Below are 115,343 nucleotides of genomic sequence, written 5' to 3'. Positions count from 1 at the left end.
AGCTCGAAGCGTTCATGGATCAGCTGCGTCGCGACGGAGACTCCATTGGTGCACGCATCGAAGTTGTTGCCGAGGGTGTGCCGGCGGGGTGGGGCGAGCCGCTTTACGACCGCCTTGACGCCGACATTGCGCATGCCATGATGGGCCTGAACGCCGTTAAGGGGGTGTCTATCGGGGCCGGCTTTGGGTGCATTACGCAACGCGGCTCCGAGCACGGCGATGAAATTACCCCCGACGGGTTTGAAACCAACCACGCGGGTGGGGTGTTGGGCGGTATTTCGTCGGGCCAGCCCTTGCTGGTGTCGCTGGCCATCAAGCCCACGTCCAGCATTCGTGTCGAGCGCCGTTCGGTTAACCGTGCCAACGAACCCGTGCAGGTGCAAACGCTGGGTCGTCACGACCCGTGCGTGGGCATTCGTGCAACGCCCATTGCCGAGGCCTTGCTGGCGATTATTCTTATGGATCACGCGCTGCGTCACCGCGCTCAGTGCGGTTAGTGGGCCGCTAGCGCGCCTTGGCTACAGGCGGGCGCGCTTTGCGGCCAGTGCCGTTTCAGTGTCGACACGTTTACGGTTAGTTTCGCCAAGGCGCCGGGCAGGCTGTATTGGCGTGAAGGAGAGTGAAGATGAAGTTTGTTGCCATGCGTCGTTTTCTTTCTGTCGGGGCCGTCACACTCGCGCTGACGCTTGCCGGGTGTGCGGCTGTTCAAACGACCGGTTCGGGCGCCGTGGGTATTCAGCGTCAGCAATACATGTCCAGCCTGGTGTCCGAGCAGCAATTGCAACAAGAGGCCGCCTCGCAATACAGCGCGCTGATTTCCCAGGCACGCGCGCAAGGGGCCCTTGACGTCAATGCGGCACAAACCCGCCGTGTGCAAGCCATTGCGCGGCGCCTTATTGCCCAGGTCGGCGTGTTCCGACCCGACGCCACGCAATGGAACTGGCAAGTTCATGTGCTCAAGTCAAACGAAATCAACGCCTGGTGCATGCCGGGCGGGAAAATCGCCGTCTACACTGGCCTGATCGACAAACTAAAAGCTACCGACGCCGAACTGGCCGCCGTAATTGGCCATGAAATTGCGCATGCCTTGCGTGAACATGCCCGCGAGCAGGTGTCGCAGCAAATGGCGGCCAATATCGGGTTGTCGGTGCTGGCTGCTGTTACCGGCAGCCAGGCTTCGGCCGACCTGGGCGGCGCGCTGACCAACGTCATGTTTACCTTGCCCAACAGCCGTACTCACGAAATCGAGGCCGACCGTATGGGGGTTGAGCTGGCCGCGCGTGCAGGTTACGACCCTTACGCTGCGGTAACCTTGTGGCAAAAAATGTCTGCGGCAAGCGGCGGGGCGGGGCAGCCCGAATTCTTGTCGACGCACCCGTCGGCTGACACCCGTATTGCCGATTTACAGAATATTGCCGCGCAAATGATGCCGCTTTACCAGCAAAGCCGCCGCTAACGCGGTATGCGGCTTTAGTAGTGCCAGTGCCATGAGCCCTTGTTCAAAGCGGGTGCGCGTTGTACGTCTGTCGCTCAGGCTGGTACTGCTTATACCAGTATATCTACTGCACTTGTACTAGCTTTCTGCGCTGTCATAATAGCTGCGTAGCCTTCTTCAAATTACTCAAGAGTCTTGTCATGGCCCAAACACTGTACGATAAATTATGGTCTGCACATGTTGTGCACGAAGAAACCGACGGCACCTGTCTGCTGTACATTGACCGACAGTTGTTGCACGAAGTCACCAGCCCTCAAGCCTTCGAGGGCCTGGAACTGACCAGCCGCAAACCCTGGCGTATTAGCGCCAACCTGGCCGTGGCCGACCACAACGTGCCCACTGCCGGGCGCGACCAGGGTATTAAAGACGACATTTCCCGCTTGCAGGTCGAGACGCTCGACAAAAACTGCGAAACCTTCGGCATTACCGAGTTTCGCATGACCGACCTGCGTCAAGGCATCGTGCACGTGATTGGCCCCGAACAGGGCGCGACGTTGCCCGGCATGACGGTTGTCTGCGGCGACTCGCACACCAGCACTCACGGTGCCATTGGCGCCCTGGCGTTTGGTATTGGTACGTCCGAGGTCGAGCACGTGCTGGCCACGCAAACCTTGCTCATGAAAAAGAGCAAAAACATGTTGATCAAGGTCGAGGGCGACTTGCCGCGCGGCTGCACCGCCAAAGATCTCGTGCTTTACGTCATCGGGCAAATCGGTACGGCCGGTGCCACGGGTTATGCCATCGAGTTCGGCGGCAGCGCCGTGCGCAGCCTGTCTATCGAGGGCCGCATGACGGTCTGTAATATGGCCATCGAGGCCGGTGCGCGTTCGGGTATGGTCGCGGTCGATGACAAAACCATCGAATATTTCCGTGGCCGCCCCTATGCCCCCAAGGGCGAGCAATGGGATCAGGCCGTTGCCTACTGGAAGACATTGCACAGCGATGACGGTGCGCACTTCGACCGCGTGGTCGAACTGAACGCGGCAGACATCCAGCCACAGGTGACCTGGGGTACCTCGCCCGAAATGGTATTGCCTGTCGACGGGCGAGTGCCCGATCCTGCGCTCGAGTCCGATCCGGTCCGTCGCAGCGGTATCGAGGGTGCGCTCAAGTATATGGGGCTCGAACCCAATACCCCTATTACCGAAATTCGCCCCGACGTTATCTTCATCGGGTCATGCACCAACTCGCGCATCGAAGACATGCGCGAAGCAGCAGCGGTGGTGCGCGGCAAGCGTGTAGCGGCCAATATCAAGCAGGCCCTGGTGGTGCCGGGTTCGGGGTTGGTCAAGGCCCAGGCCGAACAAGAAGGCCTCGACAAAATCTTTATCGAAGCGGGCTTCGAATGGCGCGACCCGGGTTGTTCTATGTGTCTGGCCATGAATGCCGACCGTCTTGAGCCGGGCGAGCGTTGCGCGTCTACGTCAAACCGCAACTTTGAAGGGCGTCAGGGGCAGGGTGGTCGTACCCATCTCGTCAGCCCGGCCATGGCAGCCGCTGCCGCGGTAGCCGGCCATTTTGTCGACGTTCGCGCTATTTAAAAGAGGTTATCCATGCAAGCATTTACTACACACCAAGGTCTGGTGGCGCCTCTCGATCGCGAGAACGTCGATACCGACCTGATCATGCCCAAGCAGTTTCTCAAGTCAATCAAACGCACGGGCTTTGGCCCCAACTTGTTCGACACCCTGCGTTATCTTGACCATGGCGAACCCGGCATGGACAACAGCAAGCGGCCGTTAAACCCCGACTTCGTGCTTAACCAAGAACGCTACCAGGGCGCCTCGGTGTTGTTGGCGCGTAAAAACTTTGGTTGCGGCTCCAGTCGCGAGCACGCGCCCTGGGCCTTGCTGCAGTTTGGCTTCAGGGCCATTCTGGCGCCGTCGTTTGCAGATATTTTCTTCAATAACTGCTTTAAAAACGGTTTGTTGCCCATCGTCTTGCCCGAAGCGGAAATTTCCCGCTTGTTCGATGACGTCAACGCCAAAGCCGGTTACCGCTTAAGTATTGACCTGGACGCGCAAAAAATCGTCACCGACGACGGCCGTGAGCTGTCTTTCGATATCGAGCCTTTCCGCAAGCATTGTTTGCTGAACGGCCTGGACGATATCGGCATGACCCTGCAAAAGGCCGACAAGATCAAGGCTTTCGAAGCCGAGCGTCTGGCGCGCCACCCCTGGTTGGTGGGCCAGCCCGGGGTCTGATCCATCCCGAAGGCTTGCGTACCCCAATGGGTGCGCCGGCCTTGTCTGTGCTGTCGTCGCTTCGGTCGCAGCACACAGCGGCCCGCTATCGCGGGCCAAGCTGTTTCTGATAATTATTTTTATAGATACGTTATGACTAAAAAAATTGCGGTGTTGCCCGGCGACGGGATTGGTACAGAAATTATTGAGCAGGCCGTGCGCGTTCTGGGCGCCCTGAAGCTTGATCTGGATCTTGAAACCCAACCGGTGGGCGGCGCGGCCTACGACCAGCATGGTCACCCCCTGCCACCCGTTACCCTCGAGCTGGCCAAAAAGGCCGACGCCATTTTGTTTGGCGCCGTGGGCGACTGGAAATATGACAACCTGCCGCGCGAACACCGCCCGGAACAAGCTATTTTGGGCCTGCGCCGCGCTTTGGGTTTGTTTGCCAACCTGCGCCCGGCCATTTTGTACCCCGAACTGGCCAACGCCTCATCGCTCAAGCCCGAAGTGGTGGCCGGCCTTGACATCTTGATTGTGCGCGAGCTGACCGGCGATATCTATTTTGGTCAGCCCCGTGGTGTGCGCGAGCTGTCCGACGGCCCCTTCAAGGGTGATCGTCAGGGGTTCGACACCATGCACTACGCCGAAACTGAAGTGCGTCGTATCGGTCATGTGGCCTTCCAGGCGGCCCGCAAGCGCGGTAAAAAGCTGTGCAGCGTTGACAAAGCCAATGTGCTCGAAACCTCGCAGTTCTGGCGTGACATCATGATTGACGTCGCCAAAGAATACCCCGATGTCGAACTGACCCACATGTACGTTGACAATGCCGCCATGCAATTGGTGCGCGCGCCCAAGGCTTTCGACGTCATTGTTACGGGCAACCTGTTCGGCGATATTCTGTCCGACGAAGCGGCCATGCTGACGGGTTCGATTGGCATGTTGCCGTCGGCCTCGCTGAATGCGTCGAACCAGGGGTTGTACGAGCCCAGCCATGGTTCGGCCCCCGATATTGCCGGCAAAAACATCGCCAACCCGCTGGCCACCATTTTGTCGGCCGCCATGATGCTGCGTTATTCGCTCGATGCCGCGCCTCAGGCCGACCGTATCGAGGCAGCGGTACAGAAAGTTTTGCAGCAGGGGTTGCGCACTGCAGACATCTACGAGGCCGGTACGACACGCGTTTCGACGTCCGAAATGGGCGACGCTGTACTTAAAGCGTTAGAATAGAACGTTTATTTTTAACTATCAGGTGAATTTTTTATGACTCAATCAGTAGGTTTGGTCGGCTGGCGCGGCATGGTTGGTTCGGTGCTCATGCAGCGCATGCGCGACGAAAACGATTTTTCTTTGTTCCAGCCCGTTTTCTTTTCCACCAGCAATGCCGGTGGCAAGGCACCGGCCTGGGCCGATGGCGCAGGTCCGCTGCAAAATGCCTACGACATTGAGACCCTGAAAAAGCTGCCCATTATTGTTACGGCCCAGGGCGGCGATTACACCTCCGAGGTCTATCCCAAGCTGCGCGCCGCAGGTTGGGATGGCGTCTGGATTGACGCGGCCAGCACCCTGCGCATGAAAGACGACGCAATCATCGTGCTCGACCCGGTCAACCGGGCGGTTATCGATGCCGCGTTGCAGCGTGGCGTTAAAAACTTTGTGGGCGGCAACTGCACAGTCAGCTGCATGCTGATGGGTCTGGCAGGTCTGTTCAACAACGACCTGGTCGACTGGATGACCAGCATGACCTACCAGGCGGCTTCTGGCGGCGGTGCCCAGCACATGCGCGAGCTGCTCACCCAGTTCGGCATCATCAACCAGTCGGTCAAGTCGCTGCTCGACGATCCGGCATCGGCCATTCTCGAAATCGATCGCGGTGTCTTGCAAACCCAAAAAGACGCCGACTTGCCGCGCGACCATTTTGGCGTGCCGCTGGCCGGCAGCCTTATCCCCTGGATCGACAAAGACCTGGGTAACGGCGTGTCGCGCGAAGAATGGAAAGCCGAAGCCGAGACCAACAAAATTCTGGGTCGTGGCGAGGCCTTTGGCACCGAGCCTACCCGTATCGACGGTCTTTGCGTGCGTATCGGCGCGATGCGCTGCCACAGCCAGGCGCTTACCTTGCATCTCAAGCGCGATGTTCCGCTCGACGAAATCACCGACATCATTCGCGAGGGCTCCAAGTGGGCCAAGGTCATCCCGAACGAGCGCGAAGCCACAATGCAGGGGCTGACGCCCGTGGCTGTTACAGGTACACTCGACATTCCTGTAGGCCGTCTGCGCAAGATGTCCATGGGGCCGCAGTACCTCAGCGCCTTCACCGTGGGCGACCAACTCTTGTGGGGGGCTGCCGAGCCGCTGCGTCGCATGTTGCGCATTACTTTGGGCGAACTCTAATATGCATAAATCTCATCGCTGGGCTGTCAACAAGTTGTCTTTACGTGTCGTATCTGCGGTTATTTTGGCCGCCGCGTCATTCAGCAGTTCAGTTCATGCGATGAGTTTCGGGCATTCGCGCCTGTTGTCGCCAACAGGCCAGCCCTTGCGTATTCAAGTGCCGGTGCACAACCTCACGCCCGACGACGTTCAGTCGTTGTCGGTTGTGGTGGCGCCGGCGTCGGCCTGGCAGCAGGCCGGTCTTACCCCGCCTGTCGATCTTTCCTCTTTGCAAGTGGGTTTGGTCGACGGCATGCGCGCCGGGTCGCGCACCATTACCGTCAGCTCGCCGCAAGCGTTGTCGGCCAATGTGGCCGATTTACTGCTTCTGGTGCGTTCGGCATCGGGGCAGCAACAACATCAGGTCAGTTTGCTGGCGCCCACCGACATGCAGGTCGTGCGTGCGGCGCAATCCCAGGCGCCTGTTATGTCGGCGTCGTCGGGTGCGGGTAGCCCGCCGCAGGGGCAGGGCGAAAGCCGCCCGGCTATCCAGGTGCGTCAGGGCGACACCATGTTCTCGCTGGCGCGCCGCCATGCGGTGCCTGGTGTCTCGTTGTATCAATGGATGGTTGCGGTGCAGCTGGCCAACCCAAATGCATTCATCAACGATAACGTTAACCTCGTTAAGGCGGGTGCGTCGCTGGTCGTGCCCGACCAGGCCGCGCTAACCGCGCTTACCGACGCGCAGGCACGTCGTGTGTTTCAGCAACATGCCGCCGCATTTGCGCAATATCGGCAACGTCTGGCGCGTCAAACCGGCGCGCCCCTGCAGCCCGGCGCAACCGACCGTGGCGGCGTTTCACCGGCCGCTAATGCTTCGTCTGCGTCCGTCAGCGCTTCGCAAAATGCGGCCGACAAGCTGGTTTTGGCCTCGGCGCAATCGGCATCAGGTACGCAGGCCAACGACGACACCCGTGTGGCCACCCAGAAAAATACCGAAGAGGTCCGCGAGCGCATTGCCGACCTCGAAGAGAACGTCAAAACCCTGAATCAGGCCTTGCAGCAGCAAGGCCCTGCAGCTACCGAGGCCATAACCGACGGTGTCGAGGCTTTGGCCGAAGCCGTCGGGCAAGTGGCGCAAACGGCATCTAATCTGGCGTCTGGCGCCGATACCGGCTCGGGTGCAGGCGCATCGGCAGGCGCCTCGGGCGCAGAGGCATCAGCGGGTGCGGCCAATGGTGGGGCAAACGGCGGAGCAACGGCGCTGGCTGCCGGCGCATCGTCTGCAACCGAAGGCGCAACCGCCGCCGCTAATGGCGCGGCGGGTGCCGGCCAGGCTGGTGCGGCCGCAGGTAACAGTACGGGTGGTGGCGCTACCGAAAGCGCTGCTGGCACCGCAGCGGCTGGCAGCTCAGGCACCTCAACCGGCGGCTCCTCAGCGGCTGGCACAGCAGGCCAGGGCCTGGTCGTAACCGCTCCGTCGGCCGGCTCAACTTCAACGCCGGGTGCATCGTTGCCGGGCGGCAATACGACTTCATCCGATGCCTCGTCGGCATCTTCCTCATCTTCCAAGGCTGTCACTCCTGTGTCGTGGTTTCAAGATAACTTGCTGGTCATCATTACCGGCATCCTGGCAATTATTGTGCTTGTTGTGGCGTGGTTGCTGCGTCGTGTGGGTCGCACCGACGACACGACCGACACCGGCATTACCGAAGACATGGTGCGCGAGCGTCTTCAGGGCATTAACCTCGACCTCGACGACGACCAGAAACCCGGCACGCGCACGTAACCTTTATGCCTCGTATTGCTTTGGGCCTGGCCTACGACGGCGCGCCCTGGCGCGGCTGGCAAACGCAGCCCGACGGCCATACCATTCAAGACGAACTGCACAAGGCGTTGCTGTCGTTTACCACCCAGCCCATTGAAACCGTGTGTGCAGGGCGCACCGATGCGGGTGTTCATGCCGTGGGCCAGGTCGTACACCTCGATACCACCATTGATCGCAAGCTTGAGTCGTGGGTGAGGGGGTTGAATACCCTGTTGCCCGACAGCATCGCCGTGCAGTGGGCCACCCATGTACCCGACGACTTCCATGCGCGGTTTTCTGCAACTGCCCGAACTTATATTTATGTGCTGCGCAACAGCCGCGTGCGCTCGCCGCTTACCCGTTCCCGGGCGGGGTGGGCCTATCAGCCGCTAAACCTGCAGGCCATGCGCGACGCGGCGACCCGCTTGCTGGGCGAGCACGATTTCAGCAGTTTCCGTTCGTCGCAATGCCAGGCGGCCAGCCCTGTTCGCACCCTCGATATTGCCGACATCCAGCAGCACGGCGAATTTTTTGTCTTTACCTTCAAGGCCAATGCGTTCTTGCATCATATGGTGCGCAACCTGATGGGCACCTTGTTGTACGTTGGCCTGGGCCGGCAACCGGCGTCGTGGGTCGACACCTTGCTGGCCGAACGCGACCGCCGACTTGCCGCGCCCACATTTGCCGCCAATGGCCTGTATTTTGCGCGTGTCGATTACCCCGCGCATTTCGGGTTGCCCATTGCCGATGCCCAGAAAAATTTTATTGACCATCTGGGGCTGGCCGGCACGGGTTTACAGCCGCTTTTTGGGGGCTGCTGAGCTTTCAGGGTTTTCAGTCGGTCCAACAAACACATAGGCGGCATCCCGCGGCTCATTGCGGCGCGTTAGAATCTGTCTCAGCGTTTTCCCAATATTTCTTTTTCAAGTCAATTCCATGACCTTTTTACTCTCAATGGCGCGCGCAATCGATGCGCTCAATCGCCTGGTGGGGCGGGTCGTTATCTGGCTGACCCTGATCGTAGTCATTATCAGCGCCGGTAACGCCGTTGTCCGCAAGGCGTTTCAGGTCAGCTCCAACGCCTGGCTCGAGCTGCAGTGGTATTTGTTCGGCGCCATTTTTTTGCTGGCGGCCGGTTATACCTTTTTGTGCAACGAGCACGTCCGGGTTGATATCTTGTCGCAAAAACTGTCGACTCGCACGCAAGTCAAAATCGACATTGTCGGCGTCTTGTTTTTCATGCTGCCCGCCTGTCTGCTTATTTTCTGGTTGTCCATACCCATGTTTGTCGATTCGTTTGTTTTAAACGAGCAGTCGTCCAACACCGGGGGGCTTATCCGTTGGCCTGCAAAGTTATTAATACCCGTCGGGTTTGGTTTGCTAGCGCTGGCGGGTGTGTCGCATTTAATTAAATGCGTGGGCTACTTGCGTGGCTTGTGCGACGACCCCAGGGTCGTTCAAAAAGACGATGACATGACGCTGGTGGACGGGGTCCATGCCGAGAACCTGAACGGCACCGGAGCAAAACCATGATGTTTCTGGTTGAAAACCTCGCGCCCATCATGTTCTTTAACCTGGTGGTGTTTTTGCTGCTGGGGTTCCCGGTGGCGTTTGGGCTTGCCGCTATTGGCATTTTGTACGGCTTGGTGGCGGTCGAGCTGGGCATGATCCAACCCGCACTGTTTCAGGCCTTGCCGCAACGGGTCTTTGGCATTGTGGCCAACGACACCTTGCTGGCCGTTCCATTCTTTACCCTCATGGGGTTGATCCTCGAACGATCCGGCATGGCCGAAGACTTGCTCGAAACCATAGGTCAGTTGTTCGGGCCTATTCGTGGCGGCCTGGCCATCGCTGTCGTGCTGGTGGGCGCCATGCTGGCGGCAACGACCGGGGTGGTGTCGGCATCGGTCATTTCAATGGGCCTTATTTCCTTGCCCATCATGCTGCGCTACGGGTACGACCGGCGGCTGGCAACCGGTGTCATAGCCGCTTCGGGCACGTTGTCCCAAATCATTCCGCCATCGCTCGTGCTGATTATCCTGGCCGACCAACTGGGTCGGTCTATTGGCGATATGTACCGTGGCGCCATGCTGCCGGGCTTGCTGCTCACCGGCGCTTATATTGCTTACGTCATCATCATCAGTTTGCTCAAGCCGTCGGCCGCGCCGGCTTTGCCGCCCGAGGCCAGGGTGTACGTCGAGCCCAACGGGCGACGCGGCTTGCGGTCGTTGGGCGTGCTGGTGTTGTTGTCGGCCGCCGCCGCCTATTTTGCGATGCAGTACTATTTTGCGGGTCGCACCGATGTGCCCTTCGACGAAAAAGTGGTCATTGTGCTGTTGGCCGGCGGGCTGACGGCCTGGGTCATTGCGCTGCTTAACAAAGGGCTCAAACTGGGCTGGTTATCGCAAATTGCCGAGCGGGTCACGTTTGTCATGATCCCGCCGTTATTTCTTATCTTTTTAGTGTTGGGCACCATTTTTATCGGCCTGGCCACGCCAACCGAAGGCGGCGCCATGGGGGCTGTTGGGGCCTTGCTTATGGCGCTTGCGCGCCGCCGCCTTACCCTTAAGTTATTGAAGCAAGCCATGGAAACCACCACGCGCCTGTCGTGTTTTGTGGTGTTCATTCTGGTTGGCTCCACAATTTTTAGTCTGAGCTTCCGGGGCATTAATGGCGACTTGTGGGTCGAGCACTTGCTGGCAGGTTTGCCGGGCGGGCAGTGGGGCTTTCTTATTGTCGTCAGCATTCTTACTTTTGTGCTGGCGTTTTTCCTCGACTTCTTCGAACTGGCCTTTATTGTCGTGCCGTTGCTGGGCCCTGTCGCCGACAAAATGGGCATCGACCTGATCTGGTTCGGGGTGCTTTTGGCCGTCAATATGCAAACGTCGTTTGTGCACCCACCGTTTGGCTTTGCATTGTTTTATCTACGATCGGTGGCCCCCAAGTCCGACTATATCGATCGGGTCACCGGCCAGCGGGTGGCCAAGGTCACCACCGGCGAGATTTATTGGGGCTCCATCCCGTTCATTGTTATTCAACTACTTATGGTGGCGGCAGTGCTGGTGTTCCCGGGTATGGTCACGCATTACAAGTCGAATGCGCCAGTGCAAGACGCCGCGACTGTTGATTTGCAAGGCGCTAACTACGGCACTGACTATGGCGGATACAACACTGAAGGCACACCCGATGCGGCCGCCGCTTTTCAGTAGCATCGCTTTGTTTTAAAGGTTGTCTATGATGCAGTACCGAACCCGAATCAAGGTTTGCGGGTTGACCCGTCTCGAAGATGTTCATGCAACGGCGGCAGCAGGTGCCGATGCCATTGGCCTGGTGTTTTATCCCAAAAGTGCCCGATGTGTCTCGCTTGAACAAGCGCGTGTTTTGCGTCAGGCAATGCCGGCGTTGGCCGATGTGGTTGCGTTGTTTGTCAATGCCGAGCCAGACCACGTCCGGCAGGTGATTGAGCAGGTGCAGCCCGATATTTTGCAGTTTCATGGTGACGAGTCCCCCGACTACTGCCGGCAGTTCGGGCGGCGTTACATGCGCGCTTTTCGCGTCGGTGGCCCGGGGCTCGACACCCCTGAAAACGTTCGCGCGGCGTGCCTTGAGTTTCCCGATGCATCGGCCTGGCTTTTCGACAGCTACAGTGCAGGCTACGGCGGTAGCGGGCGTAGTTTCGACTTTGCATTGCTCGACGTATTGCGGGCCGACCAAAACGCCCGGCCCGTGGTGCTGGCCGGCGGTTTAAACGCACAGTCGGTGGCCGACGCCATGGCCCGTCTGCGTCCGTATGCTGTCGATGTCAGCAGCGGGGTAGAGGTCTCGCCGGGTGTTAAATCGCCCGAACGCGTGGCCGAGTTTATTGCTGCTGTTGGGCAGGCCGACGCGGCAGCCCGTAGCTCTTGCTGACGAAAGCGACTTCTTCAATACCCCGTCGTTGGTTAATGACCAGCGTCAGCGTAAAAAAGAAATTGCACATCAGGTTGCACAAGCGCGGCAAGATCATGGGCACGTTCACACCTTCCTGTTCTACGCGAACCATCGCCCGGATCGCCTTTTTGGCGGCTGACCGGGCCAGATGAAGTTGGGAGATGGGCGCAACGCCACGCGGCAACACAAAGCCATTGGCGCGGCCTTGAACCTGCATCCGGTAGTGGGCTAACCGTGATTGCAGCCAGGCAAGGTCGGTTTCTTCTATGGCCAGCCTGCCCCTAATCGATCCATTCACATGAAAGGCCAGGGGCTGAAGGTGGTTCAGGTCTGCTGCCAGGTCGGGCATGTCGGCCGGCGTATACGACAGCGCCGCGCCAATGTGCCCGCATAGTTCGTCTGTCACGACTTCAAAATCGCACAGTACCGATGTTTCATAAATGAACGGGTAACAGAGTTCATCAATATTTTGGCCGTGTTTCATGGGGTTATGGTCTTTTGATTAATAGCCGCTGAAAGCGGCGGCTGGGCAATGCGACGTCCAATAAACTTAGGGCTGTCTGATTGAGCGGGGCTAGCCGCCGTGCGCGCCTTTCAACGCAATAACTTAGGCATTTTCCGCTGGCGCTTTTGTTAACGAGGCGTTGTGTAGCAGGCGGCAATCACCGGAGGGTTTGCGTTCAGGTCGACGCGAATGGATGTACGAAACACCCGGCTCAGTCGTTCTTCTGTCAGCACTTCGGCAGGTGTGCCTGTGCATTCGCTTTGGCCTTCGTGCATCAGGCAAATCTGGTCGCAGTAATGCGCCGCCAGGGCAAAATCGTGCAAGGCAATAATCACCACATGCCCTTGGTCGGCGTAGGCGCGCAGGCTGTCCATTACGCTGCGTTGGTAGAACAAATCCAGGCTTGCCGTCGGTTCGTCGGCAATCAGCACGTTGGGGCGGCCAGCCAGTACGCGCGCCAGCCAAACGCGGGCGCGTTCACCGCCCGACAGCCTGTCGATGCGACGACGGCGCATGTGGGCGATGCCTGCCGCAGTCATGGCTTCGGTGATGGCGGCGGCGTCGTTGTCGCCCCAAGGCAGGCGGCCCATGGCCACAATGTCTTGCACCGATAATGGCCAGACACTATCGCCTTGCTGGGGTAACAGGCCAATATGGCGTGCGCGTTCGCGCGGCGCCAGGGTGGCGACGTCGGCGCCGTCAAAAAGACACTGCCCATGGTAGGGCAACAAGCCGGCCAGGCAGTGCAGTAGTGTCGATTTGCCCGCGCCATTGGGCCCGATCACACCGATCAGTTGGCCGGCATGGGCTGAAAAACTGATGTCGTCCAGCCGATCGGGTAGCGATAAATGACGAACATCGATCAAAGCCATTGTTTGCGTCCCTTCCAGATCAGCCACAGCAGCAGCGGGGCGCCCAGCAAGGCCGTCAGTACGCCCAGTTTTATTTCTCTGCCCGGCGGCATCAAGCGTACAAAAATATCGGCAACGCAGACGAGTGTGGCGCCGGCCAGCGCCGACGGTATCAGCAAACGGTCGGGCCGATGCCCGACGAACGGCCGCACAATGTGGGGCACCAGCAAGCCGACAAAACCGATGTTGCCTGCGACGGCGACCGAAGACCCGACCAGCAAGGCAGCGCCAAGCACAATGTAGCGGCTGCCCCGTGCGAAACTCAGCCCGAGGCTTTGCGCGACTTGTTCGCCCAGGCTTAATGCCGTCAGCAGCTGGCGTTGTCGCCAGATCAGAAGGCTGCCTGCAATCAGGGCAGGGAGCAATACGCCCAGATGACTCATGCCGCGTTCCGAGACGGAACCCAGTAGCCAGAAGACCAGTTCTTGCATGGCATAGGGGTTGGGTGCGAAATTAAGCACGGCGGCCAAGGCAGCCCCGGCCAGGGTCGAGACGGCCAGCCCGGCCAGAATGACGGTAGCCGCCTGTGCCGTACCGGCCAGCCATAGCATCAGCATCAGCGCCAGCGCGGCCCCGGCCAGCCCGGCCGCAGCCGGAGCCAGCCCCCCTAATTGAGGTAGCAGGCCAAAATAAAAGACGGCCGCCGCACCAAGCGCGGCGCCCTGACTGGCGCCGGTAATGCTGGGGTCAGCCAGCGGATTGCGCAACAGCCCTTGCAGGGCGGCGCCGCTTAGCCCAAGCGCGGCGCCCACGGCAAGCGCCAGCAAGGTGCGTGGTAAACGAATCTCGCCAATAATCACGGCGGCCGGTGTGGCCTCTGCGCGCATCCAGTCAATCAGCCCGGTCAGTACGCTGACAGGCGTCGATCCAACTGTTAGCGATGTGATTGCAGCGGTCAGCATGACGGCCAGACAGATCAATGTCGTCATTCAAGCCACCCGTGCAAGTCGTCAATCAAGTCCCATGTCCATGGGCCGGGACACTGCCATCGCCAGTAGTCGGTCGATAGCCATCGGTCTGGTGGTATGGCGTTGCGCAGGGCAGGGTGCGCCGAAAACGCGTTGGCCAAAGCATTGCCCTCGGTGGAGGCCCACAAAATGGCTTCCGGCGGGTCGATGACGACCTGTTCCAGGTCAAGCTGCTGGTAACCGGGGGCTTGGAGATAATTACGCCAGCCCGCTTGCGTCAGCACATCGTGTTCGAATGTGTTCGTGCCTGTGCCCACCCCGTTGGCCCCCAGTAACAGCAGTCGTGGCGCGGGAGCGGCCTTGGCATTTGAAGCATGACGTCTTGTCGTTGTTGCTGTTGTTGTTGTTGTTGTTGGAGCATCAGGCGTAGCGTTAGCAGACTCGACGCTTGCATTAGGTGCTGCGATTGTCTCGTCAGCACCCTTCGTTTCAGATGGGTGGCGCGGCGCGGCACCAGGGTGCGCGCGCCCGACAGGTTTATTCAACAAGGAAAGCGCCAGGTGCTCGTAGGTTCGAATGCCGTCCAGACTGGTTGGCAATGGCAATATTTCAACCCTGAAGCCTAGCGTTTTCAACCGGCTGCGCAACGTCATGGCGTTGTATTCGCCGGTAATGATCAGGTCGGGCTTGAGTTCAATAATGCGTTCAAGCGTACCGTCGTGTCGCGGCCAGTCGCGCTGCAGGCCTTTGGGCTGATACGGCGGGTTGACGGGTGACAATGCGGCAACCTGCGTTGCATCAGCGTGACGCGCCAAAATCCAGTCAGTGCACAGGTCAAGCGACACAATGCGCTGCGGCGACACCGTCGCCGGCAACGCGTGGTCCGAAGCCTGTTTTGGCATCGTCTCGCCTGTCGATTGCGTCGGCGACGCGACTGCCGGCAACGTTTGCGCCGTTGCCGGTGTTGGAGCCAGCCCGGGCAGAAAACTGCCCAGGCACGCCCCGAACGACAAGGCGGTTGACGGTATCAACCTAGAAACGATACTCGGCACTGGCATAGAAATTGCGCCGGTCTTCGGGATAGGCGTTGAACGAGGTGTATGCAGTGTTCACGATTCCATACGAGTAGTATTTTTCGTCGAAAAGGTTATTGACCCCGGCCGCCAGTCGCCAGTTGTTGATCTGGTGGCTGATTTTGAAGTCGGTAATTGTGTAAGAGGGCATGCTTTTGAAGCGGTTGGCCTGGTCATTGTCGTAGCGCTGGCTACCCACATACTGCACATACAGTGTGGCCCGGGTGGCGGCAGTGATTTGCCACCCCAGGTTAACGCCAAGGCGGTCTTTGGGTACCAGCGGCACCTTGTTGCCTGCGACATTAACACCGTCGTAAGTGCCTTCACGGAACGTGGCTTGGGTCCGGGTGTAGTTGACGGCAACATCAACGCTATCCCATAACGCAACGCGACCTTCCAGTTCAAGGCCGCGGTGGCGTGTGGGCGACAGGTTCATGTTGGCCCATGCAAGCCTGTTGTAATGGATTTCGTCGGTCACATCCATATTGAAGAGACCAACGCGCAAGCTGGCGACTGCATTTTGCCATTCAAGTCCCACTTCGGTGTCTCGCGACTGTTGCGGCTTTAGCAGATCGGCACACGGGGTGCTTTGGCATCGATTGTCGTCAATGTTAGCTAGACGAAAGCTTCGACCGGTGCGGCCATACACCGAAAAACCGGCACCTATCATTTGTTGAATAGCTATCTCGTGTGCAGTCAGGTTGGGCCGCGCGTTATTGGCGTTGGGCACTACACGCTCGTCAATGCTTTGGTCAACGAACTCTTTTCGCCCGCCCAGGCTGATACGCGTACCCGTTGGAAGCTGCAGTTCGTTGCGAACGTATAGCGCTTTGTTCGTCTGTTTTCCGCGCTCGTCGAAAGCTGACGCGAATCCGGTGGCTGCAGTGTTGCTTTTGTAGTCCCATTTGCTCGAGTCGGCGCCAATCGTTAGCTGGTTATTGACCGGCCCCCAATCAGAGTTCAACATTGCTCGTGGCGAAACCCCAAAAACCTTGGTGTTTGATTTTCGATAGGATGATCCCCAATCAGCTTTGTTTAGTAACGTTGCGTCTTTGTCCCGGTAACTGGCATCCAGGGCAAGCGTTAAATCGCCAAAGTTTTTTTCGCCCCGAAGTGCATAGAGCTCGCTTCGGCTGTTCAGAAAGTCGTCGGGAGATTTGGCGCCACGCCGGTCGGTCTTCAATTGCGCTTCTGTTCGTGCGCCGGGCAGTCGCGACTTCTGGTCATCGGCGTTGACCGTCAATGCGATAAAGTCGCGTGCGTTGCCAAGACGAAACTCTCCGTTCACAGAGCCCAGCTTAGATCGATTGTTGTCCCTGTAGTTGTCCGATTCGTAATGTTGCGCGTCGATTCGTGCGCCCCAAAGGTCACCGCCTATCCGAAAGCCGCCGCGCGCATCTCGCGACTGGTGACTGCCCGCCTGTGTAAATACACTGCCAGAAACGCCTGGGCCAACCGGAGATTTCGTAATGATATTGATTGTGCCGGCCGTGGCGCCGCTACCGTACTGAACCGCACCCGAGCCTCGCAATATCTCTATACGCTCGATGGCATCCATAGGAATGGATGACAGGCGGGCAGTTGCGCCTTCGTATTCCGAAAGGCGTTGGCCGTTAACCAGTACTAATGTGTTTTGGTCGCCCGTCATGCCGAACCCGCGCAGGTCAATGGGCGAGTCGGGCAAGCCGGTAAAGTTGATTCGTGTATGCACGCCGCCCAGTTTGCTCAGTACCTCAGACACATTGGTGGCCGAGCTGTCGCGGATTTCCTGGGCGGTAATGACCTGGGCCGCGATAGGGCGGTCTTGCTGGGCAGATTCAAAGCGCGAAGCCGTCACAACAACGGGTTCGAGCAGGCGTTCGGCGTGAACGGGTGTAAAGATGGCCGCTGACAGCAAGGCTGCCAGGGGGGTAAGACGAGTTTGCATGGTGTTCCCTTTGCGACAAGCGGCCCCGCATGTCGGTGTAATGAAATGACAATACCAAAGAGAAATGAACAGACCATGGCGGCCGCACACGGGCCGCTACAGCCGGTGCCAGGTCCCCGTGGCATATCGCTGGGCGTAGCAGGCCGGTATCCGGGCTTGCAAGTTTTGACGTACCGCCTTCCCGGGTAGAACCCAGTGGCATTGTGGTACGCCCGCACTTGCTTACCGTTGCGGGGGCAGCAGCGGCTTGGTCTGGTTTAAAGACGCACCGCTTTCCCGTTTAACCATCATCAAGACTGACAATGACACCTGAAACGGGGCGAATTATACATCTTTGCAAGGGTTGACCCGATATTGCGTCGGGAAGTGAGACTTGTTTAAAGCGTGTGTATCCCCAGGTGATGGGGTGGAGCCCATAATTTTTAATGGTATTTCCGCTTGCCGGACAAACTGGGTCCGTTCCTCCGTTCCAAGCCGTAGGGTCTCTTCAAAATATGTGTCTGGTCAGGCTTTGAGCATGCCGGCGGGAAGGCTTTGACCGTGGAGGCAAGGGCGCGGCTGTTTGAGTGGGCGTTTTCGACCCATAGGGTCGAGCCCGCGAGTTCCGCGCCCGCCACGGGCAAGGTCTGGACGCCGGGTAGCCCCGTAGGGGCCATGCGATGCCTGGTCAGACACATATTTTGAAAAGACCCGGTTTGTACATTCAGACAAGCGGTTGGAGCGGTGTGATCAACCTTGTCTAGTGAAGGCGTGTCCCCCGAGAATGGGGTAGAGCCCAGCCCCGATAATGGGGAAGAGCCCAACATTGTTGCAGACAACAGAAAACCCGCAGAGCCAAACTGGCTGCGGGTTTTTGTGTGGCCGCCGATTAAAAAATATCGACAACATAAAAATGGTAGGCAGTACTGGATTCGAACCAGCGACCTCTACGATGTCAACGTAGCGCTCTAACCAACTGAGCTAACCGCCTAAAGAACGCTACTATAGCGCAATAAAAAAACACTTGTCAAGCCAAATGCGCCATTGCGTGTGTGTTTTTTAAAAACATCCCGCTTCGAGCGCATGGCCTGCAATGTTACACTAGCAGTCAGTAGGCTCGGCATTATTGCGCGCGCAAGGTTTTTGGGTTGCGGCGCCGGGCAGGCATAATCAAAAACGCGGCGTTTGCCGGGTTTTTTCAGGATAACTTTATGGTTCAAATTACGTTGCCCGACGGTTCGCAGCGCGAATTCCCCGGCCCGGTTTCTGTTAACGACGTTGCGTATGCTATTGGCACGGGGCTGGGCAAAGCCGCGTTGGCCGGGCGCGTATCGTTCGACAACGACGACGGCAAACTGGTAGATACCAGTTACGTTATTGAACGCGATGCAAAACTGGCTATTGTTACCGCCAAAGACGCCGATGGTCTCGACCTTATCCGTCACTCGACGGCGCACTTGCTGGCGTATGCGGTAAAAACCTTGTTTCCCGACGCCCAGGTTACTATCGGGCCCGTCATCGACAACGGTTTTTACTACGACTTTTCGTACAAGCGTCCGTTCACCCCAGAAGACCTGGCGGCTATCGAAAAGAAAATGGCCGAACTGGCCCGCAAAGACGAAACGGTTACCCGCGAAGAGTGGATGCGCGACGACGCAGTAGCGTTTTTCAAGAGCATCGGCGAAACCTACAAAGCAGAGATCATCGCGTCCATCCCTTCAAACGAACCTATCAGCCTGTATCGTGAAGGCGACTTTATCGACTTGTGCCGTGGCCCCCACGTGCCGTCAACCGGAAAGCTTAAAGTATTCAAGCTCATGAAGGTGGCCGGTGCCTACTGGCGTGGCGACAGCAACAACGAGATGCTTCAACGCATTTACGGTACGGCCTGGGCCACCAAAGAAGACCAGCAGGCCTATCTGACCATGCTCGAAGAGGCCGAAAAGCGCGACCACCGCAAACTGGGGCGCGAGCTGGGCCTGTTTCACTTTCAAGACGAAGCGCCCGGCCTTATCTTCTGGCACCCCAAGGGCTGGACACTCTGGCAGCAAGTTGAGCAGTACATGCGCGGCGTGTATCGCGACAATGGCTACCAAGAAATCAAAGCCCCGCAAATTCTCGACCTGTCGCTCTGGAAAAAAACAGGTCACTGGGACAACTACGCCGAAAACATGTTCACGACCGAGTCCGAGAACCGTGTTTACGGCCTGAAGCCCATGAATTGTCCGGGGCATGTGCAAATTTTCAATGCCGGCCTGCATTCTTACCGCGAGCTGCCCATTCGTTACGGCGAGTTTGGCCAGTGCCACCGAAACGAACCCTCGGGTTCCTTGCATGGCATGATGCGTGTGCGTGGTTTTACACAAGACGATGGCCACATCTTTTGCACCGAAGACCAGTTGCAAGACGAATGCGCCGCGTTTACCGCGTTGTTGCAAAAGGTCTATGCCGACTTCGGCTTTACCGAAATTTTGTACAAAGTGGCAACGCGCCCCGAAAAGCGCATTGGCAGTGACGAGGTCTGGGACAAAGCCGAACAGGCCTTGATGCAAAGCCTGAACCGTACGGGTTGCCAATACGAGGTCAGCGAGGGCGAGGGCGCCTTCTACGGCCCTAAAATCGAATACACCCTAAAAGACGCGATTGGCCGCCACTGGCAGTGCGGCACTATTCAGGTCGATTTTTCCATGCCGGCGCGTTTGGGCGCCGAATACGTCGATGCGTCTGACCAGCGTCGTACGCCCGTTATGCTGCACCGGGCTATTCTGGGCTCGTTCGAGCGTTTTATTGGTATTCTCATCGAAAACCACGCGGGTGCCATGCCGCCCTGGTTGGCGCCTGAACAAGCCGTGGTCTGTTGTATTTCCGAGAATTTCGCCGATTATGCCGCCGAAATCGCTCAACAGCTTAAAAAACAAGGCTTCAGGGCCTCTGCAGATTTGCGCGGTGAAAAAATCACTCGTAAAATCAGAGAGCACAGTATGCAGAAAATACCGTACATTCTTGTCGTTGGCGAAAAAGAGCGCGACAACGGTACGGTAGCAGTACGCAGTCGCGGCAATGTCGATCTGGGCGCAATGTCCCTTTCCGATTTCGCACAGCGTCTGCAAGAAGATATCACCTCCCGGCGTCAGGCTGGGCAGGAATAATTTTTAATTACCAAGGAGTTCTAGATATCGCAACCGATAAAAACAATCGCATCAACGGCGAAATTCGTGTTCCCGAGGTGCGACTTATTGGCGTCGACGGTGACCAGCTGGGCATCGTAAAAGTAGCCGATGCATTGCAGTTGGCTGAAGATCACGAAGTTGACCTGGTCGAGATTGCGCCTAACGCCGATCCGCCGGTTTGCCGCCTGATGGACTACGGCAAGTTCAAGTACCAAGAACAAAAACGCCAGGCCGAAGCCAAGGCCAAGCAAAAAGTCATTCAGGTCAAAGAAGTCAAGTTCCGTCCGGGTACCGACGAGGGCGACTACCAGGTCAAGCTGCGCAACTTGCGCCGCTTCATCGAAGATGGTGACAAGGCCAAGGTAACGCTGCGGTTCCGTGGCCGTGAAATGGCTCACCAAGAGCTTGGTATGCGTGTTCTCGAGCGCGTTCGCGACGATCTGTCCGAGCTCTGTCAGGTCGAGGCCATGCCTAAACTTGAAGGTCGCCAGATGGTTATGGTGCTGGCGCCCCGCAAGAAGGCGCCTCAAAAAGGCGATTCGGCCTCCTGATCCTACCCATTTGCATCCCCATCAGGCCTGGTCTGGTGGGGATTGTTTTCGCAGGTACATCATGCACGTCCTTTTCATCATCGACCCGCTGCCTTCGCTCAAGGCGTATAAAGATTCCTCTGTTGCCATGATGCGCGCGCTTAAAGCGCGGGGGCATGACATCAGCGTTGCCTTGCAAGATGAGCTGTTCATCGACGAAGGCGTCGTCATGGCCGACAGCTCTTCAATAACGCTGGTCGACGATGCCGACCTGCATGGCAAAGACTGGTGGAAGGCAAACGGGGTCAAGGTGGCGCAGCCGCTGACGCATTTCGATGCGGTGGTCATGCGCAAAGACCCGCCTTTCGATATGGAATACGTGTATTCCACGCATTTGCTTGAATATGCCGAGAAGCAGGGCGCAAAAGTGTTCAATTCGGGTGCGGCCATTCGCAATCACCCCGAAAAGCTCACCATTACCGAGTTCGCGCAATTTACGTCGCCGACCATTGTGACGGGCAGCAATGCCCGCTTGCGCGCGTTTCATGCCAAGTACAAAGATGTCATCGTCAAGCCTCTCGACGGCATGGGCGGTACAGGTATTTTCAGGTTGCAACCCGAAGAGCCGAACCTGGGTGCGATTCTTGAAACATTAACGCTTAACGGCGAACGCACCATTATGGCGCAGCGCTATATCCCCGACATCGTCAAGGGCGACAAGCGCATTCTGATCATCGACGGCAAGCCCGTACCGTATGCCCTGGCCCGCATTCCACTGGCCGGTGAAACCCGTGGCAACCTGGCTGCGGGTGGTCGCGGCGTCGCGCAGCCCCTGTCCGAACGCGACCGCGCCATTGCCGAAACAATTGGCCCGGTCTTGCGCGCTCGCGGCCTGTTGTTGGTCGGGCTCGACGTTATTGGCGACTACCTGACCGAAGTCAACGTCACCAGTCCAACCTGTTTTGTTGAAATTACCGAGCAAACCGGGTTTGACGTGGCTGATTGTTTTGCGCAGGCGCTTGAAAAAGCGGTCGGAGCCTGAGCGGTGATCCGGGTTATTCTGATCATGCACGAGCCGCTGGGCGCGGCGTTGGTGTCTTGTGCCCGCCACGTGCTTGGCCAGGAACCCGACCTGACGCTGTTTGATATCCATCCATCCGATACGCCCGAAAAACGTCTGCCCGATATTTTGGCAGCCGTGTGCGCTGCCCCTCCGGCCCAAACGCTTATGCTGGCCGACATTTACGGGGCCACACCCTACAACACGGCCCGCAAGGCCCTCGATATGGCCCGGTCTCAGGGCTACGATGTCGAGCTGCTGACGGGCGCAAATTTGTGTATGGTGCTTAAGGCGCTGACGGGGCCGCGCGACGACTTTCACGCATTGGTACGATCGGTGCGCGCCAGCGCAGAGCGGGGTATTGTGCGGGCAGGTGACGCACCGTAATATTTAATAAAATAATGTGCGCCCTGTTGCGTACTGGCTTCGACAACATAAAAATACTATATGCCTTCTATCGATATCGTCATTAGCAACAAACTGGGCTTGCATGCACGTGCAGCTGCCAAACTTACCCAACTGGCCTCGCGTTTTGGGCAAACCGAAGTGTTTATCGCGCGCGGCAGCCAGCGGGTCAATGCAAAAAGCATTATGGGGGTCATGATGCTGGCGGCCGGTCTGGGGGTGACGGTAACGGTCGATGCCGAAGGCCCCGATGCCGACGCCGCCCTGACTGAAATCAAGGCACTTTTCGACAACAAGTTCGGCGAACCCGAATAACTTCATTTCCCGGGTACGTATGACCCAGTCCGCTTCATCGGTTCCACACCACTATAGTGCCATGCTGTCTCTGCGGGGGCAGGGGGTGGTCAAGGGTTACGCCATTGGCCGCGCCGTGGTCATGGGCGCGGCGGCCCTCGAAGTCGTCCACTATCGTATTCAACCCGAAGACGTCGCCTCAGAATGTACCCGCCTGAAAGAGGCCGTGGTGCAGGCGCGCGACGAGCTTCAGTACATGGTCGACCATCTGCCCGAAGACGCGCCTCGCGAAATGGGCCCCTTGCTGACCGTGCATTGCATGCTGCTCGACGACCCAATGTTGTCTGACCATGCCTGCGAGCTTATCGCCGAGCGGCATTACAACGCCGAGTGGGCGCTGACGACACAAGGGCAGTCTTTAGCCGAGCAATTTGCGGCCATGGAAGACGAGTACCTGCGCGAGCGCGGGGCCGATATCCGTCAGGTCATCGAGCGCGTGTTGCGCGTGCTGTCGGGCCGGCCGGTGGTCTTGCCCAGCTTCGACGAGGGCTTGTCTGAAGAATTAATTGTGGTGGCGCGCGATATCTCGCCCGCCGACATGCTGCGCTTGCGCGGTGCGCGCTTCGGTGCGTTTCTCACAGACCTGGGCGGCCCTACGTCGCACACGGCCATTGTGGCTCGAAGCATGAATGTGCCCGCCGTGGTGGGTATGGGCAATGTGCGTTCGCTGGTGCGCGACGGCGATTTGCTTATCGTCGACGGGATGAGCGGCAGCGTGCTCATCAACCCGCCCGATTTTGTCCTTGAAGAATATCGTCGCCGCCAGGCGGCCTATGCCGACGACCGTGCCGAGCTGGGCTTGTTGCGCGACGCCGAGGCCGTCACGCTTGACGGTGTTCGTATTTTGCTCGAAGCCAATATCGAATTACCGGAAGAGGCCCTCGCGGCTGTGGCTGCCGGCGCCGACGGCATTGGTTTGTTCCGCAGTGAGTTCTTGTTCATGGGCCGCAGCACCTTACCCGACGAAGAAGAGCAATACGCGGCCTACGCAGCGGTGGTCAAGGCCATGCAGGGCAAGCCCGTCACAATTCGTACCCTCGATATCGGGTCTGACAAAACCCTCGACGGCGAAACGACCGTGGCCACGAATCCGGCGCTGGGCTTGCGGGCTATACGGTATTGTCTGGCCAACCCCGACTTGTTCCACACGCAGTTGCGCGCCTTGCTAAGGGCATCGGCGCACGGCCGGGTACGTATTCTGGTACCCATGATTTCCCACATGCACGAGGTGCATGCGGTCAAGCGGGCGCTCGATACGGCGCGTCGCGAGCTCGACGCCCGGGGTGAGGCCTACAGCAACACTGTCGAAATTGGCGCCATGGTCGAAATTCCGGCGATTGCCATTGCTATCGAGCCCTTCATCGAACAGCTCGACTTTTTGTCGATTGGTACCAACGACCTGATTCAGTACACGTTGGCGATCGACCGTGCAGACAATGCGGTGGCCGACTTGTACGACCCGATGCATCCGGCCGTGTTAAGACTGATTTCGCACACCATCAACGCGGCCGACCGGGCCGGCAAGTCGGTGGCCGTATGCGGTGAAATGGCCGGTGACAGCCGCGTCACCCGCATGCTGCTGGGGTTGGGGCTTAAAGAATTCTCCATGCACCCTCAGCAATTGCTCGACATAAAAAAAGAAGTGCGTCAGTCTCATACCAACGCACTTCGGGTCAAGGTCGCATCGGCCTTAAACCGGGCCGAGCGCATCGATTTATCGGTGCTGGCGGGGTAATTACACCCCGCCGGCCGTTTCAGTTATCGTGAATAAGCCGATTCACCGTGGGTGCTGATGTCCAGGCCTTCGCGTTCGGCGTCGGCACTGACACGCAGCCCGCATACTTTGTCGGCAATGAAGTACGCTACAACCGCAACCACCCCTGTCCACACGAAGGTAATCAAAATACCTTCAATCTGTACCCACAGCTGGGGCAAGATGTCGGCAGCGGTTTCAAGGCCGGGGCCACCCAGCGCCTTGGCATTCAGGATGCCGGTCAGTACGGCACCGACAATCCCGCCCAGCGCATGAATACCAAACACATCCAGCGAGTCATCGGCCCGTAACATACGCTTCAGGCCATTGACACCCCACACGCATGCGGCACCGGTAACCACGCCAATGACCAGCGCACCCAGCGGGCCAACCAAGCCAGCGGCGGGCGTGATACCGACCAGGCCGGCGACAGCGCCCGATACGGCGCCTAGCAACGATGGCTTGCCTTTAACCGCCCATTCGACGAACAGCCAGGCCAGAACTGCGCCTGCAGTGGCTACCAGCGTGTTGAAGAAAGCCAGCGCAGCGGTTTCGTTGGCGCCCAGGGCGGAGCCCGCGTTAAAGCCAAACCAGCCTACCCACAGCAAGGCGCCGCCGATCATGGTCATGGGCAGGTTGTGCGGAGGCATGGCTTCGCGACCGTAGCCCAGACGTGGGCCCAGGTAGTAGGCACCCACCAGGCCGGCTACGCCGGCATTGATGTGCACCACTGTGCCACCGGCAAAATCAAGGGCGCCTTTTTCGAACAGCCAGCCACCCGGCGACCAGACCATGTGTGCAATGGGAACATAGGCAAATGTGACCCAGATAAGCGTGAACAGCAGAACTGCCGAAAAGCGTACGCGCTCGGCCAGACCGCCGACAATCAGCGCGCAGGTAATACCGGCGAAGGTCGCCTGGAAGGCGGCAAAGCTGATTTCGGGGAGTGTGCCCGACAGCGCGTATTGGCCGCTGGACAAGTCGGCGATGCCATTGAAAAACACCCGTGAAAAGCCCCCGAAGAAGGCATTGCCTTCGGTAAAGGCCAGCGAGTAACCGTAAACAAACCAGACGACGATCGCAAGCGAGAAGGTGGCCAGTACCTGGATGAGTACCGACAAGACGTTTTTAGACCGCACCAGGCCGCCGTAAAACAGGGCCAGGCCCGGGACGACCATCATTAAAACAAGCAGGGTAGAGACGCTTACCCAGACGAAATCAGCTGCATTCATGTCGTTTGCTCCTAGATAGCGGCTTCGCCGTCTTCGCCGGTGCGAATACGGATGACTTGTTCAAGCGGCATGACAAATATCTTGCCGTCACCGATTTTTCCGGTGTGTGCAGCGGCGCACAGGCTTTCAATTGCGGTTTCAACCTGCGCGTCGGAAACGGCCAGTTCAATGCGCAATTTGGGTAGAAAGTCCACGGTGTACTCGGCGCCCCGGTAGAGCTCGGTATGGCCTTTTTGTCGACCAAAGCCTTTGACTTCGGTCACGGTCATACCCTGAATGCCAACTTCGGCCAGCGCTTCGCGGACTTCATCCAGTTTGAAGGGCTTGATGATTGCGGTGATCAATTTCATGATGTGCTTCCTATGTAGAGGGCGATCGACCGATACAAAGCAATTAGCGTGCCAACTTTTGCCAGTCTGGTTGCGTTGGCTGGCATAAAAAGTCATAAAGCCACGAAGACACATGGGTAAAAGCGATGGGTATTGAGGCGATTCGCGTGATGCCTTGCCCAAAACTGGTGCGTCGACACCGGTGTGCACCAGAGGTGTGCGTTATTGAAGGGCTGTCGCGGCGTAGGCGTTATCGCGGTGCGCCGTGTCGCACCGTTTTAATACGGGCTGGGGCAGGGGGGCTTCCCAGGTGGGCGTGGGCTGATGGGCCATGGGCATCCGCAAAAGGAATATCGGGCAGCATGACCCTGCCAGAGCCCGTTGAATATGTAACAAACCACGTGCGGGCGGGGTGAGATGTGTCGTGATGTACATCACGTTAAGGGGCTTGTCGCCCGGAAGCCCTTGAGATTCCGGCATATTTTTTGTTTTGTGAAAGCTATTTTTATTATTTTTGTAATTAGGGCTTACACTAGGTGGGTCGACAGTTTTAGCTGTCTCGCTAGAATTGTAACTGTCTCCAATAACCCTTCCAAGGAAACGCATGAAAACTCAACGCAAACAACTCGCTATCGTCGCTCTCGTCGCCTCTATGGGCGTGCTTGCCGCTTGCTCGAAAGAAGAGGATGCGCCCGCACCGGCGGTCGCGCCTGCCGTTGAGCAGCCCGCGCCGACATCTGCTGCGCCCGTGACCGAACCCACACCGGTTGCGCCCACACCCGAATCCACCACCGGCAGCACACAATCAACACAAGACGCTATTGTCGAGAAGGCTGCAGAGGTGCGTGACGAGGCCGCTGAGGCCGCCGCCAAAGTGGGCGACGCCATCAAGCAGGGCGCTGCCGACGCCGACAAGGCCATCCAGAACGCGATTGGCAATGGCCAACAGGCGCCCGCCACCGAGCCGGCCACCACGCCGACAGAGCCTACGCCTGCTACTAACTAAGTTGACAGTTGGTTCTTCAGCAATTTCGGGCGCTTCGGCGCCCGTTTTTTATGTTTTTAATTACACTGGTATTGTTTATCGATAATCAGGAGTTTTTATGAAAAACCGTACCGATTGGTTTGAGGATATGCAGAAGAACGTGTCCGACCTGATCAAGAACAGCCCGGCCGCCGATATCGAACGTAACGTCAAGGCGATGATGACCCAGACGTTTTCGCGTCTCGACCTGGTCACGCGGGAAGAGTTTGATGTGCAGGCCGCTGTGCTTGAAAAAGCATTAGCCCGCCTGGCGGCGCTCGAGGCCCGCGTCAAAGTGCTGGAAGCGCGGCAGGACGCCTGATCTGTCGTTGACACGATCAGGGCTTTCCGGGGTGGCTTGAACTGTCCGGTTTGCTGCCTTTTTCATATAAGACGGCGGTAACCTTTGGGTCTGTTCATTCATCCTAAAGAGGCCTGCTATGTCGCTGGCAGTCGTGGCCACCCGGGCCTTGCGCGGCCTGCAGGCGGTGCCGGTAAGGGTCGAAGTGCATGTTGGCCCGGGGTTGCCCGCTTTTAATCTGGTTGGTCTGCCCGGCGCCGGCGTGCGCGAAAGCCGCGATCGCGTCCGCTCTGCCATTGTCAGCAGCGGCTACGAATTTCCGGCCGGGCGCGTGACAGTTAACCTGGCGCCAGCCGATTTACCCAAGTCGTCCGGTCGCTTCGATTTACCCATTGCGCTTGGCGTTTTGCTGGCCTCCGGTCAAATAGCTGTGGCCGGTGCGCGGGGCAAAGCGGCGGCTGTCGACGTGTCGTCGTTGGTCTTTGCCGGCGAACTCTCCCTGACTGGGGCCGTGGTGGCGATAGATGCCGCGTTGGCCATCGCTTTGGGTGTAGCGCAAGATGCACCGTCTTTTCAGTTGGTGTTGCCACGTCATTCTGCCGCAGCCGCTGCAGCGGTGCCAGGGCTTACCGTGTTGTCGGCAAACACGCTGCAAGACGTTGTGGCGCACTTGTCCGGCGAAGTGCCCATGCCCGTTGTGCAGGCACACGCAGCGGCAGCGTTGGCATCCGCACAAGTTTGTTTGTCCGAGGTCAGGGGCCAGGCGGTGGCACGGCGCGTGCTTGAAGTGGCTGCTGCTGGTGCCCATAGTCTTTTAATGTCTGGCCCGCCGGGCACCGGCAAAAGCATGCTGGCGCAAAGGTTGCCCACCTTGCTGCCCGATTTGTCTACGGCGAATGCGCTCGAGGTTGTCGCGTTGGCCGGGTTGGGAGGCCAGCCCGCGGGCGTTTGTCTGACACCGCCTTTTCGGGCGCCGCATCATTCCAGTTCGGTGGCGGCGCTGGTTGGCGGTGGTGTTATTCCGCGGCCCGGCGAAATCAGCCTGGCCCATCATGGCGTTTTGTTTCTCGACGAGCTCCCGGAGTTCGATCGGCGTGTGCTTGAGTCTTTGCGCGAGCCCCTGGAGACCGGCTCGGTCAGTATCGCGCGGGCGGCGCAGTCGGTTGTGTTTCCGGCGCGCTTTCAGCTGGTGGCGGCCATGAACCCGTGCCCTTGTGGCTGGCTGGGGCATGGTCGAAAGCCTTGCCAATGTACGCCCGAGCGCATCGATCGGTATCGTGCCCGGTTGTCCGGGCCTTTGCTCGATCGTATAGACTTGCAGGTCATGCTGGGCGCCATCGGCAAGGGGTGGTCCGATTTGCCGGCCGGCGAACCGTCGGCGGTGGTCAGGGCAAGGGTGGTGGCATGCCGCGAGCGGCAGTTGGCCCGGCAAGGTTGTACCAACGCGGCGCTGCTGCCGTCGCAATTGCCCAAGGCGGCCCGGGCCAGCCCCGATGCGCTGGGCCTGCTTGATCAGGTCGCGCACCAGCAATGCTGGTCGGGCAGGGTGGTGCACCGTGTGTTGCGGGTGGCGCGTACACTGGCCGACCTGGCTGCGTGCCCCGAGGTCGGGCGCGACCATATTGCCGAGGCTGCACAATACCGGCCAGGTTGGTAGACTTCTTTATCAAATCATCATATAATCAAGGGCTTTTCGCGGTTTGCCCGCTAAAAAGTTTGCGGGGTAAGCAGCCAATTTTGGGTTTGTGCAATATGCGCCCAAAGTTTGCGGTTTAACCGCAAAAGCAGCTTGGCCTGGCCCCTGTTAGCCAGGCAAGCTTATTTTTTGCGTTTTGCAGGTTGTAAAGTGTTGCCTTAGTTAAAGGTAGCCACCTGCTGGCGTTAATCACAGGTTTTATATCATGCCAAAAATGAAAACCAAACGGGGCGCAGCCAAGCGTTTCCAGGTCCGCGGTAGCGGGTCGATCAAGCGGGGTCAGGCGTTCAAGCGTCACATCCTTACCAAAAAAACCACCAAGAGCAAGCGCCAGTTGCGCGGTTCTGCAGCGGTTCACAAGTCTGATGTTGCGTCTGTACGCAGCATGATGCCTTACGCTTGATTTAACGGAGATCTAATATGCCACGCGTAAAACGCGGCGTTACCGCCCGCGCCCGTCATAAAAAAGTCCTTAAAGCTGCCAAAGGTTATCGCGGTCGCCGCGGTAATGTATTCCGGATAGCCAAACAGGCGGTCATGCGTGCAGGCCAATACGCCTACCGCGACCGTCGCAACAAAAAGCGTACTTTCCGTGCGCTCTGGATCACTCGTATCAATGCCGCTTGCCGCGAATTGGGCGTTACATACAGCGTCTTCATCGCCGGTACGAAAAAGGCATCGATCGAACTCGATCGCAAGGTATTGGCCGACATGGCTGTTAACGACAAGGCAGGTTTTGCCGCTGTCGTCGCTCAGGCTCAAGCTGCATTGGCTTCCTGATCGGTATACCGACTGTGTTGTGACAAAAACGGGGCTCGTTCTGGGCTCCGTTTGTATTTGGAAAAGCGATATCCATGACTTCCCCGGTTGATGACCTGATTGTTCAGGCCCAAGAAGCATTTGCGCAATCCGCTGATGTGACCGCGCTCGAAAACGCCAAAGCCCGCTTTTTAGGCAAGCAGGGCGCGCTGACGGCCATGATGAAAAGCCTGGCCCAGCTCGAGCCCGAGCAGAAACGTGCCGAAGGGGCGCGTATCAATCAACTCAAGCAACAGGTCGAGAGCCTGCTTGTCGCCCGGCGTGCCGAACTGGCCCAGGCCGAGCTCGACAAGCGTCTGGCCGCAGAAACCATCGATGTCTCTTTACCCGGCCGTGGCGCCGCTGTGGGTGGCATACACCCCGTCATTCAAACCTGGCAGCGGGTCGAGGCCATTTTCCGTTCAATTGGTTTCGAGGTGGCCGACGGCCCCGAAATCGAAAACGACTGGACCAACTTCACCGCATTGAACAACCCGGAAAATCACCCGGCCCGTTCAATGCAAGACACTTTTTATGTCGACATGAACGACGAGCAGGGCTTGCCGTTTTTGTTGCGCACGCATACCAGCCCCATGCAGGTGCGTTACGCCCGCATGAACAAGCCGCCTATTAAAGTGATCGCGCCCGGTCGCACGTACCGTGTCGACAGCGACGCTACCCATTCGCCCATGTTCCATCAGGTCGAAGGCTTGTGGGTTGCCGAAAACATCTCGTTTGCCGACCTGAAGGGGGTGTACACCAACTTCTTGCGCGCCTTTTTCGAAACCGACGATCTCTGCGTGCGTTTCCGCCCCTCGTTTTTCCCCTTTACCGAACCTTCAGCCGAAATCGACATGATGTTCACGTCGGGGCCCAATCAGGGGCGCTGGCTCGAAATCTCCGGCTCCGGGCAAGTCCACCCGCAGGTCATTCGCAACTTCGGCCTCGACCCCGAGCAATACATCGGTTTTGCTTTTGGTTCCGGTCTCGAGCGTCTGACCATGCTGCGCTATGGCGTCAACGACTTGCGTCAGTTCTACGAAGGTGACCTGCGCTTCCTGCGTCAGTTCAATCGCTAACCCGAATACGGATCAGGTTTTTTATCATGCTATTCCCAGAATCTTGGCTGCGTTCGTTCACCGACCCTGACCTGACGACCGACGCGCTGTCGCATCAATTGACCATGGCCGGCCTTGAGGTCGAAGAGACCCAGCCGGTGGCGCCGCCCTTCAGCGGTATTGTGGTTGCTCACATCACCGAAATCGCGCCTCACCCCAACGCCGACAAACTGCGCGTGTGCCAGGTCGACGACGGCTCGGGTACGCCGCTGCAAATTGTGTGTGGTGCGCCCAACGCAGCCGCCGGCCTTAAAGTGCCGCTGGCACGTATCGGCGCTGTCTTGCCTGGCGGCATGAAAATCGGCAAGGCCAAGATGCGCGGGGTCGAGTCGTTCGGCATGTTGTGCTCGGCACGCGAACTGGGCCTGTCGCAAGATCACGCGGGCCTGCTCGAACTGGCGGCTGATGCGCAGCCGGGTCAGTCGCTGCGCGACTTGCTCGACCTCGACGACACATTGTTCACGCTTAAGCTGACGCCTAACCGTGCCGACTGCCTGTCTATTCTGGGCGTGGCGCGCGAAGTGGCGGCACTTACCGGCGCTCCGTTGCGTCGCCCGCAAGTGGCGCCCGTGCCTGTCACGCTGGCCGACCGCCTGCCGGTCGATGTTCAGGCCACCGACTTGTGCGGCCGTTTTGCCGGTCGTGTCATTCGCGGCGTTAATGCGCGCGCCCAAACGCCGGCCTGGATCAAATCGCGCCTCGAGCGTGCCGGCCAGCGCGCCATTTCGGCACTGGTCGACATTTCCAACTACATCATGCTCGAACTGGGGCGACCAACCCACGTGTTCGACCTTAACACCATCAGCCAGGGGCTGACCGTGCGTTGGGCACGCGAGGGCGAAACCCTCAAGTTGCTGAACGAGCAAACCGTTACCCTGCAACCCGACGTGGGTGTTATTGCCAGTGGTGACCAGCTTGAAAGCCTGGCCGGCATTATGGGCGGTGATGCCAGTGCCGTAACGCTCGACACCACCGACATCTATCTGGAAGGCGCTTTCTGGTGGCCCGAGGCCATCATGGGCCGCGCCCGCCGGTTCAAGTTTAGTTCCGAAGCCAGCCATCGTTTTGAGCGCGGCGTCGACTTTGCCAATATTCCTGAAGATCTCGAGGTTATGACACGCATGATCGTCGATATCTGCGGTGGTGAGGTTGGCCCGCTCGACGATCAGGTTCTGAACCTGCCTTCGCGCAACCCCGTCGAGTTGCGTCTCGATCGCTGCCGGCGCGTGCTGGGCATCGACGTGTCCCAGTCGCAAGTCGAAGATATTTTCTCGCGTCTGAACCTGCCTTTCGAAGTCAGCGGTAATGTATTCCGTGTGTCGCCGCCGTCCTACCGTTTCGATCTGTCCATCGAAGAAGACCTGATCGAAGAGGTGGCCCGTGTTTACGGTTTCGAGCAAATTCCAGATGTCGCCCCGATGGCGCCCGCCGTCATGACGGCCGCCCCCGAGGCGCGCCACGGCCCGCATTTGCTGCGTGAACGTGTTGCCGCCCGCGACTACCAGGAAGTCATCAACTTTTCATTTGTTGAAGAGGCGTGGGAACACAACTACGCGGGTAATACCGATCCTATTCGATTGTTGAATCCGATTGCCAGTCAGTTGGCCGTGATGCGCTCCAGTCTTATCGGGGGCTTGTTGGCCAACATCCGTCATAACGCCAATCGCAAGCAGTCGCGCGTCCGCGTGTTCGAGCTGGGCCGGGTCTTCGCGCGCGACGCCGCTGTAGCCGACGGCGACCTGACGGTAAAAGGGGTCAACCAGCCGCAGCGCCTTGCCGCCGCAGCCTGGGGGCCCGCGTTTCCCGAGCAATGGGGCGTGCCGGTTCGGCAGGTCGATTTCTACGACGTAAAAAGCGATCTTGAAGCTTTGCTTGGCACTCGCGCCGCGACGCTGGTTTGCGAGGCAGCCGAACACCCCGCGCTTCACCCTGGTCGGGCAGCCCGGTTGGTACTCGACGGCAAGCCCATAGGCTGGTTGGGTGAGGTGCATCCTCGCTGGGTTCAACAGCTCGAACTGGCTCATGCGCCCGTAGTCTTTGAGGTCGATGTCGAGGCCATTTCAGTAAGTCCCATGCCCGCGCCGGCCGAGCTGTCGCGTCAGCCTTTCGTCATTCGCGATCTGGCCGTTTGGATTGGAGCCGGCGTGGCTTACGGTGACTTGCTGCATACCTTGCGCCAAGCCATTTCGGCCGATCCAAAGCTGGCTATTGTCAAAGACATTCGCCTGTTTGACGTCTGGCGTGATAAAAACGCAGTACAGGCCGGGCAGTCGCCCGAAACCAGCCTGGCTTTGCGTTTCTGGTTGCAAGATGCCGATGTCACACTCGACGACGCACAGGTCGAGGCATGTATGGCCACGTTGCTCGACGCATTGGTCAAGGTTCACGGCGTTCGTCAACGCGCTTAATTAGGGGTACCCATATGGTCCAGGAAACACGTACGCTGACCAAAGCAGAACTTGCCGAACTTCTGTTCGACCGCGTAGGGTTGAACAAGCGCGAAGCCAAAGATCTAGTCGATACTTTTTTTGAGGAAATCCGCGATGCGCTGGCGCGCGGCGTCGAGGTCAAATTGTCGGGCTTTGGTAATTTCCAGGTGCGCGACAAGCCGCCGCGCCCGGGGCGCAACCCGAAAACCGGCGAGGTTATTCCCATCGAGGCCCGGCGCGTGGTGACGTTTCACGCCAGCCAGAAGCTTAAAAGCGCCGTCGAGCAGGCCGTACCGGTGCCGGCCGACGTCTCGTCCAATTGAATTTGAGTTCTGTCCTGCGTTTGTTATTATCGAACGCCTGAATTGAGTTTACCTTTCCCAATAGGTCAGACCCTCGCCCATGACTACGAACGAACCGTCCGTCATTTTGCCGCCGATCCCCGCCAAGCGTTACTTCACCATTGGTGAGGTCAGCGACCTGTGTTGCGTCAAACCCCATGTTTTGCGTTACTGGGAGCAAGAGTTCACACAGCTCAAGCCGGTCAAGCGACGCGGTAACCGTCGCTATTACCAGCACCACGAAGTTTTGCTCATTCGTCGCATTCGCGATTTGCTCTACGAGCAGGGTTTCACCATTAGCGGTGCGCGCAATCGTTTGGGTGACGCCCGCGACGTACCTCACGACCAAGATGCGGCCGTCCGGCTGACGGGCGCCGAGTTTCAGGCGCTGCGTTCCGAGCTTTCCGATATCCGCGACGCCCTTGCCGAGGCGCTCGACGGCAACCGCCTGTAATGCGTTTGCAGGCGCTGCACGCACTTTGTCTAGAAGACCCAACGCAAAAAGTTGCTGCAGTACAAACCCTTCAGGCGGCGCTTGCCCAGGGTATCGATACCCAGGCTCAACTAGCGGCAACGGCTGCTATTCCCGGGCGGCCGGCCAAGCCCGAGCTGGTTGGGCCATTCAAGGTTAAACAGCGTTCACCGCACAGCCCGCAAGGCTTGGCAGCGCTTATTCATGCCCTGGCCCATATCGAATTCAACGCTATCAATCTGGCGCTAGATATCATCTGGCGATTTGCCGGGATGCCGGTTGCCTTCTATGTAGATTGGCTAAGGGTCGCGCGCGAAGAGGCCTACCACTTTGGGTTGTTGAGTGCCCACTTGCAGTCGAAGGGGTACGCCTATGGCGACTTTCCGGCCCATGACGGGTTGTGGGATATGGCCGAACGAACGTCGGCCGATGTGCTTGGGCGTCTGGCTCTGGTGCCTCGCACCTTAGAGGCGCGAGGGCTGGACGCGTCGCCGCCCGTACGCGCCAAATTGCAGGCCGCCGGTGACGCTACCGGGGCCGGCATAATCGACATTATTTTGCGCGACGAAATTACCCACGTGGCCATTGGCAACCAGTGGTACCGCTATTTGTGCGAGCAGCGCGGGTTAGACCCGGTGGCGCACTACGCTGTTTTGGCTAAACAGTACCGTGCGCCCCGGCTTAAAGGGCCATTTAATCTGGACGCACGTCGCGCTGCCGGGTTCACCCAGGCTGAGCTTGAGGCGCTTCAGGCGCAAGATCAGGCCCCGGCAACGTCGTAATAACCGCCTGACCAATAAACAAAACGGTACCGTCGGGCTGGGCGTTGCTGCTTCGGCTGGTGTCTTCCAGCGTAATTTCAAACAATTGATTGTTGGTCAGCATTGTGTTTGCCGGCAGGGTAACGTTATTTTTGGCGCCGTCATTCAACCATCCTAAAAACGTCGCTTCGGCTTGCGTCGGGTTGCGTGTCCAGAGCGCCAGGCCTTTACCTGTTTCAGTGTCGCTATTGATAAGGGATTCGAGCTGCAGGGTATTGCCGGGCTGGCGGGTGACCACCCAGCCAGGGGTCGAGGTGCTGCCGGGGGGTTGGAGTATGGCGATGAACAGCGTTTCGGGTTGGGGTGGGGCAGCAGGTACAGTGGGTTCGGGTGTGGATGCCGTCATGAAGATGCCGGTGCTGGCCGAAACGTAACCCAGCGCCGCGCCAATCAGTAAGGTTGCAAGCAAAATAGCGGGTTTGCTACGAGGCTTATTGCGTGCGCTTCGCTGAATGCCTGCACCTGGTCCGGTCGTTTTAAGCGTACCGGCTACCGCGTTAGACGCTGCGGCAGATGACGCTGCCGAAGCATTTGCCGGCGCATCCAAGGTATTGGCGTCAGAAGACAAGTTTGGTGTTTGCGCTGGGGCATTGCCCCGGCTGGACGCGGGCGCTGTGTTTGCTGACGTGATGGTGTGGCTTGTGCCTTTGGGCGAGGCCGTCGTGGCAAAGGCGCCTGTTTTAGCGGCCGATGCGCCTGGTGTACTGGCGGCAGATGCAGTGGCTGCGGAGGCTGCCGGTGCCGGTGTTTCGGGGCGAGCCAAAGGTTGTATGTCGGGGTCGATACGGGGCAGGCCAAGCGTTTTTTGAACACGCCCATAAATGACGGGGTCGGGCACGACCGGCGTGAGCCGATCGGCCAGCGCCAGCATGACAGTTTCCCAATGCAAGGCCTGGTGCACGGCGTCGTCGTTTTTACTGATCAGTTCGCGGGTGCTTTGCTCTTCGTGGTCTTGCAAGGTACCCAAAGTGTATTGGGCAATGGCAAGGCGCTGGGCCTGGGGCAGGGGGCTGTTGTCGGCTGCCTTTTTGTCCAGATGCTGCAAGGCCTGGTTCAGGAGCTGTCTTATGTCGTGCTCGGGCTGCTCGAGCACGCGTGTGATTTGGGCTGTGTGCAGCCCCTTGTAGTAGGCCAGGCCCAAGGCATCTGCGGCCAGGGGTTCGACGCGTTCAAGCCCGTCGTGCAAGTCTTCGTGCATCAGTCGGGTATTGTCGTCGAGCCAGGTATGCAACTGATTGATGCGTGCCGTGTTGAGCGGTACTGGGTTGTGCCTTAGCTCACGCATCAGGCGGTAACGCAAGATGCTGTATATCCAGGCACGCGCGCTGCCTGCCGACGCGTCGAACTGGTCGGCATGTTTCCAGACCATGACGCAAACATCGTGAAGGGCTTGTTGTGCTTTGCCGTGATCTTCAAGCACCTGTTCGGCAAGCGCCAGCATGACGGCGGCTTCGTGCTGGTACAACGAAGCCAGAGCCTGGGCATTACCTTGCCCGCACTGTATCAGCGTGTGGTTGTAATTGAAGTGGCTGACCGCCATGAGACCTCTGCCTGTTTCGGGTTCAAGAATGTGCAGTTGATAATTGTATGCGCGCTTGGCCTAAAAACGGCGCTGCCGTGCGTGTTCTGCACAAACAGGCAAGGACTTTCGCCCCGGCGTAAAATGGGGCCCCGTCTATCAGGCGTTTTTATACGCCGTATCCCCTGCCATGAGATTTTCTGCCCGAGGCCCGGCGCCTGCCGACCGTAACGACATCCAGACCCTCAAGTCGCTGCTGCCCTATGTATGGCAGTTTAAATGGCGGGTGTTGCTGGCCATGGGTTGCCTGGTGGCGGCCAAGGTGGCCAGCGTCACGTTGCCGCTCTACCTGAAAGATCTGGTTGATCAGCTCAGCGTGCCGCAAACGCTTATGGTGCTGCCGGTGGCGGCATTGCTGGGATATGGGTTTGCCCGGTTGGCCACCAGCGTGTTTGGCGAATTGCGCGATGCACTGTTTGCGCGGGTGACCCAAGGCTCGATCCGCACCATTGCGACCCGGCTTTATCAGCATCTGTTTACCTTGTCGATGCGGTTTCATTTGCAGCGCCAAACAGGCGGGCTGAGTCGAGATATCGAGCGTGGCACCAAAGGCATTGGTTTCTTACTCAATTTCACGGTCTTCAATATTTTGCCGACCTTGCTTGAGATCGGCATGGTGGCGATCATTTTGTTCTGGCGTTATGACTTCTGGTTTGCCGTCATTACCCTGGGCACCATCGCAGCCTACATCATCTTTACGCTGGTGGTCACCGAGAAGCGTATGGTGTATCGGCGCAGCATGAACGATCTGGACAGCAAGGCCAACAGTAAGGCTATCGATGCGCTCATCAACTATGAAACTGTTAAGTACTTTGGCAACGAGCGCTACGAGCTTAATCGCTACGACAGCAATCTGGGCAAGTGGGTTGATTCGGCCGTAAAAAATCAGGTGTCGCTCAATTTCCTGAACATGGGGCAGGGCGTCATTATCACGGTGGGCATTACCTTGTTACTGTGGTTGTCGGCCAAGGGCGTGGTGGCACAAACCATGACCGTAGGCGACGTGGTTCTGGTGTCGGCCTACCTAACGCAGCTTTATGCGCCGCTTAACTTTCTGGGGTTTGTCTACCGTGAAATCAAACATGCCCTGGCCGACATGGAGCGCATGTTTGGCCTGATGGCAAAAGACCGCGAAGTGGCCGATGCGCCTGATGCGATACCCTTGAATACGCGCCAGGCCGAAATCCGTTTCGAGAGCGTGGATTTTTCGTACGAGCCCAACCGGCAAATTTTGTTTGGGGTGTCGTTCACGATCCCGGCCGGCAAAACTCTGGCCGTTGTGGGGGCCTCGGGCGCGGGCAAGTCAACGCTGTCGCGATTGCTGTTCAGGTTTTACGACGTGACCGGCGGCGCTATTAAGGTCAATGGCACCGATATCCGCCAGCTAACCCAAGACAGCCTGCGCCAGCATATTGGTATCGTGCCGCAAGACACTGTGCTTTTCAATGACAGCATTGGCTACAACATTGCCTACGGCAACCCCAACGCTACCCAGGAGCAAATTGTTCAGGCGGCCAAGGCAGCACGCATACACGATTTTGTTTCGCGCTTGCCCGACGGCTACGACACCCAGGTAGGGGAGCGCGGTCTGAAATTGTCGGGCGGTGAAAAGCAGCGGGTGGCTATTGCTCGCACGTTATTGAAGAATCCGCCCATTCTTATTCTGGATGAAGCCACCAGTGCGTTGGATACGCATACCGAAAAGGCCATCCAGGATGAACTGCGCGAGATTTCGCGTGATCGCACGACGCTGATTATTGCCCATCGGCTGTCGACTGTTGCCGATGCCGACGAAATATTGGTCATGGACCACGGCCAGGTTATTGAGCAGGGGACACACCGGCAGTTGCTGGCCCAAAATGGGCGTTATGCGCAAATGTGGGCACTGCAGCAAGCTGAAAGCCCCGGGTAGTACAGGTTGGGGTCGGGTGGCTGACCCCGCCCGGATTCAGCGGTTGCAGTTGGCTGCGCCAGGGTCGGCATCGCCGCCCATGCAGGCCCAGCCCAGTTTTGCGCCGCGCGACACTGCGGCATACACCGCCGCATTGCGGTTGTGTACATCCAGCCGCTGGTACAGCGTTTCGGTGTGTGCTTTGGCCGTGGCCACCGAAATATTCAGACAGCGCCCAACGGTTTTCATGGGGTAGCCGCGGGCCAGCAAGACCAGATCGGTGGCCCACTGGGTTTGCGGCGGTGCCGAAATAACCGGGTAGTCTTGGCTTTGCAGGGTAACGTCGGGGCCCAGATCGGCCAAAAGTTGTACCAGGCCAAGTCGCAGAAGCGCATGGGGCTCGATGATCATGATGTTTGCCATTTTTACATCCTTCGAATGACGTCGGCAGCTTGTCTATGACACCCAGGGTATGCAACGTGTTGCAATAGTAATAACGGTTGCCGACAGGGTCAATTAAAATTCAGTTTAAATATTTCTTTCAATTTTCTGATTTAAATAGTTTTTTTCATGTTTCTGGTACAAAGCCAGGGCAGGGCAGCTGAAATTTTCGTTCGGTGTTGTCGGCAGTGCGCAACGTCATGGTGACCTCGCAAGTATCTTGGGCGCTGCGTGTCAGTGCCAGGGTGCCCAGGGCGGTGGCCTGATCTGCCGTCAGGTGAATGGTCCCGCCCTGACGCAGCCGGCTGCTACCTTGCGCAGCGCTACGGCGGGCTTCGACAACATATTTCAGTGTCGTTTCCACCGGGCTCTTGATATACGGCACGATAATTTGGGGCTGCGTGCGTTGCGCTGCTTCCAGCCATACTTGAATGTCGGCGTCCATGTTCACAGTTGTCTCCTCACCCTGTCATGCCAGAACGCATCGGCAATGCCTTTTGGGTTGTTTATGGCCGGTTTGCGGCAGGCAAGCCGGGCGTGCCTGCCGCGTAACCGTCGTTTAGTGTTGTACGACGTTGGCTTTGTTGAAGTTGCCTACTTGTGTCACAGAAGCGTTTTGGCCGGAATTACGCTGAGTGACTGTAGCCACGTTGTAGCTGCCTTGCTGCAGTACGGTGGCGTTCAGGCCTTTCCCGTACTGGTCAACGGAGGCCTTGTTGTGGCTGCCGGATTGCGTAATGATGGCACTGTCGGGGTCGCCGCCTGTGCCGCGCTGAAGGATGACAGCTTCATTTTTGTGGCCGCTTTGGTTAATGGTGCCTGTTACGTTATGGCCGGTTTGGCCAATGTAGGCGTCATGCCCCCAACCGCTTAACTGGTTGACCGCAGCCACCTGGTTGCTGCCATCCACCGTAACCGGATAACCGGGCCAGCAGCCGAACCAGTTGCATCCGCCGCCAACTGTCGACGTGGTGCCACCTTGTTCAATGACGACATCGCTGAAGCTGGCAGCCTGATAAATGCTGGCACTCGAGCCGGTGACGTCACGTTGGCTGATGTAGTTGTCATTGTTGTTGCCCCAGTTGGTGTTGATGGTCGCAGTTGCGGCCGTCGTATCCTGCTGCACCACGACGTTGTCGTTCATGTTGCCGTAGGTGTTCACCGTGGCGTTGGCATTGGTGTTGTCGTATTGCTCAATCGACGAATCGTTGCCCCAGCCGTTCTGGTAAATGGTGGCGTTGTTTGCGGCCAAAGCGCCAGATGCGGCGCCGAAAGCCAGTGTGACGCCCAATGCGACTGCAGTAAGTTTGATACTCATTTTGCTTCTCCTCGTTGATGAAGGCCAACACTGCTTCTCTCGTGCACCAGGCGGCCTTCAAAACCCGGTACCCGTCCCTTCTGTTTATTCGTATCGAAATAAGTAGTTAGTGCGCGCTACGGGCTAGGCGTATCGGTGTCTACGATCGTGCCGGCGTCAGCGCCCATGCCGACGCCCCCCGGGCCCATGTCGGCCGCCACAGCTGCATAATTGGTTTCTTCCTGCATGTAGCTCTGAATAACCGGTTGGTTCCAGTCGGCCTCATTGCGCAGCGCCCACTGACCGTCTTTCAGCCCCCGAACCGTGAGGTAAATCACTGCCGCCTCTATGGCTTCTTTCACGGCCAGCTGGGCAGGTTCGTTACGCGTGATCCCGCCTTCAATTTCAAGCAGGTCTTTGAAGTTCACAAACTTGAAGACACTGGGCCTGATTTCGTACGAGAAAATGGTTTTGGTCGTGGATACCGTTTGCAGAATTTGCCCGGTACGGATGTCGACACTGCGCAGACCGATGGTGACCTGGTCGACGCGGTACAGGGTCGAAGCGCCAACCCCCAGGAAGCGCGCCCCGAGGCCGCCCGTCCGGACATTGCTTTCGTAAGAAATGATCCCGCCATCGATCAGGATGGATGCCGGCACCAGCGGCGGAATATAGATTTGCGGTGTGTTCTTGTCTTGCGAGCCGTCCAGCGCCCGCACAATACGGCGTTCGGTCAGCAGCTCTTGCAGGCTTTCGCGTTCAACCGGCGTAAACCAGCCCGAATCTTTCAGAGCTTTGATCAGCATCGACGCGGCGCCTTGTGTGACCGAGGTTGAAAACGAACTGTCGGGCGCCGGCTTGTACTGACCGGTCTGGTCGCGAAAGCCGTACACAGCGACCACGATTTTGCCTTTGGGCGGCGGCAGCTTGAGCAGGTCGTGCGTCGATGGCGTCGCCGGCGTCAATTGCGCCTGATTGGCGACCTCGGCCGGCTTTTGCAACGGGGCGCAGGCGGCCAGTGCGGCACACACAGCCAGCACAGGCCCCAGTTTGGCCAGACGGCTGCTATACGGTTTTGTGGCTGCAGGCGCCACGCATGTCAGGGCGGTGTTCATTGGCTGACCTCGAAAGTTGTCACTGCGCCGGTGGCTTTGTCCAGTGTGGTGATCGACAGAATGCCGCCACCGCTGTCAGCAATCGTGATCGTGAAGTTGCCGGTTTCGACCGTGCCCGGCACTAGCTTGCCGGTGACCGGGTCAAACAGGTTCGACGTTGCAGCCGAGGTCAGGCGCGACAGCACCGCCCGCTCAAGGCTTTCCTGAAAGGCCTGCAAGGGCGTTTGCTGCGTGCTTTCTATGCCGCTGCTGTCATCCAGGTCGGGGTCTTTGTGCTTGTTGGTGGCCAAGGCCGAGTTCAGCATCCATGACCCGTTCAGCGGGTTGCCGCCAAAAGACGGGTTGATGGGGTAATAGATCAATTCACTGGCTTTCAGTGGCGGCGACATTCCTATTGCGGCGATCAGGGCCGCAATAGCGACGCGCTGAATTCCTGGCTTGCTGGACATGATGGTCTCCTTGATTACAGTTCTTCTTCGCCCAGATCAGGGCTTTTGAACAACGCACGCCGCACTTCGTTTTCCATGATGTTCTGGTAAACAAGGTCAGCAGCCTGTTCGCTGGCTTCGCGCGCGGCCTGACGAGCCGGCGATAAAAAAGTGTGAAACATTCGGGTACGACGGAACTCGATCCAGATTTCGCTACCCCAACGGGCCGACGGGCGCTCGAATATGGTGATGGTGTATTTGTTGTCGCCGTCCAGATGGCGCCAGGCCGTGACGAAATAGTTGTAGAAATCTTTGCCCAGCACGGTGATGGTGCGGTTGATGACGATTCCGGTCAGCGGGTCTTCCAGACGCTTGCGGCTTTCGCGCTCTGCATCCAGGCTGCCGTTCAGCTTTCCATTTGTCGTGTCGTTGCCGTTTGTTGCACCATTCGGAGCACCGTTGCGTGCGGGCTTTTCAATCTTTGATGTCGTACCTACAGGCTTGGTTACGCTCTCGGTGGTTTTCAGGGGCGCTGCAGCCGTAACCTGGGTAACGGTTGCATACAGGGCGCATACGACGACGGTCAGCACTCTGGTCGGGGTTTTCGTCTTCGACATCGTGGTAGGCCAGCGCCAGGTAGTGGTTTGTGGGCCAGGCCAGGGTGGTCGGCGACGCCTGCCTTTGCGCCGGCGGCACAAATGGCACGCCCCGATCGCTACTGCTGCAAGCCGCCAAGAGCAGCGAAAAAGCAGTAGGGCGGCAAAACGCAATACATTGGCAAGCCGGCCTGCGCCGTAAGCGTGTCGGGTATTGCCGCCTAACGGCGTCAAGACGTGGGCGTGAGGCATGAAGGGCTCCTAGAAGCGCAGATTGAGTTCAAGTTGAAAGCGCAGTTCGCGCTCTTGCCTGCCGTCATAAGGGCGCCTGACACCTAGCACGTTGGCCTGAATGTCGACGTTTTTGCCGGTTTGGTAGCGCACGCCATAGCCCACGGCCATTACGCTGCCGGCGCTGTAGTCGCGCTGCTTGTACAGGCCTGCCCTTAACTGAAGGCTGTGTGTGACGACGGTGTCATAGCGTTGGTACAGGGTTTGTGTCAGCACCAGGCCGGGCAATACCTCCAGGTCTTGACGGGGGCTGAAATAGGGGACGTCGGTGCGGCTGTTACGTGAGGCGCTGACATCCAGTTCCAGGTGGGCGGTGAATTCAGCGCTGCTGTATAGCCGCTCACGGCCCGACAGCCGGGCTTCAAACCGCTGATTGCCGTCACTGAACCGTGTGGGCGCAAAGGCGAGCAACCATTGGCTGTCGTCTTTGCCATTGCGCTGCACCCAAAGGTCAAGGCGCTTGCCCCAGATGTTATTTTTTAGTGCGCGCATGGGGGTGGATACCGGGCGCCATGCGGCTTGCGCACCGACTTGCCATTGGTCGTTCAGCCACGCCGTGGCGGCTGCACGTGCGCCTATTTTGGTGCCGTAGCCATACTGTTGAGACGACACATCACCCTCGATAATGAGGTCGCGTGTCCGCCATTGGGCACCGGCGCGCAGCCAGCGTTGGTTGAGTTCACCTTCTTCAAAGTCGCCCTGGGCGTACCCTGTGCCACCAAAATAGCGCATGCCGTTGTCACTGGTTGGCGTATAAAGCGTCGCTTCAGTCCGAAAATCCTTGCCGCCCGTAACGGGGCTGTCGGTAGCGTGTCCGCGCACTGCGCTGATCTGCAATTCGTATTTTTGCTGAGTCTCCCACTCTTCTTTTAAACGCTGTGTGGCCAATGACTCGGGGTAGTGCGTGACGGCGTAGTCTTTCAGCAGGCGCGCCTGCTCCCATTCGTGTAAAGACAGCGCATTCATGCCTTGCACACTGATGAGTTCCGGGTTCTGGGGTTCCAAGGACTCGGCTTGCTTCAAGGTGACTTCGGCCTGACGATGAAAGCCTTGCAGGTATTGGGCGTTGCCCAGTGCGATGCGTAGACCCGCATCACGGGGTGCATCATCGGCTAATTGTTGCAATTGATCCGTCGCGTTACCGACTTGTCCGGCATAAATCGGGTCGATGGCCGATGTGCGTGCCGTATTCAGAAAGTTCTCGTTGGGTAAAAGCTGGGGGTTGCCGGCAACCCGACGCCATGGCCCCTGGCGGTTGGATAGGGCGATTAAATGGGCCCGGGCGGCGGCGTGTTCACCACTTTCCTGCAGTGCGTAGTAGTAGGCCAGCTCGTCGTCATTGACTTCCGCGCTGTCCAGGCGTTCGGCGTTTAGCGCCGCCTGGAATAGCGCCGTCGCTTTCTCGGGCTGTTTCAGGTACAGGTAGGCCGAGGCGACTTCGTTGAGCAGATACGAAGGAATCGTAACGTCGCGACGTCGCATTGCTTCGTAGGTATTAACCAGGGTCTGCATGGATTGGCGAGCATGCAAGGCCTGCATGCGGTCCAGCTCAATGCGTCGATACACATCTGTATCGCCTAGCCCCAGCTTGTGCCAGTCGCGCAGGTACTGGTCGTAGCGCTGCAAGGCCTGATCCGCCAGACGGTAGCGCTCTTCCTGGTTGCGCGATGGCGTACTGGCCAGGCGACTAAGTTCAGCCGCCTCGTCGGCTTGCAGAACACGCAGTTCGTCGCTGCTGACGGCATTCGGGTAGCGCTGCGCCAGAGTGAGTGCCGCACTGCTCAAGCGGGCGTCGCGCAAAGCAAAAATGTACTGGCGTCGTGCCTGCGTGTCGTCTGGGGCCAGTTGGTAAGCGTTTTGCGCCTGTCGCAGCGCCTGGTAGATTTCGGGGGTTGCGCTGTGGGCCGCAGAAACCGCCAGCGCGAGCAAGCACCCGGCGTTTACCGACACCCAAAAAATACCTGAACTGCGCTTTTTTTCCGATCCCATGGTTTGCCCCGGTCCATTTTTTTACGGCTAGATACAGCTGGTAGGGCAAACTATAAAAACGACGCGCCAATACGAATATGCGCGAGATGACGTAAGTCGGGTGGCGCAGGCCGTGCGGCGCCCGGACTAGGCTGTTAAATATTTTTTGGGCTTTGCTTTGACCGCAGTGAAATTTGCATGCTAGAATAGCGTTCTTTAGTCGGGGCGTAGCGCAGCCTGGTAGCGCACTTGCATGGGGTGCAAGGGGTCGAAGGTTCGAATCCTTCCGTCCCGACCAATAAATACAAAAGGGTGACAGCATTTTTTGCTGTCACCCTTTTTCTGTTTGTTTCTCTGTTATTTGCCATCAGCTCTTGACCGTTTGGTATTTGCTCTTAACGGTTTTAGTCTTGCCTGCTTGTAATGCGCCAACCCTGGCAAATGTGTGCTCGCCAGGGTAAGGGGCGCTGTCTGCAATAAACAGCGCCCAACAGCTCAGTATTACTGGAAGCGTCGTGGAATGCGCTCTATCCAGGTTCTTTCCCTGACCAGTGTGCCATCTTTGTACAGGGTCTTGGTAAATGTCACGTTGAAATAAGTCGCGTCTGACTCAACCTTGATCTCCCCGAGCAGGTCGATTTCCACGCCGTCAATCGTGAATGTGTTCCTGCGCTTGCCCTTGAAGTGGGCATTGGCAGGTGTGGCGTCCTTGACATGCCACTGATACGACTCATCAGAACGGAATTCGTTGTCGTATTGCGTCCAGGCCACGCGACTGGTGGTCGAGAAGGTGGATTCCCCTTTATCGTCGTCGCGCTGTCGTGTGAATACGGTCCCGGTATTTTCCAGTGTCTTGCCAAAGGGGGCCTCGTCACTGGGTTGCGGCGGCGGCAGAGGGCATGCTGCGTCGGTTGTGTTGCGCGTGGGTACGACAGGCAGTTCGAACCAGGTGTTTTTCCCCAGGATCAGGCGGGTGCTGCCGGGGGTGGGACTGGGCCACAGCATGGGAAACTGGGCGTTGGAAATAGCCAGACGAATCCGGTGCCCCGGCTTGAAACGCCAGGTTGTGAAGTGGATCGGCGCCGTCAGGGTTGTCGGTTCGCCCGGTGTCAGGGCTTGCGGCGCAAGTCGCGAATAGCGCTGCGACGGGTTGATGGACACGCCACTGACCAGCGACACTGTGCCATCTGGCGCCACGTCTTCAAGGCGCACACTCCACTGATAAAAAGGCGCGTCGGCCGCAACCCGCAAATGCACCAGCGGGTTGCCCATGATCTCCATGGCTTCGGTCAGTGGCGCCGAGTCATACACCAGGCTATGGCGGTCATCGGCCGCCATGTCGCCGGTTAGCTCACCCCACCAGCCGCCTGCAGCCATGCCTGCGCCGGCCACGTATTTCAGCACGTCGCTGGCGGCTTTGGGTGCCGGTGCGTTGGCCAACTGCTGTTGTGTTTGTGGGTAAAGGCGCTGTGTGGCGGCACCTTGAACGGGCCAGTCTTTTTCGCAACGCCAGTAGCCGGGCACGGTAACCGGGTTGGTGGCCGGCGGTTGTCCGGTACGCATAAAGGCCATCCAGCGCGGCTCGTCCAATACGTTGTTCTCTACGCCTTTCAGCCAGTAGTCCCACCAGCGTAAGGCTCTTTGACGCCATTCGTAATTGGGCCCAGGCTCGCCATACTCAGGCCACGCATGATTCCAGGGCCCGATTTCGGCAATGACAGGGGCCGTCGAATGCTTTTTGACATCGAGCACAAAGTCCCGATAGCCGTCCAGCAACCCGCCAATCACGTAGGCAGGTACCGACAGCGGTTCCTTGAACTTGATCGATTCCTGGCGCCAGAATTCGCTGTCTTGCTGTTCGCGCATCCAGGTAAAGATCCAGGGTTTCTTGTCGAAACGGTTCTGGAAGTAAGTTTCGTCAATTCGATAATCGGGGCTTTGAGGCAGGGCGTTGTCGGTGCTGATCTGATGGCTGTAATAATCAAGCGTCAGCGCCCCGCTGTTGTAATGGACATCGTTGTAAAACAGGTCGATAGAGCCATGGGCCGCAATAATGGCCTTTAAGGCCGGCGGCTTGCGGTGCGCAGTCATCAGCGCGTTGAAGGCGCTCCATGACAGGCCATACATACCCACATTGCCGTTGGACCAGTCTTTTTTGGAAAGCTGATCAACGATTTGCTCGGCATCGAAAATCTCGGCGGCCGAATACTCACTGACAGGAACAGGGCCGTCGCTGCCGCCGGTTCCCCGAACGTCGACCCGGGCAACGACATAGCCGTTTTTGGCAAAATAAGCGCCGTAGCCGTAGTCGCTCAGGGCAAAGAAATCATCTTTACGGTAAGGCACCATTTCGATCAGTGCCGGAAACGTTTCGCCGGGTTTTCTGGCGACCGGTCGGTAGAACGTGACGGCCAGCTTGACGCCGTCTTCCATCTCAAGCGTTTCGTACTCAAGCCTGAATTCGTATGGGGCGGCTTGCGCGTGTTTGTTCTGCGAGCTGTTTGCGGGCTGTGGCGTTTGGGCTGCGCAACCGGCCAGCCCTACAATGACCACAATGCCTAAGGTCAGTTTTTTTGTAACGTGGTCGTGATCCGGTACATCAAGGCGTCTCCGATGGCGAGCTCTGTGCCGAGCCCCAGGCATGCTGAATTTTTCTGGGGCGGTTGTAACACGTTTCTACCGTTATTTTGCAATCCGGCCCATCAACGGAATCAGCGGCGCGTAGTCGTTATGGCTGGCGGGCATCAGGCCGGTGGCCTGTTGCGATTTATAAAAGCCCTCAAGTGCACTGGATTCGTTCAGCATTAAATGACGGATTCTGTTTTTAAGCGCTGGGCAGACCAAAGGGCTGAATACAAACGGGTCGTAATAAATGGGCTCCGATCGCCACAGTACCCGCAGTGCATCGGGTGCCATCTTTTCTTGCTTGACGTAGTCGTCGGCCCGGACGCTGGCCACAAAGGCGGCGTCTACCCGCTGGTTAAGCAAGGCATCCAGCGAGCGGTCGTGCGAACCGGTGTATACCTGGCTTTCAAAAAACTCAGATAGCGACAGGCCGACTGCGGCAGGAAAAGCACGATTAGGCAAAATGCTGCCCGACGTGCTTAAGGGGTCGTTCAGGGCGACCCGCTGGCCCGCAAGGTCTTTGAGCGTTTTGGCGCCGGTGTCCGCCCGCACCACCAGCAGCGCCTGGTAATGGTTGCCGGCAGGGGTGTAGGCGCCTTTTTCCAGTACCAAATTGGCAAACGGCTCAACGCCCGGGTCGCGTAAATGCGCAGTTAAATAGCCCGCGGGGCCCAGCCAGGCAATATCCACGCCGCCTGAAACAATCGCATCGGTAACCGCGTCGTACGAGCCGGCCCGTATGATTTCGACGGGCATGTCCAGATGTTTGCTTAAATGGCGCAGCAAAGGGGCGTAGTCCTTAACCAGCGCATCCATACTTTTTTTGGGGATGACGGCGATGCGCAGGTCGGTATCGCGGCAGGTGATGTCGGCCCGCGCAAGCGGGCTTGCCAGTATCGCGATCAACAAAACAATAAAACGCAGCATCAGGCCACTTCTTTGAGTTTAAAAGCGTCGTCAAATTCCGGTAGCTGTTCAGCCGACAGGGGTCGGCTAAAGTGATAGCCCTGCCCGTAATCGCATCCCGAAATTTTCAAATAAACCAGTTGTTCGCGCGTTTCTACCCCCTCGGCAACGACTTGCAGCTGCAGCCGTTTGGCCAGGGCGATGGTCGACGACACAATCGGGCTGTCATCGTGGGTGTTTGAAAGCTGTGCAATCAAGCCGCGGTCGATTTTCAGCTTGTTGATGGGTAGGGCATACAAGTGTGCAAACCCTGCATAGCCCAGGCCGAAGTCGTCCAGACTGATTGTGATGCCGGCTTTTTTCAGTCGTTCCAGATGGTCGATGGCCAGTTGTTCACGATCAAGAATGGCGGTTTCCGTAATCTCCAGTTCGAGCTGTTCCGGGGCAATGTCATGCAGGGCCAGTTCGCGCAGTACCGAATCGGCGAAATCTTCTTGCCCCAGCTGTAAGGCCGATACGTTGACACTGACGGTTGTACAAATGCCCTGGGCCTTCCATTTTTTTAGTTGCTCGCAGGCCAGGCGCAGTACTTCTTTGCCCAGGTCAATAATAAAACCGCTACGCTCGGCAATAGTAATGAAGCGGTCCGGGTACACCAGGCCAAACTCGGGGTGGCGCCAGCGCACCAGGGCCTCGTAGCCGCTGATGGTCAGCGTATCCAGCCGAACTTGCGGCTGATAATGCAAGATAAACTGACGTTTGCGCAGCGCCTCGCCCAAGGCCTGTTCGATATGAAACTCTTCGATACGCGAGGTATTCAACGACGGGTCAAAGAAGCGGTACTGGCCGCGCCCGGCGCGCTTGGCCGAGTACATGGCGGCATCGGCACAGCGAATCATTTCGTCGATATCCTGGGCGTCGCGCGGGCAAATCGAAATGCCCACGCTGGGGCTGGTGTTCAGCTCAACGCCTTCTAGCGAATACATTGCCGACAGCTTTTCGGTCAGGGCTTTGACCCATTCGGTAATTTGCTGTTCGCTGCGGTTGTCGGCCAGCATGACAACAAACTCGTCGCCGCCAAAGCGCGCGGCCTGGTCTTCGGGCCCCAGCATGCGCTGGATACGCCCGGCAACGGCCTGGAGCAGCATGTCGCCCACTTTGTGGCCCAGGGTGTCGTTGATGGACTTGAAACGATCCAGGTCAATAAACAGTATGGCCAGCAAGCGCCGCTTTGCACGCTGCTGCGTTAAACACTCCGACGCAATACGGATAAACTCGCGTCGATTGAAGAGTCCGCTCAGGTGATCGGTTGACGCGGCATGGCTGCTGCGGCGGTGGGCGGTTTCCAGGCTCTCGATCAGGCGCTGTTTTTCTTGTTCGGACTGCTGCAACGCCTTAAGCGATGCCTGCTGGCGGCGAAGTACGGTAAAAATCCAGGAAATAGTCAGCAGTATGACCACACTCATGACAATGCCCAACCACGTCTGATTGGTTTGTCGGGTTTGTACCGGCGCCAGTATCTCGTCAAGTTGCTGGCTGACGACAATGCGCCAGCCATGCTCTGGGACAGTGACATAAAGGCTTTGATACACACTGCCGTTGGCGACCGAACGATATCCGCCCCGAAGCGGGTCTTTGGGTTGTTCCGGGCCGGCAATCAGCTCTCCGCCATTGAAAATCACGCCGCTGGTGTCTGCGCGCAACCGCTCCTGGCCGGCAGCATCCAGTAACTGAATAACGCCTGAATGGCCCATCTCAATATTCTGGTACAGGCTGGCCAGGTATCCAACGTCCATTTCGACCAGCATGATCCGATCAAGTCGGGTCCGTGTTTGCGGGTCGGCAACAGGCAACAGCAGGGGCAAATGCCATTTTGGCGCGGCCGTGTTTGGCCCGCTAATATCGCTGACCGGCAAGAACGGTACAAAACCGTGCGTTTCGATCTGTGCGTAAACCTGTTCCAGCCAGTGTTGCGGCACGATGGCCGGCAGGTTGTCGTGACTGTGGTACTGCCAGTCGCCCTGGGCGCTATATATGCTCAGGCGGTTGAACACCGGGTCTTTGGCCAGGGCGCGCGATGCATCAGACGGCGTGTTGCTCAGGGCACTGGCTGACGCGTTCATGACGGTGCTGACCGCCAATGAGCGATCCGCCAGCTGTTTGAGGTGTTCGGCGGCAATGGTGGCCAGGTTCAGGTGTTCGTTGGCCTTTGATTCAAGGGCTTCGGCGTGTGCGGCGGAGTACTGCCGGTGATCTAGCAGCCAGATGAAGGCAATTGTCACCAGCCCCATAATGACAATGGCCGCTTGAATAAAGCCGGGTGAAACAGACGATTTAAGGCGAGTCAAGGCATTGATTCCGGGGGCAAATGCAGATGTCCCGAGATTTTGTCACGCCAAGATGACGTGATTATGACGCACCTAGCCGATCTGGAAGTTGGTTTCGGGGTAACGCACCCGCCCGCGATGCTGGATACTTAAACTGTAGATCAGTGTGAGGGGCCCGAGGCGACCAATAAACATAAGCACGATCACCAGAAACTGGCTGGGCCACGACAGCGTCGGGGTCAGGTCGCGGCTCAGGCCCGTGGTGCTGACGGCAGAAACCACTTCGAACAGGATACTGATAAACGGCGCATCCTCGATCATTGTCATGATGAGGGTGGCCGAAAAAATAAGGGTAGCCGTGACCAGCAGCAGCGCCAGTGATTTTTGTACGGTGTCGGCTGACACGGCACGCTTGAGCAACACGACCTGCGGGCGCTGGAAAATATACGAGTAGGCGGCCGCCATTAGCACGATAAACGTGCCGATCTTGATGCCGCTGGCCAGGCTGAGCGAGCCGCCGCCAATAAACATGTACAGCATCATCAGCAATGTGGTGCTGTCTTCAAGGCTGGCGATATCGACACTGTTGAAACCGGCTGTACGGGTGGTGACATTTTGCAGCCAGGCGGCCAACGCCTGGCCGCCGGCGTCCAGCGGGCCCAGAGTCAGCGGGTTGTCGTATTCAAGCAGCCATATCATCACGAAGCCGATCAGGTTCATGACGGCGCTGCCGATCAGCACAATTTTGCTGTAGGGGGCCAGTGTCTTCCAGGCCTTTTTCTGGCGGATGTCGTTAAGCACCGAAAAGCCAATACCCCCCAGGATAATCAGCGCCGTCGTGAGCAGAATGACGGCGGGGTTGTCGACGTGGCCTACCAGGTGGGTGCCTTCGATAGACACGCCGGCGTTATTGAACGCCGAAATGGTATGGAAGATTCCGCGCCCGAGCGCGGTGAGGAAATCTGTAGACCCCGACCACCACAGCGTAAAAAGCGCAATGCCCAGCAACTCGAGCATCAGGGTGATTTTGATAATGGCGTATGCAGTTTGTTTGACCGTGGCGACATTGGTCTGGTTAAAGGCTTCCTGGGCCAATGCCTGGTGCTGCAGGCTGATGCGTTTGCCCAGCGCAAGCGCGGCGACAATAGAAAACGTCACAAAACCCAACCCGCCGATTTGCACCAGGCTGATCAAGATGGCCTGACCCACAGGGGTGTAAGTCGATGTAATGTCGACTGTACTGAGCCCTGTCAGGGTGACGGCCGAGACCGCAGAGAACAAGGCGGTAATGGGTTCGATCTGGTGATGCGTGGAAAAAGGCATCCAGAGCAACAGCGCACCCATCAGGCTTAGAAACAGGAAGCCACCCGCCAGCACCATTGGGGGTGAGGCGTTAAAGCGGCCGGCGTGCCTGACCTGATGATAGTGGCGTAGTGTTAGCCGCGGGTCCCAGTTGCGCATGGCTTACGACAGCATGGGTGCAATGGTTTTCAGCGCATCAAGCTGGCCGGCAAGCACCAGAATGTCTTTTGTGTGCATTACAAAGCTGCCACCAGGGTGAACATGCACGTCGGCCTTGCGTTTGATCAGCAAAATATGGATGTTTTCCTGGCTTTCGGTCAGGAACTGTTCAACCGTGGTGCCGTCCAGCCGCTCACCAACGTCGATTTCGACAACGAACTGGCCGTTACCCAACGAAATATAGTCGTTGACCATGGGGTAGCTTAAAGCCTGCGCCACGCGCACCCCCATTTCTTCTTCGGGGTGAATGATGCGGTCAACGCCCAGTTTGCTAAGAATAGTGTGGTGCGCGCGCGACGTGGCCTTTACCCATATTGTTTGTACGCCGGCGCTTTTTAAATGCACCACGCACAACAAACTGGCTTCAAGGTCGGCGCCAATGGCCACCAGCACAACGTCGTAGTTGTCCAGCCCCAACTCGTCGATGGCGCGCCGGTCGGTGACGTCGGCAATAACGGCGTGGGTGAGCTGGTCGGCATACTTGTTGACCAGCTTTTCGCTGGTGTCGACACCCAGTACCGAGTGACCCAGTTTCATGAGTTCCAGCGATGCGGCCGAGCCAAAGCGACCCAGACCGATGACGGCAAATTGCGCCATGTAGTGCTCCTGTTGAACAGGGCGCTATTGTAGGCGTATTGGAGGCCCTTGTTAATGGCTGATGGCGCGGGCTAACCGGTGTGCCGGGTACGTTTGCGGTGATGGGTACCGCATAGCACCAGAATATGTTAACTTTATTGCATTAGGGTTAACCTGTATTCGAGTCCCACACTATGGTGAATTTATTTGAGCCGGTTCAGTTCGGCAGCCTGTCGTTAAGCAACCGCATCGTGATGTCGCCGCTAACGCGCACCCGTGCAGGTGAAGGGCGGGCGCCAACCGATCTGGTCCGTTTGTATTACTGTCAGCGTGCCGACGCCGGCCTCATCATTACCGAAGCTACATCGATTACGGCGCAAGGCGTTGGCTACCCCGACACCTCCGGTATCTGGAGCAAGGCGCAGGTTGAAGGCTGGAAGCGCGTGACCGAAGCGGTTCATGCCCGCGGCGGGAAAATCGTCTTGCAGCTGTGGCATGTGGGGCGGGTGTCCGACCCAGAACTGCTTAACGGCGAAATTCCGGTGGCGCCTAGCGCCATTGCCTGCGAAGGTCAGGTCAGTATTTTGCGCCCCAAGCGCGATTACGTTGTGCCACGCGCACTTCAAACCAATGAAATCGCCGGCATTGTGGCCGACTTTGTTCAGGCTGCCCGTAACGCCAAAGAAGCCGGCTTCGACGGTGTCGAGGTACACGGCGCCAACGGTTATCTTATCGACCAGTTCTTGCACGATGGTTCCAACCAGCGGACCGACCAGTACGGCGGTTCCGTCGAAAACCGGGCGCGCTTCTTGCTTGAAGTTGTCGATGCAGTGTGCAGCGTCTGGCCGTCGGGGCGGGTTGGGGTGCATTTGTCGCCGCGTGCCGGCGTGCACGCCATGCGCGACAGCGACCCGGCCTCGTTGTTTTATTACGTGGCCGAACAATTGGGTAAACGCAATTTGGCGTTTATGTTTGTGCGCGAGCCCCAGGGCCCCGACAGCCTGGCGCCTCAAATGAAAAAACTGTTTGGTGGGCCGGTCATTATCAATGGCAGCTACACGCTAGAAACTGCGCAAAAAGCCATTGATAACGGAGATGGCGATGCCGTGGCGTTTGGCCGTATGTTTATTGCCAACCCCGACCTGGTTGCTCGTTTGCGCGACGGCCACTCGTTAAACGAGCCCGACCCAAGTACGTTTTATGGCCAGGGCGCCAAAGGTTATACCGATTACCCCGCATTGGCTCCGGTCGACTGCGAAACGCCTGCCGAAGCCTGACATCGTCTGGTTTTGGGTTTTGCCCAGCAGTAATTTGGCCCGGCTTGACGCCGGGCCTTTTTGTTTGCGGGGTTTAGCGCGGTCGCATGACCTTGAAGGTTGCGGTGGCCGTGACCAGCAGTTCGCCGTCTTCGCTAAGCGCGCGGCCTTCGCAAAAAGCAATAGACCTGCCCATGCGCAGGCAGGTGGCTTCGAAGACCACGGTGCCCCTGGCCGGCGCCAAAAAGTGCGAGGTCATGTCGATGGTGGCCATGCTGGTGGCGGTGTCGTTGGCCCGGGCGGCGGCGCTGAGGGTCAGGTCGAGCGCACTCATGAGCGTGCCCCCGTGAATATCGCCACGGCTGTTGGTCAGGTCGGCCCGCCAGGGCAGGCGCGTGCGTGTCAGTTGCGGCGAGAAGTCTTCGGGTTGCAGGCCGATAAACTGCATGAAAGGGATGTTAAGACCGAAGTAATCGGTGCTTTCTTTTGACATTTCGGTCATGGCGTTACGACATAAGGCGTTGCTTGACCTGACCGGAAACCGCCGACATATCAGCGCGACCGGCCAGTTCGGTTTTAAGAATAGCCATGACCTTGCCCATGGCCGGCGCACCGGTGACGCCTTGCGCGGCCACTGCGTCCATGGCGTTGTCGATGGCGGCATTGATTTCTTCGGGTGTGGCTTGCTTGGGCAAAAACTCTTGCAGTACATCGAGTTCGGCCTGCTCTTGGGCAGCAGTTTCGGTACGACCGGCCTTTTCAAATGCAGCAATAGATTCGCGTCGTTGCTTGACTTGTTTTTCGATGATGGCCGTAATGTCGGCGTCGGTCAGTTCGCGGCGCTCATCGACTTCTTTTTGCTTGACGGCGGCTTGCAAGAAACGCAATGTGCCCAGGCGCGCAGTGTCTTTGGCGCGCATGGCTGCCTTGATGGCATCGGAAAGCTGCTGTGAGAGCGAAAGGCTCATGGTGGTGTCCTGTATTGGTGGCCGCATGGGCCGGTAAGCAAAAAAGGTTTGACCTGTATTTTAGTGCATGCCTTACTGGAAGTTGCGGCTGCGCACGGGCAAATGGCCCAGCAGGTGGTCAAGATTGACCAGGCGGCCGGCCACCAGATGGCATACGTTGTCATGACGCTGCCAAACCCCGTAAACACCCAGCAAGGTGCTGCCGACCAGTATTTGCTTTTGTTGTCTGGCCAGTTCGGGGCGCACAATCACATTGACCAGCCCGGTTTCATCTTCGAGGCTGACGAAAATAACCCCTTTGGCGGTTTGGGGCCGTTGACGTGTGGTGACCAGGCCGCACGCGCGCGCCAACCGGCGGTTGGGATACGTGCCGTGCAGTTGCTGGGCACTGGCAAAACGCAGCTGTTGCAACTGGTCGCGCAACAGGGCCAGGGGGTGTCGTCGCAACGTTAGGCCGGTGGCGGCGTAGTCTTGGTAAATATTCTGTGTTTCTGTGGGCTCGCACAACACAGGTGTTTGTGTTTCGTGAATGGGGGCCTGATGCAGCAAGTCTTTTGATGGGCGCAGGGCGGCCTGCCAGCGGGCCTGGTGGCGATGGGCCCCAAGGCTGCTCATGGCATCGGCGCCGGCCAAGGCGTCAAGATCGCGCTTGTTCAGGTCGGCGCGGCGTGTCAAGTCGGCGATAGACCCAAAAGGCCCATGTTGCCTGGCCCGGGCAATGCGTGCTGCGCTTTCAATCGGTAGCCCTTTGATGCTGTTCAGCCCCAGGCGCACGGTTTGCCCGGGCGCGTTCGAGGGCAGGTGGGCGTCGACATTGCTTTCGTTGATATCGACCGGTAATACTTGTACGCCGTGACGCGTCGCGTCTTGCACCAGTTGGCTGGGGGCATAAAAGCCCAGTGGCTGGGCATTGAGCAGGGCGGCCAGAAAGGCCGCCGGTTCGTGGCATTTGATCCAGGCGCTGGCATAAGCCAGGTTGGCGAAACTGGCCGAGTGGCTATCCGGGAAACCATATTCGCCAAAGCCTTCGAGTTGCTTGTAGATGAGTTCGGTAAATTTGGCGGGATAGCCGCGCGCCAGCATGCCGCTGACCAGGCGCGGCCGGAAGCGGTCGACCCCACCTTTACGTTTCCAGGCCGCCATAGAGCGGCGCAACTGGTCGGCCTCGCCAGCGCTGAAACCGGCGGCCACCATGGCGATTTGCATGACCTGTTCTTGAAAGATGGGGACGCCCAGTGTGCGTGACAGGACGTGCTCGACTTGTGGCGACGGGTAACTGACCGGTTCAAGGCCTTGGCGGCGTCGTAAATACGGGTGGACCATATCGCCTTGTATAGGCCCTGGCCGGACAATGGCGATTTGAATGACCAGGTCATAAAATGTGCGTGGGCGCAGGCGCGGCAACATGCTCATCTGGGCGCGTGACTCGATTTGAAATACGCCTATGGTGTCGGCGCGGCTGATCATGGCGTAGGTGGCCGGGTCTTCGTGGGGAATGTCTTGCAAGGCAAACGGGCGCTTGTATTTGGCAGCAAGCAGGTCAAGCGCCCGTTTAAGTGCCGACAGCATGCCCAAGGCCAGCACATCGACCTTGAGTAACCCCATGGCATCGAGGTCGTCTTTGTCCCACTGGATGACGCTACGGCCTGCCATGCTGGCGTTTTCGATAGGTACCAGCCGGTCAAGCGGCCCTTGTGAAATGACAAAGCCGCCGGGGTGCTGCGACAAATGGCGCGGAAAGCCCAGCAGTGTTTGCGCCAATGCCGCCCAGGCACGAATGCGATGGTCGCTGGGATCGAGCCCTTGTTCTTGAAGTTTTTCGAGCAGGGTTTGCGAGGCCTCTTGATACTGGCACGATTTACACACCTGATCGATGATTGAAGGGGCGATACCCAGCGCCTTGCCCGTATCGCGCAGCGCACTGCGCCGTCGATAGGTAATAACGACGGCGGTCAGGGCGGCGCGGTCGCGACCATATTTATCGTAGATGTACTGGATGACTTCTTCACGGCGCTGGTGTTCGAAGTCGACGTCGATATCGGGCGGTTCGTTGCGTTCGGCACTGATGAAACGGGCGAATAGCGCGTTGCCCTGGGCAGGATCGACTTCGGTAATGCCCAGGCAATAACACACGGCCGAATTGGCGGCCGAACCCCGCCCCTGACACAAAATATGCTGCGACCGGGCGTAGCTGACGATGTCGTAAACCGTAAGAAAGTAGGGCTCGTAGTGAAGTTGGCTGATGAGGTCGAGTTCGGTTGTAATTTGGGCTTGGACATTGCTGGGTATGCCGTGGGGGTACCGTTTGTTGGCGCCGGCCCAGGTTTCTTGGGCCAGATACCGGGCCAGCCCTACGCCCGGTGGTGCAATGTCGTGCGGGTACTGGTAGCGCAGTTCGTCGAGCGAAAACGTGCACTGCGCGGCAATGTTCAGGGTTTCGTGCAATGCCTGCGGGCTGAAAAGGTTGGACAGCCGAAAGCGGCTGCGCATGTGGTGTTCGGCATTGGGGTGCAGGGCATAACCGCATTGTTCAATTGGGGTGCCAAGCCGGATGGCCGCCAGGGTGTCGTGTAACGGCTGGCGTGAACGCACGTGCATTTCGACCTGGCCCAGGGCAACCACCGGCAGGCCAAGCTGTTCGGCAAGCGTAAGGCTGGCTTGGAGCGGTACGGTGTCGTTGGGCTGGTAATGCCGGGCCTGGCCCAGCCAAAGCCGGCCAGGGTAATGTTGTTTAAGGGTTTGCAGCGCAGTGGCAATGGCCGGCGTGTGCTGGTGTGCTTTGGCAATGACCAGGCAGCCTGCCAGTTGCAGTGCATTGGGGCAAGCTTTGGGCGCCTGGGGGTTGGCGGTAGCGGGGATATGAAGAGGGGGCGGCCCTTTTTTTGTGGCGCCGGCCTGGGTGCGCAAGCTTGTAATTAATTGCGCCAGGTTGCCGTAGCCGTCAAGGTTTTGGGCCAGAACGATGAGGTCAAGGCCCGACACAGTGGTGTTAAAGCGGCTGCCGACAATAAGGTGAAGCGCGTGTTGCCGGGCGGCGACATGCGCCCTGACCACGCCCGCCAATGAGCATTCGTCGGCCAAGGCCAAAGCTTTGTACCCCAGCGCTGCCGCTCGGGCGACCAGTTCTTCAGGGTGCGAGGCCCCCTTCAAAAAACTGAAGTTGGACAGGCAGTCGAGTTCGGCATAGGGCAGGGTTGACGACATAGGGTTGAGGCAGGTGCTTGAGACAAATATTCAGGACGAGTGTTTAGGACAACGGTGCTGTGGCAGGTGCTTGCAACAATATTGACGGCAAGCCTTGCCGCAGGTGTGTTCAGGCAAACAGCCCGTGTAAAAACCAACGTTCGGTGCCGGAGTTTGCGCGCGAGGGGCTGGGCCTGAACACCCAGTACTGCATGCCCTGCGCGTCTTGGGCGATGAAGTAGTCGCGGGCCTGCCGGGCGTTGGCTTCCCACCAGCCGCTTTCGATGCGTTCGGGGCCCTGTACCAGGGTAAGGGTGTGCTGGTTATAAGTAGGGTGGTGGTTGACAACCGTTAAAGGCTGGGGCGCGGCAAACATAAAAAACGGCCGTGGCGGCAGGGCCGTGGGCATTGTGTCTGCCCCGGGTTGGTTGGCCGGGCCGGTTGAGTACGCCATGGGGGCCCAGTCATTGGCGATTTCGGGGCGATAGTCGGCCCGTGGCCGGGGGGTAAGCAGGTTGTCGGCCCCCAGCCGGGCCCGAAGCAGATCAAAGAGCTGCTGCTCGTTGCGTTGCCACTGCCCCGGTTCGGGGAACAGGGTGGTGCTGTGCAGCGCCCGGGGTTCGGTGTGGTCGATACGCAAGGTAACGGCAATGACCGGGGCGGGCAAGGCGCAGCGCCCAAGCTGTTCTTTAAGCACAGGAAGAAAACAATGGGTTTGCCAGGCCGGTTCGGAGATAGCCAGCGACAGCACGGTAGGGGGTTGAGCTTTACGGCCCTTTTCGTGGTGCAGTAAAAAATGCAGCTGCCGGCAAGACCACTGGTGCAGGTTTAGCCAGAGGCAGGCCTGGTCGACCAGCCGTTGTAATGGATATAGCAGGCCAGGGGCGTTTTCAAGACGAAAGTCGAGTTCTTGTGTGTGGTTAAAGTATTCGGGGGCAGGTTCCCAGGTATATAGCTGCGGGGCATGCCCATAGGCGTAGTCGAGTGCCTGGAGCAGACTGGGTGCGGTACGTTGCTGAAGCGCCTGACGGGGCAGACGACGCAACTGGCCCAGGTGCGTGCAGCCTATGCCTTGCAACCAGGCATGCCACGGCGCCAGCGATGAAATGTATTGCACCTGCAGGGCGTCGAGCCGGCGATGCAGCGTAGATAACACCAGGCACCGCCGCAGTACAGAGCCAGGGTATTGCGACAGCCAGACGGCCCCTTGGGCTGTGGGCGCAAGGGCTGCGACAGGTTGCAGCCCTTGCTGTTGTAATAGGCCCAGCAAGCGTTGGTACAAAGCACCAGGCCCGTTAAATAACGCTAGGCTGGCTTCGATGTCGAGCAAGACGACCTGGTCGGCATGCAGGCAGGCCACCCGGGGCGTAAAAATTTGGGCAACGGCGACGGCGGTGCTTAACGGGCGGGCTGCCGCCGTTGACGGTTTAGTGAAATACAGGCTGATAAAGCGCATGACTGACAACGGGAGCAGGGCGCCGGGTGGTGGCTGACAGCCGGGGTAAATCGGTAAGGGCGACCATGACCGACGTATGGCAGGCCGGCCCCTGACGTTTGGCAATATGCAGTTGCAGGCCTTGGGGCGCTGGCTGCAACCCGATGCGCAAGGGCACGGGGCTAGGTTGCTGAAGCTGGTGCAAGTGGTTGAACAGGAAGCACAACGCTTGGGTGCCCTGGGCGGCTATACCCAACCGACGCAAGTGCTTTGACGTGACGCCCTTGGGCAGCCAGCACAGCAAGGCGGCACAGGCGTCGTGACGCAGGGTTTGCTCGGCCGCCCACAAGGTGTTTGACAGGCTTTGCGTGTTGACCCAGAGCAATGGATGGTTTTGAAGCAATGACCAGTTGGCCCAGCATTGTGCGCTGGGTATAAACGGGCAATTGACAAGTACGATTTGCTGTTTGGGCGGGCATTGTGCCAGGGCAGGGCGCAGCAGGCGCAGTTCGCCCACGCCGGGTTGGGGCAGACACAGTTCGGTAATGGCCCCGCAAGGCCAGCCTTGCCCCGGCAATTGCTGGTTTAACCCGGCCCACCCCGTGCTTATGGTTGCCCGGTGGCTTGCTGCCAACTGCGACGCCCGCCACAAAGCTGGGTGAATATTTTGCACATCAAGCATGCCCGCCCCGGTTTGGTTTTGTTAAAAAATACTGTTTAAATGTACAGTAAATTTTAAACGCAAGTGCAGCGTAAAACAAGCCGGTGGCGTCGGCATCGTTTATCATGGGGGCTTAAGTTTTTGTGGTTTTTTCCTATGTCAGATCAAAGCATCCCTATCCCCGACCCCGTTGTTTTTGCGCCGGCTCACCAGCGCCCAACCTTGCTGTTTGTATTGCTGCACGACGATGCCGCCGGCCCCGATCAACTCGAAGGGCTAAAAAAAGCGCTAATGGCGGCTTTCCCGCAGGCGGCACTGGCGCTTATGTACGGCCCGTTGGCCACGGCGCCGTCGCGCCATCACTGGTTTAACCAAGACGGCCTTAACGAATACAACTATGTCCAGCGCGTCGAAGCCGCATTGCCGCGCTTCATTGCCTATGTACAGTGGGTGCAAAAACAGTTGTCGCTGGGTGGCGAAGCCACGGCGCTGGCGGGGTTTGGGCAAGGGGCAACCCTGGCGCTCGAAGCCACGTTAGCGCAACCCGATTTGGCCGGGCGGGTGTTGGCATTTTCGGGCTGCTATGCCAGTTTGCCCGCAGTCGCCCCAGCCGCTACCACCTTGCATTTTTTACATGGTGCCAACGACCCGGTCGTGCCTAAATCGGTCATGCAAAACGTGCACGCGCATTTGTCCGACCTGGGCGGCGATGCCACACTCGACATCGCTTCCAGCGTGGGGCACGACTTGCATACGGCGCTGGTCGATCAAGCCATTCACCGGCTTAAAACTTGTGTGCCCATGCGAAGCTGGAAAGAAGCGATGTCAACGCTTAAAGAAAAGTCTTGCGACCCCGATGACGGCATTGACACCCAGGCCCCGCCGGGTACAACGCTGCATTAATCGGGTAAGGGTTAAGCGCCAAAGCCTTACCGCATTTGGGTGGTTTGCCAAGGCCGGCAAAGTCTGTGTTGGGCTAAAGCTTGTTAATGTCCCAGGGCCAGTCGTGGCGCTCAATGGGTTGGCCGTCGCGGTTATAGGTGGTTTCGCTAAAAATGGCGCGCCCGCTTTTATGCACGGCAATCACTGTAGAACACCGGGTGCCATAGTCGGGGCTGACAATAAACGCGCTGCTCAGCAGGCGTTCTCTTTCAAGGCTTAGCCCGGTTTCGGGCAGGTCGGCATCTTCGGCCTGGGTCGTGTCTTTCAGCAGGTCGTACACCCGGTTGATCGAACGCTCCAGGTGCGTAATCGGGAAGTGGTCCAGCAACGTACGCAAACGTTCGGTTTTGGGCCAGGCAGTATCCAGCAAATGGTTCGACAACACATAACGCCCTGGCGCCAGCGCCTGGGCCTGGTGAGGTGTTTTGGTTTGGTTACCGCTATACCAGGCCTGCTGCAAGTCGCCCACAATCAAATTGAAACCGGCATATAAATGCCCGTCGCGCGCCGAGGCGCCGGCGTAGTCTTGTGCACTTTGGGTGGTGGTCAGGTAAGACTTGACCAGTTCGCCGCGCGATACCGGGTTGCTTGGGCCGGGCATGCGCAGGTCGCGGTAGTTGGTCAGCAGAGCAAAGCGCCCCTGGCGGGTAATGCCCAGCCAGGTACCGCCTGCGGCTTCGTCGACCCCGGCAATAATGTGCGGATGATCGGCCCAGGGGGCTGCCGGGCGGGCAGGGCGTGCATGGAATTCGTCGCGATTGGCCGCAATAAACAATGGCCAGTCTTCGTGTGTGCGCAAGGCCAGGTAGGCAATGCACATGGGCTTACTTCAGCATGGCCAGATTGACGTGTTTTTCGACGTAGTTGCGTACCCTGACCGCATCGCCAATACGCGAGTACCGGCCCTGCGAATTTAAAAACACCATGGCCACTTCGCGGTTGTCGATGCGTGTCACCATGACCAGGCATAATCCGGCTTCGTTGATGAACCCGGTTTTCGAGATGTTGATGTCCCAATCGTTGCTTTTAACCAGACGATTGGTGTTGTGATAGACCAGATAATGACCGTTTTTTAGTTTGACGTTGTGGTTTGTGCTGACGGTGTAGCGCTGTATAACGGGGTGCCGGTTGACGGCGCGCAACAACTTGACCAGGTCGCGCGGGGTAGAGACATTGTCGGCCGACAAGCCGGTGGGGTCGACAAACTGGCTGTGGCGCATACCCAAGGCGCGCGCCTTGTCGTTCATGGCGCGTACAAACGCCTGCAGCCCACCCGGGTAGTGGCGGCCCAGGGCATGTGCGGCACGGTTTTCAGAAGACATCAGGGCCAGATGCAGCATGTCGGCCCGTGAAAGGCGGGTGCCTACGGCCAGCCTTGAGCGAGAATTGCGCAGTCGGTCGATGTCGGCGTCGCTGACCGACAGCATTTGCTGCAGCGGCAAGCCTGATTCGGCAACCACCAGCGCGGTCATGAGCTTGGTAATAGAAGCAATGGGCCGGACTTCTTCGCTGTTTTTGTCGTATAACACCGAGGCGCTGTCTAAATCTTGAACAAATACCGCTTCAGAGCGCATGTCGTCGGCTTGTGCCGCGGTGCCAAGCGACAGCCCCAGCAGGCAGGCGCCTAAAAAGGTATAAAAACGGGTGGAAATCGACTTGAGCAGCATGTGGGTTCCAGCAATTCACAATGCTGAAGATGATATCAAAAAAACTTAAAAAGCAACAATAAATTAGTGGCTTATGTGAGTTATTTGAATCGTTTTCTAGGGAAAACCCCTTGGGATATTTAAATGCAGCGCAACGTTGCAAAAAGATGTTGCGTCATAATCGCCGCATAACCTGAACCTGACCGAGAACAATCATGCACGACCTGCCCCGTATTGTGGACCACCTGGTAACCCGGCTGAACATGCAGCCGCACCCCGAAGGGGGCTATTACAGCGAAACCTACCGTGCCGTAGATCAGGTCCGACGCGTCTCTGATGATGCCGTACGTGCCAGTTCGACGGCAATTTACTATTTACTTAGCGATGGGGCCTGGTCGACCTGGCATCGCATTACGTCAGACGAAGTCTGGCATTTTTATGCAGGTTCGCCCCTGAACGTTTATGTTTTGGGGGCAGACGGCCGGCTCGACATTCATAAGTTGGGCAACCCGTTAACACATGAGCAGTGCACCTACCAAGCCGTGGTGCCGGCCGGCTGCTGGTTTGCCGCTGCGCTTGAAACCCCCGACAGCTATGCGTTGGCCGGGTGTACCGTGGCCCCGGGGTTTGAGTTTTCTGAGTTTGAGCTGGCCAATACCGCCGAACTACTGGCCGCTTACCCGCAACATGCCGAAACGATCAGGCGTCTGGCCCGCGGGTAAGCCGGTGAGGGTTGTGCTGGCTTAGCAGGCGGTCAGCCGGGGGGTCTTTTCGACGGCCAGGCCAAACAAAGGCCTAAGGCCCACGCCCAGGGCGCTGCCGGCAAACGCGGCGGGCAGCCACAGCCAGGCGTGCAAGCTGCCCGACAAAATACCACTAAAGTAAGCGCCAATATTGCAGCCAAAGGCCATGCGCGAGCCAATGCCCAGCAACAAACCGCCTACTACGGCCGCCAGTAACGAGCGCAGGGGCAAGCGCCAGATGGGGGCAAACTTGCCTGCAGCGGCTGCCGCGCCCATGGCGCCCAGGACCAGGCCGATATCCATGACCGAGGTAATGTCTTGGGTAATTGGTGCAGTCAGGGGGCCGGGGCTTTTTGCCCAGAACGCCCACTGGTCAGGTTGGGCCAGGTCGAAAAAGGCCAGGGTTTTGGCACCCCACAGGGCAAATGCCGAGGTGATCCCCCAGGGGCGGCCGGCCAGTGCCAATGTGGCGAAGTTAAGGATGACCAGCACAATGGCGCCCCACACCAGGGGCCATGGGCCACGCAAAAACGAGTTGGCGGTGCCGGTAGAAGCCGCATGGCTGATCAGCCGCCCGTGACGGCGTTTTTCGAGCACGACAGTGACCCAGGCAATGAAGCCGAAAATGGCCAGATTGATGATTAAGGCAGGCCACAGCCCCCACGATTTGACCAGCGATGTGGGCGCCAGAGCGGGCAGGTTGCTCCACCACGGAAAGGCCCATGCGCCAATGACCGAACCCACAATAAAGAACACCAGTGTGACGATCATGCGGGTGCTGCCGCCGCCGACGGCAAACAGCGTGCCCGACGCGCACCCGCCGCCCATTTGCATGCCAATGCCAAACATAAAGGCGCCCAGCACAACAGATACACCCGGCGGCGAAACAAAACCATTGACCGCCTGCCCGGCCAGTGTGCCTTGCGCCAAAAACGGGAAGAACAGCAGCACGCCCACGGCCAGCATCAGCATTTGCGCACGCAAGCCGGCACCCTGGCGGTCGGATACGAAGACCCGCCATGCCGACGTAAAGCCGAAGGCAGAGTGATAGAGGGTGACGCCCAGCAAAATACCGACAACCCACAGGGCGGCCTGACGGCCGCTGACCGTTTCGGCAATATAAAACAGACCCGCCAGCCCGATGAGGGCGGCAATGGTCAGGGGTTTGATGTTCAGTTGCACGGGGCCGGGCGCCCCTGGCAATGTTTGAGCAGTTGACATGATGTGTGTGCAGAAAATTTGAGGTTTGAACCCGACGCATAACGCGTCCTGGAGCGAATGTTACTGCGTTTCGTGTCGCTAGAGCGACCCGTGTTGTCGAATGTTACGGGTCGAGGTGGCGTCGGTGAACAGGGGGTTCAAGCCGTTAAAAACCCGAGCCGGGCTGTTTCAAAAAGGTAATTTCTTCTGGTGTTGAGGTGCGTCCCAGTGCCGCGTTGCGGTGCGGGTAGCGGCCGAATTTCTCAAGAATGACCTTGTGCTTGATTTCAAATTCGTAGTTGCCTTCCAGCCCGGGCCGGTTGAACAAACGCATGGCGTCGTCATGGATGATCAGCGATTCGCTGTGCATGTAGGGCATGTACAAAAAAGCCAGGTCGGGCGGGTTGATGGCACGGTCGGCGCCGCACGCAACGGCTTCTTGCGCCAGCACCAGCGCCAGTGCGTCGGTGGCGAAGGCCTTGGCCTGGTCACGAAACATATTGCGGGGGAATTGATCTAGCACGATGATTTCGGCCAGACGCCCTTGTGGTGTGGCCCGCCAGCCAAAACATTCGCCTTGCGCGGCTGCCTGGTGGGTGACCTCGAAACGTGTCTTGATGCGAGCGTCGAGTTCGGGGCTTTTGTCGAACCAGTGCTTGGGGCCCAGTTCGTCAAACCAGAATCGCAATACGTCTTCCGGGGAGCACGGGGCATTAGGGCGGGTTGGCATAAACTTTAACCTTTAGTTAATTAATACGCAGGTGTGAAATGAAGACCTTGATTGTGGGTGCCGGTGCGGTCGGTGGGTTATTTGGGGCCATGTTGCAGAAATCGGGCGCCGATGTGCGGTTTTTGTTGCGGCCGGCTCGCAAGGCCCTGATCGACGCCAATGGCCTGACGCTGACTACCCCCGACGGGCAGTATCACTTCAAGCCCGCCACGGTTGACGCAACGGCGCCTGGCGATGGGTACGATCTTATTATATTGACCAACAAGGCGTATGCGCTTAATGGGGTGGTTCGCGACATTGCGCCCATTGTGGGGGCCAATACACATGTGTTGCCGCTGCTTAATGGCCTGCGTCATTTAGATGCGCTGGACGCCGTTTTTGGCGCCGAGAAGGTGCTGGGTGGTATTGCCAAGACTATTGCCACGCTGGCCGAGCCGACGCATATTCATGTGGCCAACGCCTACAGCAGCATTACGGTGGGTGCACGCTTTGCCGAACAAGACGACAAGGCGCGCGCGGTGGCGCAATTGCTGGCGTCGGCGGGTATTGATACCGAATTAAGTGCGACGGTGATGGACGATATGTGGGACAAGTTCTGCCGTATGGCGTCGCTGGGGGCTGCCAATTGTTTGTTGCAGGGTACGGTGGGTGAATACATGCGCAGTCAGGCCGGCGGGCAGATTGCGCTGCAGTTGTTTGAAGAGTGTGTTCAGACAGCTCAGGCGGCAGGGCACGGCATGCACCCGCAGGCGGTGGCAGGGTATCAGCGTGTGCTGACCAACCCCAATTCTTCATTTAATTCATCGATGTACCGGGACATGCGCGCGGGCCTGCCGATTGAGGGCGATCATTTAGTGGGCGACATGGTGAGGCGCGCCCAAGAGGCGGGTTTGACATGCCCGATGTTGTCAGTGGCGCAAGCTGTGCTGGAAACCTACACAGGGCGTCTGACCCAGGCAGGGTAGTTGTCCCCATTGCCAGCCGGGTTTGCCTGTGCCTATAATAGGTGCACCGCGCGCTGATTGCGCGGCGTGACAACAAGGAGTCCAGACATGGCATATGCATTTCCCGGCCCGCAAGGCATTAGCGAAATCAGTGAACAGCTCGAACTCGACCTGACCCCCGAAGAGGTTGGCGAGTACCACGCTTATTTGTCGGCGCTGACGCCGGCCTTTCGCCTGATCGAGCAGTTGCCCGACGAGCTGCCGGCGGTCAAGTATCCGCGCACGCCAGGTTACCGGCCGGAAGGGGCCGAGAACCCGCACAATGGTTGGGTTGTTAAGTCAAATATTAAAGGCGCGCCGCAGGGCAAGCTTAAGGGCAAGACGCTGGCGATTAAAGACAGTGTCATGGTGGCGGGTGTGCCCATGAGCAATGGGGCGTCGATTCTTGACGGGTATGTGCCCGATATAGACGCAACGATTGTGACGCGCATTCTTGACGCGGGCGGCGAGATTCTGGGCAAGGCGTCTTGCGAGTACTTGTGTATTGCCGGTAACAGCGTAACCGGCGTCAATGGCCCGGTTCAAAACCCACGCGTGCCGGGGCGCAGCACGGGCGGGTCCAGTACCGGCAGCGCCGCGCTAGTAGCCGCAGGCGATGTCGATATGGCTATTGGTGCCGACCAGGCGGGTTCTATCCGGATGCCGGCATCGTTTTGCGGGATTGTGGGGTTAAAGCCAACGTACGGTCTGGTGCCTTATACCGGTGCGGCCAGTATTGAATATACGTTCGACCATGTGGGCCCGATGACGCGTACCGTGGCCGATTGTGCGTTGTTGCTTGAGGTGATTGCTGGCGAAGACGGGATCGATGGTCGTCAGCGCAATGTTCAGGTTCAGCCGTATACCGAGGCGTTGGGGCAGGGTGTTAAGGGGCTGAAGATTGGTGTGGTGCAAGAGGGTTTTGCGCGCGCTGAAACCGAGGCGGGGGTCGATGATGCAGTTCGGGCCGAGCTCAAGCGCTTGGCTTCGATGGGCGCCATTGTCGAAGAGGTGTCTATCCCTTGGCACAACATTGGTTCGGCGTTGTGGTTGCCTATTGGTATCGAGGGGTCATATCACAATATTGTGCGCGGGCATGGCGTGGGCTATGGCGGCATTGGCGCGTATTCGTTGGGTTTCATGAAAGCGTATGAAAGTTGGCCGGCGCATGCGTCAGAGCTGGCAGCGCCGATTAAAGCGGTGTTGTTGTCGGGGCGGGTGCTTGAGCGTCATGGTGGGCGTTTATATGCAAAGGCGCAAAATCTGCGTCGCCGTTTGCGGGCGGAATACGATGCACAGTTGGCTAAGTACGATGTGTTGGTGATGCCGACAACGCCAATGACGGCAACGCCGATGCCTGGACCGGATGCGGGGCCGCAAGAGGTGGTGAACCGTAGCTGGGAGATGTTGCTGAACACAAGTCCGTTCGACCTGACGGGGCATCCGGCGATTTCGGTGTGCTGCGGCGAGGTGGAGGACCGGCCGGTTGGCTTTATGGTGGTGGGCCGTCATTTTGACGAGCAAACGGTGTTCCGCGTGGCGGAGGTGGTGCATCGGGGGTGATGGGTTTGGTCAAAGCCTTCTGTGCAAGGCCTTTGGCAGCCCCGGCCGGTTGAAAGGCATCGCCCGGCCCCTTCGGGGCTACCCGTTGTTCATGCACCGGTCGAAGCGGTTGCGGAACTCGCGGGATCGACCAGCCCCCGGCTGGTCGAAAGCGCCCCGCTCGAACAGCCGCAACCTTGCCTCTTCGCCCAGTGCATGAACACCGGCGGGCTCAAAGCCTTTAAACCGGCCAGGGCTGCCAAAGGCTGAGTGAGTAGCTGGGCAATTTGCTAGAGTACGAGCGACTCTCAGATAAGGGCAGGGCTCATGATCGTTCACAAGCGTAACGTGTTCGTCGGATGGGTAAGGCAGGGTTGGCGCCGCATGCACCGACGCCGTCACTTTACGGTTAGCGCTTTGATTTTTATTGCGCTTGCAATCGCGTTGATCTTCTTCGGGTTGCGCCCCGAACTTAGCCTGCTTCTGGCCTTTGACATTGCCGTGGTGGCTTTTTTGGCGGCAACAGTCATCATGTTTCTGCGGTCCGACATCGATTCCATTCGGCAACGCGCGCGCAAGGAAGATGAGGATTATTGGGGGTTTTTGCTGAGCACGGCAGCCGTGGCAACGGTGGTGTTAGTGGCGTTGGCAGGGGGGCTGCACCCAAGCCAACAGGCAGACAGCCTTCATATTGCGCTTGCGGTGGGCAGTTTGATTTTGGCCTGGCTGTTCATGCACACCATTTTCGCGCTGCATTATGCCCACGAGTTCTACGGCGACAATGAAAGCGAACAGGCAGCCAGCGACGGCGAACAAGCCGGCCTGTATTTTCCTGGCACTGTCAATCCGGACTATTGGGATTTTGTGTATTTTGCGTTTGTCATCGGGATGACGTTCCAGGTTTCCGACGTGCAAATCAAATCACGCGAAATCCGCCGCGTTGCCTTGGTGCATGGGCTGATTGCATTTTTCTTCAACGTGATTGTGATTGCGCTTAGTGTGAATATTGTGGCGGGGAATATGTAATCTGTTGCCGTTGATGTTGCGGGCGATAGGGAAGGTCAGCTTTCACTGCACGGTGGACATGGTAACCACCCGGCATCAAAGGCAACTTTGCGTCGAAAGCGGCCTTTACTCCCTGTCTATCCGCGCCAGACCCAATAGTGTCGGTCAGTGTTTCTTGTTATTTTTTAGATCTGGACCTATGTGATTGAACATACCACGCCAAGACGCTTGCGCTACATATTGTGGATAAGGCCAGAGGCAGAAGAAACGTTATATCTTCAAACGGCATACTTGTAATGAGCTGGTTCGGCATGAACACAAGCGCGACGAGAACGGTTGCACAGAACATTGCAACCACTATGCAGGCAACAAGAATAATAAGTTTGAAAAGGCTTGGCTCGTGTATTGCCGCCTTGTTCATTGTCTTCCCCTTTTTGGTTTGGCTTTTTGCTGCTAGTTGATCATAGGCTGCTGGATTCTGCGCTAATAACCACTTGCGAAATTTTTTGTGTAATTTTCGGCAGCGTAGGGAATACCAATGAACTCGTCAAGTCTCTGGATAGAGAGCAAACTGCCTATAAAAATCTGGCCGACTCAGATCGAAAGCATTTGATCTACGGTAACCGACCCCAGTTTTTACCTTCAAGAAGCCAAATGCTGTGTGGCGGTCTGAAATTAAACCGATTGGCCGCCACGACAGTCGGGCTACTTCAAGATGTTTTGGTTGCGCAAGTACTGTGCCAACATAGAACTAATAATCAGTTGCAGCAAATGGAATAGCATCAGAGGCATAACGGCAATTCCCACCAACGACGCAGGAAACAATACTTGAGCAATAGGCACACCACTGGCGAGACTTTTTTGTGCTCCGCCAAATAAAGCCGTAATACGGTCTTCACGACTAAAACCAAGCCATCGCGCCAGACCATATACAAAAAGCATGGCCAAACACAGCAAGATCAGACAGATTGCCACCAATCCGAAAATCATCTGTGATGAAACCTGTTCCCAGATGCCGCCAAGAACGGCCGCGCTGAACGCCCCATAAACCACCAGCAGAATCGACCCGCGATCAATCACTGAAAGTGTTTTCCCTAGTGCTCGAAAGGGTTGTTCAAGCCAGGGTCTCAGGAGATGGCCTACCAGGAAAGGCAACATCAACTGCATAAAAATTTTTACGACTGAATCAAGTGAAGATACTGCTCCAACGGTTGGTATCACCAGCCCGTTGACCAAAAGTGGCGTTATCAAAATACCAAGTAATGTCGATGCCGATGCGCTACAGACCGCAGCGGGCACATTACCGCCAGCGATCGACGTTAATGCAACGGCCGACTGTACGGTGGCGGGTAGCATGCAAAGATATAAAACACCCAGATATAGCTCAGCGCCGATCAAAGGAAGCAGCAATGGCTTGAGTGCGTATCCCAGAATGGGAAAGACAACAAAAGTAGTTCCCAGAATCAACGCGTGAAGGCGCCAGTGTGTTAGCCCGTCGATAATCGCCTGACGAGGCAGCTTTGCCCCATGCAAGAAAAAAAGCAGCGCAATTGCAGCTGTCGTGAGGTACGACAATAACGTGGCGACGGCCCCCTGTGCAGGTAGCATCGTTGCCAAAATGACAGTGCCGACAAGCAAAAGCGTGTAAGTATCTGGAAAAAAATTTGGGCGTTTTATGACGCGCATTGAACGAGGAACCTTAAAAACGAGGAAGATGACGCACCAATCACAATGCAGCGATAAGCACAGCGCAAGACCCAAGATGATAAGAATAAAGCTTGATGAAGTAAAATGTTCTTATCTCAACAAAAAATGAATTTAATTCATAAATAATGCTTGACCGTATTCATCTGTCCATCATTCAAGAGGTGGAGAAGCAAGGCTCACTTACTGCCGCCGCAGGCGTACTTCATGTCACACAATCGGCGCTAAGTCACAGCATGAAAAAACTAGAGCAGCAACTGGGAACCGATATCTGGTTGCGTGAAGGCCGTAGCCTGCGGCTGACACAAGCGGGCCAATACCTGCTTTCTGTGGCCAACCGGGTGTTGCCGCAACTGAGTTTGGCTGAAGAGCGGCTACAGCAGTTTGCGCAGGGCGAGCGTGGCACGCTGCGCATCGGCATGGAGTGTCACCCTTGCTACCAATGGCTGCTTAAGATTGTTTCGCCCTATCTGACGGCCTGGCCCGATGTAGAAGTTGACGTCAAACAAAAGTTCCAGTTTGGTGGCATTGGCGCCTTATTTGCCTATGAAATAGATCTTCTGGTCACGCCTGATCCACTGAACAAGCCAGGGCTAATATTTGAGTCCGTCTTTGATTACGAGCAAGTTTTAGTTGTTGCTGCCGATCATAGACTGGCCAAAAAGGAATATATAACCCCCAAAGAGTTGACCAACGAGATCTTGGTGACTTATCCGGTCCCTGTGGAGCGTCTGGATATTTACAGCATGTTCCTGACACCTGCAGGAATTACGCCCAAAAGCCATAAGCCTATCGAAACAACCGATATCATCTTGCAGATGGTCGCTAGCGGTCGCGGCGTAGCGGCATTGCCACGTTGGTTAGTACTGGAATACACAAACAAAATGAATATTGTTCCAGTGAAACTAGGCAAGCACGGGATTGCCAAAAACATCTTTCTTGGTATTCGTGAGGCTGACAAAGACATTGATTACGTGCGCTCATTTATCGACAAAGCAAAGGCTCTTGAGACGAAGTAACGAGATCCGCCTGGATAGGGTAGGGGGCCTCTTGATTTGATTAAACCCATCGCATGAGAAAACATCATCAATAGATGAAATTAAATCACTTTTTTTCATGATGCGAATTGCCTAACATTCAACTCAAGCATCTATTCAAGATGCAGCGAGTTAAAAATTTAGGTTAGAAGTCACATGAATAAAGAGTTCACATTTGCCGTCAAACGTACTCGTTTCGACGAGGACTATTGCCCTTCCGAAGCGACGCGCCTCACTACCAACTTTGCAAACTTGGCCAGAGGAACGGGTCGTCAAGAGAACCTGCGCGATACGCTCAAGATGATCGACAACCGGTTCAATGCCTTAGCGCATTGGGATAACCCGCAGAGCGATCGCTACAGTGTGGCCATTGACATCATTTCTGTTGAAATGGATATCAATGGCGAAAGCGCCGGGAATGGTCTTCCACTGATTGAAATATTGAAGACCAGTATCGTTGATCGAAAAACCAACGAATGCATCGAAGGCATCGCGGGCAATAGCTTTTCGTCTTACGTTCGTGACTATGACTTTAGCGTAGTGCTGCCGGAGCATAACAAAGACGGTTCCGACTTCAGTCTGCCAGATAGTTTTGGCGACCTTCACGGAAAACTTTTCAAAGCATTTTTGAACTCGGACGCCTACAAAGCGAACTTCTCCAAGCTACCCGTCATTTGCCTGAGTGTTTCAACCAGCAAGACCTATCAGCGCACCGACAACCAGCACCCCGTCTTGGGGGTCGAATATGTGCAGGACGACTACTCGCTGACCGACGAGTACTTCAGGAAGATGGGCATGGAAGTCAGGTACTTCATGCCTGCTAACTGCAGAGCTCCCTTTGCGTTTTATTTCTTTGGCGATTTACTCAACGATTACACGAATCTCGAGTTGATCAGCACGATCAGCACGATGGACACCTTCCAGAAGATTTACCGACCCGAGATCTACAACGCCAATGCTGAAGCGGGCAAGTTATATCGCCCACGCCTGACAAATCGGGATTATTCGCCGACCCGCATTATTTATGACCGTGAAGAGCGTAGCCGCCTGGCCGTTCAGCAAGGGAAATTTGCGCAAGAGCACTTTATCAAGCCGTATCAGGCGACGCTGGCGCAATGGGTCGCCAACGGCGCGCTTTAAGAATACTAACAATCAGGTTGTTCATCATGAAAAAATTATTACCGACGTCGACGGCGGGCAGTTTGCCCAAACCTTCCTGGCTCGCAGAGCCCGAGAAACTGTGGTCCCCTTGGAAAGTGCAGGGCGAAGCGCTGGTTGAAGGCAAGTTGGACGCGCTGCGTCTGGCTTTACAAGAGCAACAACTTGCCGGGATCGATATCGTCAGTGACGGCGAGCAGACACGGCAGCATTTTGTGACCACGTTTATTGAGCACCTGGATGGCGTTGATTTTGAAAAGCGCGAGACGGTCAGAATCCGTGATCGGTACGATGCAAGCGTGCCGACCGTTGTGGGTGCCGTCTCACGTCAAAAACCGGTCTTTGTTGAAGACGCAAAATTCCTTCGTCAATTAACCGATCAACCGATCAAATGGGCCCTGCCAGGCCCGATGACGATGATCGATACGCTCTATGACGCCCATTACAAAAGTCGTGAAAAGCTGGCTTGGGAATTTGCCAGAATCCTCAACCAAGAGGCTAGGGAGCTGGAAGCCGCTGGGGTCGACATCATCCAGTTTGATGAGCCTGCATTCAATGTCTTTTTTGATGAAGTCAACGAATGGGGCGTTGCCACTCTCGAGCGGGCGATCGAAGGCCTGAAATGTGAAACCGCTGTTCATATCTGCTATGGCTACGGCATCAAAGCCAATACCGACTGGAAAAAATCGCTGGGATCCGAATGGCGGCAATATGAAGAAGCCTTCCCCAAGTTGCAAAAATCCACTATCGATATCGTTTCGCTGGAATGCCATAACTCGCATGTTCCAATGGACTTGATCGAGCTCATCCGCGGTAAAAAGGTCATGGTCGGCGCTATTGACGTGGCAAGCAACACCATTGAAACGCCCGAAGAAGTCGCTAATACGTTGCGAAAGGCACTTCAGTTTGTTGACGCCGACAAACTCTATCCTTGCACCAACTGCGGCATGGCGCCGCTGGCACGCAACGTGGCACGAGGCAAGCTTCGCGCCTTGGCAGCAGGCGCAGAAATTGTGCGGCAAGAGCTTTAGAAATAACTTCGAGAGGACAAAGTGTCGTCGAATTTAACCAGCGACGACACTTTGTCCTCTTTCATTTCGATTTCTCCTCAATTCATAAAAGTGGTATGCAACACTCAGGCCCCACCATGTCATCCAACATGACGTCAATCGATTCGTCCCACTTTCGCAAAGCTCTCGGACACTATGCGTCGGGCATCACAGTCATTTCCTCGTTAGTCGAAGGTGAGCCAATCGGCTTCACCTGTCAGTCGTTCTACAGCGTATCGATGAATCCGCCGCTGGTGTCATTCAGCGTCATGGCTGGTTCTGCCAGCTATCCGAAGATTCGCCAGGCAGGTCGATTTGCAGTCAACATCTTGTCAGATAAGCAGGTCCGAATTTCCAACCAGTTTGCCCAGAGGGGGGCCGATAAGTGGCAAGGCGTCGAATGGTGGGAATCGCCATTAGGCAACCCTGTCATCGCGAACAGCGTGCAATGGCTCGATTGCGAAATCTACGCTGGGCACGCAGCGGGTGATCACGTCATCGTGATCGGCGAGGTCAAAGCTCTAGGCCCCGAATACTCAGCCATTAGGCAACCCTTGGTGTACTTTAAAGGGCAATATCACATCATTGCGGATCAAGTAACGAACAGTGGCTTCGCCGCACGGCGGGCAGCCGCCGATGGGTCCGTAGAGCGATGATCCGTCGGCGCAGACCGACGCCACTCATCGCTTCAAGATTGACAGGGCAGCTCAGCCAGCACGCAAAGGCAGAAGGATGTCTCGGCCGCGAACTTTGCCACCCTAATTTATTAGCATCAAACCTTTAATTTGAAACACAGATACGGTATAACTTTTAGATAAATTCAAATTAATACACGCAAACTCCAGGAGCTGCGGCCCATGAACACTAAGCGTAGAGACTTTATAAAAGGGTGCACCAGTGCGTGCGTGTTGTGGGTGCCGGGTTTGGCAGGTGCGGCTGCGTTGGGTAGCACATCTAGTCCGTCTGTTACCGATACCGAAGTACACATCGAAAAATCTATCAAGGCGGGCTTTGGTGGCGGCTTTGCATTGCGCGGGCATCGTCGCTCGGGTGATTTAACCTACGCCGAAATCGAGCATCGTGGCAACCGCTATACCGTGGCGTCGGCTGATCTGGTTGACTGGAAAGTTTTAAGCGCGGTCTGACCTTACTTTGCTTTGCCATATTCTTGGCTAGCGTTAAGCGTTGGCTTTCCCCTTATCTATTAGGGCCGTGCAAAGGTTGTTGATTAAATCGCGCTTTGCCTGATGCCCAGCAGATGCACCCCAAAAGGAGCCGCGTCGTGTCCCAAAAAATCAAAAGTATTCGCATCCATCCCGGTATTGGTCTTGCACGTATGGGGAACAGTGATGAGTTTTTTATCGGCCCAGAGGCACCTGGGGTTGTCGTTGATCCCGGCGGCAGTGGTGGCCCTGGCCCCGATGGCGGCACTTATCGCGACAGCAAAGCACGGCTTAAGCGTCAGGCGCAGCGCTATCGCGTGTATGCCTATGACGCCGACGGCAAGGTTGTTGCCGAGCTCACGTCAGACTCTGAGCTGGTCAAGTCTTTACGCTGGCGCGTTCATGTCAGAAACATGAAGGCGGCGAACTATGCGTTTCAGGGCGCTTATTTGTTTGACCCAGACGAGTTGCGCAATCCGTCCATTCAACCCGGCAAGAAGCCCATCGAGCGCACGCAACTGATCATTGATCCGGGGGTTCATACCATTACCTCGGGTCAGACAGAGCCCGTGGTCATGAAGGGCGATGTATTTACCGGTATTGAAAAGGGCAAGCTGCCTGGGGCCTTGCGGTTTGAGGGGTTTACGCCCAAAGATACGTCCCAGGAAGTTGAGGTGACGTACACGCCGGCAAAAGGTATTGAGTTAGGCCAGTTGCGGCTCGATGCACAAAGCCGTTTGTTGTTTGTGCCTGCCCCCGGAAAAGGGGACTGCGTCACGACACCCAAGGTAATGCTTTCGAACCCCAGCGAGTTCGTCGAGCCGCCCAACGGGCCGGACAACGGTAAAAATCCGTTAACCAATCAGTTTGCGTACTTCAACGTGCCAGGCTGGTGGGACGACACTTGTGGCGGTGAAATTGACGCAACGGTAACGCTTAGCGACGGCACGGTGTTAAGCACACGGGACAACGTCAAGACAGAAACAGACGACGGCACTCGCAACCCCAACGCCGGCGCCTGGATCATCACGGCGCCGCCTAAGTATGCGCCCCATATGTACCACGTCGTGTCCATCCTCGACCGCGTGTACGAAGCCTTCCCAGAGGCCTATCCCAATGCAGGCAAAAAAACCAATTTTTATCGGGATATCTATCCGATATTTGCGAACGCGGTGCATTACGGCTGGGTTAGCGCCGAAGCGGCGGGGGTCTCGCCCGACGCCAAGAATAAAGGGCATGGTCCGGCCCAGTCCGGTAACTTGCTTAACCCGGGCTACTTGGCCTTGCTAAGCAATCCGGCCGAGAACATGAAGCCGATTCGGCAGACCATTTATCGCCTCATGCGTCATGCCCCTGGGCAGCGTGGGCGCTTGGTCGACTCGCTGATGCCGCCGCCTCCCCAGCGCCCGACCAGCTGGAAAAATGATGAATTTAAACGCGCCGAAGTCGATACCTTGATGCCCAAACTGTGGGGTACAGGGGGCAAACCCTTGCAAAATAAACAGTTGGGTAACGACCTGCCCGATCAGTTCCTGAGTCTGACGGACTGGCAATTGGCCCATCTGAAGAATTGGGCCGAAGGGGATTTTGAAGTTGGCGAGATGCAAAAGCCCGTCGCGTTTGACAAGTTGCCACTCAACGATCAGCCACATGCTCTGGATAGCGCCGCGCTGCAACCCACCATTGGTGGCGGATTTCACCCAGGCATCGAGTTCCCCTACCTGATTATTTATCGTGAGTTTTTTGCCGAGGCGTTCAGGGTTGGAAAAGACGTCGAACCCGGCTCGCTTTCGGCATTTATGTCCAGTCCGTGGCAGGGCGATTTCTGGTCGTGCAACGAGGCCTGGTGGCCCACGCAGCGTCCCGACATCGTCTTCGAATACGATGCCAATACCAAAACCCGCACCTATAAAGAGTGGTTCCGCGGTTACGACGCCGATGGCGAGCCCTTGTCGTCTACCGATGGCTATGAGCAGATGGCTTATGCCTGGCCAAAGCTGGGCATGGTGCTGCCTCTCAAGACGGCCGATGGCGACTTCCTGAAAGATAACGGGTCTGTTGTGTTTGTCGAGCAAGAGCGAGATCCGTCATTGAACCGTCCGCCCGCCAAAGGGAACTGACCTTTTGGTGTCATCGCCTGAAGAAGCCACCGATACGGTATGGGACGTTATCGTTGTCGGTGGCGGGCCGGCCGGGTCGGCCACCGCAATAACGCTGGCCAAGTTTGGCCAGCGTGTTTTATTGGTCGACGAGCAGGGCGGCGCTAAATTTAAACTGGGTGAGTCGCTGCCACCCGTATGTGTGGGCTTGGTTAAGCATTTTTTAGGCGACATTGATGCGCCCGAAGCGGGGCTGTGCGGCGTGTTTCATACCGCCGGCAACGTTTCTGTTTGGGCGACCGATCAGGCGCAAACCACCGACTTCTTCTTTACCCAAACGGGTTTTGGTTTATGCGTTGATCGTGTGGCCTTTGATGAAGCCTTACGCCAGAAGGCGGTTGCTGAAGGTGTGACACTACTGACGGGTGCCCGCTTTGAGTCTTGTTCCCGGCTCGTCGACTCAACGTCCAACTGGCAAGTGCAATTTAGCTACGGTATGCCAGTACACCAGGCACGGTATCTGGTCGACTGTACCGGGCGACGTTCTTCCGTGGCCAAGGCGCTGGGTATCACGGCGCTTGAAACCGACGACAAATTGTTTGCCTATGCACAATGGTTCGCAACGTCAGCGCAAGATGACGACTGCTACACCCGAATCGAGGCCGGGCCGCATGGCTGGTGGTACACCAACCGCCTGCCAGGTGGTCAAGACGACACAACGCGCCGCTTGGTGGTGTTTCATACCGACAAAGACTTATCGCTTGCCAGGTTGGCGGCCAGCGCCGAGGGCTTCCAGCAAATCTTGGGCGATTCGGCCCATATTGGGCCTTTGCTGGCCGATCACGCGTATCGCCCATTGGGCACCATTCGAGGTGCTGCAGCCAACAGCCAGCGGCTGGCGTCGTTTTGCGGTGATGCCTGGATGGCGGTTGGCGATGCCGCCCAGGCTTATGACCCGTTGTCGTCTCAAGGCATCGACAAAGCGCTTAGATCGGGCAGTCATGCGGGGCATCTGATTCACTACGCACTGTCTGACAACTCGGTTAACGATCGCGCATTGGGTCGCGACAATCACTATATAGGTCAGTATGTTTTGCAGCAGCAACAGCTGTGGGACAAGTACGTGTCGCAACGCGATTTTTATTATCAGACCCAACCCCGATGGACAGACCAGCCATTTTGGCAGCGTCGTAGTTCGTTGCCCTGAAAAGAGGGACTTGGTCGTTGCCCTGGCCGATTGTAGTCAACCTGTCTGATTCAGACAGACCCTTTACGCGCTGGTGCTGCGTGGCCCAAACATCATGGTCGAGATCAGTGCCGCCAGCCAGGAGCAAAGTGCCGGTGTTGACCAGATCGGTGTAGCCGTAGGACAGATGGATCAGGCAACACAGCAAAATGCTGCGTTGGTCGAGCAAATGGCTGCAGCAGCAAAAAGTTTGTGGACCCAAGCCCAGGCACTGGTTGGTGCCGTGGCCGTATTCAAGCTCTCTGGCCACGCGACGGACAGCTTTTCAGCGCGACAGTCCGCGGGTTTACTGCAGTTGTCGGCTTAGGCGTTGCGAGTCAACGCGTTGAATTGTTGGACGGTATAAACAAAAAGTTCGTCCACTTTTCAATGCTAAAATTTCGGCGTCAAAAAGAGGGGACAAATAGCTCTCATGCGCATGAACGCGCCAGTGCGACGCTGGACATCTTGGTTGTTGCTGCTCGCGTTTCTGAATGCGATGGCGGTCCCCGTGTGGGCGGGCGCTTCGGGCAACCAGGCTGCTGCGCGTACGGTTCTGATGCAGTTGTGTCATGCCGGCGGTTCCCAGCTTGTCGAGGTCGAGGTTGAGAATGACTCGTCCGACGCCAGCAGTGTTGCAGCCAGCGTACAAGACGGGTTTTGTTTACTGTGTTTTTACAGTGCAACACCGCCTAATACTGCAGCCCCATCTTCATGGCAGCCCGTCGCCCACACTTGCACGCATTGGGTTGTCGACGACGCCCCTGTGCCACTGGCTTTTCTCTGGAGTCCGGCCAGAGCGCGAGCACCTCCAGTTATCTCCTGACATCTCTCTAGCGGGTGCTTGATGTCGTGGTCCAGTCTTGGTCACGACGCACCTTAGTCATGTCATTTTGCTGAGTCGTTGCTTCCAGCCGCTGCGCTTGCGCCGGGTGGCGCGCTTGCGCGTGCGCACAGCCTCAGCAGATGTCAGGAGTATTTCTATGCGGTTTTTATTTAATGCCAAGCACGTTCAGAGCGTGCTGGCTGTGCTTCGTTCGTTCATTGTTTTTTCATTCTTGCTGCTGGCCAATCGCGTTGGCGCGCAGCAAGCTACGCCTACGCTGGCGCCCATTACGATTTCCGGAGAGCGCGGCTTGACGATGACGCAACCCGCGTCTACGGGCTCTAATCTGGGGCTAACGCTGCGGCAGACGCCGGCCAGTCTTGACGTCATTTCGCGTGAGGACATCGAGGAGCGGGGGGATGCGTCCATCACACAAGCCATTACCTGGTCCACCGGTTTTAGTGCCATGCCGCATCCGGGTAATGGTTTGAGCGCTTTGTCGGTTCGCGGGTTTACCGATAGCGCGTCGGTCATGCGCCTTTACGACGGCACTGCGCTATACGGTAATGTGGGCATTACGTTCCCGTTCGATACGTGGTCGGTTGATCGTATCGAGACGTTGCGCGGGCCGGCTTCTGTCATCTATGGCTTGGGTGCTATTGGCGGAGTGGTTAATGTTATTCCCAAAAAGCCCACGGCTGGACCCGTAGAAAACGAGTTGCAGGCCTCGGTGGGCAGCGACAATACGCAGCGACTTGGCCTGGGTAGCGGTGGCAGTCTGACCGATCGGCTGTCTTATCGCGTAGATCTGAGCGGCAATCGCAGCGATGGCTGGGTGGATCGGGGGGATAATTCCGATGCCACGTTTTCGGGTGCTTTGCAGTTCGACGCCACGCCCGAGCTTAGTTTTCGAGTAAGCCATGCGTACGGTTACCAGCGCCCCATGCAATATTTTGGAACACCGTTGGTTGACGGTAGCCCGCAGCGAGGTTTGCGAAAAACAAACTACAACGTTGAAGACAGCGTCATGCGGTTTCGCGATCAGTGGTCAGAATTGGCTACGTTCTGGCGTCCCAATGATGACTTGACGGTAAGCTCGCGCCTTTACCATGTGACAAGCCGGCGTGATTGGCGTAATGCCGAGTATTACGACTACAACGCGCAAACCGGACGGATTGATCGTTCCGGCAACACGCAAATTTCTCACGACCAGACCCAAACCGGTTGGGCGACTGATGCGACATTCAAGTCGCGCTTGGCTCACATGCCCTCGACTTTCTCGATAGGATTTGATCTGAGCCGTAGCCGGTTTCAGCATGACAACAATACCTATAGTGGTAGCTCCGGTTCTGTCGACTTGTACGATCCCGAGCCGGGCTACTTCCGAAGTGATTTTGCATTCATCCCGCGTTATCGCAACAAGGCGAATCAGGTTGCGTTGTTTGCAGAGAACCGCACTGAAGTGACTGATCGGTGGTCGTTGGTGGCAGGCGTGCGATACGACCAAACTCAACTGCGTCGTGATGATCTGGTGACCCGGCAGCAAGCTTTTTCGAAGCGATACGCCAACGTGGGCTGGCGACTGGGTACGGTCTACGATTTGACCGCCGACACCGCCGTATATGCACAGTATTCCGAGGCGGCTGATCCGGTAGGCGCTTTGCTCATGCTTAGCCCCGCCAATGCAGACTTCAAGATGACCCAAGGGCGTCAGGTTGAAGTCGGGGTTAAAAGTAATTTTTGGGATGACCGGGGCGCGCTGACATTGTCGGTTTACCACATTCGCAAAAATAATCTTATCTCGCGCGACCCAATCAATCCGAGCCAAAGTGTGCAGGTTGGCGAACGCTCTTCCAGAGGGGTTGAGGCCTCGATTGAGCTGGCCGTTGCGCGGCACTGGCGCGTGCAAGCCAATGCCACGGTACTTCAGGCACGGTACGATGATTTCAATGAATCGTCGGGTGGCAGGGCGGTGTCCCGCAGTGGCAATGTGCCGCCGAACGTGCCACAGCGTCTGGCCAATGTATGGGTAAGCTGGGACTTTCTGCCTAACTGGACAGCAATGGGTGGGCTGCGTTACGTAGGAAAGCGTTATGCCGACAACGCAAATACATTGACCCTGCCGTCGTACACCACAACCGATTTGGCCATACGCTGGGATGTCGGGACAGATACGTCTATTACCGCGCGCGGCTACAACGTATTTGATAAGGCTTACTTCACCACGGCCTACTACAACACCACGCAATGGCTGTATGGCCCGGGGCGACGCTTCGAGCTGACGTTGGACCATCGGTTCTAGGTCTGGGGCATCATGATGAATCTGATGGCCCGTACAAAGCGCCTGACGTATCTGGTGCATCGATGGACGGGTGTGGTCGGGTGCGTGCTGATTGCGACATTGCGCTACGACGACGCTATCGATGAAGATCGCTGGACGCATGCACGCAGTCTCGATGCGCATCGGCCATTGCACCGCATTTCCGTAGACGGTCCCCTTCCGGGCACGTTGTATGTGTCCGGAGTTACCGGTCAGGTGGTCCTCGATGCGCCTTTGTCCCAGCAACGCTGGAATTACGTGGGGGCCTGGTTGCACTGGCTCTATATGTTCAAAGACGGCTCGGTCGACCCGATCTGGTCCTGGCTAGTCATTGGGTTATCGGCCTTGTGCACCGTCAGCGCGTTGTCGGGTTGTGTCGTCGGCGTGTGGCGGTGGCGTTTTAAAGGCCGCTACAAAACAGGAGCTCGCACTCCGTATCGAGAACCCTGGATGCGTTGGCATCATGTTGCAGGGTTGCTTTTCGGAGGCGTGATCCTGACCTGGATATTCAGCGGCCTGATGTCCATGAACCCTCTGGGCATATTCTCGCCTAAACACATAAAGCCCAACCTCGTCGCGTACTACGGTGGTGGCAGCTTACCTGCCGGGCCGCTTGCACAGCCTTCACGCGTCATTCAGACCTTGCACCAGTCCGGCTTTTTGCCGGTCGAACTGCACTGGCGAAGCCTGAATGCCGAAACGTATGTACTGGCATACGACCGACAGGCGCATATCCGTCTGGTGCGCGACGATGGGCAGGGCGGTTTGGCTGTCAGCCTGTCATGGCCTGCTGCCCAAGCACTGGCTGCGGCCGGCCGGCTGTTTTCGTATCCCTTGATCGGCAACGAAGTACTGCGTGTAGACGATGCCTATTATTACCGGCGGCATGCCGAGGCCATGAACGGCGCACGTCAGTTGGGCTTGCCCGCGTTACGCGTAGACTTTGCCGACCCGGGGCGCACGCGCGTGTATATCGACCTGCAAACGGGCGCTGTGGTAACCAGCCTGGATACCTCGCAGCGAATTGGCCGTTGGCTGTTTTACTTTCTTCATAGTTGGGATACGCCGGGCCTGCTGCGTACGGGGCCGCTTCGCGACCTTGTCATCATGGTGCTGAGCCTGGGCGGGCTGGCGGTGACACTGGCCGGCGTGCGTATTGGGTGGCGACGGGTGATGCGTCTGTATAAGTAGTGAAAATCAAAGATTGAAGCGCCCCGAGGCGCTTCAATCCTGCATTAGCCTCACGAACTGTGCTGGTTCCGCAGGGTCATTACATCTGCGGCTTATGCTTCCCCGATGTCCTGGCTCATCCAGCTGTAAAGCCCTGCAACCCAGCTTTGTGCGTGCAGGCCGAATGCGGCAGAAACATCTTCGGCGCGTGCGTAAAGCGCTTCAAAATCGATTGACGGTGGCTGTTTAAAGGCAATAGCTACCATATTGCCATCGTGGACTTCAGGTAGCCAGGCGACGGCAGGGAAGGCGTTTTCGATCATCCGAATGTGCGCAAGGTGTTCAGGCCAGTCGCAATACAGGTTTATGGTCATCATGCCTGTGCGTGACAGGATATTTGCGCAGGCCCCGTAAAAGGCTTCAGAGCTAAGAACCGGGCTATGTGCTTTTGCATCGTATAAATCAACCTGCAAAATATCGACCGAGCGGCGTCGCGAAAAATCTTTGACGTAATCTGCCGCATCCATGCTTAAAACCTTCAGTCGGTCGTCGTCGTTTGGTAACGCGAAGTGGCTTCGACATGCCTGAATAACTTCCGGGTTGAGCTCCACCGCTGTGATTCTTGAGGGCGCAAGGTGGTGGTAGCAAAATTTTGTTAGCGCCGCTGCGCCCAGGCCAAGCTGAACAATATGTGCGGCGTCGTCGCGAAACAGTAGCCACATCATCATTTGTTGAACGTACTCCAGCTCGATCGAATTGGGCTGGTCGATGCGCATTGTGCCTTGTACGGCGGCAGTGCCGAAATGCATGCTACGCACGCCGTCGAGTTCAACAATATTTACCATGAAAAGTCGCTTTTTTGCGGAGTATTAGTTAGTGCCGGTGTTCGTCAAATAGGCGCCGTACACGTTGTTCGAAATTGCTTGACCCCCGCACTGGGGCTTGCTACGGTTTGCACGTCTGCGATGCCGCAGGCTGTATGGTAACGGTAAGCCTGTTTTTGCATTTAACCCAACTTGCTCAGGAGACTTTTATGACGACTTCGTTCGAGACCGTTCGTGTGGCAGCTGTGCATGCAGCAGCGCCTTTTTTGAACCTGGAAGCCGGTGTGCGGCGGGCGGTCGAGTTTATTCACGAAGCTGCGGCGGGTGGAGCACGCTTGGTTGCCTTCCCTGAAACGTTTTTGCCGGGCTATCCGTACTGGATCTGGTCGCACACAACAAAGTATGCCGCGCCGTTTTTTGCCGAGTTGTATCGTAATGCCATTGAGCTGCCCAGCCCGCAATCGGATGCGATTGCGGCGGCTGCTCGCGAGGCGGGGGTCTGGGTAAGTTTGGGGGTTAACGAGCGTGACGGTGGCACCTTGTACAACACCATGGCGTGGTATTCGCCCGAGGGGCGTTTAGTAGCGAAGCACCGCAAGCTGCATCCTACCAATGCCGAGCGTACCGTGTGGGGCCAGGGCGACGGCCGCGATTTGTTTGTGGTGGATACGGGTTTTGCGCGGGTTGGCGGGTTGATTTGTTTTGAACACACGATGAGCCTGGCACGCCACGCACTTACAGCGATGGGCGAGCAGATCCACGTCGCGTCGTGGCCGGCTATCAATGCTACCCACGCTGATCCGAACGCCGGCGATTTCAATCACTATTCCACTACATTGGCAGCAGCCCACGCGATTTGCGCACAAACTTATGTGATCGTGGTGCAAGGGCGTATTTCTGAAGAGATGGTGGAGCGCTTGGCGGTGCCGGCTGGCCCAGATGCACCTACGGTGGGTGGCGGGATCAGCGGCTTTATGGGGCCGAATGGTAAGTGGTTGGCCGAGCCGCACCGCGATACCGAGGCGGTTATTTTTGCCGATCTGGATTTATCGATGATTGCTTTTGCGAAGTACTTTGCCGACGGAGCCGGCCATTACGATCGACCTGATGTGTTCCGCTTCGACCTTGACCGCACACCGCACACGACATTGCCCGAATCAACAGTGCAGCAGGGGGTGATTAGGGCTGCCAGTGCTTCGACTAAAGTGGTTTGAGCGGCACTCATTAAGATCCCCGAACGGATACTGCTTAGGTAAACTACGCGCAAAATAATGAAGTGCTCGATTTTGGGGACATGAAGCACGTTGTCGGTTCAGGATGGCGTGGTCTGGAAAAAGCCGGCAGATTATTTCATCTTGAAAGACAAACATGCGATTCACTGTGTTGCCAAGGCGTTGGGCCTTATTGGCTTGTTTAGTTTTGCCGTGTAGCGCAAACGCCTTTTTTCCCTTTGATTTTGACGATGCAGATACCGAAGGCAAAGGGAGAAGCGAAATCGAGATGAGTTTCGCGTACCAAAAAGATCGTGCCATTGTCTTAAATGATGCCGGCGATGAAATGGAGGTCACAACCGACGCGTCCAATACGCTGCTTTGGTCGTACACGTATGGCGTTACAGACAACCTTGACGTATTCATAAACAAAGCGCGTCAAGGCCATCCGTATGCTGGCTGGCTAAACACGCAAGTGGGTGCACAGTGGCTCTTTGCGGGTGACCAGAATCGTGGATGGAGTTTTGCACTCATGCCTTCATTGATGTTGCCTGTCAGCCAAAGAAGCGAGGCAAAGGGGCTTGGCTCGGCAAAAACCAACTTTGAGCTGATCTGGGTCAGCTCATACGTGTCCAGTAGCTATGAGCTGCATTTTAATGTGGGGTACTCGGGTAACCGTTATTCCCGCCCAGTAGAAGATGAGCCTCGCTGACATCTCTGGAGCATTTCAGTGGCACCCATTTGGGTGCTTAATGAGCAGTGGTCTTTGGGGGTGAGCCTGGGCGCAGCCACAAATACCGACGATACAGGGAAGTACACCCCGTTTGGTCAGTTTGGCATCAGTTATACGCCGATTAAAAACGTGCAAGTTGGCCTGGGGTTAATGGTCTCGCCCAACTGGAGGAAAACAGACGGCAGTCGCAGTACAACGATGACTGCCGGTCTGTCTTATGACTTTTAAGGCTGGTTGTGCGTTAACTATACGACGCTCATTTTTGAAGAGCACTCTGTTGTCCAGCCGCGTCTGCCTCTGGGCAGCAACCACCAAAGCGATTGATTGCCCAATCAAAGCCAATGATAAGGGGGCAGCCAGCTATTTTGTAAGAATTGTAAAAAAACCGGCGCTTAGAAGAGGTTAAAGCCTGTATTGATTCGCAGCCTTAATCCGCAGTAGCGGAGCGAGGTTAATACTTTTACAGGAGAGCGAACAATGACAGTTTTTGCAGTCACCTCAGAGCAAATTGCTCAAGCGAAAGTGCTGGTTATCCAGACCCAGTGGGCCACAATTTCGCTAGTGCAGCGACGCTTACGGCTGGGTTATCGGTCTGCTATTGAGACGATAAAAGCCTTGCAAGAGCAGGGTGTTTTGACAGAACAACATCATGGGGTTTGGTGGCTTATGCCTAAGCATCAACCACTGACGTACGTGCAACGACTGCAGGCGATTAAAAAAGTGTTGATGCTTATCCGCGCTTGCGTTGCATGGATAGCGAATCAAGCCGATAAACAGTGTGTTCGTGAAGCATTCTTCGACATTACGTCTAGAGAAAATTGCGACGCACTATGTCAGGTGGTTCATGCGGAATACAAACGTGAGTCGGTCGGGCTAGAGGCTGGAGTGGTTAAGGCTGTATTGAGCTGGTTGCAAGATAACGGGTATTACCGTGAATTGTCATCAACAGACGCCGAGCTATTAGATATACTGGCCTGCGATAGTTTTGATAACAATTTGATTCTGGCAGATCAAAAGGAGTTGAAAATGGGTTCTCATCGCGTAGTAACCAAAGACTATCTTGAAAACCTCATGGGGGGTGTCATGATTTGCGGTATTAACTTTGGTTATTCAGCCGAAGAAGAGGTATCAGACTCGCAAGGTAAAACCCAAGAGTTGGCACCATTGTCTTTTTTCTCTGACGAAACGGTTAATAACAGCCGCTTTCGAACACGTATTCTGGGCTGGCTCTCGAGCTGGGGGATTCACCTGGAAACGAAACCCGGGAAAGAGGGGCCTCGGGAACGAGCTTTTTGGCAAACGAACTGGTCAGATACCCAAACACGAAGCGTCGATAGCCATGAGAAAATCGACATTGAAGCATTAGTTAACGACGCAGACGGTGTTTTGGACCTTATCAAGCGGCGCCGCCCCTCTGTCATTATTTTTGCAGGCAGTGATCTTATCGAAGCGTTGAACGATATCCGGTTGCGTGAGCGGGTCGAGGCCATTCTTGGTCCCAGACCTGGTAAGGCGAGAGTAGTGCGTTCCAAAGAGGGCACTAATGGCAGGTCATTCAAGATGCTTCTTCAGACTTTCGGTGAAACGGACATAGTGTCTCTGCCGCACCCGCAAGCCCGCGGATTAACCGATGAGCAGGTTGCGTCTTTTGATTTGCCAACAGAAGTTAAGGCGAAGATCCTGCGCTGATATCTGAAGCCAGATTCTGGAAGGCACCTGGGATGCCTTCCCCGTTTAATTGTCTGGCCTGGGCAACGTAAGGAGCTGGTTTGTCCAAGACTGATCTGTTTCGATCTTGAAATTGACGGCCTTGCCATAGCTAACTTGTTATGAACTTTGATGCAAATTGTTATTTCCTCGGACATCTGTGATGCCTGTTCCAACCTACGACCAATTTATCGAACCAATTTTGCGTTTTCTGGCCCGGCATCCTGATGGTGCGCTTGCTAGAGTGGCGCATGAGGCGGCTGCAGATCAGCTTGCTTTGACAGAGACTCAGCGCCAGGAGGTGATAGGCAGTGGTCAGGCAACATATAAAACAGGGCCGGTTGGGCGCACGATAGGTTAAAACGAGCGGGGCTATCCGAGAGCGCTAGGCGAGGGTATTGGAAGCTTACGGCGGCGGGTGTCGACTATGCGCAGAATAATCCGGCGCCATTAAGTGCCGAGCAGATTGAACGCCTTGCGACCATCAACATGACTCTTCGTCTTAGGGATCTGACCGGTGAGTCATTGGTAGGCGACAATACCAATATGCCATTGTCTCAAGAGACGGCGACGATAAGTCCTGACGATCGGTTGGAACAGGCATTGGCAGAACTCAGGGAGTCAACAGCCAGCGAGCTGCTGGAAAGTCTGCTCCGTGTATCTCCAGGTCGGTTCGAAGTGATTGTGCTGGTTGACGGAGTACGTTTGGTTAACTTGATGATGGATAACGAAGTTGGCGTGTCGTCCAGAACGTTCAGAGTGCCGACGCTGGATTCTGATTATTTTGATGAAGATTAGGATAAGGTATGCGGTCCGATTTGTTAGATTCTGAGCTCGAGCTGTAAACAAACATGCAACTTCTCGACAATATCAATACCCTTTTAGGTGACGATCTGAAGCGGGTCCTCCGGCCAGGCGCGCGCCTGAAGGTCGCGGCCTCGTGCTTTTCGATGTACGCCTTCGAGGCGTTGAAAGTCGAGCTGGAAAAGATAGAAGAGTTCGACTTCATCTTCACCGAGCCTACCTTTGTTGCCAACGAGGTCACCGACAAGATTCGCAAGGAGCGCAAGGAATTCCATATCCCCAAACTTGACCGTGAACGCAGCCTTTACGGCAGCGAGTTTGAAATCCAGCTGCGCAACAAGCTGACCCAGCGGGCGGTGGCCAAGGAGTGCGCCGAGTGGATACGACGCAAGGCCAAATTCAAGAGCAACCGCACTAAAGCGCCAATGCAGCAGTTCGCCTGCGTGCAGGCAGGTGGCACCGACACGGCATATATGCCCCTGCACGGGTTCACGGCTGTCGATCTCGGGTAACAACCGAACTGAACGGGTTAAAGTAACCAAGAATTGAGAACCATGTTCATAACAAGACGACATGGTTCAGGAAAAGGAGAAAGGTCATGGCCACAGCAAAACTGCTCAGGCAACTTATCAAAACCGGAACTGAAGGTAATCAGGATGCCTTCAAGCGTGTTTCGGAACAGTTGATTCAGCAAGAGCGTGCCAAGAACCATCATTTACTGGCGAATGATTTGGAGAAAATTCTCTATGGTCGCCGTAATGCTGGTGGGGCAGCCAACTCATTGCTGAGTGATCGTATACCTAAAGATAAAGAGCGCAACCTGCCTCTCTTACAGATCAAGGAGGCAGTCCGGCGCATGGAAGACGTCGTATTGTCGGATGAAAATGCGTCCTTGCTGAATGAGTTGCTGCAAGAACACCATCGAGCAGAGGCGCTGCAAAGCTATGGCTTGTATCCCGCAGATCGCCTGTTGTTTTGCGGCCCCCCTGGGTGCGGGAAAACATTAACGGCTGAGGTACTGGCCAGCGAGCTAGGTTTACCGTTGGCAATTGTCCGTATAGATAGCGTGGTGTCCTCTCTTCTCGGGGAAACGGCAGCCAATCTAAGGCAGGTATTCGACTTTATAGCCACCATTCCGATGGTTGTACTGTTTGACGAGTTCGACGCACTGGCCAAGGAGCGTGCCGATACCGCCGAGCATGGCGAGCTGAAGCGCGTGGTGAATGCCTTCTTGCAAATGCTGGATGCCTATGAAGGTAAAAGCATCTTGGTGGCTGCCACCAACCATGAGCGTATCCTCGACGCAGCCATCTGGCGCCGATTTGATGAGGTATTGGTTTTTGAATCGCCCAACCTGGAGCAGTTGCGAAAGCTGTTGGGCATCAAGCTGCGTGGGTTGCGCCGTGAATTCGAAATTGAGGATGCCCGCATTACGAGCATGTTTAAAGGAATGAGTCACGCAGATGTAGAGCGTGTTCTGCGTAGGGCAGCCAAAGACATGGTGCTGACTGGAAAAGAATTCCTCAGTGAGCGGCATCTGCAATCCGCCATTCGTCGTGAAGATGCCCGCAGGGCACGCATACAAGGGAGCTAAGTCGTCATGGAGGAGAACTTTCCGCACCTGAACATACAACGGGAAGCGCCAGTCAATGAAAAGCGCTCTGGAACCCCGCCGAAGCCATTTGTCCCCGATGACATTCCTGCTCATGGACGTGGGCTGCTGACCAAGCTGGCCAATGCAAGAGAAGAGGCTGGTGAAGATATAGGTGGCTTTGATGAGCGCAAGCTTTTCAGCTTCACGGTGCAGAAAGGATTTAATCCGGATGACCTGAGAAAAATTTCCACAGACATCGAATTTGTCAGCCAGGAAGACGCAACCGTCGTGATCGGCTTCGCGACCAACGCTGCGCTGGCTCAGTTTGAAGCACGCCTTGCCAGTATGGTTGAGGGTGAACACGTTACCAATAAAGAAGTGATCTATGCCCTGCAAAGCGTGGATGGTTGGAGTGCCGAAAATCGAAAAGGCTGGGCACTGAAGCAGCAAGGCTTCCCTGATCGGGATGAGTTCATGCTAGATGTTGAGCTATGGCCGCTGGAAGATAATCATCAGGCGCGACAACAAGCTTGGCAGAAGTTTGAGGGCTGGCTGGCAGAACAAGATATCGAGAGGCTGGATCAGATCAAGAAGCCAGAGCTGACGCTTTATCGTGTGCGCTGCACAGCCGCACAGGCTGACATACTGCTTCATCATCGGGATGTACGATCCATTGACTTGCCGCCCAACTTTGCGCTGGAGCGATCGGTCGTCTTTCAGGATATTCAGAAGATTCCTGATATCCAGGCTCCTTCAGAGCAAGCACCGGGTGTGGTGGTGCTCGACAGCGGCATTGCCGATGGACATCCTCTGTTGAAAGCCGCTGTCAGCGAGGCCAAGAGTTTCTTGCCGGGCGAAGTCCCGCACGATGAAAATGGGCACGGCACACATGTTGCCGGTCTGGCTCTTTACGGCGACTTTGAAAAACACCTGCGTGACGGCACCTTTGTCCCTAACTTGCGCTTGTACAGCGGAAGAATTCTCGACAAACACAATGAGAACGCCACGGGCTTTGTGGAGAACCAAATAGAAGAAGCCGTTCGCTACTTTGTAAGAGAGCGTGGTTGCAAAGTGTTCAACCTGTCTTTCGGAGATGCCAACAAGCCCTACATGGGCGGACACCTGAAAGGCTTGTCGGTGACATTGGATATCCTCTCGCGGGAACTGGAGGTGCTGTTTGTAGTGTCCTCTGGAAATCATCGCATCACTGAAGATTCTCCCGATGGTTTGGAATGGCGAAATCAGTACCCGACCTATCTCTTGAATGACGACTGGCGGATCATCGAACCAGCACCAGCATTGAATGTGCTGACCGTTGGCAGCCTGGCGCGTCACAACCAAACCTATAACAGCCAGCGCTATCCGCTTGACCCGGCAGAACTGCCAATTGCACAGCCGGATCAGCCATCACCATTTACGCGTAGCGGTCAGTCTGTCGATGGTGCCATCAAGCCCGAGTTGATGGCTTATGGCGGGAATTGGGCAATCAATACACGCGCCAACCACGCATTGATGGACAGGACTGCCGGGCTGGGTGTGGTATCGACCAGCTACCAGTTTGCAAGCGGCCATCCCTTTGTGGTCGATGTAGGCACCAGCATGGCCGCGCCTCAAGTAGCGCATCTGGCCGCTTCCGTTCTTCATGAACACCCGGATGCCACTGCCAACTTCGTGCGTGCCCAACTCTGCCTGAACGCAGTGCTGCCAGAGGCCAGCCAACAACTGGTAGAGCAGCATAAGACGCTTAAACGTGCATGTGGTTATGGGCAGGTGGATGAAACTGCCCTGCATCGCTCACTGGAAAACGCCGTCACGCTGATTACAGATGGCAAGATCGAGAACAAACGGCACCACTTCTACGAAATACCAGTCCCGCCGGAATTCACCAGCGGAGGCAAAAAGCGCCTACGGGAAATCGCCATCGCATTGGCGTATACCCCGCCAATTCGTTCAACGCGCATCAAGTATCGTGCCACACGCATTGACTTCAGGCTTGTCGCTGCTCGCGACCTTGAACACGTTACGACCATGTTCAACAAGGCGACCAAAAAGGAAGACTACCAGAGCATCAAGGAACTTGCAGGCGCAACCATCGGGCAGGTGAATCGCAGCAAGGGTACGGTTCAGGCCGACTTTTGGCGATTCAAACAGTTCCAGAAAGATTCTGCGCTACGGACCAAAAAGCTGTTTGTGGTGGTCACGCGCAATGACTTTCCGTGGGGTGAAAACCTGTGCGACAGCGAAGAAAGCTATTCGCTTTTGGTCAGCCTACGTGACAAGGAAAACCTTTTGGCTCAACTCTATACCCAGATCAAGGCACGGCTGGATGCCAGGGTTCCACCGTTGCGTGTTCGTACATAAACCAGATTTTTATTCATCAAAGAGGACGATTTATGGACACCAAATTCTTCACTCAAAATGCCAGAGATGTACTGCTTGAAGTCGAAGTTAATCCCGAGCAAGCAGATAAATTTGAGGGAGACTATTTTAATGCGACAAATATACGACCGGTCGCAGGCCCACATTATCAACAACAGCCTAATAAGTGGGGTGCCGAATACCGCATCTACTTCAATTGCGATATAGACCTCACTGATGAGTTCGAGAATCTCAAAATTCATGTAGAGAAAGCCGAGCGTTTATACAGGGAAGAATGGGAATGTCGTGTCAACAACAAAGAGTTTTTCTGGGCGCTGATTGATGTAGGCTACAGGTTGGGGAAGAACTAAAAAATACTGTTCAAATTAGTGAATAAGATTTATGGACGCTCTAAAAATGCACTCGCCTGATGCTGTGAAAGAGAATATTTCTCGCATCCGGGAGCTGTTTCCTCATTGCGTTACAGAAGCGCGCGACAGTGCAGGAAACCTAAAACAATTGGTTGACTTTGATCAGTTGCGACAAGAGCTTTCCTCTACTCTTGTGGATGGAATGCAGGAGAGATACCAATTAAATTGGCCTGGTAAACGCGAGGCAATACTGACAGCAAATGCCCCAATAGCCAAGACGCTACGACCTATCCGAGAGGAAAGCATAGATTTCGATACAACGAGAAATATGTTTATCGAAGGAGACAACCTTGATGCATTGAAAATGTTGCAGGAAACTTATCTTGGGCGGATAAAAATGATCTACATAGATCCGCCTTATAACACCGGCACTGATTTTATTTATGAAGATGACTTCGCCCAAGAAACTGAAGAGTATCTGCGTTCATCCAATCAGAAAGATGATGAAGGTAACAGGCTCAGTGCAAATACTTCAGCCAATGGACGGTTCCATTCGGACTGGCTGACCATGATGCTGCCGCGTCTTCGATTAGCTCGGCATTTGCTGCGTGATGATGGAGTTATCTTCATCTCCATCGATGACTCCGAGGCAGCTAACCTTAAGCTGCTCTGCGATGAGATTTTTGGTGCTCAGAATTTCTACTGCAGCTTTGTGTGGAAGCGTCGCAGTGGTGCGATGGATTCAGTAGACAACGTAAGCGTGGATCATGAATATGTGCTTTGCTACGGCAAAAACAAGGGAAGACTTGCAGGTATAGGACGAACCTATGCGGGCTATAGTAACCCTGACAATGATCCGCGCGGCCCTTGGAAAGCTGACAATCTGAGCGCCGGAAAAGCAGGTGGAGATGTTTATTACCCCATAAAAGATCCCGTCACGGGGAATGAATTCTTACCGCCTCAAGGCCGCTATTGGCCCTACAGCCGGAAGACTATGGCAGAAAAAATCTCGGAAGGCAGAGTAATATTTCCCGCTGATGCATCAGGGCGTCCCATGCTAAAGCGCTTCAAGAACGAGGCAAAATTTGACACAGTCCCTGTATCGACCTGGATGGTTGCTAGAACGGATGACAAGGTTTCAAACTCATTGGTCGCGCCCACCAACACTCAGGCCACCCGAGAGCTTCAGGGCATATTCGATGCGAAAATTTTCCCGCACCCAAAATCTATACAACTCATCCAATCCTTAGCATCTCAGTGCCTTTCAGATGATGATGAGATTGTTCTCGACTTTTTTTCTGGTTCTGGAACAACTGCGCATGCAATCTTGGCCAGAAATGCGGCCTATGGTACGAATACGAGATTCATCCTTGTGCAGTTGCCAGAAGTGTGCCCACCAGAAAGTGCTGCCGCAAATGCAGGATTTTCAACCATTGCAGATATTGCCAGAGAGAGAATACGACGCGTTGGTGAGCAATTCAGAATGTCAGATGAAAAAGTGGACGTCGGATTTCGGAGTTTCAAAATCGACACATCCAACATGGCCGATGTCTACTACGCCCCTGATGCCCTCGACAAGGCCAGCCTCGATCTGTTTGTGGAAAACATCAAGCCTGACCGCACGGCGGAAGACCTGCTGTTCCAGGTGATGCTGGACTGGGGTGTTGACCTCGCCCTACCCATTGAGAAGAAGGTCATCCAGGACAAGTACGTGTTCTTTGTCGATGGCAACGCGCTGGCCGCCTGCTTTGACGCGCATGGCGGTGTGGACGAAGCCTTTGTCAAGGAGCTGGCCACGCACAAGCCGCTGCGTGTGGTGTTCCGCGATGCCGGGTTCAAGGACAGCGCCGTCAAGATCAACGTGGAGCAGATCTTCAAGCTGTTGTCGCCATCCACCGAAGTGAAGAGCATTTGAGGGGGGCACATGAGCAAAGAAGAATTGACTGCCAGCCCCACCGGCTATGCCGATTGGCTGACTGAACTCAAGCAGCGCATCCATGCCGCGCAGCAACGTGCCTCGCTTGCGGTCAATCGCGAGCTGGTGCTGTTGTACTGGCAGATCGGTCAGGACATTCTGGCACGCCAGGCCAGCCAGGGGTGGGGCAGCAAGGTGGTTGACAGGCTGGCCCGCGATCTGCGCAACGCCTTCCCGGACATGAAAGGCTTTTCCCCGCGCAACCTCAAGTACATGCGGGCCTTTGCCGAGGCTTGGCCCGATGGCGAATTTGTGCAAGCGGCGCTTGCACAATTGCCCTGGTACCACCAGTTGGCCCTGTTGGACAAGCTCCAGACCGCCGAGGAACGGCAATGGTACGCCGCGCAGGCGCTGGAGAACGGCTGGTCGCGCAACGTGCTGGTGATGCAGATCGAATCCGGCTTGCGCCAGCGTACAGGCGCGGCCATCACCAACTTCAGCCAGCGCCTGCCCCAGCCGCAGTCGGATCTGGCCCGCGAGTCCCTGAAAGACCCGTACCGCCTCGACTTTCTCGGCCTGGGCAAGGAGGCGCAGGAACGTGCCATCGAGGCCGCACTGGTCAAGCACGTTACCCAGTTCTTGATGGAGCTGGGTGCGGGCTTTGCCTTCGTCGGACGGCAGGTGCATGTGGAAGTGGGCGACAAGGATTTCTACATCGACCTGTTGTTCTACCACCTGAAGTTACGCTGCTATGTGGTGGTGGAACTGAAGGCCGGGGAGTTTCAGCCCGAATACGCGGGCAAGCTCAATTTCTACCTCAGTGCGGTGGACAGCCAGCTCAGGCACGCCACCGACAACCCCAGCCTGGGCCTGTTGCTGTGCAAAAACCGCGACAAGGTGGTAGCCGAGTACGCCTTGCGCGACATGCACAAGCCGATCGGCGTCGCGGAGTATCAACTGGTGCAGGCCTTGCCCGAGGAACTGCAAACCGACTTACCTCGCATCGAGGATATCGAGAGTGAGCTGCGGGATGCGGATGATGCGCCCGGGGAGGTGCAGGCATGAAGCTGAAATTCAAGACCCAGGCCTACCAGACCGCCGCCGTGCAGGCGGTGGTGGATTGCTTCAAGGGGCAAGTGCCGCATCACGGCGGTATTCGTTATCGCCTGGACTCCGGCACCCGCAAGGCGGCACCGGCCAGCCCACAAGAGGTGCTGGCGCTGGAGGCCGCGCGGGATGCAGCGGCAGAGCAGGAGGCGGCTTTCCGCAACGCCGACCTCATCCTGTCGGAAACAGCACTGGTGGACAACATCCACGCCGTGCAACGAGCGCAGAACCTGCCGCTGTCGGATGCGCTGGTCAAGACCAAGGTGGCCAAGGTCAATCTCGACATCGAGATGGAAACCGGCACGGGCAAGACCTACTGCTACATCAAGACCATCTTCGAGCTGAACAAGCTGTATGGCTGGAGCAAGTTCATCATCGTCGTGCCCAGCATCGCCATCCGCGAGGGCGTGGCCAAGTCGCTGGAGATCACGGCCGAGCACTTCCTGGAAACCTACCGCAAGAAGGCGCGCTTCTTCATCTACAACTCCAAGCAACTGCACCACCTGGAGAGCTTCTCCTCTGACGCTGGCATCAATGTGATGGTGATCAACGTGCAGGCCTTCAATGCCACCGGCAAAGACAATCGCCGCATCTACGAGGAACTGGACGACTTCCAGTCCCGTCGACCCATCGACGTGATCAGCGCCAACCGTCCGATCCTGATACTGGATGAGCCTCAGAAAATGGAAGGCGCGGCCACACTCAAGTCCTTGGAGGCCTTCAAGGCGTTGATGGTGTTGCGCTATTCGGCCACCCACAAGACGACGCACAACAAGATTCACCGCCTAGACGCGCTGGACGCCTACAACCAGAAGCTGGTGAAAAAGATCGCGGTTCGCGGCATCGCCGTGAAGGGTTTGGCGGGCACGGCGGGTTATCTCTATCTGCAGTCCATCGAGATTTCGAGCAAGAAGCCACCCGAGGCGCGTGTCGAGTTTGAACAGAAGCTGGCGGGTGGAAACATCAAGCGCGTGGTGCGCAAATTGGGCAAGGGTGACAACCTGTTCGATCTGTCTAATGGGCTCGATCAGTACCGCGAAGGGTTTGTCGTGGCCGACATCAACGCCAACTCTGACACCCTGAGCTTTACTAACGGAGTCGAGCTCACCGTAGGCGATGCGACGGGTGATGTGACCGAAGCAGCGTTACGCCGCATCCAGATCCGCGAGGCCATCAAAGCACACTTCGACAAGGAACAGGCGCTATTCCAGCTAGGCGTGAAGGTGCTCACACTCTTTTTCATCGATGAGGTGGCCAAGTACCGTGACTACGCCTCGCCGGACGAAAAAGGCGAATACGCCCGTGTTTTCGAGGAAGAATACCTGCTGTACCTCAACGAGGTGCTGGATCTGGATGAGACGCCGTATATCAAGTACCTCAAAGGCATCCCTGCCGACAAAACCCACAGCGGCTATTTTTCCATTGACAAGAAAAGCAAGCGGCTGGTCGACCCAAAGGTTGCCGCGCGTGGCGAGAACGCTGGCTTGTCGGACGATGTTGATGCCTACGACTTGATTCTGCGAAAGAAGGAACAGCTCCTCAAGTTTGAGGAACCCGTGCGCTTCATCTTCTCGCATTCTGCCCTGCGCGAAGGTTGGGACAACCCGAACGTGTTTGTCATTTGCACACTCAAGCACAGCGATAACACCATCTCGCGCCGCCAGGAAGTGGGGCGCGGCTTGCGGCTCTCTGTAAATCAAAATGGGGACCGTATGGATCACCCGGCTACAGTGCATGATGTGAACATGCTGACCGTGGTGGCCAGCGAAAGCTATAAGGACTTCGTTGCAGCGCTGCAGAAGGACATCAGCGAGTCGCTGTCGGCACGTCCGCGCGTGGCGGACGAAGCCTACTTCACTGGCAAGGTACTGAAAACGGCGACCGGCGATATCGAAGTTACAGCCACGCTTGCTAAGCAGATCTACAGGTACCTGGTGAAGCACGATTACACCGACGTGGCTGATCGCATCAGTGGCGCCTATCACGCGGCCAAGAAGGACGGCACGCTCGCAGCACTTCCTCCGGAGCTGGCACAGCACGCCGAGCAGGTATTCGAGCTGATCGACAGTGTTTTCAGCGAAAGCCAGTTGCCGGATATCGGCGACGACCGCAAACCCAAGAAGAACCCGCTTAACGCGAATTTCGAAAAGAGGGAATTCAAGGAACTCTGGAGTCGGATCAATCGCAAAGCGGTGTACAGCGTCCACTTCGATTCTGACGAACTGGTGCAAAAGGCGGTCAACACCCTCAACGATAAGCATACCGGACTGCGGGTGACACCGTTGCAGTACACGATTCAGCGCGGTGAACAGGCCGCCGCGTTAACGTACGATGGGATCAAGACCGGCAGTACGTTCGAATTGAAGGACGCAGTGACAGAAACCAACCGTGCCTCTATCCATTCAGCGGTCAAGTACGACCTCGTGGGAAAGCTGAGCGAAGGCACTCAACTGACGCGGCGCACCGTCGTCGAGATTCTGAAGGGGCTCAACGCCGCCGTGTTCTCGCAGTACAAGACGAACCCGGAAAGCTTTATTGCCGAAGCCGTGCGCCTGATCAACGAGCAGAAAGCGACTGTCATCGTCGAGCATTTGGCCTACGATCCGGTCGAAGACAAATTCGACCTCGACATCTTTACCGCCGGGCAAACCAAACAAGACTTCAGCAATGCAGTAAGCACGCCCAAGCACCATATCTACGACTTCGTGCTGCCGGATTCCGGGTCGAGGCCCGAGCGTGATTTTGCTGAGGCATTGGAAGCGAGCGCCGAAGTCGTGGTGTATGCCAAATTGCCACGTGGTTTCCTGATTCCGACACCGGTTGGCGACTACAACCCCGACTGGGCCATCTCCTTCAAGGAGGGCTCGGTGAAACACGTCTATTTCGTGGCGGAAACCAAAGGGTCAATGTCGTCAATGGATCTGCGAGAGATCGAAAAGACCAAGATCAAATGTGCCCGCAAGTTTTTTGAAGAGATGAACCGGCGCTTCGCGCCGGAGAACGTCAGGTACGACGTGGTGGACAGCTTCGGGAAGTTGATGGAAGTGGTGAAATGACTGCATATGGGTACCTGCCCAGTTCGGGCGTGCCCACGGGATGAACTTTTGAAGGCGATGGTGGAGTAGGGGAGATATACATGAAAGTCCAGTCTGCTGTAATTGTTTTCGTAGGGGTGATGACCTTTGGTATTGCCTTGTTTCCTGTCGAGGTGACTGCCCAAACCCGATGTTCTACCGACTCATTCGGAAACACCACCTGCCGGGACGGTTCAGGTAACACCTTTCGTGGCAGCCGTGACTCCTTCGGCAACGAAACCTGGAGAGACAACTCGGGAAACACAATACGCGGAACAACTCATTCCTTCGGGAACACCACCTACCGGGATGGTAAGGGAAATACAACCCGCTGCAGCAAGGATTCCTTTGGGAATACCACATGCCGTTAATGACAAGGTAACTACAAAAGTTATGGCAATCCCAGATTTTCAAAGCGTAATGCGGCCCGTGCTTCTCGCCGTTTCGAATGGCGAAACGCTATCGCTGGGCAGCCTGCGAGAGAACGTGAGCAGCTTCTTTCAACTGAGCGACGCCGAGCGCCATGAGCGACTGCCCTCCGGCAAGCAAACGGTGATCAATAACCGTGTCGGTTGGGCGCGAACCTATCTGAATAAGGCAGGCTTGCTTCATATTCCAGCCCGAGGGATGGTTCAAATTACCGAACGGGGATTGGAAGCATTGCAAACAGGCCCGGAACGTATCACTGTAGCGTGGCTTAAGCGTTATCCTGAATTTGCCAGCTTTCATGCAGCGAAACCCTCCGAGAGCCGTTCCGGTGCGGAGCCAGAAGAATCACAAGAAGAGGCCACACCGGATGAGCAACTGACCAATGCGTATCAGGAATTGATGCAATCGCTTGCTGATGAGTTGCTGATCCAGGTTCGGGCTGCCACGCCCACCTTTTTCGAGCAACTGGTAGTCGATCTGATGATCGCCATGGGATATGGTGGATCGCGTAAGGAAGCAGGCAATGCAACCCAGGCGACCAATGATGATGGTATTGACGGGATTATCAAGGAAGACAAACTCGGGCTGGATGTGATTTACCTGCAAGCCAAGCGTTGGACTAATACGGTACATCGCCCTGAGATCGACAAATTCATTGGCGCATTGACACGCCAAAGAGCCCGAAAAGGGGTGTTCATTACCACGTCTGACTTCTCCGCAGGTGCCCGTGAGGCGGCGCTGGGGCTGGATATCAAGGTGGTTTTGGTCGATGGTATAGAGCTGGCCCGTTTGATGGTGGAAAACAATATTGGTTGCGGCATCAAACAGGTTTATGAAGTGAAGCAGATCGATACTGACTACTTTTTGGAAGATTGAGGGGCTCTTTGAAAGCAGTGGAAATGGAACGTATCGAATATGGCTAAGCGCAAATTTTCAACACAACTTGTAGGTCAAATCGTGTGATTGATTCTTTATGGGATACGATGAACAACAATAAAAAAGTTGTTGGAGATTTTTGGTGGTGAGGTTGGGAGCAATGCTTTTTCTATGCTGATTTATAAGCTACTCAAGTGCGAGGGGTTGGGAAGGGGAAGGTGAGAGAACCTCACTTTAAAACGGAAAGCTTAGAATCTGCACGGCCTCTCATATCAGTATAGAGGTATATTAATTTCGGCCAAGGGGCCAGCGGGTTATTTTTGGTTTACTGAAAATTAGTAGGGCTTTTTTGATGCTTATAAAAAAATCGCCGAATTTAACCAACCCACTAAAGGCCTGGCTCAGCGAACTACTGCTTAGTCGCGAGCTCTTCAGAGGCCCAAATGGCAACCCCCTCTATACCTATCAGGTATCCGAGGAGGAATATAAATCACTTCTTGAACTGCTAAAACAAGAATTCAAAAAAGGGAACAACTCCTTGCATGCCATGCATCTGGGAGCCTGCTTTTGTCTTTTCGTCAGTGAGCAATATCGCCGGAACTACAACAGTTCCTGGTCCTGGTCTGGGGCCGAAGACGAACTGGGGATTTCGTTGACCCCGCAGCAGCATGCAACGCTGACGAACGAGGGGCTCGCTTATTGGAAGAGGCCGATTCGTGTCCGGGGCAGAGGTCGAGACTTACTGGGCTCGTTATTCGCCGAGGGTGGCCTACCTTGGCCGCTAGTGAAAAGCGAGTCTCATGGTTTTGGTAGGGCGATACGTCGCGGTATTAAGCACTTCTACCGGACTGAGGGTAACCGGAAAACTACGGCGGATCTGATTGCTGATTTCGAAGATGATCTGCCCGCCGCTTTCCGTAACTTAGAGACACGCCGGATACTGGCGGGCATCGTTGACCAGCTTATGTATCTGGTCGAGCAATACCCACTCAAGGATCAGCAGGATCCTGCCAGCTACCTTGATGAGCATGCTGAAGGTTGGACGACTGCATTTCCAATCCCACTCGATGAAGCTAATGCCCGTACGCTACTAAATGACTGGCTGCGTGATGCAGGTCAGAAACGTCAGGAACGTAAAGAGGCACTTGAGAAAGCTAGGGGGTTCACCTGTGAGCACTTTCTACATGGCACGCTGCCCCATTGGTCAATTCGGACTGACCTATTTCTCCCCTCTGAAGCAACCTTTGCGATAGATCCGACGAGCCTCGGTAGCACTCGCCTTGAATTGGTCTACTACGAAGGCCAACGGCTGCTGGCCCGCGGTGGGGCTGTTTATGGCAAGTTCACTCCGGATGGCTTCAAGGTCCGCTTTGCTAACACCCAGGTCACTGTCGAACGATATGCCCTAGACGAGCCGCTTAGCTTGCGCCTAATGGAGAGTGGGTGCCCGGTACATTGTTTGTTTTTCGATGGCAGTGCAGTTGATTTCAGGGAAGCTCCCTTGGTATTCGAGAGTCGCTCGGAGCGCTGGCAACTCGTTGCCAGCTCCAGCTGCTCCGTGGCATCAGGGTTGGCTCGGCTTCGTATTCCCCAAGACTTTTCTTTTACCTGCGATAGCGTAAGTCCAGTGACGCTTGCTCAGGATGCGGAGAATGGCCGCTGGCTGGAGATACGATCGGACCTGTCTCTCACCAAAGATGATGCACACTACCTGATCGAGCTAAATAAGGCCTCTGAAAACGAGAGCAAGCCCACCCTGAATGGCGTTTATGCACCCTATGAAAGCTCTCCATCGATCGTCTTTCTAGGCTGGCCAGACCTTGAACTGCCCGAGGACTATCCCTATTCTCGCGATGAGTTACGCGAGTTTGTCGACGGGCAGCTGCTAGACCGTCAAAGTCACGATTGCTATGGCCTTGTCCATTATAGCCTGCGCAATCGCTCGGGAACCACGCTTCTGCAGCGTCGATTCGGTGTTCTGCCTAAGGGATTCAATCTTTCCATGTTTCCAAGTCTTGGGCAGGAGCCCGCACGTCTCCTACCAAAAGGAGCGGGAATGCTTGATATACGGGTGGTCAGCGATAACCTGAGAGTAGAGCGATCCGAACATACACTGCAGTTGCACTACTGGGGTGAAAGCCCGCCAACGACCTTTATCCTTGAAGCTGGTCAGGGTCTGCCTCCCGTCCAGCTGCGACTCCCTTACCCCTACCAGGGAGCTCATCTTCTGGACCGCAATGGAGATCTGTCGCGGGCGTGCGAGCTGACCCTGGCTGAAATGATCGGATACCGTATCGCTTTAACCTCAGGTCTTGCCGAGGGGCAGACCTTCCATATAGAGCTGGAGCTCATTAGTTCGGAGCAGCCCCACCCGAAACGCGATTTTAGTATCTGGGTAGGCCCCACGCCTATCTTGCTAAATCTGTTCAGCTACCTAGGCGACATGCAAAATATGCTCGGTGCAATTGACGAGCAAGATGCTTATATAAGATTTTCCATAGAGACTAAACAGCCGCTATTGAGGCTAGATATTCGCCGCTATGAGGGTCAGCTTCATTGGGAGCGACAATTTACTTTTTATATAGGCAGTACTTCCAATGCGTTGATATTGGATAATGTTCAGGCTGAGGCAATGTTATTGTCCGATCCTAAGCGTACACCGCTTCAGTTGATCGAAAGGACCAGCGAAGGAGTGGGGACCGGCTACTTCGACATTCCTCCAAAAATGCAATCTCAGGGACCATGGTTGATCTATCCGAGTAAGCATTCAAGCGTCCATTTTCGTCCGAGTCTTTATGTAACACAGGACAACAGCCAGGATTCTGAGCTAGAAGTGTGCTCACTGCACCGCGCCGCGGAACTTTTTCATCCCCAACATAATCCGCATGTCATCGAGAAGCAGATTGCTGCCATGGCAACTGACTTCGATCATAGTGGCTGGCAGTATCTAGCCGACTTGAAACAGCACTATCATCACTTGCCATTATCGTCCTTCGAAACTTGGAAAGCTCTGTCGCGAAATCAGAGTGCGCTGAGCTTCGCGGTATTTCGTCTAGAAATGGACGAATCGTTCTGTGCACGCATAAGCGACGAGCTTGCTGTCGTCTGGGAAACCGTCCCGCTTTTTTTATGGGTGCAGGCTTACCGGCTTTTTAATGACAACATGCGCCTGACGGGCCTTCCTGACGCCTTAGTAGACAGTCTTGTCTCTAGTCGAGCCAGCGTGCTGCGCTGTATTGTTTCTGGGTTTGACAACCTTGGGGACTATCTGAGCACTGGTTATCGCAGCTCGTTGAAAAGCATACCACCGGACAGTGTTTTACCTATCTGGTACCAGGATCTTCGACTCCAGCACGAGTCTAGATGGAGTTGGCCGACCATACTCGGCAAAGAGCTTTCAAGCTGGGTTGAACAGCAGGAACTACACCACTTGGTGAAAGGACTTTCGCTGGATGAGTTCACTGATGCCGTGACCTATCTACCCATCTTTATGGCCTACGTCACTGCTGGGAAAGCCAATCTTGCCGATCTTCCTGTTACACCGGCCTATTTGAAATTTGCCATCCGACAGATTTCTGATTTTGACCGTCATGGCTGGTTTATACCCGCCCACGCCTTGATGGTGTCCTATCTACTGGCCTCTCAGGATGAGGCATAAGGAGTTGCAATGCAGTTTTTCAGGAGTCTGATCGAGCAAAGCCTTGAGCGCACCCGTGAGGCAACGCTCGGTGTACTCGGCATCAATCACCCAGGCCTGCGTCGTCACCTGAGTGACAGTATGGTGAACACATTGGGAGCCGATGGCTGCTTCCTGGCGCCGCCGGTATTCGAGCATACCTTTGGCTGGCCGGAATCGGACCTGCGTCTGCAAGATCTGCAACGAGAGGGCCTGCTGTCGGCCAGCTTGCTAGATACACTGGCATCTGCACCTGCCTACCGATTCCCGAAAACGGCGTACCCCTATGTCCACCAGCTAAACGCTTGGCGCACTCTACTCGATGAAACACCACGTTCGGCGGTCATCACCACTGGTACCGGTTCGGGCAAGACTGAATGCTTTATGGTGCCGATTCTTGAGGATTTGATCCGGGAACAAGAGCGAAGGGAGGCAGCCTTAGTGGGTGTTCGGGCTTTGTTCTTATACCCGTTAAATGCCCTGATCAATTCCCAGCAGGAGCGCCTCGACGCCTGGACTCGAAAATACGGCAGCAATATCCGTTTCTGCCTGTACAACGGTAAAACGGAAGAGCGTACCGACAAGGTTCGCAAGGAGCAGCAACAGAAGCCTAACCAGATCCTGTCGCGCGAACTGTTGCGCGAGGAGCCGGCACCAATCCTGATGACGAACGCCACCATGCTGGAGTACATGCTGGTGCGTCAGGTCGATAACCCGATCCTCGAGATTTCCAAGCAGCAGCAATCGTTGCGCTGGATCGTTCTCGATGAGGCACACACCTATGTCGGCTCCCAAGCAGCCGAAATGTCTCTATTGTTGCGTAGGGTAGTCCAAGCCTTCGGCCAGCAATCCGAGAAAATTCGATTCATCGCCACATCAGCGACCATTGCCGCGACCGATGCGAAAGAACGACTAAAACGCTATTTGGCGGACCTTGCGGGCGTTCCGATTGACCAGGTAGAAGTAATTGGCGGCTCGCGTGTCTGGCCTGACCTTGAGTTTGATTCGCCAAGCAGCAATACCTCTTTGCAAGCTATCAGGGACATCGAGCCGGAAACGGCAGTGTCTGCTGCACGCTTCGAGGCCCTATGCAATAGCAACATCGCCAGGAGCCTGCGCCGTGCGGTAGTGAGCCCCGGCCCCCCCCTAGATCTTGATGACCTGATTAGCGCTGTTTCTAACCAATTACAGGGAGGCACCCGCCTCGAGCAACAGCAGGAGGTGCTCGATTGGCTCGATACCATGACCGGCACTCATCCGGCCAAGCAGCAGCCTCCGTTCCTTAAGCTGCGAGTCCATCTGTTCCAGCGCATGCTGCATGGGCTCTGGGCATGCGTCGACCCACAGTGCAGTGCCAAATCCGCTCATCTGCAGGACTGGCCCTTCGGTAATGTCTATGTGACCCAGCGTGCGCGCTGCGAGTGCCATGCCCCAGTGTATGAATTGGGTTTCTGCGACGACTGTAAGACGCCGCACTTACTGGCAGAGGATCGCAATGGCGAACTGCATCAGCCCAGCCCTTACGCTGGTGATGAGTTCGCCCTTAATCACGATGTCGGTAGCGAAGACGCGCCAGTCGAACTGCTGACAGCGAATGCCATGGGTACACGTTTGATCATCGCCGGATTGCCAGCGGCGCATGAACCCTATTTCTCGATTAGCCTCGATCTGGAAAGCCACAAGCTGGGAGTAGTTAATGCTACCCGCAACATTGGTATTGTGCTCACCGAGGAAAAAGACTGTTGTTGCAGCCACTGTGAAAATTCGTCATTTGGCACCAGCGACTTTCTGAGGAAAGCCTACCTCGGTGCACCGTTCTACATCGCCAACGCCGTACCGACCATTCTGGAATTCTGTCCCGACCCCGACAAGGAGGATTGCGAAGGCCGCTCACCCGAAGAGCTGCCGGGGCGCGGGCGCAAGCTGATCACTTTCACCGACAGCCGCCAGGGCACTGCGCGCATGGCGGTGAGGATGCAGCAGGAAGCGGAGCGCTCGCGGCTACGCGGGTTGGTCTTCGAAACACTGAGGAATGCGCAGTCCAAGGCCGATGCCGCTCCTAAGGACACCCCCAGCGGCAACCCTGCCGAAATGTTGACCCATGCAGAAAACCTGGAAAAAATAGGCATGGCTGCCATGGCGGCAGAACTGCGTAAGCAAGCTGAGCTTTTGCAGAACGGCGCAGCACCTGCAAATCAAGCCGAAATCATTCCTTGGCCGCAGATGGCCGACACCATCGCAGCAGCCAGGGATATCGACAAGTTCATCCTGCGCTACAACCGCTATGCCAATCCTGCGCTATTCGATGGCAGCGAAGGCGGTCTGACCATGGCGCGCCTGCTGCTGGCCCGCGAGTTCTCCCGGCGCCCCAAGAACCAGAACAGCATGGAAACGCTGGGACTGATCAAGGTCGGCTACCATGGGCTGGAGAAAGTGACGACAGCTCCATCGCTGTGGGTCGATACCCGCGCCATCCCTGCAACAGGCGATGTTAATGCCCCCAGAAGCCCTCTGACGCTGGATGACTGGCGTGACTTCCTCAAGGTGGCGCTCGACTTCTACGTTCGGGAAAACACCTTCATCCCAATGGAAAATAAGATGCGTCGTTGGATGGGCAGCCGCTTCAGTCCCAAGGCGCTTTACTCGCCCAAGAGCGACGTGCAGGAAAGCAGCACCATCCGGAAGTGGCCGCAAATCAAGCCGGGCACGCCCCACCGCCTGGTCAAGCTGCTCGAACTAGCGACCGGCCTGAATCGCACCATGAATGCAGATGCCGACAAGATCAACAGCTGGCTTGAAGCGGCGTGGCTGGCACTGGTCAATGCCGGCATTCTGGAGTCCGCGGATACAGGCCATCGTTTGCGTCTGGAAACCCTCACCTTCTCACTGCCTACAGAGGGCTGGGTCTGCCCATTGACCCGGCGCATATTCGATACCACTTTCCGTGGTCTGACACCCTATCTGCCGCAAAAACTACTGGACCAGGATTACCGTTGCCAGAAGATCCAGCTTCCTGCCCTGAGCGTCCTGATGCCGGACGGCTCCCCGGTGCCTAAGCAGGTGCAGATACGTCAGCTGGTCGCGAGAGCCCCAGCCATTGCCCAGCTGCGCCAGGAAAGTCTGTGGACGGATATCAGCGACCGCACGGTCGAGGGTGGCTTCTACTACCGAACAGCAGAGCACTCGGCGCAGCAGTCGGCAAAACGGCTGGATGACTATGTCGAGGAGTTCAAGCGCGGCGATATCAACGTGCTGAACTGCTCCACCACCATGGAGATGGGCGTGGATATCGGCGGTATATCCGCCGTGGTGATGAACAACCTGCCGCCACATCCGGCCAACTATCTGCAGCGCGCGGGTCGCGCTGGTAGACGTAACGAGGCACGGGCTATCGCCTATACGCTGTGCAAGGCCGATCCGCATAACCAGCGCGCCTTCGCCACTCCCAAATGGCCGTTCGTGACTGCCATTCCGGCACCGAGCATCACACTTAGCTCTGCGCGAATCGTGCAGCGGCACGTTAACTCGTTGTTGCTGGCGCTATTCCTGCGCATGCACAGCAGTAATGATGGCGACCGTACCAAGCTGACCCTTCACTGGTTCTTCGCTCCAGAAGACTCACCCAGTCAAGAGTTCATGGCCTGGCTCACGGCAAACCCAAATGAGTTTGACAGTGCAGTGAAGCAGCTGGTGCGCGGAACCTGCCTGGAGGGTCGCTCGCTCAGCTCGATCACCGGCGAAACTCGGCTGGCATTGCGCGACCTCGAGGAGCGCTGGCTGGGCGAGTATCGCAATATCAACCATAAGCTGCAGGCCGCCAGCGACGGGCCGTACAAGAAGGCCCTGGCGCTGGAGAAGCAGCGCCATGAGAACGAGTACCTGCTGCGCTATCTGGCATCGTCTGCATTCCTGCCGGGTTATGGCTTCCCGACCGACGTGGTGAGCCTCAAGACCTACAACGTCGAGGACTTCCTGCATCAGCAGCGAAAAAGCGATGCCAGTCGCGAGGACAGTATCTTTGACAACAAGGAAATGCCTTCGCGCAGCCTGAACATCGCCATTCGTGAATATGCCCCTGGCGCCCAGGTGGTGATTGATGGCCGCGTCTACCGTTCTGCCGGTGTCAGCTTGCAGTGGCATGCCGACGGGCAGGTCAACGAAGCGCAGAAATTCGATATCGCCTGGCGCTGCCCAGAATGCGGTAACACCGGCGTGATCGAAAACGCCTATGCAAATAACGAGGGACTGTGCTGCTCGCACTGCACGACCCCCATTCCACTCGGCGAGCGCCGCATGGTGCTGCGTCCGGGTGGTTTCGTAACTGACTTTTACGAAGAAACCACCAACGACGTCACTTCGCAGAAGTTCATCCGCGTCGAACGACCGCGCATCCAGTTGCACGGCGAAAGCATCTCGCTACCCGACCAGCGCTGCGGCTTTGTGCGCTTTGGCCATGATGGCAGCGTCTTCCATCATTCTTCCGGCGAGCATGAAAAGGGTTATGCCGTTTGCATGACCTGTGGACGTGCGGAGTCCATGCTCGCCTCAGGCGAAGTGCCCAAGGATATGCTGCCCGATAAAGCTCACCGCCCGGTTGGCGGATTGGCCGGCAGCCGCAAGGAGCGCGACTGCTCAGGCGAAGCAGTTAAGGCCAATCTGCATCTGGGCTACCAGATTCGTACCGATGTGCTGGAGATCTTCCTCAAGAATCCGATGACAGGCGAATGGTTGCCCGACACAGCCAAAGGCCGTTTGATCGCGACAACTCTTGGCGTTGCTATACGCGATGTGATTGCCGAAAAGCTGGGCATTGCCAGCAGTGAAATGGGCTTCAGCCATCGCCTTGATCGCGACCGGGACAGTGGGCAAGGCCGCTCCGCAATTCAGCTTTTCGATGATGTCAGCGGGGGAGCTGGCTTTGTGCTGGCTGGCCTGGGTGACATTCCTCAGCTATTGGCTGAGGCAAAGGAGCGTCTACGCTGCCCGGCCAACTGTGAGAACGTCTGCTCGCACTGCCTGGCCAGCCAGGACAGCCGGGTTGAGCGTGAGGAGCTCGATCGCAAGCTCACACTGCAGTGGTTGAGCGAGTCTCAACTGGTCGAGCACCTGGAGCTTCCCGATATATTTTCGGGACTGCACGGCGCGCGCCACTGTTCGGTTGGTCCTCTGCGGGAGTTGAGTTCCGCCATCAACTCACTGGATCGCCGCGATCAGACTGCGTTCATCTTGGTATGCCTGCACGGTGATCATCAGGATTGGGATTTGGACCATCCTCGCGTCAGGGAGCAGATATTGACCTGGGCTATTGCCGAACGACTAAAAGTGAGAATTGGAATTCCTGATCCGGCATCGTTGGGCGTGGAGCAAAAGGACACCTTGGCACTGCTTACCCGCTTTGGCGTTGAGTTGACTGAACTGCCAACTGAAGCGTTGCATCCACCCCATTTGGTTGTCCAAGTGTCATCTCAATCCGGTGTGCGGAGCTTTTATAGCAGCATTAGTAGCGTCGCTGTGCCTGGACCCGATTGGCTTCAAGGCCATGCAGATGCGGTCTGGGTTACCAGCAAACTGATGCCTGCTGTGACTGGAAATACCATCGCCAGTGACACTTGGAATCAGCATCCACAAGGCGCGCGCATAGTCGAAGTCACCTCGGAACTCAACGGCCCCGTAGAAAACCTAAAAAAACGCCTCGCTACGCTTATCGATGCCCAGATGCCGGAGTTGGCCTCCCTGATCGCCAATGACCAAGCCGTCTCCATCAGCTACTCTGATCGTTACCTGAAGTCGCCTTGGTCACTGATGCTTCTGACCAGCTTCCTCGAGCTTTTCCGAAGTAAAACGCTTCAGTCACTGTCTCTCCATACTTTAGCGCCGAGCGGTAGCCAGCCGAGCTTTCTGCTCAGCCATGATTGGATGAGAGCAGACGACCAAGAGGCTATTCTCGAGCTCTGGCTGAAGAGCCAGTTCGATTTGCTGCCGGACATCAACGTCATGAACAGCCCCCGCGATCTGCTGCACTCTAGAGTAATCACGGTGAACTGGGCGTCGGGCAAGACCAGCAAGATCCTGCTGGATCAAGGCATGGGATACTGGCGTGCTCAGATGCCCTACCGAGATCAGATGCATTTCGACTTCAACGCATCACCTGACAAACAGGCTTTGCAGATGCTCGATAAATTTTCATGTGCCCTCATGCACCAAAGTGGAGATTGGCCGACTTATATAAGCTGCTCAATAAGCTGAGTCATCCAGATGATGGACATAAAAGATCTGCTGCGGTCAAAGCCCGGCTTCACACAATAATAGAACTATTCAATAAGGGAGGATGAGCATGATTCAAGGTGCTCGCTGCTTGCCGACTCAACACTTAACCATTCGGGTACCTTGGCACGATTCGGGCTGGGCTGGCACCTTCTGCAATGACTGCACGGCCAACACCTGTTGTACTGTGCTGCCACGAATCGCTACGGGTCGCGATGATGCCTTTGAGACAATGCATGCAGGGAAGAGCATTGAGGGCTTAGACCGATCCCAACACCCGCCCTGCGTGGATGAGCATGGTACCTTCATGGCCAAGTTCCCGCTCTCGATGCAGAAGAAGCACCCCTACACGGAAATTGCCAAGACCACCCATGGGCACTTTACCGACACTCCGTTCACGATCCGACCTTACTCGGTAGCAGGCATTCCGTTTCGGTGGATGTTGCGCGAGCAGGTGGAGGGCAACAAAAAGGGGGGCGTTAACAGCCTGAAGGAGGCTCTGCAGTTGGGCTATCAGACTGAACGCGAGCCAGATCTCACGACTAACAAGAACTGGGAGAAGGACAAAAAGACCTGGGTTCAGGAGGGCACCAACCAGCGCATTATCCTTGACACATTCTTCAGCGTAGCCAAGCCGAATGACTCGTTGGTCTTCTTCTATGCCAAGCGCACGCCGATGCTGGATGATGCCCGCCGCGTGATCATTGGCGTGGGGCGAGTCAAGTCGGTAAGTGAGCCCGTCGAATATCACTACAGGGATGGCCATAAGCCGAAGAGCAATATCAGCGGCTACCTGTGGGAGCGGAACATCGAACACTCGATTCGCCCCAAGAGCTCGGATGGCTTCTTGTTGCCATACCAACGATTGCTTGAGGCAGCAGATGCAGACGAATCCATCGACCTGGCTACCTGCACGGCATTTGCGCCGGATGAGTATTTTGGGAGCTATTCCTACGGAACGGAGCATCTCGCGCATGACGGTGCCATCGCCTCCCTGCTGGCCATTGAGAAGGCCATCAAGGCGATGCGTCAGTATCTGGCTGATGAGCCATGGTCCGAGCATCTGGCTTGGATCGATCGGGAACTGAACCGGCTGTGGGAAGTGCGTGGTGCCTTCCCCGGTCTGGGGGCCGCACTGAACGCCTTCGGCTTCCCACATGGCAACTTGTTGGCTTGGTACCTGTCCAGTCAAGGCGACGAAAAGCTCGATCCGTGGCCTGCGTTAGCTGACGTGCTCAAGAAGCCTGACAGCCTGCCGAGCTACCTGCGCGATGGCATAGGCGACACCTTGCGCAAGAAGTGGGAGAAGTTGCCCGCAGAGCGCCGCGCGCTGTTGGTGCTGATAGCCAGGTTTAACCTTAGTGATGCGCAAGCCTTGCGTTGGTACCAGCCCACTGAGCGCGAGAAGGCTGGCGTCAATCTGAGCGACGCAGCAATTCTGTCCAACCCATACCTGATCTACGAGGACGATAGGCTGCAAGTTGATCCCGTAGCTTTTGAGATCGTCGACCGGGGCGTGTTTCCACCGGAGTCTATCCGCGCCTTGTTCCCATTACCGAAACCCAGCCTTGTGCGCGAAGCCATTGACGCGCGCAGGGTGCGCGCGGCCATGTTGCTGACGCTGGAAGAGGCCGCTCGCACCGAAGGGCACACTTACCTGATGGCGACGTGGGTGATTCAGAGGATTCGAGACCGCGCGCTGCAACCCGACTGTCCTCTGGACATGGACACGCTCGAGATCATGGAAGATTGTCTGACTTCCATGATCGCAACCATCCAGGTCAAGGACGGGCTCAAGGCATTCCAGTTGGATCGCTACGTTGAGACCTCGACCCTGATCAGGTCCAAGATCACCAAGCGCCAGAACCGCAAGGCAAATTCTGGGGAGCACAACTGGTCTGCACTTGTAGATGCGGCCATTGATGCGACGAATGACAATAGAACTCCCAAGACGAAACCGAGTGCCCGTGATCTAGCAGCTCGGAAGGAAAAGTCGGCAGCCCTGGAGGTGCTCTTCAAGTCTGGCATCTCTGTTCTCATGGGGGCTGCTGGAACAGGCAAGAGCACCTTGTTGAAGGCGTTGTGCAGCATCGACAGCGTGAACAAAAAAGGCGTCCTGCTGCTTGCGCCGACTGGCAAAGCGCGTGTCAGACTGGAGCAGGCGAGCGGCATGAGTGGCCAAGGAAAGACCGTTGCGCAGTTCTTGAACCGACTCGACCGCTACGACGCCAAGACTGGGCGCTACTACGTCAATGATGACGCCGACCGATCGGCCATGCACGCTACTGTCATCATTGACGAATGCTCCATGCTGACGGAGGAACAACTCGCGGCGTTGTTGGATGCAGTGGAGGGTGTGGACAGGCTGGTGTTAGTTGGCGATCCCAAGCAGCTCCCACCCATCGGTGCGGGCCGGCCGTACGTGGACATCGTGAATTTCTTGAAGCCGCACAACATAGACAGCCTGCGTACCAGAGTGGCCGGCAGCTTCGCGGAGCTGACCGTCACGATGCGTCAAGGCGCCGACGAGGGCGTCGTGCGTGAAGACGTGCTGCTCGCGCAGGCCTTCAGCGGTCGACCACTGGATGCCGGTGCCGACGAAATTTGGGAGACCGTTGCGTCCGGAAAGTCGAACTTTGTGAAACTGGTTCGGTGGAACAAGCCAGACCAGCTTCAAGCGTTGCTGCTAGACGAGCTTCAAACCGAGTTGAAGCTGAAGTCGATCACTGACGAAGTGACCTTCGAGGAGTCTCTGGGGGGTGTTAGTTCGGAGTTCGAAGGTCGCTCAACGGTGTGGTTCAACACTCAGTACAAAGATCGCGCGGGCGCTTCTACGAAGGCGGAGGCGTGGCAGATCCTCTCGCCGATCAAGCAGTACCAGGCGGGTGTCAGCGCCATCAACCGCGCGCTACAGCAGCAGTTCAGGAAGTCGTTCCTGAAGATGGCCGCTCAAACGGGCTGGACGAAGAAGATTCCGAGCCCCGCTGGGCCAGAGGGAATCATCTATGGCGATAAGGTGATCAACGTCATCAATAAGAGTGGGCGTGACACCTACCCGGAAAAGGAGGATGCATACGTCGCGAATGGCGATATCGGTATCGTTACGGGGCACCGCAAGACCAAGGCGAGGAACTGGTCGCCGTATGAAGTCGAAGTTGAGTTGGCCTCGCAGCCCGGCTTTGCCTACAAGTACAGGCCCTGGGAGTTTGACTCCCAGGAAAGCACGCCGCCCCTTGAGCTGGCGTATGCCCTGACGGTTCACAAAACACAGGGCAGCGAGTTCGGCAAGACTTTCGTAGTAATCCCAAACCCGTGCCGAAATTTGACCCGGGAGATGCTCTACACCGCGCTGACACGCCAGAGGGACAAGATCGTCATTCTGCATCAAGGGGACTTCAGGGATCTGTTGCACTTCAGCCAAGAGGCTGCGTCAGAGATCAACAGACGGATGACGAACCTATTCGTGCCTTCTTCGCCGGTGGAAATCAAGGTTCGAAACAAGTCGGTCTTCCTGGACGAGAAGCTGATCTACCTGACGGAGAACGGCGACCTGGTTCGCTCAAAGTCCGAGTGGATCATCGCAGACAAGCTCAAGGCCGCCGGCATCAAGTACCAGTACGAGCAGCCGCTGATCTTGGACGGTATTGAACGCTTGCCAGACTTCACCATCCGAGACGAGGACGACGGCACAGTCTGGTACTGGGAGCACAACGGTATGCTCTCAGATGGTGAGTACAAGAAGCGTTGGGAACGCAAGGAAGCGGCCTATCGCAGAGCAAAGATTTTTCCGCCTACGGAGCCCACGAAAGATGATGACAGAGCTGGCACGCTGCTGGTAACCGAGGAGCGCGAAGGCATTGGTTTGGATCTAAACGCAATACTTGCCAACATCAATCTCATACTGGGCCGCGCCTGATGGAAAAGGCATATTAGGCAGCCCCAGTGTTCATTATGCCTCGTTCACCCATGCCGCTTCACCAGATCTCGCGGGCAGGCAGCCGCGGCATCAGGGATCGCGGTACGAACTTGCGCTTGCTCGCAAACATTCAGTGGGCGGGGTGCTTTTCCTGGGAAAATGGTTGGCGCGCGTGGATGAAGAGGCTCCGTCAGAAAGCTAGCGGTTAGATAAATGCGTCTCATTATCGCACACGGTTAATGATCGCTAGACAAGTCTCGTTCAAACAAACCGTTATATCAACGGCGCAAGCTTTGCGGCCAACAGCTCCAAGGCTTCCCTTCGTTCATCGAAGTAGTCGTGCCGGTTATAGATTCCTTCTACGCCTTTGATCGAATGATTAAGGCAGCGTTCGGCCACATGCCCGGGAACACCGAGCGATGCCAGTAGGCTCCGACAAGTACGTCGGAGGTCATGGACAGTGAAGTGCTCAAGATCCCCCATTTTGTTTTCGGGTTGTACGGCTCTGCCTGGCTCCCGGCCAAACAGTTTGGATATCGCCCGATTCAGGGTGTCCGAGCCCATGTGGGGCGCTTTGCTCGCTCGTCTGTTTGGGAAAACATAATCAGAGCCAAAGGCGCGCACCTTGAGTTCGTTTAGCCATTGAATAGCCAAATCGGGTAGGGGAATGTCAATGGCTACACGGGACTTACTGCGTTCCTGGGGTAAGTACCAGACCTTTTCTTCCAGATCGAACTCACTCCACCGCGCTTCGGTCAGCTCGCCTTTTCGGACTCCCAGCAAGACCAAAAGCGCACAGGCCAAATAGTTGTCTCGGGTGAAGCTATCTGATTCTTCCCTGAATTTCTTAAAGATGAAGGCAAGCTCGTCGGTTGTGAGGGCTCTGTCTCGGCTCTTTTCTATGCCGCCAGCATCATTCACGGAGAAAGCGAAAGCAGGGTTGTAGGAGATGATGTCCAGCTTGATGCCATGGTTAAACAGCTGCTTACAGTACATCAAAGCATCGTTGGCAACCGCTGGCCTATTGCTGTCTGCAATGTTCCGCAAGACCTGCCTGATGTCGCGCCCGGTAACCGCCGCTGGCTTCATCTGCCCAATCACAGGGGCGATTTCTTTCGTGTAAACGCGAAAGGGAATGTGGTGGTGTTTCAGGCGTTTGACATTGCCTTCATGCCAGTCGTTGAAAAGGTCATCTACGCAGATAATTGAGCCGTTCTCGGCTCTTCTCTTGGCAACAAGGAGGTCCAGACCTTCGCGTAGCTGCTTCATTTGCAAGGCGGCTTTTATGCGAGCGTCTGCGAGCGATAGGTCCTCTACCTTGCCCAGCGTCATTTCTTTGCGCTTGGCGTTGGATGTGTAACGCAACATCCAATGCGCACGACCTCTTTTAGGTACGACGAGGTAAAGGCCGTTGCCATCAGCGAAGCGTCCAGGTTCCCCCCGGATTTATGCACTGACGGCCTTACTTGTAAGTTCTGCCATAACGCACTCCAAATGTACCCACCACAATCCTTGGCGAGATCAGCGATGTACCCCCCATTATACCCACCGATTTTTTGTTGATAGTGGTGGGTACCAGTTGAGTTGCATGGAGTTCGTTTCTTCTAAAAATATTGATTTTAATGAGGAAATTGACTTCGGTTGACCTCAATAAACATCATTCGATGTTCTGCGCCTGCTCCCGCATCTGCTCAATCAACAACTTCAAGTCAATCGCCGCGCGCGTTACTTCAATACCTGCTGCCTTTGACCCCAGCGTATTGGCTTCGCGGTTCATCTCCTGGAACAGGAAGTCCAGCCGCTTGCCTACGCTGCCGCCCGGGCTTTTACCTTTGCCAGTTCCCGCGGCTTTGGCCTCGCCGGTCGTCAATACATGCGACAGCTCGTGCAGATGCGATTTCAGCCGAGACAGCTCTTCGGCGACATCTACCCGCAGCGAAAACAATGATGTCTC

At 56.5% G+C, this 115,343-nt stretch carries 92 protein-coding genes, 2 tRNA genes, 2 pseudogenes and 1 riboswitch (2 of these 97 cut by a window edge); of the genes and pseudogenes, 62 read left to right on the top strand and 34 right to left on the bottom strand.

The annotated features are described in order from the left end of the window. From aroC to GTU67_RS06520, 11 genes are all read left to right on the top strand, one after another. A protein-coding gene (gene aroC / locus GTU67_RS06570) for a chorismate synthase (protein WP_185779287.1) crosses the window boundary here: on the top strand, window positions 1-497 show its 3' portion. The gene continues 562 nt to the left of window position 1, outside the view; the window shows 497 of its 1,059 coding nt (coding positions 563-1,059); the start codon falls outside the window, past its left edge; its stop codon occupies window positions 495-497. A gap of 128 nt (window positions 498-625) precedes the next feature. Beyond that, window positions 626-1,456, top strand: a complete 831-nt coding sequence (locus tag GTU67_RS06565) for a M48 family metallopeptidase (RefSeq protein ID WP_185779286.1) — start codon at window positions 626-628, stop codon at window positions 1,454-1,456. Window positions 1,457-1,635: 179 nt separating this feature from the next. Continuing rightward, complete coding sequence (gene leuC, locus GTU67_RS06560) at window positions 1,636-3,036, top strand: 3-isopropylmalate dehydratase large subunit (protein WP_185779285.1); 1,401 nt, start codon at window positions 1,636-1,638, stop codon at window positions 3,034-3,036. A gap of 12 nt (window positions 3,037-3,048) precedes the next feature. Then, on the top strand, window positions 3,049-3,699 hold the full coding sequence (gene leuD, locus GTU67_RS06555; RefSeq protein ID WP_185779284.1) for a 3-isopropylmalate dehydratase small subunit: 651 nt from the start codon (window positions 3,049-3,051) through the stop codon (window positions 3,697-3,699). Window positions 3,700-3,831: 132 nt separating this feature from the next. Further along, complete coding sequence (gene leuB, locus GTU67_RS06550; RefSeq protein ID WP_185779283.1) at window positions 3,832-4,908, top strand: 3-isopropylmalate dehydrogenase; 1,077 nt, start codon at window positions 3,832-3,834, stop codon at window positions 4,906-4,908. 33 nt (window positions 4,909-4,941) lie between these two features. Then, on the top strand, window positions 4,942-6,072 hold the full coding sequence (gene asd, locus GTU67_RS06545; protein ID WP_185779282.1) for an aspartate-semialdehyde dehydrogenase: 1,131 nt from the start codon (window positions 4,942-4,944) through the stop codon (window positions 6,070-6,072). Window position 6,073: 1 nt separating this feature from the next. Continuing rightward, on the top strand, window positions 6,074-7,840 hold the full coding sequence (locus GTU67_RS06540; RefSeq protein ID WP_185779281.1) for a type IV pilus assembly protein FimV: 1,767 nt from the start codon (window positions 6,074-6,076) through the stop codon (window positions 7,838-7,840). A 5-nt stretch (window positions 7,841-7,845) separates the two neighbouring features. After that, window positions 7,846-8,679: a tRNA pseudouridine(38-40) synthase TruA gene (gene truA, locus GTU67_RS06535; protein ID WP_185779280.1), complete on the top strand. Its 834-nt coding sequence runs from the start codon at window positions 7,846-7,848 to the stop codon at window positions 8,677-8,679. Window positions 8,680-8,794: 115 nt separating this feature from the next. Beyond that, window positions 8,795-9,391: a TRAP transporter small permease subunit gene (locus GTU67_RS06530; RefSeq protein ID WP_185779279.1), complete on the top strand. Its 597-nt coding sequence runs from the start codon at window positions 8,795-8,797 to the stop codon at window positions 9,389-9,391. Further along, window positions 9,388-11,067 (top strand): TRAP transporter large permease, encoded by a 1,680-nt coding sequence (locus tag GTU67_RS06525; RefSeq protein WP_185779278.1) that lies wholly within the window; start codon window positions 9,388-9,390, stop codon window positions 11,065-11,067. Before GTU67_RS06530 ends, GTU67_RS06525 begins: the two co-directional genes overlap by 4 nt. Before the next feature lie 25 nt (window positions 11,068-11,092). Continuing rightward, window positions 11,093-11,767 (top strand): phosphoribosylanthranilate isomerase, encoded by a 675-nt coding sequence (locus GTU67_RS06520; RefSeq protein ID WP_185779277.1) that lies wholly within the window; start codon window positions 11,093-11,095, stop codon window positions 11,765-11,767. Here the strand turns inward: GTU67_RS06520 and GTU67_RS06515 are convergent. The 6 genes from GTU67_RS06515 to GTU67_RS06490 all read right to left on the bottom strand — a co-directional run bounded on the left by GTU67_RS06515 (window position 11,718) and on the right by GTU67_RS06490 (window position 18,082). After that, window positions 11,718-12,272, bottom strand: coding sequence for an ATP--cob(I)alamin adenosyltransferase (locus tag GTU67_RS06515; protein ID WP_185779276.1), 555 nt, complete (start codon window positions 12,270-12,272; stop codon window positions 11,718-11,720). The genes GTU67_RS06520 and GTU67_RS06515 overlap by 50 nt on opposite strands. 149 nt (window positions 12,273-12,421) lie before the next feature. Then, window positions 12,422-13,165: an ABC transporter ATP-binding protein gene (locus GTU67_RS06510; RefSeq protein WP_185779275.1), complete on the bottom strand. Its 744-nt coding sequence runs from the start codon at window positions 13,163-13,165 to the stop codon at window positions 12,422-12,424. Beyond that, a complete protein-coding gene (locus tag GTU67_RS06505) occupies window positions 13,156-14,133 on the bottom strand; it encodes a FecCD family ABC transporter permease (protein ID WP_185779274.1) in 978 nt (325 codons plus the stop codon). Before GTU67_RS06505 ends, GTU67_RS06510 begins: the two co-directional genes overlap by 10 nt. Beyond that, window positions 14,130-15,014: an ABC transporter substrate-binding protein gene (locus tag GTU67_RS06500; RefSeq protein ID WP_221893290.1), complete on the bottom strand. Its 885-nt coding sequence runs from the start codon at window positions 15,012-15,014 to the stop codon at window positions 14,130-14,132. Before GTU67_RS06500 ends, GTU67_RS06505 begins: the two co-directional genes overlap by 4 nt. Window positions 15,015-15,144: 130 nt before the next feature. Continuing rightward, on the bottom strand, window positions 15,145-17,112 hold the full coding sequence (locus GTU67_RS06495; protein WP_185779272.1) for a TonB-dependent receptor family protein: 1,968 nt from the start codon (window positions 17,110-17,112) through the stop codon (window positions 15,145-15,147). 124 nt (window positions 17,113-17,236) lie between these two features. Continuing rightward, a riboswitch (cobalamin riboswitch) is annotated at window positions 17,237-17,440 on the bottom strand. A gap of 565 nt (window positions 17,441-18,005) precedes the next feature. Beyond that, window positions 18,006-18,082 (bottom strand) — tRNA-Val (locus tag GTU67_RS06490). A 220-nt stretch (window positions 18,083-18,302) separates the two neighbouring features. Here GTU67_RS06490 and thrS point away from each other — a divergent pair. The 6 genes from thrS to ptsP all read left to right on the top strand — a co-directional run bounded on the left by thrS (window position 18,303) and on the right by ptsP (window position 24,345). Continuing rightward, window positions 18,303-20,240, top strand: coding sequence for a threonine--tRNA ligase (thrS, locus tag GTU67_RS06485; RefSeq protein ID WP_185779271.1), 1,938 nt, complete (start codon window positions 18,303-18,305; stop codon window positions 20,238-20,240). Continuing rightward, window positions 20,240-20,812 carry a translation initiation factor IF-3 gene (infC, locus tag GTU67_RS06480; RefSeq protein WP_346726993.1) on the top strand — a complete coding sequence of 191 codons (573 nt, stop codon included), beginning with the start codon at window positions 20,240-20,242 and terminating at the stop codon, window positions 20,810-20,812. Before thrS ends, infC begins: the two co-directional genes overlap by 1 nt. A gap of 61 nt (window positions 20,813-20,873) precedes the next feature. Then, window positions 20,874-21,833, top strand: coding sequence for a glutathione synthase (gene gshB / locus GTU67_RS06475; protein WP_185779270.1), 960 nt, complete (start codon window positions 20,874-20,876; stop codon window positions 21,831-21,833). 3 nt (window positions 21,834-21,836) lie between these two features. Beyond that, window positions 21,837-22,238 carry a PTS sugar transporter subunit IIA domain-containing protein gene (locus tag GTU67_RS06470; RefSeq protein WP_185779269.1) on the top strand — a complete coding sequence of 134 codons (402 nt, stop codon included), beginning with the start codon at window positions 21,837-21,839 and terminating at the stop codon, window positions 22,236-22,238. A gap of 60 nt (window positions 22,239-22,298) precedes the next feature. Then, window positions 22,299-22,571: an HPr family phosphocarrier protein gene (locus GTU67_RS06465; protein WP_185779268.1), complete on the top strand. Its 273-nt coding sequence runs from the start codon at window positions 22,299-22,301 to the stop codon at window positions 22,569-22,571. A 19-nt stretch (window positions 22,572-22,590) separates the two neighbouring features. After that, entirely contained in the window at window positions 22,591-24,345 is a 1,755-nt protein-coding gene (gene ptsP, locus GTU67_RS06460) for a phosphoenolpyruvate--protein phosphotransferase (protein ID WP_185779267.1), read from the top strand. A 23-nt stretch (window positions 24,346-24,368) separates the two neighbouring features. On the opposite strand, the gene GTU67_RS06455 is transcribed toward ptsP, so the two are convergent. Together GTU67_RS06455 and glnK are read right to left on the bottom strand one after the other, a co-directional pair. Next, window positions 24,369-25,595, bottom strand: coding sequence for an ammonium transporter (locus GTU67_RS06455; RefSeq protein WP_185779266.1), 1,227 nt, complete (start codon window positions 25,593-25,595; stop codon window positions 24,369-24,371). Window positions 25,596-25,606: 11 nt separating this feature from the next. Then, complete coding sequence (gene glnK, locus GTU67_RS06450; protein ID WP_093971445.1) at window positions 25,607-25,945, bottom strand: P-II family nitrogen regulator; 339 nt, start codon at window positions 25,943-25,945, stop codon at window positions 25,607-25,609. A gap of 583 nt (window positions 25,946-26,528) precedes the next feature. Between glnK and GTU67_RS06445 the strand changes: the two genes are divergently transcribed. The 10 genes from GTU67_RS06445 (at window position 26,529) to GTU67_RS06400 (ending at window position 34,885) form a co-directional block, all read left to right on the top strand. Then, on the top strand, window positions 26,529-26,930 hold the full coding sequence (locus tag GTU67_RS06445) for a hypothetical protein (RefSeq protein WP_185779265.1): 402 nt from the start codon (window positions 26,529-26,531) through the stop codon (window positions 26,928-26,930). 97 nt (window positions 26,931-27,027) lie between these two features. Beyond that, window positions 27,028-27,270 carry an accessory factor UbiK family protein gene (locus tag GTU67_RS06440; protein WP_185779264.1) on the top strand — a complete coding sequence of 81 codons (243 nt, stop codon included), beginning with the start codon at window positions 27,028-27,030 and terminating at the stop codon, window positions 27,268-27,270. 118 nt (window positions 27,271-27,388) lie between these two features. Then, window positions 27,389-28,906: a YifB family Mg chelatase-like AAA ATPase gene (locus GTU67_RS06435; protein WP_185779263.1), complete on the top strand. Its 1,518-nt coding sequence runs from the start codon at window positions 27,389-27,391 to the stop codon at window positions 28,904-28,906. Window positions 28,907-29,150: 244 nt separating this feature from the next. Continuing rightward, window positions 29,151-29,348, top strand: coding sequence for a 50S ribosomal protein L35 (gene rpmI / locus GTU67_RS06430; protein ID WP_093971449.1), 198 nt, complete (start codon window positions 29,151-29,153; stop codon window positions 29,346-29,348). Between the two features lie 17 nt (window positions 29,349-29,365). Continuing rightward, on the top strand, window positions 29,366-29,725 hold the full coding sequence (gene rplT, locus GTU67_RS06425; RefSeq protein WP_093971450.1) for a 50S ribosomal protein L20: 360 nt from the start codon (window positions 29,366-29,368) through the stop codon (window positions 29,723-29,725). 74 nt (window positions 29,726-29,799) lie between these two features. Next, window positions 29,800-30,822, top strand: a complete 1,023-nt coding sequence (gene pheS, locus GTU67_RS06420; RefSeq protein WP_185779262.1) for a phenylalanine--tRNA ligase subunit alpha — start codon at window positions 29,800-29,802, stop codon at window positions 30,820-30,822. A gap of 26 nt (window positions 30,823-30,848) precedes the next feature. Beyond that, window positions 30,849-33,269 (top strand): phenylalanine--tRNA ligase subunit beta, encoded by a 2,421-nt coding sequence (gene pheT / locus GTU67_RS06415; protein WP_185779261.1) that lies wholly within the window; start codon window positions 30,849-30,851, stop codon window positions 33,267-33,269. Between the two features lie 14 nt (window positions 33,270-33,283). Then, complete coding sequence (locus tag GTU67_RS06410; protein ID WP_093971453.1) at window positions 33,284-33,613, top strand: integration host factor subunit alpha; 330 nt, start codon at window positions 33,284-33,286, stop codon at window positions 33,611-33,613. A gap of 79 nt (window positions 33,614-33,692) precedes the next feature. Then, window positions 33,693-34,085, top strand: a complete 393-nt coding sequence (locus tag GTU67_RS06405) for a MerR family transcriptional regulator (protein ID WP_185779260.1) — start codon at window positions 33,693-33,695, stop codon at window positions 34,083-34,085. Beyond that, window positions 34,085-34,885 carry a ferritin-like domain-containing protein gene (locus GTU67_RS06400; RefSeq protein WP_185779259.1) on the top strand — a complete coding sequence of 267 codons (801 nt, stop codon included), beginning with the start codon at window positions 34,085-34,087 and terminating at the stop codon, window positions 34,883-34,885. The genes GTU67_RS06405 and GTU67_RS06400 overlap by 1 nt, the downstream gene beginning before the upstream one ends. Here the strand turns inward: GTU67_RS06400 and GTU67_RS06395 are convergent. Further along, window positions 34,827-36,464, bottom strand: coding sequence for an anti-sigma factor domain-containing protein (locus tag GTU67_RS06395; protein WP_185779258.1), 1,638 nt, complete (start codon window positions 36,462-36,464; stop codon window positions 34,827-34,829). The two genes, GTU67_RS06400 and GTU67_RS06395, sit on opposite strands and share 59 nt — an antisense overlap. Before the next feature lie 169 nt (window positions 36,465-36,633). Between GTU67_RS06395 and GTU67_RS06390 the strand changes: the two genes are divergently transcribed. Continuing rightward, complete coding sequence (locus GTU67_RS06390; protein ID WP_185779257.1) at window positions 36,634-38,415, top strand: ABCB family ABC transporter ATP-binding protein/permease; 1,782 nt, start codon at window positions 36,634-36,636, stop codon at window positions 38,413-38,415. 36 nt (window positions 38,416-38,451) lie between these two features. On the opposite strand, the pseudogene GTU67_RS15325 reads toward GTU67_RS06390, so the two are convergent. The 7 genes and pseudogenes from GTU67_RS15325 to pgaA all read right to left on the bottom strand — a co-directional run. Beyond that, window positions 38,452-38,670, bottom strand: a pseudogene (locus tag GTU67_RS15325) (response regulator transcription factor); the annotation flags it as partial. A gap of 292 nt (window positions 38,671-38,962) precedes the next feature. Beyond that, the gene (csgH, locus tag GTU67_RS06380) at window positions 38,963-39,280 is read right to left on the bottom strand and encodes a curli-like amyloid fiber formation chaperone CsgH (RefSeq protein WP_249417612.1); all 318 of its coding nucleotides are present in this window, start codon (window positions 39,278-39,280) and stop codon (window positions 38,963-38,965) included. Window positions 39,281-39,394: 114 nt separating this feature from the next. Further along, window positions 39,395-40,153, bottom strand: coding sequence for a hypothetical protein (locus GTU67_RS06375; protein WP_185779254.1), 759 nt, complete (start codon window positions 40,151-40,153; stop codon window positions 39,395-39,397). A 116-nt stretch (window positions 40,154-40,269) separates the two neighbouring features. Beyond that, a complete protein-coding gene (locus tag GTU67_RS06370; protein WP_185779253.1) occupies window positions 40,270-41,247 on the bottom strand; it encodes a CsgG/HfaB family protein in 978 nt (325 codons plus the stop codon). Beyond that, the gene (locus GTU67_RS06365; protein ID WP_185779252.1) at window positions 41,244-41,696 is read right to left on the bottom strand and encodes a curli assembly protein CsgF; all 453 of its coding nucleotides are present in this window, start codon (window positions 41,694-41,696) and stop codon (window positions 41,244-41,246) included. Before GTU67_RS06365 ends, GTU67_RS06370 begins: the two co-directional genes overlap by 4 nt. A 14-nt stretch (window positions 41,697-41,710) precedes the next feature. Then, complete coding sequence (locus tag GTU67_RS06360) at window positions 41,711-42,292, bottom strand: curli production assembly/transport protein CsgE (protein WP_185779251.1); 582 nt, start codon at window positions 42,290-42,292, stop codon at window positions 41,711-41,713. Between the two features lie 240 nt (window positions 42,293-42,532). Further along, the gene (gene pgaA, locus GTU67_RS06355) at window positions 42,533-44,551 is read right to left on the bottom strand and encodes a poly-beta-1,6 N-acetyl-D-glucosamine export porin PgaA (protein WP_185779250.1); all 2,019 of its coding nucleotides are present in this window, start codon (window positions 44,549-44,551) and stop codon (window positions 42,533-42,535) included. A 200-nt stretch (window positions 44,552-44,751) separates the two neighbouring features. On the opposite strand from pgaA, the gene GTU67_RS06350 reads away from it, so the two are divergent. Continuing rightward, window positions 44,752-44,828, top strand: a tRNA-Pro gene (locus GTU67_RS06350). A 203-nt stretch (window positions 44,829-45,031) separates the two neighbouring features. On the opposite strand, the gene GTU67_RS06345 is transcribed toward GTU67_RS06350, so the two are convergent. From GTU67_RS06345 to GTU67_RS06325, 5 genes are all read right to left on the bottom strand, one after another. Continuing rightward, a complete protein-coding gene (locus tag GTU67_RS06345; protein WP_185779249.1) occupies window positions 45,032-47,173 on the bottom strand; it encodes a CocE/NonD family hydrolase in 2,142 nt (713 codons plus the stop codon). 39 nt (window positions 47,174-47,212) lie between these two features. After that, window positions 47,213-48,082 carry a phosphate/phosphite/phosphonate ABC transporter substrate-binding protein gene (locus GTU67_RS06340; protein WP_185779248.1) on the bottom strand — a complete coding sequence of 290 codons (870 nt, stop codon included), beginning with the start codon at window positions 48,080-48,082 and terminating at the stop codon, window positions 47,213-47,215. Then, complete coding sequence (locus GTU67_RS06335) at window positions 48,082-50,409, bottom strand: bifunctional diguanylate cyclase/phosphodiesterase (RefSeq protein WP_221893289.1); 2,328 nt, start codon at window positions 50,407-50,409, stop codon at window positions 48,082-48,084. Before GTU67_RS06335 ends, GTU67_RS06340 begins: the two co-directional genes overlap by 1 nt. A 72-nt stretch (window positions 50,410-50,481) precedes the next feature. Beyond that, window positions 50,482-51,849, bottom strand: coding sequence for a TrkH family potassium uptake protein (locus GTU67_RS06330; RefSeq protein ID WP_185779247.1), 1,368 nt, complete (start codon window positions 51,847-51,849; stop codon window positions 50,482-50,484). 3 nt (window positions 51,850-51,852) lie between these two features. Beyond that, a complete protein-coding gene (locus GTU67_RS06325; protein WP_185779246.1) occupies window positions 51,853-52,506 on the bottom strand; it encodes a potassium channel family protein in 654 nt (217 codons plus the stop codon). Between the two features lie 173 nt (window positions 52,507-52,679). On the opposite strand from GTU67_RS06325, the gene GTU67_RS06320 reads away from it, so the two are divergent. Further along, window positions 52,680-53,762 carry an alkene reductase gene (locus GTU67_RS06320; RefSeq protein ID WP_185779245.1) on the top strand — a complete coding sequence of 361 codons (1,083 nt, stop codon included), beginning with the start codon at window positions 52,680-52,682 and terminating at the stop codon, window positions 53,760-53,762. 73 nt (window positions 53,763-53,835) lie between these two features. Here the strand turns inward: GTU67_RS06320 and GTU67_RS06315 are convergent, their stop codons facing one another. The 5 genes from GTU67_RS06315 to imuA form a co-directional block, all read right to left on the bottom strand. Then, window positions 53,836-54,234, bottom strand: coding sequence for a PaaI family thioesterase (locus GTU67_RS06315; protein WP_185779328.1), 399 nt, complete (start codon window positions 54,232-54,234; stop codon window positions 53,836-53,838). Window positions 54,235-54,247: 13 nt separating this feature from the next. Further along, window positions 54,248-54,709, bottom strand: coding sequence for a GatB/YqeY domain-containing protein (locus GTU67_RS06310; protein ID WP_185779244.1), 462 nt, complete (start codon window positions 54,707-54,709; stop codon window positions 54,248-54,250). A gap of 72 nt (window positions 54,710-54,781) precedes the next feature. Beyond that, window positions 54,782-57,913: an error-prone DNA polymerase gene (locus GTU67_RS06305; protein WP_185779243.1), complete on the bottom strand. Its 3,132-nt coding sequence runs from the start codon at window positions 57,911-57,913 to the stop codon at window positions 54,782-54,784. Window positions 57,914-58,022: 109 nt separating this feature from the next. Beyond that, window positions 58,023-59,348, bottom strand: a complete 1,326-nt coding sequence (locus GTU67_RS06300) for a Y-family DNA polymerase (RefSeq protein WP_185779242.1) — start codon at window positions 59,346-59,348, stop codon at window positions 58,023-58,025. After that, complete coding sequence (gene imuA, locus GTU67_RS06295; protein WP_185779241.1) at window positions 59,320-60,009, bottom strand: translesion DNA synthesis-associated protein ImuA; 690 nt, start codon at window positions 60,007-60,009, stop codon at window positions 59,320-59,322. The genes GTU67_RS06300 and imuA overlap by 29 nt, the downstream gene beginning before the upstream one ends. 135 nt (window positions 60,010-60,144) lie before the next feature. Between imuA and ypfH the strand changes: the two genes are divergently transcribed. Next, window positions 60,145-60,891: an esterase gene (ypfH, locus tag GTU67_RS06290; RefSeq protein WP_185779240.1), complete on the top strand. Its 747-nt coding sequence runs from the start codon at window positions 60,145-60,147 to the stop codon at window positions 60,889-60,891. 73 nt (window positions 60,892-60,964) lie between these two features. Here ypfH and GTU67_RS06285 read toward each other — a convergent pair whose 3' ends face one another. Then, window positions 60,965-61,750 carry an NRDE family protein gene (locus GTU67_RS06285; protein ID WP_185779239.1) on the bottom strand — a complete coding sequence of 262 codons (786 nt, stop codon included), beginning with the start codon at window positions 61,748-61,750 and terminating at the stop codon, window positions 60,965-60,967. Between the two features lie 4 nt (window positions 61,751-61,754). After that, on the bottom strand, window positions 61,755-62,597 hold the full coding sequence (gene pbpG / locus GTU67_RS06280; RefSeq protein WP_185779238.1) for a D-alanyl-D-alanine endopeptidase: 843 nt from the start codon (window positions 62,595-62,597) through the stop codon (window positions 61,755-61,757). Window positions 62,598-62,800: 203 nt separating this feature from the next. On the opposite strand from pbpG, the gene GTU67_RS06275 reads away from it, so the two are divergent. Further along, a complete protein-coding gene (locus tag GTU67_RS06275) occupies window positions 62,801-63,298 on the top strand; it encodes a cupin domain-containing protein (protein WP_430459001.1) in 498 nt (165 codons plus the stop codon). 21 nt (window positions 63,299-63,319) lie between these two features. Here GTU67_RS06275 and GTU67_RS06270 read toward each other — a convergent pair whose 3' ends face one another. Both GTU67_RS06270 and GTU67_RS06265 read right to left on the bottom strand, forming a co-directional pair. Continuing rightward, on the bottom strand, window positions 63,320-64,540 hold the full coding sequence (locus GTU67_RS06270; RefSeq protein WP_185779236.1) for a YeeE/YedE family protein: 1,221 nt from the start codon (window positions 64,538-64,540) through the stop codon (window positions 63,320-63,322). A gap of 145 nt (window positions 64,541-64,685) precedes the next feature. Further along, on the bottom strand, window positions 64,686-65,249 hold the full coding sequence (locus GTU67_RS06265) for a DUF924 family protein (protein WP_185779235.1): 564 nt from the start codon (window positions 65,247-65,249) through the stop codon (window positions 64,686-64,688). A 38-nt stretch (window positions 65,250-65,287) separates the two neighbouring features. Here GTU67_RS06265 and GTU67_RS06260 point away from each other — a divergent pair, with 38 nt between their 5' ends. The 3 genes from GTU67_RS06260 (at window position 65,288) to GTU67_RS06250 (ending at window position 68,800) form a co-directional block, all read left to right on the top strand. Next, window positions 65,288-66,214: a ketopantoate reductase family protein gene (locus GTU67_RS06260; RefSeq protein ID WP_185779234.1), complete on the top strand. Its 927-nt coding sequence runs from the start codon at window positions 65,288-65,290 to the stop codon at window positions 66,212-66,214. An 87-nt stretch (window positions 66,215-66,301) separates the two neighbouring features. Continuing rightward, window positions 66,302-67,795: an amidase gene (locus GTU67_RS06255; protein WP_185779233.1), complete on the top strand. Its 1,494-nt coding sequence runs from the start codon at window positions 66,302-66,304 to the stop codon at window positions 67,793-67,795. Between the two features lie 306 nt (window positions 67,796-68,101). After that, on the top strand, window positions 68,102-68,800 hold the full coding sequence (locus tag GTU67_RS06250; RefSeq protein ID WP_221893288.1) for a DUF1345 domain-containing protein: 699 nt from the start codon (window positions 68,102-68,104) through the stop codon (window positions 68,798-68,800). Window positions 68,801-69,484: 684 nt separating this feature from the next. Here GTU67_RS06250 and GTU67_RS06245 read toward each other — a convergent pair. Next, complete coding sequence (locus GTU67_RS06245) at window positions 69,485-70,465, bottom strand: bile acid:sodium symporter family protein (RefSeq protein ID WP_221893287.1); 981 nt, start codon at window positions 70,463-70,465, stop codon at window positions 69,485-69,487. Window positions 70,466-70,611: 146 nt separating this feature from the next. On the opposite strand from GTU67_RS06245, the gene GTU67_RS06240 reads away from it, so the two are divergent. The 11 genes and pseudogenes from GTU67_RS06240 (at window position 70,612) to GTU67_RS06190 (ending at window position 82,551) form a co-directional block, all read left to right on the top strand. Further along, complete coding sequence (locus GTU67_RS06240) at window positions 70,612-71,502, top strand: LysR family transcriptional regulator (protein ID WP_185779232.1); 891 nt, start codon at window positions 70,612-70,614, stop codon at window positions 71,500-71,502. A 174-nt stretch (window positions 71,503-71,676) separates the two neighbouring features. Then, a complete protein-coding gene (locus GTU67_RS06235; protein WP_185779231.1) occupies window positions 71,677-72,660 on the top strand; it encodes a DUF1852 domain-containing protein in 984 nt (327 codons plus the stop codon). A gap of 26 nt (window positions 72,661-72,686) precedes the next feature. Continuing rightward, the gene (locus tag GTU67_RS06230) at window positions 72,687-73,709 is read left to right on the top strand and encodes a methionine synthase (RefSeq protein ID WP_185779230.1); all 1,023 of its coding nucleotides are present in this window, start codon (window positions 72,687-72,689) and stop codon (window positions 73,707-73,709) included. A gap of 116 nt (window positions 73,710-73,825) precedes the next feature. Next, window positions 73,826-74,383: a flavin reductase family protein gene (locus tag GTU67_RS06225; protein WP_221893286.1), complete on the top strand. Its 558-nt coding sequence runs from the start codon at window positions 73,826-73,828 to the stop codon at window positions 74,381-74,383. 201 nt (window positions 74,384-74,584) lie between these two features. Beyond that, entirely contained in the window at window positions 74,585-74,872 is a 288-nt protein-coding gene (locus GTU67_RS06220; RefSeq protein ID WP_123660659.1) for a twin-arginine translocation pathway signal protein, read from the top strand. 137 nt (window positions 74,873-75,009) lie between these two features. Next, window positions 75,010-77,010, top strand: a complete 2,001-nt coding sequence (locus GTU67_RS06215; RefSeq protein WP_185779229.1) for a LodA/GoxA family CTQ-dependent oxidase — start codon at window positions 75,010-75,012, stop codon at window positions 77,008-77,010. A gap of 7 nt (window positions 77,011-77,017) precedes the next feature. After that, the gene (locus GTU67_RS06210; protein ID WP_346726991.1) at window positions 77,018-78,196 is read left to right on the top strand and encodes an NAD(P)/FAD-dependent oxidoreductase; all 1,179 of its coding nucleotides are present in this window, start codon (window positions 77,018-77,020) and stop codon (window positions 78,194-78,196) included. A gap of 85 nt (window positions 78,197-78,281) precedes the next feature. Then, window positions 78,282-78,542: pseudogene (locus GTU67_RS06205) on the top strand (methyl-accepting chemotaxis protein); the annotation flags it as partial. A 111-nt stretch (window positions 78,543-78,653) separates the two neighbouring features. Further along, a complete protein-coding gene (locus GTU67_RS06200; RefSeq protein WP_185779227.1) occupies window positions 78,654-79,040 on the top strand; it encodes a DUF2946 family protein in 387 nt (128 codons plus the stop codon). A gap of 157 nt (window positions 79,041-79,197) precedes the next feature. Further along, window positions 79,198-81,342, top strand: a complete 2,145-nt coding sequence (locus tag GTU67_RS06195) for a TonB-dependent receptor (RefSeq protein ID WP_185779226.1) — start codon at window positions 79,198-79,200, stop codon at window positions 81,340-81,342. 12 nt (window positions 81,343-81,354) lie between these two features. Next, window positions 81,355-82,551, top strand: a complete 1,197-nt coding sequence (locus GTU67_RS06190; protein WP_249417597.1) for a PepSY domain-containing protein — start codon at window positions 81,355-81,357, stop codon at window positions 82,549-82,551. 92 nt (window positions 82,552-82,643) lie between these two features. Here GTU67_RS06190 and GTU67_RS06185 read toward each other — a convergent pair whose 3' ends face one another. Further along, window positions 82,644-83,306 carry a spermine/spermidine synthase domain-containing protein gene (locus GTU67_RS06185; protein WP_249417596.1) on the bottom strand — a complete coding sequence of 221 codons (663 nt, stop codon included), beginning with the start codon at window positions 83,304-83,306 and terminating at the stop codon, window positions 82,644-82,646. 257 nt (window positions 83,307-83,563) lie between these two features. On the opposite strand from GTU67_RS06185, the gene GTU67_RS06180 reads away from it, so the two are divergent. The 16 genes from GTU67_RS06180 (at window position 83,564) to GTU67_RS06105 (ending at window position 113,389) form a co-directional block, all read left to right on the top strand. Next, a complete protein-coding gene (locus GTU67_RS06180) occupies window positions 83,564-84,568 on the top strand; it encodes a carbon-nitrogen hydrolase family protein (protein WP_185779224.1) in 1,005 nt (334 codons plus the stop codon). A gap of 154 nt (window positions 84,569-84,722) precedes the next feature. Beyond that, window positions 84,723-85,277, top strand: coding sequence for a transporter (locus GTU67_RS06175; RefSeq protein ID WP_185779223.1), 555 nt, complete (start codon window positions 84,723-84,725; stop codon window positions 85,275-85,277). An 18-nt stretch (window positions 85,278-85,295) separates the two neighbouring features. Next, entirely contained in the window at window positions 85,296-85,526 is a 231-nt protein-coding gene (locus GTU67_RS06170; protein ID WP_185779222.1) for a hypothetical protein, read from the top strand. A gap of 249 nt (window positions 85,527-85,775) precedes the next feature. Continuing rightward, window positions 85,776-86,987, top strand: coding sequence for a DNA translocase FtsK (locus GTU67_RS06165; protein WP_185779221.1), 1,212 nt, complete (start codon window positions 85,776-85,778; stop codon window positions 86,985-86,987). A gap of 507 nt (window positions 86,988-87,494) precedes the next feature. Then, window positions 87,495-87,803 carry a hypothetical protein gene (locus tag GTU67_RS15315; protein WP_249417595.1) on the top strand — a complete coding sequence of 103 codons (309 nt, stop codon included), beginning with the start codon at window positions 87,495-87,497 and terminating at the stop codon, window positions 87,801-87,803. Window positions 87,804-87,856: 53 nt separating this feature from the next. Beyond that, complete coding sequence (locus GTU67_RS06155) at window positions 87,857-88,321, top strand: phospholipase D-like domain-containing protein (RefSeq protein WP_249417594.1); 465 nt, start codon at window positions 87,857-87,859, stop codon at window positions 88,319-88,321. Between the two features lie 86 nt (window positions 88,322-88,407). Next, window positions 88,408-89,403 carry an AAA family ATPase gene (locus GTU67_RS06150; protein WP_185779220.1) on the top strand — a complete coding sequence of 332 codons (996 nt, stop codon included), beginning with the start codon at window positions 88,408-88,410 and terminating at the stop codon, window positions 89,401-89,403. Between the two features lie 6 nt (window positions 89,404-89,409). Then, a complete protein-coding gene (locus tag GTU67_RS06145) occupies window positions 89,410-91,764 on the top strand; it encodes a S8 family peptidase (RefSeq protein ID WP_185779219.1) in 2,355 nt (784 codons plus the stop codon). Window positions 91,765-91,796: 32 nt separating this feature from the next. Beyond that, complete coding sequence (locus GTU67_RS06140; protein WP_185779218.1) at window positions 91,797-92,132, top strand: hypothetical protein; 336 nt, start codon at window positions 91,797-91,799, stop codon at window positions 92,130-92,132. A 31-nt stretch (window positions 92,133-92,163) separates the two neighbouring features. Then, window positions 92,164-94,047: a site-specific DNA-methyltransferase gene (locus GTU67_RS06135; RefSeq protein ID WP_185779217.1), complete on the top strand. Its 1,884-nt coding sequence runs from the start codon at window positions 92,164-92,166 to the stop codon at window positions 94,045-94,047. A 9-nt stretch (window positions 94,048-94,056) separates the two neighbouring features. Next, entirely contained in the window at window positions 94,057-95,112 is a 1,056-nt protein-coding gene (locus GTU67_RS06130) for a PDDEXK nuclease domain-containing protein (protein WP_185779216.1), read from the top strand. Next, window positions 95,109-98,210 (top strand): type III restriction-modification system endonuclease, encoded by a 3,102-nt coding sequence (locus GTU67_RS06125; RefSeq protein WP_185779215.1) that lies wholly within the window; start codon window positions 95,109-95,111, stop codon window positions 98,208-98,210. The genes GTU67_RS06130 and GTU67_RS06125 overlap by 4 nt, the downstream gene beginning before the upstream one ends. A 228-nt stretch (window positions 98,211-98,438) precedes the next feature. Then, window positions 98,439-99,533 carry a restriction endonuclease gene (locus GTU67_RS06120; protein WP_221893284.1) on the top strand — a complete coding sequence of 365 codons (1,095 nt, stop codon included), beginning with the start codon at window positions 98,439-98,441 and terminating at the stop codon, window positions 99,531-99,533. A 352-nt stretch (window positions 99,534-99,885) separates the two neighbouring features. Next, on the top strand, window positions 99,886-103,191 hold the full coding sequence (locus GTU67_RS06115) for an STY4851/ECs_5259 family protein (RefSeq protein WP_185779213.1): 3,306 nt from the start codon (window positions 99,886-99,888) through the stop codon (window positions 103,189-103,191). A gap of 9 nt (window positions 103,192-103,200) precedes the next feature. Beyond that, window positions 103,201-109,455 carry a DEAD/DEAH box helicase gene (locus tag GTU67_RS06110; protein ID WP_185779212.1) on the top strand — a complete coding sequence of 2,085 codons (6,255 nt, stop codon included), beginning with the start codon at window positions 103,201-103,203 and terminating at the stop codon, window positions 109,453-109,455. Between the two features lie 325 nt (window positions 109,456-109,780). After that, the gene (locus tag GTU67_RS06105; protein ID WP_185779211.1) at window positions 109,781-113,389 is read left to right on the top strand and encodes an ATP-dependent DNA helicase; all 3,609 of its coding nucleotides are present in this window, start codon (window positions 109,781-109,783) and stop codon (window positions 113,387-113,389) included. Between the two features lie 273 nt (window positions 113,390-113,662). Here GTU67_RS06105 and GTU67_RS15575 read toward each other — a convergent pair whose 3' ends face one another. Continuing rightward, window positions 113,663-114,835, bottom strand: coding sequence for a tyrosine-type recombinase/integrase (locus GTU67_RS15575; RefSeq protein WP_346726992.1), 1,173 nt, complete (start codon window positions 114,833-114,835; stop codon window positions 113,663-113,665). A 211-nt stretch (window positions 114,836-115,046) separates the two neighbouring features. Next, window positions 115,047-115,343 carry the end of a YicC/YloC family endoribonuclease gene (locus GTU67_RS06095; protein WP_185779210.1) on the bottom strand. Its footprint extends 648 nt past the window's final position, so 297 of the gene's 945 nt are visible here — the last part of the coding sequence; its start codon lies off the right edge, out of view; the stop codon is at window positions 115,047-115,049.

The organism is Pusillimonas minor, from assembly GCF_014237865.1.
GTDB lineage: Bacteria > Pseudomonadota > Gammaproteobacteria > Burkholderiales > Burkholderiaceae_B > Neopusillimonas > Neopusillimonas minor.
Note: the sequence above shows the minus strand (reverse complement) of the source record. Positions and strands in the feature narration are given on the sequence as shown.

What these genes read in the sequence shown, in the direction of transcription:
- GTU67_RS06110 (WP_185779212.1), top strand. Translation starts at nt 103,201, where the DNA reads ATGCAGTTTTTCAGGAGTCTGATCGAGCAAAGCCTTGAGCGCACCCGT.
- GTU67_RS06455 (WP_185779266.1), bottom strand. Translation starts at nt 25,595, where the DNA reads ATGAATGCAGCTGATTTCGTCTGGGTAAGCGTCTCTACCCTGCTTGTT.
- GTU67_RS06330 (WP_185779247.1), bottom strand. Translation starts at nt 51,849, where the DNA reads ATGCGCAACTGGGACCCGCGGCTAACACTACGCCACTATCATCAGGTC.
- thrS (WP_185779271.1), top strand. Translation starts at nt 18,303, where the DNA reads ATGGTTCAAATTACGTTGCCCGACGGTTCGCAGCGCGAATTCCCCGGC.
- GTU67_RS06130 (WP_185779216.1), top strand. Translation starts at nt 94,057, where the DNA reads ATGAGCAAAGAAGAATTGACTGCCAGCCCCACCGGCTATGCCGATTGG.
- GTU67_RS06565 (WP_185779286.1), top strand. Translation starts at nt 626, where the DNA reads ATGAAGTTTGTTGCCATGCGTCGTTTTCTTTCTGTCGGGGCCGTCACA.
- GTU67_RS06495 (WP_185779272.1), bottom strand. Translation starts at nt 17,112, where the DNA reads ATGCAAACTCGTCTTACCCCCCTGGCAGCCTTGCTGTCAGCGGCCATC.
- imuA (WP_185779241.1), bottom strand. Translation starts at nt 60,009, where the DNA reads ATGCTTGATGTGCAAAATATTCACCCAGCTTTGTGGCGGGCGTCGCAG.
- GTU67_RS06405 (WP_185779260.1), top strand. Translation starts at nt 33,693, where the DNA reads ATGACTACGAACGAACCGTCCGTCATTTTGCCGCCGATCCCCGCCAAG.
- ptsP (WP_185779267.1), top strand. Translation starts at nt 22,591, where the DNA reads ATGACCCAGTCCGCTTCATCGGTTCCACACCACTATAGTGCCATGCTG.
- GTU67_RS06150 (WP_185779220.1), top strand. Translation starts at nt 88,408, where the DNA reads ATGGCCACAGCAAAACTGCTCAGGCAACTTATCAAAACCGGAACTGAA.
- pheT (WP_185779261.1), top strand. Translation starts at nt 30,849, where the DNA reads ATGCTATTCCCAGAATCTTGGCTGCGTTCGTTCACCGACCCTGACCTG.
- GTU67_RS06255 (WP_185779233.1), top strand. Translation starts at nt 66,302, where the DNA reads ATGGCATATGCATTTCCCGGCCCGCAAGGCATTAGCGAAATCAGTGAA.
- GTU67_RS06375 (WP_185779254.1), bottom strand. Translation starts at nt 40,153, where the DNA reads ATGAGTATCAAACTTACTGCAGTCGCATTGGGCGTCACACTGGCTTTC.
- GTU67_RS06395 (WP_185779258.1), bottom strand. Translation starts at nt 36,464, where the DNA reads ATGGCGGTCAGCCACTTCAATTACAACCACACGCTGATACAGTGCGGG.
- GTU67_RS06285 (WP_185779239.1), bottom strand. Translation starts at nt 61,750, where the DNA reads ATGTGCATTGCCTACCTGGCCTTGCGCACACACGAAGACTGGCCATTG.
- GTU67_RS06250 (WP_221893288.1), top strand. Translation starts at nt 68,102, where the DNA reads ATGATCGTTCACAAGCGTAACGTGTTCGTCGGATGGGTAAGGCAGGGT.
- GTU67_RS06145 (WP_185779219.1), top strand. Translation starts at nt 89,410, where the DNA reads ATGGAGGAGAACTTTCCGCACCTGAACATACAACGGGAAGCGCCAGTC.
- GTU67_RS06505 (WP_185779274.1), bottom strand. Translation starts at nt 14,133, where the DNA reads ATGACGACATTGATCTGTCTGGCCGTCATGCTGACCGCTGCAATCACA.
- GTU67_RS06325 (WP_185779246.1), bottom strand. Translation starts at nt 52,506, where the DNA reads ATGGCGCAATTTGCCGTCATCGGTCTGGGTCGCTTTGGCTCGGCCGCA.
- GTU67_RS06400 (WP_185779259.1), top strand. Translation starts at nt 34,085, where the DNA reads ATGCGTTTGCAGGCGCTGCACGCACTTTGTCTAGAAGACCCAACGCAA.
- GTU67_RS06260 (WP_185779234.1), top strand. Translation starts at nt 65,288, where the DNA reads ATGAAGACCTTGATTGTGGGTGCCGGTGCGGTCGGTGGGTTATTTGGG.
- glnK (WP_093971445.1), bottom strand. Translation starts at nt 25,945, where the DNA reads ATGAAATTGATCACCGCAATCATCAAGCCCTTCAAACTGGATGAAGTC.
- GTU67_RS06175 (WP_185779223.1), top strand. Translation starts at nt 84,723, where the DNA reads ATGCGATTCACTGTGTTGCCAAGGCGTTGGGCCTTATTGGCTTGTTTA.
- GTU67_RS06440 (WP_185779264.1), top strand. Translation starts at nt 27,028, where the DNA reads ATGAAAAACCGTACCGATTGGTTTGAGGATATGCAGAAGAACGTGTCC.
- GTU67_RS06240 (WP_185779232.1), top strand. Translation starts at nt 70,612, where the DNA reads ATGCTTGACCGTATTCATCTGTCCATCATTCAAGAGGTGGAGAAGCAA.
- GTU67_RS06520 (WP_185779277.1), top strand. Translation starts at nt 11,093, where the DNA reads ATGATGCAGTACCGAACCCGAATCAAGGTTTGCGGGTTGACCCGTCTC.
- GTU67_RS06225 (WP_221893286.1), top strand. Translation starts at nt 73,826, where the DNA reads ATGTCATCCAACATGACGTCAATCGATTCGTCCCACTTTCGCAAAGCT.
- GTU67_RS06530 (WP_185779279.1), top strand. Translation starts at nt 8,795, where the DNA reads ATGACCTTTTTACTCTCAATGGCGCGCGCAATCGATGCGCTCAATCGC.
- truA (WP_185779280.1), top strand. Translation starts at nt 7,846, where the DNA reads ATGCCTCGTATTGCTTTGGGCCTGGCCTACGACGGCGCGCCCTGGCGC.
- GTU67_RS06345 (WP_185779249.1), bottom strand. Translation starts at nt 47,173, where the DNA reads ATGCCTGGGGCTCGGCACAGAGCTCGCCATCGGAGACGCCTTGATGTA.
- GTU67_RS06105 (WP_185779211.1), top strand. Translation starts at nt 109,781, where the DNA reads ATGGCCAAGTTCCCGCTCTCGATGCAGAAGAAGCACCCCTACACGGAA.
- GTU67_RS06185 (WP_249417596.1), bottom strand. Translation starts at nt 83,306, where the DNA reads ATGCGCATCGACCAGCCCAATTCGATCGAGCTGGAGTACGTTCAACAA.
- GTU67_RS06115 (WP_185779213.1), top strand. Translation starts at nt 99,886, where the DNA reads ATGCTTATAAAAAAATCGCCGAATTTAACCAACCCACTAAAGGCCTGG.
- GTU67_RS06140 (WP_185779218.1), top strand. Translation starts at nt 91,797, where the DNA reads ATGGACACCAAATTCTTCACTCAAAATGCCAGAGATGTACTGCTTGAA.
- GTU67_RS06135 (WP_185779217.1), top strand. Translation starts at nt 92,164, where the DNA reads ATGGACGCTCTAAAAATGCACTCGCCTGATGCTGTGAAAGAGAATATT.
- GTU67_RS06390 (WP_185779257.1), top strand. Translation starts at nt 36,634, where the DNA reads ATGAGATTTTCTGCCCGAGGCCCGGCGCCTGCCGACCGTAACGACATC.
- GTU67_RS06200 (WP_185779227.1), top strand. Translation starts at nt 78,654, where the DNA reads ATGAACGCGCCAGTGCGACGCTGGACATCTTGGTTGTTGCTGCTCGCG.
- GTU67_RS06125 (WP_185779215.1), top strand. Translation starts at nt 95,109, where the DNA reads ATGAAGCTGAAATTCAAGACCCAGGCCTACCAGACCGCCGCCGTGCAG.
- gshB (WP_185779270.1), top strand. Translation starts at nt 20,874, where the DNA reads ATGCACGTCCTTTTCATCATCGACCCGCTGCCTTCGCTCAAGGCGTAT.
- leuC (WP_185779285.1), top strand. Translation starts at nt 1,636, where the DNA reads ATGGCCCAAACACTGTACGATAAATTATGGTCTGCACATGTTGTGCAC.
- GTU67_RS06195 (WP_185779226.1), top strand. Translation starts at nt 79,198, where the DNA reads ATGCGGTTTTTATTTAATGCCAAGCACGTTCAGAGCGTGCTGGCTGTG.
- pgaA (WP_185779250.1), bottom strand. Translation starts at nt 44,551, where the DNA reads ATGGGATCGGAAAAAAAGCGCAGTTCAGGTATTTTTTGGGTGTCGGTA.
- GTU67_RS06300 (WP_185779242.1), bottom strand. Translation starts at nt 59,348, where the DNA reads ATGCGCTTTATCAGCCTGTATTTCACTAAACCGTCAACGGCGGCAGCC.
- GTU67_RS06340 (WP_185779248.1), bottom strand. Translation starts at nt 48,082, where the DNA reads ATGCTGCGTTTTATTGTTTTGTTGATCGCGATACTGGCAAGCCCGCTT.
- GTU67_RS06410 (WP_093971453.1), top strand. Translation starts at nt 33,284, where the DNA reads ATGGTCCAGGAAACACGTACGCTGACCAAAGCAGAACTTGCCGAACTT.
- asd (WP_185779282.1), top strand. Translation starts at nt 4,942, where the DNA reads ATGACTCAATCAGTAGGTTTGGTCGGCTGGCGCGGCATGGTTGGTTCG.
- GTU67_RS06525 (WP_185779278.1), top strand. Translation starts at nt 9,388, where the DNA reads ATGATGTTTCTGGTTGAAAACCTCGCGCCCATCATGTTCTTTAACCTG.
- rpmI (WP_093971449.1), top strand. Translation starts at nt 29,151, where the DNA reads ATGCCAAAAATGAAAACCAAACGGGGCGCAGCCAAGCGTTTCCAGGTC.
- GTU67_RS06180 (WP_185779224.1), top strand. Translation starts at nt 83,564, where the DNA reads ATGACGACTTCGTTCGAGACCGTTCGTGTGGCAGCTGTGCATGCAGCA.
- GTU67_RS06265 (WP_185779235.1), bottom strand. Translation starts at nt 65,249, where the DNA reads ATGCCAACCCGCCCTAATGCCCCGTGCTCCCCGGAAGACGTATTGCGA.
- GTU67_RS06220 (WP_123660659.1), top strand. Translation starts at nt 74,585, where the DNA reads ATGAACACTAAGCGTAGAGACTTTATAAAAGGGTGCACCAGTGCGTGC.
- GTU67_RS06360 (WP_185779251.1), bottom strand. Translation starts at nt 42,292, where the DNA reads ATGTCGAAGACGAAAACCCCGACCAGAGTGCTGACCGTCGTCGTATGC.
- ypfH (WP_185779240.1), top strand. Translation starts at nt 60,145, where the DNA reads ATGTCAGATCAAAGCATCCCTATCCCCGACCCCGTTGTTTTTGCGCCG.
- GTU67_RS06510 (WP_185779275.1), bottom strand. Translation starts at nt 13,165, where the DNA reads ATGGCTTTGATCGATGTTCGTCATTTATCGCTACCCGATCGGCTGGAC.
- GTU67_RS06370 (WP_185779253.1), bottom strand. Translation starts at nt 41,247, where the DNA reads ATGAACACCGCCCTGACATGCGTGGCGCCTGCAGCCACAAAACCGTAT.
- GTU67_RS15315 (WP_249417595.1), top strand. Translation starts at nt 87,495, where the DNA reads ATGACTCTTCGTCTTAGGGATCTGACCGGTGAGTCATTGGTAGGCGAC.
- GTU67_RS06315 (WP_185779328.1), bottom strand. Translation starts at nt 54,234, where the DNA reads ATGTCAAAAGAAAGCACCGATTACTTCGGTCTTAACATCCCTTTCATG.
- GTU67_RS06305 (WP_185779243.1), bottom strand. Translation starts at nt 57,913, where the DNA reads ATGTCGTCAACCCTGCCCTATGCCGAACTCGACTGCCTGTCCAACTTC.
- GTU67_RS06320 (WP_185779245.1), top strand. Translation starts at nt 52,680, where the DNA reads ATGGTGAATTTATTTGAGCCGGTTCAGTTCGGCAGCCTGTCGTTAAGC.
- GTU67_RS06190 (WP_249417597.1), top strand. Translation starts at nt 81,355, where the DNA reads ATGATGAATCTGATGGCCCGTACAAAGCGCCTGACGTATCTGGTGCAT.
- leuB (WP_185779283.1), top strand. Translation starts at nt 3,832, where the DNA reads ATGACTAAAAAAATTGCGGTGTTGCCCGGCGACGGGATTGGTACAGAA.
- GTU67_RS06465 (WP_185779268.1), top strand. Translation starts at nt 22,299, where the DNA reads ATGCCTTCTATCGATATCGTCATTAGCAACAAACTGGGCTTGCATGCA.
- GTU67_RS06230 (WP_185779230.1), top strand. Translation starts at nt 72,687, where the DNA reads ATGAAAAAATTATTACCGACGTCGACGGCGGGCAGTTTGCCCAAACCT.
- GTU67_RS06435 (WP_185779263.1), top strand. Translation starts at nt 27,389, where the DNA reads ATGTCGCTGGCAGTCGTGGCCACCCGGGCCTTGCGCGGCCTGCAGGCG.
- pbpG (WP_185779238.1), bottom strand. Translation starts at nt 62,597, where the DNA reads ATGCTGCTCAAGTCGATTTCCACCCGTTTTTATACCTTTTTAGGCGCC.
- rplT (WP_093971450.1), top strand. Translation starts at nt 29,366, where the DNA reads ATGCCACGCGTAAAACGCGGCGTTACCGCCCGCGCCCGTCATAAAAAA.
- GTU67_RS06365 (WP_185779252.1), bottom strand. Translation starts at nt 41,696, where the DNA reads ATGTCCAGCAAGCCAGGAATTCAGCGCGTCGCTATTGCGGCCCTGATC.
- GTU67_RS06445 (WP_185779265.1), top strand. Translation starts at nt 26,529, where the DNA reads ATGAAAACTCAACGCAAACAACTCGCTATCGTCGCTCTCGTCGCCTCT.
- leuD (WP_185779284.1), top strand. Translation starts at nt 3,049, where the DNA reads ATGCAAGCATTTACTACACACCAAGGTCTGGTGGCGCCTCTCGATCGC.
- GTU67_RS06500 (WP_221893290.1), bottom strand. Translation starts at nt 15,014, where the DNA reads ATGCCAAAACAGGCTTCGGACCACGCGTTGCCGGCGACGGTGTCGCCG.
- GTU67_RS06515 (WP_185779276.1), bottom strand. Translation starts at nt 12,272, where the DNA reads ATGAAACACGGCCAAAATATTGATGAACTCTGTTACCCGTTCATTTAT.
- csgH (WP_249417612.1), bottom strand. Translation starts at nt 39,280, where the DNA reads ATGGACGCCGACATTCAAGTATGGCTGGAAGCAGCGCAACGCACGCAG.
- pheS (WP_185779262.1), top strand. Translation starts at nt 29,800, where the DNA reads ATGACTTCCCCGGTTGATGACCTGATTGTTCAGGCCCAAGAAGCATTT.
- GTU67_RS06165 (WP_185779221.1), top strand. Translation starts at nt 85,776, where the DNA reads ATGACAGTTTTTGCAGTCACCTCAGAGCAAATTGCTCAAGCGAAAGTG.
- GTU67_RS06245 (WP_221893287.1), bottom strand. Translation starts at nt 70,465, where the DNA reads ATGCGCGTCATAAAACGCCCAAATTTTTTTCCAGATACTTACACGCTT.
- GTU67_RS06540 (WP_185779281.1), top strand. Translation starts at nt 6,074, where the DNA reads ATGCATAAATCTCATCGCTGGGCTGTCAACAAGTTGTCTTTACGTGTC.
- GTU67_RS06310 (WP_185779244.1), bottom strand. Translation starts at nt 54,709, where the DNA reads ATGAGCCTTTCGCTCTCACAGCAGCTTTCCGATGCCATCAAGGCAGCC.
- GTU67_RS06235 (WP_185779231.1), top strand. Translation starts at nt 71,677, where the DNA reads ATGAATAAAGAGTTCACATTTGCCGTCAAACGTACTCGTTTCGACGAG.
- GTU67_RS06270 (WP_185779236.1), bottom strand. Translation starts at nt 64,540, where the DNA reads ATGTCAACTGCTCAAACATTGCCAGGGGCGCCCGGCCCCGTGCAACTG.
- GTU67_RS06155 (WP_249417594.1), top strand. Translation starts at nt 87,857, where the DNA reads ATGCAACTTCTCGACAATATCAATACCCTTTTAGGTGACGATCTGAAG.